The 113052-nt window shown below is 67.6% G+C and carries 104 protein-coding genes, 2 tRNA genes and 1 pseudogene; 67 read left to right on the forward strand and 40 right to left on the reverse strand.

Annotated features, from left to right (window positions below):
* Both AC1DCZ_RS05160 and AC1DCZ_RS05165 read right to left on the reverse strand, forming a co-directional pair.
* Positions 1 to 267 (reverse strand): annotated as a pseudogene (locus AC1DCZ_RS05160) (HNH endonuclease); the annotation flags it as partial.
* Between the two features lie 3 nt (positions 268 to 270).
* Positions 271 to 504: a hypothetical protein gene (locus tag AC1DCZ_RS05165; protein WP_476973640.1), complete on the reverse strand. Its 234-nt coding sequence runs from the start codon at positions 502 to 504 to the stop codon at positions 271 to 273.
* 139 nt (positions 505 to 643) lie between these two features.
* Between AC1DCZ_RS05165 and AC1DCZ_RS05170 the strand changes: the two genes are divergently transcribed.
* Together AC1DCZ_RS05170 and AC1DCZ_RS05175 are read left to right on the forward strand one after the other, a co-directional pair.
* Entirely contained in the window at positions 644 to 1801 is a 1158-nt protein-coding gene (locus AC1DCZ_RS05170) for an NAD(P)-dependent alcohol dehydrogenase (protein ID WP_476973641.1), read from the forward strand.
* Positions 1798 to 2226, forward strand: a complete 429-nt coding sequence (locus AC1DCZ_RS05175; protein WP_476973642.1) for an HIT family protein — start codon at positions 1798 to 1800, stop codon at positions 2224 to 2226. Before AC1DCZ_RS05170 ends, AC1DCZ_RS05175 begins: the two co-directional genes overlap by 4 nt.
* Positions 2227 to 2286: 60 nt before the next feature.
* On the opposite strand, the gene hrpA is transcribed toward AC1DCZ_RS05175, so the two are convergent.
* Together hrpA and AC1DCZ_RS05185 are read right to left on the reverse strand one after the other, a co-directional pair.
* Positions 2287 to 6315 (reverse strand): ATP-dependent RNA helicase HrpA, encoded by a 4029-nt coding sequence (hrpA, locus tag AC1DCZ_RS05180; protein ID WP_476973643.1) that lies wholly within the window; start codon positions 6313 to 6315, stop codon positions 2287 to 2289.
* Positions 6316 to 6414: 99 nt separating this feature from the next.
* On the reverse strand, positions 6415 to 6582 hold the full coding sequence (locus AC1DCZ_RS05185) for a hypothetical protein (RefSeq protein ID WP_476895458.1): 168 nt from the start codon (positions 6580 to 6582) through the stop codon (positions 6415 to 6417).
* An 81-nt stretch (positions 6583 to 6663) separates the two neighbouring features.
* Between AC1DCZ_RS05185 and AC1DCZ_RS05190 the strand changes: the two genes are divergently transcribed.
* On the forward strand, positions 6664 to 7629 hold the full coding sequence (locus AC1DCZ_RS05190) for a GlxA family transcriptional regulator (RefSeq protein ID WP_476973644.1): 966 nt from the start codon (positions 6664 to 6666) through the stop codon (positions 7627 to 7629).
* Here AC1DCZ_RS05190 and AC1DCZ_RS05195 read toward each other — a convergent pair.
* From AC1DCZ_RS05195 to AC1DCZ_RS05205, 3 genes are all read right to left on the reverse strand, one after another.
* Positions 7626 to 7928: a protealysin inhibitor emfourin gene (locus AC1DCZ_RS05195; protein ID WP_476973645.1), complete on the reverse strand. Its 303-nt coding sequence runs from the start codon at positions 7926 to 7928 to the stop codon at positions 7626 to 7628. The genes AC1DCZ_RS05190 and AC1DCZ_RS05195 overlap by 4 nt on opposite strands.
* Positions 7929 to 8027: 99 nt before the next feature.
* Positions 8028 to 9071: a M4 family metallopeptidase gene (locus AC1DCZ_RS05200; RefSeq protein ID WP_476973646.1), complete on the reverse strand. Its 1044-nt coding sequence runs from the start codon at positions 9069 to 9071 to the stop codon at positions 8028 to 8030.
* Positions 9072 to 9283: 212 nt separating this feature from the next.
* Positions 9284 to 9356, reverse strand: a tRNA-Arg gene (locus AC1DCZ_RS05205).
* A gap of 216 nt (positions 9357 to 9572) precedes the next feature.
* On the opposite strand from AC1DCZ_RS05205, the gene argS reads away from it, so the two are divergent.
* From argS to AC1DCZ_RS05255, 10 genes are all read left to right on the forward strand, one after another.
* The gene (argS, locus tag AC1DCZ_RS05210) at positions 9573 to 11237 is read left to right on the forward strand and encodes an arginine--tRNA ligase (RefSeq protein WP_476973647.1); all 1665 of its coding nucleotides are present in this window, start codon (positions 9573 to 9575) and stop codon (positions 11235 to 11237) included.
* A 5-nt stretch (positions 11238 to 11242) separates the two neighbouring features.
* Positions 11243 to 12754, forward strand: coding sequence for a diaminopimelate decarboxylase (lysA, locus tag AC1DCZ_RS05215; protein WP_476973648.1), 1512 nt, complete (start codon positions 11243 to 11245; stop codon positions 12752 to 12754).
* Positions 12755 to 14083 carry a homoserine dehydrogenase gene (locus AC1DCZ_RS05220; protein WP_476973649.1) on the forward strand — a complete coding sequence of 443 codons (1329 nt, stop codon included), beginning with the start codon at positions 12755 to 12757 and terminating at the stop codon, positions 14081 to 14083.
* The gene (gene thrC / locus AC1DCZ_RS05225) at positions 14084 to 15190 is read left to right on the forward strand and encodes a threonine synthase (protein WP_476973650.1); all 1107 of its coding nucleotides are present in this window, start codon (positions 14084 to 14086) and stop codon (positions 15188 to 15190) included. It begins immediately after the preceding gene.
* Positions 15191 to 15255: 65 nt separating this feature from the next.
* Entirely contained in the window at positions 15256 to 16179 is a 924-nt protein-coding gene (gene thrB, locus AC1DCZ_RS05230; protein ID WP_476973781.1) for a homoserine kinase, read from the forward strand.
* 320 nt (positions 16180 to 16499) lie between these two features.
* Entirely contained in the window at positions 16500 to 18638 is a 2139-nt protein-coding gene (gene rho, locus AC1DCZ_RS05235; protein WP_476973651.1) for a transcription termination factor Rho, read from the forward strand.
* A gap of 244 nt (positions 18639 to 18882) precedes the next feature.
* A complete protein-coding gene (prfA, locus tag AC1DCZ_RS05240; protein ID WP_476973652.1) occupies positions 18883 to 19956 on the forward strand; it encodes a peptide chain release factor 1 in 1074 nt (357 codons plus the stop codon).
* 16 nt (positions 19957 to 19972) lie between these two features.
* Complete coding sequence (prmC, locus tag AC1DCZ_RS05245; protein WP_476973653.1) at positions 19973 to 20854, forward strand: peptide chain release factor N(5)-glutamine methyltransferase; 882 nt, start codon at positions 19973 to 19975, stop codon at positions 20852 to 20854.
* 15 nt (positions 20855 to 20869) lie between these two features.
* Entirely contained in the window at positions 20870 to 21580 is a 711-nt protein-coding gene (locus AC1DCZ_RS05250; RefSeq protein ID WP_476973654.1) for an L-threonylcarbamoyladenylate synthase, read from the forward strand.
* Complete coding sequence (locus AC1DCZ_RS05255; RefSeq protein WP_476973655.1) at positions 21577 to 22344, forward strand: WecB/TagA/CpsF family glycosyltransferase; 768 nt, start codon at positions 21577 to 21579, stop codon at positions 22342 to 22344. The genes AC1DCZ_RS05250 and AC1DCZ_RS05255 overlap by 4 nt, the downstream gene beginning before the upstream one ends.
* Before the next feature lie 9 nt (positions 22345 to 22353).
* On the opposite strand, the gene AC1DCZ_RS05260 is transcribed toward AC1DCZ_RS05255, so the two are convergent.
* Positions 22354 to 23250: a glycosyltransferase gene (locus AC1DCZ_RS05260; RefSeq protein WP_476973656.1), complete on the reverse strand. Its 897-nt coding sequence runs from the start codon at positions 23248 to 23250 to the stop codon at positions 22354 to 22356.
* A 242-nt stretch (positions 23251 to 23492) separates the two neighbouring features.
* On the opposite strand from AC1DCZ_RS05260, the gene AC1DCZ_RS05265 reads away from it, so the two are divergent.
* The 14 genes from AC1DCZ_RS05265 (at position 23493) to AC1DCZ_RS05330 (ending at position 37181) form a co-directional block, all read left to right on the forward strand.
* On the forward strand, positions 23493 to 24593 hold the full coding sequence (locus tag AC1DCZ_RS05265) for an MraY family glycosyltransferase (RefSeq protein WP_476973657.1): 1101 nt from the start codon (positions 23493 to 23495) through the stop codon (positions 24591 to 24593).
* A gap of 133 nt (positions 24594 to 24726) precedes the next feature.
* On the forward strand, positions 24727 to 25212 hold the full coding sequence (locus AC1DCZ_RS05270; protein ID WP_476973658.1) for a hypothetical protein: 486 nt from the start codon (positions 24727 to 24729) through the stop codon (positions 25210 to 25212).
* The gene (locus AC1DCZ_RS05275; protein WP_476895442.1) at positions 25205 to 25534 is read left to right on the forward strand and encodes a hypothetical protein; all 330 of its coding nucleotides are present in this window, start codon (positions 25205 to 25207) and stop codon (positions 25532 to 25534) included. The genes AC1DCZ_RS05270 and AC1DCZ_RS05275 overlap by 8 nt, the downstream gene beginning before the upstream one ends.
* A 91-nt stretch (positions 25535 to 25625) precedes the next feature.
* Positions 25626 to 26426 carry a F0F1 ATP synthase subunit A gene (gene atpB / locus AC1DCZ_RS05280; RefSeq protein ID WP_476895441.1) on the forward strand — a complete coding sequence of 267 codons (801 nt, stop codon included), beginning with the start codon at positions 25626 to 25628 and terminating at the stop codon, positions 26424 to 26426.
* Between the two features lie 78 nt (positions 26427 to 26504).
* On the forward strand, positions 26505 to 26723 hold the full coding sequence (atpE, locus tag AC1DCZ_RS05285; RefSeq protein WP_003804776.1) for an ATP synthase F0 subunit C: 219 nt from the start codon (positions 26505 to 26507) through the stop codon (positions 26721 to 26723).
* Positions 26724 to 26776: 53 nt separating this feature from the next.
* Positions 26777 to 27328, forward strand: coding sequence for a F0F1 ATP synthase subunit B (locus AC1DCZ_RS05290; RefSeq protein ID WP_476895440.1), 552 nt, complete (start codon positions 26777 to 26779; stop codon positions 27326 to 27328).
* On the forward strand, positions 27328 to 28152 hold the full coding sequence (locus AC1DCZ_RS05295; RefSeq protein WP_476973659.1) for a F0F1 ATP synthase subunit delta: 825 nt from the start codon (positions 27328 to 27330) through the stop codon (positions 28150 to 28152). Before AC1DCZ_RS05290 ends, AC1DCZ_RS05295 begins: the two co-directional genes overlap by 1 nt.
* Positions 28153 to 28240: 88 nt before the next feature.
* On the forward strand, positions 28241 to 29878 hold the full coding sequence (gene atpA / locus AC1DCZ_RS05300) for a F0F1 ATP synthase subunit alpha (RefSeq protein ID WP_476973782.1): 1638 nt from the start codon (positions 28241 to 28243) through the stop codon (positions 29876 to 29878).
* Between the two features lie 76 nt (positions 29879 to 29954).
* Complete coding sequence (locus tag AC1DCZ_RS05305) at positions 29955 to 30848, forward strand: F0F1 ATP synthase subunit gamma (RefSeq protein ID WP_476973660.1); 894 nt, start codon at positions 29955 to 29957, stop codon at positions 30846 to 30848.
* Positions 30849 to 30929: 81 nt separating this feature from the next.
* Positions 30930 to 32384 (forward strand): F0F1 ATP synthase subunit beta, encoded by a 1455-nt coding sequence (atpD, locus tag AC1DCZ_RS05310; protein WP_476895437.1) that lies wholly within the window; start codon positions 30930 to 30932, stop codon positions 32382 to 32384.
* Position 32385: 1 nt separating this feature from the next.
* A complete protein-coding gene (locus AC1DCZ_RS05315; RefSeq protein WP_476895436.1) occupies positions 32386 to 32670 on the forward strand; it encodes a F0F1 ATP synthase subunit epsilon in 285 nt (94 codons plus the stop codon).
* A 10-nt stretch (positions 32671 to 32680) separates the two neighbouring features.
* A complete protein-coding gene (locus AC1DCZ_RS05320) occupies positions 32681 to 33112 on the forward strand; it encodes a DUF2550 domain-containing protein (RefSeq protein WP_476895435.1) in 432 nt (143 codons plus the stop codon).
* Between the two features lie 5 nt (positions 33113 to 33117).
* Positions 33118 to 34485, forward strand: coding sequence for an alpha/beta hydrolase (locus AC1DCZ_RS05325; protein ID WP_476973661.1), 1368 nt, complete (start codon positions 33118 to 33120; stop codon positions 34483 to 34485).
* Complete coding sequence (locus AC1DCZ_RS05330; RefSeq protein ID WP_476973662.1) at positions 34482 to 37181, forward strand: bifunctional lysylphosphatidylglycerol flippase/synthetase MprF; 2700 nt, start codon at positions 34482 to 34484, stop codon at positions 37179 to 37181. The genes AC1DCZ_RS05325 and AC1DCZ_RS05330 overlap by 4 nt, the downstream gene beginning before the upstream one ends.
* Positions 37182 to 37361: 180 nt before the next feature.
* Here the strand turns inward: AC1DCZ_RS05330 and AC1DCZ_RS05335 are convergent, their stop codons facing one another.
* Together AC1DCZ_RS05335 and nucS are read right to left on the reverse strand one after the other, a co-directional pair.
* On the reverse strand, positions 37362 to 37565 hold the full coding sequence (locus tag AC1DCZ_RS05335; RefSeq protein WP_024365900.1) for a cold-shock protein: 204 nt from the start codon (positions 37563 to 37565) through the stop codon (positions 37362 to 37364).
* Between the two features lie 317 nt (positions 37566 to 37882).
* A complete protein-coding gene (gene nucS, locus AC1DCZ_RS05340; RefSeq protein ID WP_476973663.1) occupies positions 37883 to 38578 on the reverse strand; it encodes an endonuclease NucS in 696 nt (231 codons plus the stop codon).
* A 59-nt stretch (positions 38579 to 38637) separates the two neighbouring features.
* Here nucS and AC1DCZ_RS05345 point away from each other — a divergent pair, with 59 nt between their 5' ends.
* Positions 38638 to 39111, forward strand: coding sequence for an ATP/GTP-binding protein (locus AC1DCZ_RS05345; RefSeq protein ID WP_476973664.1), 474 nt, complete (start codon positions 38638 to 38640; stop codon positions 39109 to 39111).
* A gap of 10 nt (positions 39112 to 39121) precedes the next feature.
* Positions 39122 to 39937 (forward strand): alpha/beta hydrolase, encoded by an 816-nt coding sequence (locus AC1DCZ_RS05350; protein ID WP_476973665.1) that lies wholly within the window; start codon positions 39122 to 39124, stop codon positions 39935 to 39937.
* 111 nt (positions 39938 to 40048) lie between these two features.
* On the opposite strand, the gene AC1DCZ_RS05355 is transcribed toward AC1DCZ_RS05350, so the two are convergent.
* Positions 40049 to 41221, reverse strand: a complete 1173-nt coding sequence (locus AC1DCZ_RS05355) for an AI-2E family transporter (RefSeq protein WP_476973783.1) — start codon at positions 41219 to 41221, stop codon at positions 40049 to 40051.
* A gap of 318 nt (positions 41222 to 41539) precedes the next feature.
* Between AC1DCZ_RS05355 and AC1DCZ_RS05360 the strand changes: the two genes are divergently transcribed.
* From AC1DCZ_RS05360 to AC1DCZ_RS05385, 6 genes are all read left to right on the forward strand, one after another.
* Entirely contained in the window at positions 41540 to 43333 is a 1794-nt protein-coding gene (locus AC1DCZ_RS05360; protein ID WP_476973666.1) for a hypothetical protein, read from the forward strand.
* 184 nt (positions 43334 to 43517) lie between these two features.
* On the forward strand, positions 43518 to 44531 hold the full coding sequence (locus tag AC1DCZ_RS05365) for a co-chaperone YbbN (protein WP_476973667.1): 1014 nt from the start codon (positions 43518 to 43520) through the stop codon (positions 44529 to 44531).
* Positions 44531 to 45631: an NADH:flavin oxidoreductase/NADH oxidase gene (locus AC1DCZ_RS05370; protein WP_476973668.1), complete on the forward strand. Its 1101-nt coding sequence runs from the start codon at positions 44531 to 44533 to the stop codon at positions 45629 to 45631. The genes AC1DCZ_RS05365 and AC1DCZ_RS05370 overlap by 1 nt, the downstream gene beginning before the upstream one ends.
* A 146-nt stretch (positions 45632 to 45777) precedes the next feature.
* Positions 45778 to 46560: a glucosamine-6-phosphate deaminase gene (gene nagB, locus AC1DCZ_RS05375; RefSeq protein WP_476973669.1), complete on the forward strand. Its 783-nt coding sequence runs from the start codon at positions 45778 to 45780 to the stop codon at positions 46558 to 46560.
* A gap of 60 nt (positions 46561 to 46620) precedes the next feature.
* Positions 46621 to 46941 carry a DUF3039 domain-containing protein gene (locus AC1DCZ_RS05380; RefSeq protein WP_476973670.1) on the forward strand — a complete coding sequence of 107 codons (321 nt, stop codon included), beginning with the start codon at positions 46621 to 46623 and terminating at the stop codon, positions 46939 to 46941.
* Between the two features lie 203 nt (positions 46942 to 47144).
* A complete protein-coding gene (locus tag AC1DCZ_RS05385) occupies positions 47145 to 48923 on the forward strand; it encodes a DEAD/DEAH box helicase (RefSeq protein ID WP_476973671.1) in 1779 nt (592 codons plus the stop codon).
* Positions 48924 to 49058: 135 nt separating this feature from the next.
* On the opposite strand, the gene AC1DCZ_RS05390 is transcribed toward AC1DCZ_RS05385, so the two are convergent.
* The 3 genes from AC1DCZ_RS05390 to AC1DCZ_RS05400 form a co-directional block, all read right to left on the reverse strand.
* Positions 49059 to 49397, reverse strand: coding sequence for a hypothetical protein (locus tag AC1DCZ_RS05390; RefSeq protein ID WP_476973672.1), 339 nt, complete (start codon positions 49395 to 49397; stop codon positions 49059 to 49061).
* Positions 49398 to 49514: 117 nt separating this feature from the next.
* Complete coding sequence (locus AC1DCZ_RS05395; protein ID WP_476973673.1) at positions 49515 to 50156, reverse strand: isochorismatase family protein; 642 nt, start codon at positions 50154 to 50156, stop codon at positions 49515 to 49517.
* Entirely contained in the window at positions 50157 to 51485 is a 1329-nt protein-coding gene (locus tag AC1DCZ_RS05400; protein WP_476973674.1) for a nicotinate phosphoribosyltransferase, read from the reverse strand. It abuts the gene before it with no gap.
* 95 nt (positions 51486 to 51580) lie between these two features.
* Between AC1DCZ_RS05400 and clpS the strand changes: the two genes are divergently transcribed.
* The 6 genes from clpS (at position 51581) to rdgB (ending at position 55889) form a co-directional block, all read left to right on the forward strand.
* Positions 51581 to 51961, forward strand: a complete 381-nt coding sequence (gene clpS / locus AC1DCZ_RS05405) for an ATP-dependent Clp protease adapter ClpS (RefSeq protein ID WP_476973675.1) — start codon at positions 51581 to 51583, stop codon at positions 51959 to 51961.
* The gene (locus AC1DCZ_RS05410; protein WP_476895411.1) at positions 51954 to 52520 is read left to right on the forward strand and encodes a DUF2017 domain-containing protein; all 567 of its coding nucleotides are present in this window, start codon (positions 51954 to 51956) and stop codon (positions 52518 to 52520) included. The genes clpS and AC1DCZ_RS05410 overlap by 8 nt, the downstream gene beginning before the upstream one ends.
* 98 nt (positions 52521 to 52618) lie before the next feature.
* On the forward strand, positions 52619 to 53635 hold the full coding sequence (gene murI, locus AC1DCZ_RS05415) for a glutamate racemase (RefSeq protein ID WP_476973676.1): 1017 nt from the start codon (positions 52619 to 52621) through the stop codon (positions 53633 to 53635).
* Complete coding sequence (locus AC1DCZ_RS05420) at positions 53632 to 54429, forward strand: MBL fold metallo-hydrolase (RefSeq protein WP_476895409.1); 798 nt, start codon at positions 53632 to 53634, stop codon at positions 54427 to 54429. Before murI ends, AC1DCZ_RS05420 begins: the two co-directional genes overlap by 4 nt.
* A 54-nt stretch (positions 54430 to 54483) precedes the next feature.
* Positions 54484 to 55242: a ribonuclease PH gene (gene rph, locus AC1DCZ_RS05425; RefSeq protein WP_476895408.1), complete on the forward strand. Its 759-nt coding sequence runs from the start codon at positions 54484 to 54486 to the stop codon at positions 55240 to 55242.
* Positions 55239 to 55889, forward strand: coding sequence for an RdgB/HAM1 family non-canonical purine NTP pyrophosphatase (gene rdgB, locus AC1DCZ_RS05430; protein ID WP_476895407.1), 651 nt, complete (start codon positions 55239 to 55241; stop codon positions 55887 to 55889). The genes rph and rdgB overlap by 4 nt, the downstream gene beginning before the upstream one ends.
* 80 nt (positions 55890 to 55969) lie before the next feature.
* On the opposite strand, the gene AC1DCZ_RS05435 is transcribed toward rdgB, so the two are convergent.
* Complete coding sequence (locus tag AC1DCZ_RS05435; protein ID WP_476973677.1) at positions 55970 to 56737, reverse strand: VTT domain-containing protein; 768 nt, start codon at positions 56735 to 56737, stop codon at positions 55970 to 55972.
* A gap of 114 nt (positions 56738 to 56851) precedes the next feature.
* Here AC1DCZ_RS05435 and AC1DCZ_RS05440 point away from each other — a divergent pair, with 114 nt between their 5' ends.
* Positions 56852 to 57868 (forward strand): 3'-5' exonuclease, encoded by a 1017-nt coding sequence (locus AC1DCZ_RS05440; RefSeq protein ID WP_476973678.1) that lies wholly within the window; start codon positions 56852 to 56854, stop codon positions 57866 to 57868.
* A 133-nt stretch (positions 57869 to 58001) separates the two neighbouring features.
* Entirely contained in the window at positions 58002 to 58535 is a 534-nt protein-coding gene (locus AC1DCZ_RS05445) for a DUF4395 domain-containing protein (RefSeq protein ID WP_476973679.1), read from the forward strand.
* Between the two features lie 58 nt (positions 58536 to 58593).
* On the opposite strand, the gene AC1DCZ_RS05450 is transcribed toward AC1DCZ_RS05445, so the two are convergent.
* A complete protein-coding gene (locus tag AC1DCZ_RS05450; protein WP_476973680.1) occupies positions 58594 to 59799 on the reverse strand; it encodes an ADP-ribosylglycohydrolase family protein in 1206 nt (401 codons plus the stop codon).
* A 162-nt stretch (positions 59800 to 59961) separates the two neighbouring features.
* On the opposite strand from AC1DCZ_RS05450, the gene AC1DCZ_RS05455 reads away from it, so the two are divergent.
* The 6 genes from AC1DCZ_RS05455 to AC1DCZ_RS05480 all read left to right on the forward strand — a co-directional run bounded on the left by AC1DCZ_RS05455 (position 59962) and on the right by AC1DCZ_RS05480 (position 67691).
* A complete protein-coding gene (locus tag AC1DCZ_RS05455) occupies positions 59962 to 60318 on the forward strand; it encodes a YidH family protein (protein WP_476895403.1) in 357 nt (118 codons plus the stop codon).
* Entirely contained in the window at positions 60315 to 60656 is a 342-nt protein-coding gene (locus AC1DCZ_RS05460) for a DUF202 domain-containing protein (RefSeq protein ID WP_476973681.1), read from the forward strand. The genes AC1DCZ_RS05455 and AC1DCZ_RS05460 overlap by 4 nt, the downstream gene beginning before the upstream one ends.
* A gap of 178 nt (positions 60657 to 60834) precedes the next feature.
* Positions 60835 to 61785, forward strand: a complete 951-nt coding sequence (locus tag AC1DCZ_RS05465; protein ID WP_476973682.1) for an MIP/aquaporin family protein — start codon at positions 60835 to 60837, stop codon at positions 61783 to 61785.
* Positions 61786 to 61869: 84 nt separating this feature from the next.
* Entirely contained in the window at positions 61870 to 63051 is a 1182-nt protein-coding gene (locus AC1DCZ_RS05470; RefSeq protein ID WP_476973683.1) for an exonuclease SbcCD subunit D, read from the forward strand.
* Complete coding sequence (locus AC1DCZ_RS05475) at positions 63048 to 66140, forward strand: AAA family ATPase (protein ID WP_476973684.1); 3093 nt, start codon at positions 63048 to 63050, stop codon at positions 66138 to 66140. The genes AC1DCZ_RS05470 and AC1DCZ_RS05475 overlap by 4 nt, the downstream gene beginning before the upstream one ends.
* 189 nt (positions 66141 to 66329) lie before the next feature.
* Positions 66330 to 67691 carry an MFS transporter gene (locus tag AC1DCZ_RS05480; RefSeq protein ID WP_476973685.1) on the forward strand — a complete coding sequence of 454 codons (1362 nt, stop codon included), beginning with the start codon at positions 66330 to 66332 and terminating at the stop codon, positions 67689 to 67691.
* A gap of 22 nt (positions 67692 to 67713) precedes the next feature.
* Here the strand turns inward: AC1DCZ_RS05480 and hpaD are convergent, their stop codons facing one another.
* From hpaD to AC1DCZ_RS05505, 5 genes are all read right to left on the reverse strand, one after another.
* Positions 67714 to 68787 (reverse strand): 3,4-dihydroxyphenylacetate 2,3-dioxygenase, encoded by a 1074-nt coding sequence (gene hpaD / locus AC1DCZ_RS05485; protein WP_476973686.1) that lies wholly within the window; start codon positions 68785 to 68787, stop codon positions 67714 to 67716.
* 106 nt (positions 68788 to 68893) lie between these two features.
* Positions 68894 to 70399, reverse strand: coding sequence for a 5-carboxymethyl-2-hydroxymuconate semialdehyde dehydrogenase (gene hpaE / locus AC1DCZ_RS05490; RefSeq protein WP_476973687.1), 1506 nt, complete (start codon positions 70397 to 70399; stop codon positions 68894 to 68896).
* Between the two features lie 59 nt (positions 70400 to 70458).
* Positions 70459 to 71403 (reverse strand): 4-hydroxy-tetrahydrodipicolinate synthase, encoded by a 945-nt coding sequence (gene dapA / locus AC1DCZ_RS05495; RefSeq protein WP_476973688.1) that lies wholly within the window; start codon positions 71401 to 71403, stop codon positions 70459 to 70461.
* A gap of 10 nt (positions 71404 to 71413) precedes the next feature.
* Positions 71414 to 72145, reverse strand: a complete 732-nt coding sequence (locus AC1DCZ_RS05500; RefSeq protein WP_476973689.1) for a GntR family transcriptional regulator — start codon at positions 72143 to 72145, stop codon at positions 71414 to 71416.
* Positions 72108 to 73589 (reverse strand): fumarylacetoacetate hydrolase family protein, encoded by a 1482-nt coding sequence (locus tag AC1DCZ_RS05505; RefSeq protein ID WP_476973690.1) that lies wholly within the window; start codon positions 73587 to 73589, stop codon positions 72108 to 72110. Before AC1DCZ_RS05505 ends, AC1DCZ_RS05500 begins: the two co-directional genes overlap by 38 nt.
* Before the next feature lie 663 nt (positions 73590 to 74252).
* Here AC1DCZ_RS05505 and AC1DCZ_RS05510 point away from each other — a divergent pair.
* The gene (locus AC1DCZ_RS05510) at positions 74253 to 75014 is read left to right on the forward strand and encodes an integrase catalytic domain-containing protein (RefSeq protein WP_476973691.1); all 762 of its coding nucleotides are present in this window, start codon (positions 74253 to 74255) and stop codon (positions 75012 to 75014) included.
* Between the two features lie 45 nt (positions 75015 to 75059).
* Here the strand turns inward: AC1DCZ_RS05510 and AC1DCZ_RS05515 are convergent, their stop codons facing one another.
* Positions 75060 to 75776 carry an IclR family transcriptional regulator gene (locus tag AC1DCZ_RS05515; protein WP_476973692.1) on the reverse strand — a complete coding sequence of 239 codons (717 nt, stop codon included), beginning with the start codon at positions 75774 to 75776 and terminating at the stop codon, positions 75060 to 75062.
* A gap of 204 nt (positions 75777 to 75980) precedes the next feature.
* On the opposite strand from AC1DCZ_RS05515, the gene AC1DCZ_RS05520 reads away from it, so the two are divergent.
* From AC1DCZ_RS05520 to AC1DCZ_RS05530, 3 genes are all read left to right on the forward strand, one after another.
* Positions 75981 to 76517: a flavin reductase family protein gene (locus AC1DCZ_RS05520; protein ID WP_476973693.1), complete on the forward strand. Its 537-nt coding sequence runs from the start codon at positions 75981 to 75983 to the stop codon at positions 76515 to 76517.
* A gap of 102 nt (positions 76518 to 76619) precedes the next feature.
* Complete coding sequence (hpaB, locus tag AC1DCZ_RS05525; RefSeq protein WP_476973694.1) at positions 76620 to 78074, forward strand: 4-hydroxyphenylacetate 3-monooxygenase, oxygenase component; 1455 nt, start codon at positions 76620 to 76622, stop codon at positions 78072 to 78074.
* Between the two features lie 154 nt (positions 78075 to 78228).
* Positions 78229 to 79560, forward strand: coding sequence for an MFS transporter (locus AC1DCZ_RS05530; RefSeq protein ID WP_476973695.1), 1332 nt, complete (start codon positions 78229 to 78231; stop codon positions 79558 to 79560).
* 88 nt (positions 79561 to 79648) lie between these two features.
* Here AC1DCZ_RS05530 and AC1DCZ_RS05535 read toward each other — a convergent pair whose 3' ends face one another.
* The 6 genes from AC1DCZ_RS05535 to AC1DCZ_RS05560 form a co-directional block, all read right to left on the reverse strand.
* Positions 79649 to 80305 (reverse strand): phosphoribosyltransferase, encoded by a 657-nt coding sequence (locus AC1DCZ_RS05535; RefSeq protein ID WP_476973696.1) that lies wholly within the window; start codon positions 80303 to 80305, stop codon positions 79649 to 79651.
* An 82-nt stretch (positions 80306 to 80387) separates the two neighbouring features.
* Positions 80388 to 81215 carry an alpha/beta fold hydrolase gene (locus AC1DCZ_RS05540; protein ID WP_476973697.1) on the reverse strand — a complete coding sequence of 276 codons (828 nt, stop codon included), beginning with the start codon at positions 81213 to 81215 and terminating at the stop codon, positions 80388 to 80390.
* Between the two features lie 4 nt (positions 81216 to 81219).
* On the reverse strand, positions 81220 to 81549 hold the full coding sequence (locus AC1DCZ_RS05545) for a biotin/lipoyl-containing protein (RefSeq protein ID WP_043482513.1): 330 nt from the start codon (positions 81547 to 81549) through the stop codon (positions 81220 to 81222).
* On the reverse strand, positions 81542 to 82525 hold the full coding sequence (locus tag AC1DCZ_RS05550) for an alpha-ketoacid dehydrogenase subunit beta (protein WP_476973784.1): 984 nt from the start codon (positions 82523 to 82525) through the stop codon (positions 81542 to 81544). The genes AC1DCZ_RS05545 and AC1DCZ_RS05550 overlap by 8 nt, the downstream gene beginning before the upstream one ends.
* A gap of 145 nt (positions 82526 to 82670) precedes the next feature.
* A complete protein-coding gene (locus AC1DCZ_RS05555; RefSeq protein WP_476973698.1) occupies positions 82671 to 83726 on the reverse strand; it encodes a thiamine pyrophosphate-dependent enzyme in 1056 nt (351 codons plus the stop codon).
* Between the two features lie 178 nt (positions 83727 to 83904).
* Positions 83905 to 85287, reverse strand: a complete 1383-nt coding sequence (locus AC1DCZ_RS05560) for an amino acid permease (RefSeq protein ID WP_476973699.1) — start codon at positions 85285 to 85287, stop codon at positions 83905 to 83907.
* 186 nt (positions 85288 to 85473) lie between these two features.
* Here AC1DCZ_RS05560 and AC1DCZ_RS05565 point away from each other — a divergent pair, with 186 nt between their 5' ends.
* The gene (locus AC1DCZ_RS05565; protein ID WP_476973785.1) at positions 85474 to 85947 is read left to right on the forward strand and encodes an Lrp/AsnC family transcriptional regulator; all 474 of its coding nucleotides are present in this window, start codon (positions 85474 to 85476) and stop codon (positions 85945 to 85947) included.
* Positions 85948 to 86006: 59 nt separating this feature from the next.
* Here AC1DCZ_RS05565 and AC1DCZ_RS05570 read toward each other — a convergent pair whose 3' ends face one another.
* Positions 86007 to 86621 carry a maleylpyruvate isomerase N-terminal domain-containing protein gene (locus tag AC1DCZ_RS05570; protein ID WP_476973700.1) on the reverse strand — a complete coding sequence of 205 codons (615 nt, stop codon included), beginning with the start codon at positions 86619 to 86621 and terminating at the stop codon, positions 86007 to 86009.
* Positions 86622 to 86833: 212 nt separating this feature from the next.
* On the opposite strand from AC1DCZ_RS05570, the gene AC1DCZ_RS05575 reads away from it, so the two are divergent.
* The 5 genes from AC1DCZ_RS05575 to AC1DCZ_RS05595 are packed head-to-tail and all read left to right on the forward strand — an operon-like array spanning position 86834 to position 92685.
* Positions 86834 to 87544, forward strand: a complete 711-nt coding sequence (locus tag AC1DCZ_RS05575) for an NUDIX hydrolase (RefSeq protein ID WP_476973786.1) — start codon at positions 86834 to 86836, stop codon at positions 87542 to 87544.
* Positions 87541 to 88848: a quinolinate synthase NadA gene (gene nadA / locus AC1DCZ_RS05580; RefSeq protein WP_476973701.1), complete on the forward strand. Its 1308-nt coding sequence runs from the start codon at positions 87541 to 87543 to the stop codon at positions 88846 to 88848. The genes AC1DCZ_RS05575 and nadA overlap by 4 nt, the downstream gene beginning before the upstream one ends.
* Positions 88845 to 90587, forward strand: a complete 1743-nt coding sequence (nadB, locus tag AC1DCZ_RS05585) for an L-aspartate oxidase (protein ID WP_476973702.1) — start codon at positions 88845 to 88847, stop codon at positions 90585 to 90587. Before nadA ends, nadB begins: the two co-directional genes overlap by 4 nt.
* Positions 90584 to 91513, forward strand: coding sequence for a carboxylating nicotinate-nucleotide diphosphorylase (gene nadC / locus AC1DCZ_RS05590; protein ID WP_476973703.1), 930 nt, complete (start codon positions 90584 to 90586; stop codon positions 91511 to 91513). Before nadB ends, nadC begins: the two co-directional genes overlap by 4 nt.
* 8 nt (positions 91514 to 91521) lie before the next feature.
* Positions 91522 to 92685, forward strand: coding sequence for a cysteine desulfurase family protein (locus tag AC1DCZ_RS05595; protein ID WP_476973704.1), 1164 nt, complete (start codon positions 91522 to 91524; stop codon positions 92683 to 92685).
* An 80-nt stretch (positions 92686 to 92765) separates the two neighbouring features.
* Here the strand turns inward: AC1DCZ_RS05595 and AC1DCZ_RS05600 are convergent, their stop codons facing one another.
* The gene (locus AC1DCZ_RS05600; protein WP_476973705.1) at positions 92766 to 93317 is read right to left on the reverse strand and encodes a GtrA family protein; all 552 of its coding nucleotides are present in this window, start codon (positions 93315 to 93317) and stop codon (positions 92766 to 92768) included.
* An 80-nt stretch (positions 93318 to 93397) separates the two neighbouring features.
* A complete protein-coding gene (locus AC1DCZ_RS05605; protein ID WP_476973706.1) occupies positions 93398 to 94072 on the reverse strand; it encodes a DUF1684 domain-containing protein in 675 nt (224 codons plus the stop codon).
* 86 nt (positions 94073 to 94158) lie between these two features.
* Between AC1DCZ_RS05605 and AC1DCZ_RS05610 the strand changes: the two genes are divergently transcribed.
* From AC1DCZ_RS05610 to AC1DCZ_RS05620, 3 genes are all read left to right on the forward strand, one after another.
* Positions 94159 to 95538 (forward strand): M20/M25/M40 family metallo-hydrolase, encoded by a 1380-nt coding sequence (locus AC1DCZ_RS05610; protein ID WP_476973707.1) that lies wholly within the window; start codon positions 94159 to 94161, stop codon positions 95536 to 95538.
* Between the two features lie 30 nt (positions 95539 to 95568).
* Positions 95569 to 96393, forward strand: a complete 825-nt coding sequence (locus AC1DCZ_RS05615; RefSeq protein WP_476973708.1) for a hypothetical protein — start codon at positions 95569 to 95571, stop codon at positions 96391 to 96393.
* A 73-nt stretch (positions 96394 to 96466) separates the two neighbouring features.
* A complete protein-coding gene (locus AC1DCZ_RS05620; protein WP_476973709.1) occupies positions 96467 to 97273 on the forward strand; it encodes a transglutaminase-like domain-containing protein in 807 nt (268 codons plus the stop codon).
* A 50-nt stretch (positions 97274 to 97323) separates the two neighbouring features.
* Here the strand turns inward: AC1DCZ_RS05620 and AC1DCZ_RS05625 are convergent, their stop codons facing one another.
* Both AC1DCZ_RS05625 and AC1DCZ_RS05630 read right to left on the reverse strand, forming a co-directional pair.
* Entirely contained in the window at positions 97324 to 97797 is a 474-nt protein-coding gene (locus AC1DCZ_RS05625) for a MarR family winged helix-turn-helix transcriptional regulator (RefSeq protein WP_476973710.1), read from the reverse strand.
* Entirely contained in the window at positions 97797 to 98957 is a 1161-nt protein-coding gene (locus AC1DCZ_RS05630) for an LLM class flavin-dependent oxidoreductase (RefSeq protein WP_476973787.1), read from the reverse strand. Before AC1DCZ_RS05630 ends, AC1DCZ_RS05625 begins: the two co-directional genes overlap by 1 nt.
* A gap of 243 nt (positions 98958 to 99200) precedes the next feature.
* Here AC1DCZ_RS05630 and AC1DCZ_RS05635 point away from each other — a divergent pair, with 243 nt between their 5' ends.
* Complete coding sequence (locus AC1DCZ_RS05635; RefSeq protein ID WP_476973711.1) at positions 99201 to 100664, forward strand: MFS transporter; 1464 nt, start codon at positions 99201 to 99203, stop codon at positions 100662 to 100664.
* A gap of 32 nt (positions 100665 to 100696) precedes the next feature.
* Here AC1DCZ_RS05635 and AC1DCZ_RS05640 read toward each other — a convergent pair whose 3' ends face one another.
* The 6 genes from AC1DCZ_RS05640 to bcp form a co-directional block, all read right to left on the reverse strand.
* Positions 100697 to 103969 carry an efflux RND transporter permease subunit gene (locus AC1DCZ_RS05640; RefSeq protein WP_476973712.1) on the reverse strand — a complete coding sequence of 1091 codons (3273 nt, stop codon included), beginning with the start codon at positions 103967 to 103969 and terminating at the stop codon, positions 100697 to 100699.
* Between the two features lie 84 nt (positions 103970 to 104053).
* Positions 104054 to 105559: a malate:quinone oxidoreductase gene (locus tag AC1DCZ_RS05645; RefSeq protein WP_476973713.1), complete on the reverse strand. Its 1506-nt coding sequence runs from the start codon at positions 105557 to 105559 to the stop codon at positions 104054 to 104056.
* Positions 105560 to 105638: 79 nt separating this feature from the next.
* A complete protein-coding gene (locus tag AC1DCZ_RS05650; RefSeq protein WP_476973788.1) occupies positions 105639 to 107258 on the reverse strand; it encodes an ABC transporter substrate-binding protein in 1620 nt (539 codons plus the stop codon).
* Positions 107259 to 107533: 275 nt separating this feature from the next.
* The gene (locus AC1DCZ_RS05655) at positions 107534 to 108211 is read right to left on the reverse strand and encodes a fasciclin domain-containing protein (protein WP_476895355.1); all 678 of its coding nucleotides are present in this window, start codon (positions 108209 to 108211) and stop codon (positions 107534 to 107536) included.
* 233 nt (positions 108212 to 108444) lie between these two features.
* Positions 108445 to 108526, reverse strand: a tRNA-Leu gene (locus AC1DCZ_RS05660).
* Between the two features lie 156 nt (positions 108527 to 108682).
* Positions 108683 to 109156 carry a thioredoxin-dependent thiol peroxidase gene (gene bcp, locus AC1DCZ_RS05665; RefSeq protein WP_476973714.1) on the reverse strand — a complete coding sequence of 158 codons (474 nt, stop codon included), beginning with the start codon at positions 109154 to 109156 and terminating at the stop codon, positions 108683 to 108685.
* Between the two features lie 95 nt (positions 109157 to 109251).
* On the opposite strand from bcp, the gene AC1DCZ_RS05670 reads away from it, so the two are divergent.
* From AC1DCZ_RS05670 to AC1DCZ_RS05685, 4 genes are all read left to right on the forward strand, one after another.
* Positions 109252 to 109734, forward strand: a complete 483-nt coding sequence (locus AC1DCZ_RS05670) for a MarR family winged helix-turn-helix transcriptional regulator (RefSeq protein ID WP_476973789.1) — start codon at positions 109252 to 109254, stop codon at positions 109732 to 109734.
* Between the two features lie 62 nt (positions 109735 to 109796).
* Complete coding sequence (locus AC1DCZ_RS05675; protein WP_476973715.1) at positions 109797 to 110540, forward strand: dienelactone hydrolase family protein; 744 nt, start codon at positions 109797 to 109799, stop codon at positions 110538 to 110540.
* A 98-nt stretch (positions 110541 to 110638) separates the two neighbouring features.
* Positions 110639 to 111076: a universal stress protein gene (locus AC1DCZ_RS05680; protein WP_476973716.1), complete on the forward strand. Its 438-nt coding sequence runs from the start codon at positions 110639 to 110641 to the stop codon at positions 111074 to 111076.
* Positions 111077 to 111199: 123 nt separating this feature from the next.
* Positions 111200 to 111805: a cysteine hydrolase family protein gene (locus AC1DCZ_RS05685; protein WP_476973717.1), complete on the forward strand. Its 606-nt coding sequence runs from the start codon at positions 111200 to 111202 to the stop codon at positions 111803 to 111805.
* A gap of 49 nt (positions 111806 to 111854) precedes the next feature.
* On the opposite strand, the gene AC1DCZ_RS05690 is transcribed toward AC1DCZ_RS05685, so the two are convergent.
* Positions 111855 to 112469: a DUF2510 domain-containing protein gene (locus tag AC1DCZ_RS05690; RefSeq protein WP_476973718.1), complete on the reverse strand. Its 615-nt coding sequence runs from the start codon at positions 112467 to 112469 to the stop codon at positions 111855 to 111857.
* Positions 112470 to 113052: the final 583 nt, after the last annotated feature.

The following is a 113052-nucleotide window of genomic DNA, read 5'->3' on the forward strand; positions in this document are numbered from 1 at the left end:
GCCGGTCCCGGCACCGAGCTGATCGGCGGGCATCCCGGCGGCGGCCTGGTCGCGGCGCCGGCGCGCATCGAAGGCGGCGGCGTCCCGGGCCTGCCGGGCGGCCATGGCGGATTTGAGGTCCTCGAGGTCCCGGATCTCGTCGATCAGGGCGGCGGCGCTGTCCGGGGCCGGAAGGCCGGCCAGGAGCGCGGCCACGTCCGCGACCGTGACAGCAAGTGCTGGTGCCGGGCCTGCCGGAACCACATCGGGCCTCACCTTGGCGTCCATGGATCAAGTCTCCCTGCCGGCTATGACAGTTATGGCCCTCCGCAGCTGCTCCACCGCTTCGGAGACCACCGGGGAGCCGCCGGGTCCGGGTGCAGGCCTCAACCCGTCAAGGCGTTGGTACTGTTTGCTGATCCCGGCAAGGTCCCCGGCCTGGCGCAGGTCCCGGAGCGTGCGGGCGCGAAACGCGGGCAGGTCCTGGAGTTCGAAGTCACCCCGCCCTGCTAGTGATGAAGCCACCTCGGGCCCCTGCCTGCCGTCCATGAATCCAGTCTCCCTCGGGGGTCTGACAGTAAAGGGACAGCCGGAATCGGCGGATGCGCGGGCCGGTCCGGGCCCCAAGTGGCATAGGGGCCCTACCCGGGGGTAGCGTCGAGGCATGACTCCTGGACGCCCCGTACCGCCGCCCCTTGCCAAGCCGCTCCCCACATCCGAGACCACGGACAGCGCAGCCCGGGCTCCCCGCCTGGCCGCAGCCTACGGTGCAACGGCCCCTGACAGCGGGCTGGTTCCGCTGACGATTTCCCGACGCGCTCCGAAGGAAGACGACGTCGAGATCGCCGTCGAGTTCTGCGGACTGTGCCACTCGGACGTCCACGCGACACGCGGGGAATGGGGGACCCAGAACTACCCGCTGGTCCCCGGGCATGAAATCGTGGGCCGCGTCAGCAGCGTCGGCTCCGCCGTCGACGAGTTCAGTGTTGGTGAGCGCGTGGGCGTCGGCTGCATGGTGGATTCCTGCCGCGAGTGCGAGGCCTGCCTCGACGGGCTCGAGCAGTACTGCGAAAACGGCATGACCGGAACCTACGGTGCCAAGGACGCCCGGAACGGCAACTCGATCACCCAGGGAGGCTACGCCACGTCCATCGTGGTGGACCGGAACTACGTGCTGCGGATTCCCGAGAGCCTCGACCCGGCAGCTGCGGCACCCTTGCTGTGCGCGGGCATCACGACGTACTCGCCCCTGAACCACTTCGAGGTTGAAGAAGGCGACGTCGTCGGCGTGGTCGGGCTCGGCGGACTGGGCCACATGGCTGTCAAGATCGCCAGGGCCATGGGTGCCGAGGTCAAGGTCTTCACTACCTCGGAGTCGAAGTTCGCCGCGGCCCGCGAGCTCGGTGCGGACGACGTCGTCCTGTCAACGGACCCGGATGCGATGGCAGCGGCGAACCGCAGCATCGATGTCATCATCGACACCGTCGCCGCACCGCACGACCTTAACCCCTACTTCCATACGCTGCGCCAGGACGGAGCCCTGTTCCAGCTGGGACTTCCCTCCGGGCCGATGCCCCCGGTCAACCCGGGCGCACTGATCCGGCGCCGGATCGCGTATGCAGGATCGCTGATCGGGAGCATCGCCGAGACCCAGGAGATGCTGGACTTCTGTGCCGAGCACGGCGTCGTATCTGACGTCGAGGTGGTCCGCGCGGACCAGCTCAACGAGTCCTATGACCGCATGGTGGCCGGCGACGTGAAGTACCGTTTTGTCCTGGACGCCAGCACCCTGGGGTCCCCTTCGGAAAAGGCGGACGCATGAGCACACTCTTCACCAAGATCATCAACGGCGAGATTCCCGGACGCTTCGTCTGGCGCGAGGACGACGTTGTTGCCTTCCTGACAATGGGCCCGCTTGCAGACGGGCACACGCTCGTCGTGCCCACGCAGGAAGTGGACAAGTGGACGGATGCCGCACCGGAGCTGCTGGGCCGCGTCATGGAGGTAGCCCGCAGGATTGGCGCCGTCCAGGTCGACGTGTTTGACGCCGCCCGGGCAGGCCTGATCGTGGCAGGCTACGAGATCAACCACATGCATGTCCACGTGTGGCCCTCCAATTCCATGGCAGACTTCGACTTCGGCTCCGTGGACCAGCACCCGGATCCGGCCCGGCTCGACGCGAACGCAGAGAAGCTGCGCGCCGGACTCCGGAACGCCGGCCATGCGGAGCACGTGCCGGACGCCTGAGCACACTCGACTGTTCGACTGCACGAAGCGCTGGCGCCTGCCGGTGTCCCCGCAGGGGCGCTACGCGGGCGCCAGCACCTTGTTAAGCGCGGCGCGGATCCGCTTTTCCGAGACCGAATAGGCGGTCCCGAGTTCGACGGCGAACAAGCTCACCCGGAGCTCTTCGATCATCCAGCGGACGTGTGTTAACTCGGCCCCGGCGCGACGGCCGGGCAACAGTGCCGACACGGCGTCATCGTACTCGTCTTCCATCGCCTGGACCGCAGCCATGTGCTGGGCGTCGCGCTGGACGTTGCCGGGCAGCTTTTCGAGGCGCTTCTCGATGGCAGCGAGGTAGCGGGGCAGCTGGCTGAGCTGGGCGTAGCCCGTGCGTGCCACGAACCCCGGATAGACGAGCTGCTCCAGCTGGCTCTTGACGTCGTTGAGCGCACTGATGAGGGCCAGGCTCGTGGTGCCTTTAAGCTGCTTTTCGATCCGGCGCGTACTCGCCAGGATGCGTTCCACGACGGCGGTGACCGTGAAGACGGTGTCGATCAGCTCGGCCCGGACGGTCTCGTAGAGAGCTTTGAACGAGGCCTCATCCCAGGGGAGTGCGGCGGGTGTCAGCTTGTCGATGGCGGCAAGCGCGCAGTCCGCGATCAGGGCAGAGACCGAGCCATGCGGGTTCTGGCTGAACGTCAGCTTCTCGGTGTTGTTCAGGTGCTCCAGGACGTAGCGGTCCGGCGGCGGCACTTTGAGGGCGAGGAGCCGGATGACGCCGCCGCGCATGGCCTGTTCCTGCTCGGACGCGGTCTGGAACAGGCGCAGGGCCACGGAGCCACCTTCGTCGACGAGCGCGGGGTAGCCGGTGACGGTGTGGCCTTTGACGGTTCCCTGGACCTGGCGCTGCACTGTCGCGAAGTTCCACTCGGTGAGTCCGGACTTCTCCGTGAACCCGGTTGAGGCCGCCGCCGGCGAGGCTGCGGCCTGGGGACGCGCCGCACCGCCGGAAAGCCCTGCGGCGGACGTGCCTTTCGCCCTGCCGTTGGCCGTCGCCGCCGTCGTCCCCGGCGTGGCACCGAGGGACTCGGCGATGGCGCGGCGGGTGGCCGGGGCCAGCCGCTCCTGCAGCGCGCCGAGGTCCTTGCCCTCATCCAGGACCTTGCCGCGGGAATCCACCACGCGGAAGCTGACCCGCAAATGCGCAGGCACGGCGTCCCAGTTCCAGGACCCCGGCGGGATGACCTGTCCGCGGATCCGTCGCAACACCAGTTCGAGTGACGGTTCGAGCTCGTCCGTGGCTGGATCGAAGCCGGCCTCCAGGGCCGCGACGGCCTGGCGCGCCACGTCCGGCGCGGGGACGAAGTTCTTGCGGATCTGTTTGGGCAGCGACTTGATCAGGGCGGTGACAAGCTCCACCCGCTGGCCCGGGATCAGCCACCGGAACGCAGCGTCGTCGAGCTGGTTCAGGAACAGCACCGGGACCTCGGCGGTGACGCCGTCGGACGGGTTCGGCGGCGACCCGGGCGCCACCGGATGGAACTCGTAGCTCAGCGGCAGCTCGAACCCCTTGTGCAGCCAGGTCTTGGGGTAGGCGGAATCGTCCAGCGCGTCCGCGTCTTCGCTGATCAGCAGTGACTGGTCGAAGTCCAGGAGCGTGGGATCCTGGTGCCGGGCTTCCTTCCACCACTTGTCGAAGTGCCGTTCGGAGACGACCTCCAGGCCGATCCGCGCGTCGTAGAACTCGAAGAGGGTCTCGTCATCGACCAGGATGTCCCGGCGCCGCATGCGGGCCTCGAGCTCCTCGATTTCCTGGAGCAGGGCACGGTTGCGGTGGAAGAACTTGTGGTGGGTCTGCCAGTCGCCCTCCACCAGGGCGTGCCGGATGAACAGCTCGCGGCACAGCTCCGGATCCACCTTGCCGTAATTGATGCGGCGACTGGGGATGATGGGAACGCCGTAGAGGGTGACCTTCTCATGGGCCATCACCGAGCCCATCTTCTTGGACCAGTGCGGCTCGCTGTAGCTGCGCTTGACCAGGTCCGGGGCCACCTGCTCGGCCCAGAGGGGATCGAACTTCGCGGCCACGCGCGCCCAGAGGCGGCTGGTCTCTACGAGCTCCGCGGCCATCACGAAGGTCGGCGACTTCTTGAACAGGGCAGAGCCGGGGAAGATCGCGAAACGGCTGCCGCGGGCACCGGCGTACTCGCGCTTGCGCTCGTCGAGGATGCCGATGTGGCTCAGCAGGCCCGAGAGCAGACTGATGTGGATGCCGTCATGTTTGCCCACGGGATCGGCGAGCCGGACGTTGTCCAGGCTGATGCCCAGCGGCCGGGCGAGCTGGCGCAGCTGGGCGAAGAGGTCCTGCCACTCCCGGACGCGCAGGTAGTTGATGAACTCGTTGCGGCAGAGCCGGCGGAACGCGGTGGAGGAGAGCTCCTGCTGCTTTTCCTGGAGGTAATTCCACAGGTTCAGGAAGCCCGTGAAGTCCGAGTTCTCGTCCCGGAACCGCGCGTGCTTCTCGGCGGCGAGCTGCTGCTTGCCGGAGCCGTCCCCTTGGGGACGCTCGCGCGGGTCCTGGATGGTCAGCGCGGCGGCAAGGATCATGACTTCGCGGACGCAGCCGCGTTTTCCGGACTCCACGATCATCCTGCCGAGCCTTGGGTCCACCGGCAGCTGGGCAAGCTGCTGCCCGACGGCGGTCAGCCCGCCGCCGTTCCTTCCGCCGGAACCGCCGGTCGGCCGGCGGCCGGGGCGTCCGTCGCCGTCGTCCGTTGGTTCCTGCCGTGCCGGGCTGAGGGCGCCGAGCTCGCGAAGGAGGCTGACGCCGTCGTTGATGGCGCGTGAGTCCGGCGGTTCCACGAACGGGAAGTTTTCCACGTCCTTGGGGCCGCGGGCCACGCCCATGGCGGTCATCTGCAGGATGACGGCGGCAAGGTTGGTGCGCAGGATCTCGGGGTCAGTGAACGGCGGCCGGGACTCGAAATCCTCTTCCGAGTAGAGCCTGATGGCGATGCCGTCGGAGACACGGCCGCAGCGCCCGGAGCGCTGGTTGGCGGAGGCCTGCGAGACCCGTTCGATCGGCAGGCGCTGGACCTTGGTGCGGTGGGAATAGCGCGAGATGCGCGCTGTGCCGGTGTCGACGACGTACTTGATGCCCGGGACCGTGAGGGAGGTTTCGGCGACGTTCGTGGCAAGCACGATCCGCCGCTTGCTGCCCGGGTGGAAGACCTTGTGCTGTTCCTCCAGGCTCAGCCGGGCAAACAGCGGCAGCACCTCGGTGCCGGCAAGCCTGCGGTTGGACTGGATCCTGGCGTTGAGGGCCTCCGCGGCGTCCCGGATCTCGCGCTCGCCGGAGAAGAAGATCAGGATGTCGCCGGGGGCCTCCAGCGCGAGCTCGTCGACGGCGTCGCACACGGCATCGAGCGGATCCCGGTCCTCCTCGAGCTCGTCGTCGGAGGAAGCAACGTCGCCCTCGTCGCCGGCGGCACCGCCGGCCGGCTGGGAAAGCGGCCGGTAGCGGATCTCGACGGGATACGTCCGGCCCGAAACTTCGATGATGGGGGAGGGCTCGTCCTCGCTGCCGAAGTGCTTGGCGAAGCGCTCAGGGTCGATCGTGGCCGAGGTGATGATGATTTTCAGATCCGGGCGCTGCGGCAGGATCCGTTTGAGGTAGCCGAGGATGAAGTCGATGTTCAGGCTGCGCTCGTGGGCCTCATCGATGATGATGGCGTTGTACTTGCGCAGCAGCTTGTCGCGCTGGATTTCCGCCAGCAGGATGCCGTCGGTCATGAGCTTGATCTTGGTGGAGCGGCTGACCTCGCCCGTGAAGCGGACCTGGAACCCCACTTCCTGGCCGATCTCAACCTGGAGTTCCTCCGCGATGCGCTCGGCGACAGTGCGGGCGGCAAGCCGGCGTGGCTGCGTGTGGCCGATCAGGCCGTTCTCGCCCAGGCCGAGCTCGAGGCACATCTTGGGAATCTGGGTGGTCTTTCCCGAGCCGGTCTCACCGGCGATGATGGTCACCTGGTTGGCCGCAATGGCGGCCATCAGGTCTTCGCGGCGCTCGGAGACCGGCAGCTCGGCGGGGTAGGAAATGTGCAGTGTCATGGCTGGACACAGTCTACTGGGCCTGCTGCCGGCGGAGTTCCGGTGGCAGGCCCAGCGGGCGGATGGCGGGAGTGTGCGGGCCGCTTCAGGCTGTGCAGCTTAGAAGATCCGCAGGGTGTAGTTGACGCTGGGGAGATTCTGGGCGGTCCAATACTCGTGGGAGCGGACGGGCGGGTTGTGGCCCAGGCCATCTTTCCGCAGGCCACGCACGGTGGCTGCGATCGCGACGATGATCAGGACAATGAGGGCGATTCCGAGGAGTTCCATAACTCCATGGTTCTCCGGTGCGGGGAACAAAAGAAGTGGCAGAAATGCCCAAAAAGCTATAATTTCTGCCACAATGGATTCATGATCACATCAGTGGCAATGATCGTCGTTCCCAACTTCTCAATCTTCGAGTTCGGGACCGCATTTGAGGTGTTCGGCATCGACCGCTCGGCGCGCGGCGACGGCGTTCCCGCCTTCGATTTCCGCGTGTGCACTCCCGAACCGGGAGACGTGCCGATGAAGTCGGGGTTGTCCATGCATGTCGGCCTGGGCCTGGAAGCGGCCGCGGACGCGGATCTGGTCATCATGGCCCCGTACGGTCGGGATGAGGACGTGTCCGAGGCCGTCCTGGAGGTTCTGCGGGCGGCGCATGCGCGCGGGGCCTGGGTGATGTCGATCTGCTCGGGTGCCTTCGCCCTCGCCCGGGCGGGCCTGCTCGATGGCCGGCGCTGCACGACGCACTGGCACTACTCGCAGGAGCTGGCGGCCAGGTACCCCACGGCGCTCGTGGACGAGAACGTCCTCTACGTGGAGGACAGCCGGATCATCACGAGTGCGGGAACGGCTGCCGGAATCGATGCCTGCCTGCACCTGATCCGGACGGAGTTCGGCGCCAAAGTTGCCGCCGGCATTGCCCGGGACATGGTGGTTCCCCCGCACCGGGACGGCGGCCAGGCCCAGTACATCGACCGGCCGATTCCCCCGTGCGGCTCCGAACCCATGGAGCAGCTGCTGCAATGGATGGTCCGGCACCTGGACGAGGAGCACTCCGTCAACGAGCTTGCGGCCCGGGTCCACATGTCACCGCGGACGTTCGCGCGGCGCTTCCGGTCCGAGACGGGGGCAACCCCGGCGGCGTGGCTGAACTCCCAGCGGGTGCTGCGGGCGCAGGAGCTGCTGGAGACCACGGAACTGAATATTGACGAAGTCGCCCGGGAATCCGGCTTCGGGCACTCGGTGCTGCTGCGGCACCACTTCACGAGGGCCCTGGACACCAGCCCGCAGTCCTACCGGCGCACGTTCCGGGGCCACCTGGCCGCCGTTTAGGGACCTTCCGGGGACCCCATCGACTCGGCAGCGGCTTTGGCGAACTCGACCAGGTCCCGCCACGGCCCGGTCAGCGCGTGCTCGGGCAAGGTCGCATGGCGTTGGCCGGCCCGGATGTCGTAGATGAACCGGTCCGGCTGGCCTTCCGGGATGCGCCGGCCGGTTTCCGGGAGCGTGTCCCACGGGCATGCCTCAACAAGGGGCTGCCAGCGGTCTTGCTCGTCCGGCGACGCCGCCTGGACTGTCCAGGTCCGCTTCATGCCGGTGATGCCGCCACTGCGTTCGATGATGATCTTCATGGCCTGGTTCCTGTATTCGGCCCTGGGTGCTCGGCCTGGGTGCCCGGCCTAGGTGCCCGGCCGGGGCGGCCTGCCGGGGGGCTGGCCGTCCCGGCACGGTTACAGCTTGACCTTCACAGTCTCCCACGCGGTCCGCACGGCGTCATGCTCCGGGGACCCGGCCCCGAAGAGTTCCTTAGCGGACGCCGCGGTCGCCTTGGCAAAGGAACCGAAGGTGGCGCTCGGGGCCAGCGTGCCGCCGGTGAGGGTCTCGTACCAGATCCTCGCCGGGGCGTCCCAGGCGTTGCCGCCCAAGGCTGTGGCAACCAGGCAGAACGCACGGTTGGGGATGCCGGAGTTGATGTGCACGCCACCGTTGTCCGCGCTCGTGTGGACATAGGATTCCATCGAGTCCGGCTGCGGATCCTTGCCGAGGACGTCGTCGTCGTAGGCGGTCCCCGGCGCCTTCATGGACCGCAGGGCAGCGCCCTGGACCTGGTCTGTGAACAGGCCCTCTCCGATCAGCCAACTGGCCTCCGCGGTGGACTGCTGCTTCGCGTACTGCTCGACGAGGGCACCGAAGACATCGGAGAGGGACTCGTTGAGGGCGCCTGCCTGGTTCCGGTAGGCGAGCCCCGCCGAGTACTGGGTGACGCCATGGGTGAGTTCGTGGCCGATCACGCTCAGGGATTTCGTGAACCTGTCGAAAACCTGGCCGTCGCCGTCGCCGAACACCATCTGGCGTCCGTCCCAGAACGCGTTGTCGTAGCGCCGGCCGTAATGGACCGTGGCGTCGAGGGGGAGGCCCTTCCCGTCGATGGAATTCCGGCCGAAGGCGTCCGCATAGAGCCGGTGGGTGTGCCCCAGCCCGTCGTAGGCCTCGTCCGCCGCCGGATCACCGGTGGACGCTGCCCCTTCCTTCCGGACCAGGCTGCCCGGCAGTTTCTCCAACGACTTGGCGTCGTAGATAGTCCGCTCCGGGGGGCCGGGCTTGGCCTCGAGCATTCCCGGGGGAGTCGCCGGGGATGCCAGCGCCCGCGATGCCTGGAAGGTCTTGACGTGCAGCAGCGCTTGCCTGGCAGCCTGGGCCGCCTCGGAAAGCCGCGGTTCCTGCTGTGCTGCCAGGCGGCGGAGCAGGTACGGAGGAACGATGGAACAGAACATATGGGACCCCTTACGCTTCTGCGGGACCGGCCGGCGGCAGCTGACGCGTTTGCCGGCCGGTTGCCGGTACCGGCAACCCCGCTGCCGATGGGAACAGCCTACGAGCGGTCACCGACAATTGGCAGGGCCATGCGCACACTGCAGGAAACCGCGTGGACGTGCCGGTACGCAGAAAACCCCGCCGTTTCGCTGAAACGGCGGGGTTTTGCTTGTGCCCTCGATTGGAATCGAACCAACGACCTTCTGCTCCGGAGGCAGACGCTCTATCCCCTGAGCTACGAGGGCAGTCAGGGTTCCTGCCGTTTCCGGCGGGACGTCCTAGAGCTTAGCAGGAATGAAGCCTCCAACGGAAAATCGGCGCGCCCGCGGGCCGTGTTCGATGGCTGGCCGGGAGCAGCCGGCGGAACCGCCGGCGTCCCCGAAGAGGGCCGCGGGCGCCGCCTCACGTCATGCCGGCCGCCAGATTCCGCCACATTGCAGGCCCACCGGTAGGCTGGAACTGTGACCCCAGAAGAACTCTCCCTTGCCATATCCGCCTGCCTGAAGGACGCCGTCGCGGCCGGTGAAATCGCACTGGCCGCAGCCGACGTCCCGGACCAGGTGCGCGTTGATCGCCCGAAGAACAGGGACCACGGTGACTGGGCCACCAACATCGCCCTCCAGCTGGCCAAGGCGGCGGGCACCAACCCGCGGGAGTTCGCCTCCGTCCTCAGCGCCCGGCTCAAGTCCATCGAGGGTGTGTCCGCCGTCGACATCGCCGGCCCGGGCTTCCTCAACATCACAGTCGACGCCGCGGCTGCGGGCACCCTGGCCAGGGCCATCGTCGAAGCGGGTCCGGACTACGGCACCAACTCAGCGCTCGCCGGACACGTGGTCAACATGGAATTCGTTTCGGCCAACCCCACCGGGCCGCTGCACATCGGCCACACCCGCTGGGCCGCGCTCGGTGACTCGATCGCCCGGGTGCTCCGGGCCTCCGGCGCCGACGTCACGGCCGAGTACTACATCAACGACGCCGGATCCCAGATGAACGTCTTCGCACACTCGGTGCTGTCCCGGCTGCACGGCCGCGGCGTTCCTGAAGGCGGCTACCCGGGCGAATACATTGCCGATCTCGGACACGAGGTGCTGACCCAGCATCCCGGCATCCGCGAACTCACCGACGTGGCAGCCCTGCCGGTCATCCGCGGGGCGGCCTACAAGGCGCAGATGCACGACATCAAGCAGACCCTGGCCGAGTTCGGCGTCGACTTCGACGTCTTCTTCTCCGAACAGGAACTCCACGACGCCGGCGCGATCGAAGACGCTGTCGCACGCCTCCGGGAGCAGGGGCATGTGTACGACGACGGCGGCGCCGTCTGGCTGCGCACGACGGATTTCGGCGACGACAAGGACCGCGTCATGATCCGGGCGAACGGCGAACCGACGTACTTCGCCGCCGACGCCGCGTATTACCTTTCCAAGAAGGACCGCGGCTACACGGAGAAGATCTATCTCCTCGGCGCCGACCACCACGGCTACATCAACCGGCTCAAAGCCATCGCGGCCGCGGCCGGGGACGACCCCGAAGCCAACATCGAGATCCTGATCGGCCAGCTGGTCTCGGTCAACGGCGCCAAGTTGTCCAAGCGCGCCGGCAACATCATCGAGCTCAAGGACCTCATCTCCTGGCTGGGCAAGGACGCCGTCCGCTATTCCCTGGCGCGCTTCCCGGCCGATTCGCCCCTGACCCTGGACCCGGAGCTGCTCAAGAAGCACAGCAACGAAAACCCGGTCTTCTACGTCCAGTACGCCCACGCCCGCTCCCGCGGCACGGCACGGCACGCCGTGGCCGCCGGCGTGGAGCGCCGGGTGGACGGCAAAGACAGCTTCGACGCCTCCCTGCTCGAGCACGCGACGGAGAACGAACTCCTGTCCTACCTGGGCAGCTACCCCTCGATCGTGGCGAAGGCCGCCGAGCTGCGCGAACCGCACCGTGTCGCGCGCCACCTGGAAGTCATCGCCGGCGCGTACCACCGCTGGTACGACGCCTGCCGCGTCGCACCCCTGGGCGAGGAGGCCATTACCGACCTCAACCGCACCCGCCTGTGGCTCAACGATGCCACGAGCCAGGTGCTCGCCAACGGACTGGAACTGCTGGGCGTCTCGGCGCCGGAACGGATGTGACCGCCATGACCGCAACCTCAGGAACGTCAGCAGGTGCGGGGAAGCCCGCCAGCGCCTCCTCCCCGCTCGCCCCGGACTGGCTTGAGCTCCCCGCGGACCTGAACGCCCTCCATGCGCCCCTGTGGGCGGCCGGTGTCGGGCGCAACGCCGCCGGAGAACTCAGCATCGACGGCCTGGCGGTCAGCGAGCTGCAGGCCCGGTACGGTACCCCGCTGTTCGTTCTGAGCGAGACCGATTTCCGCGCCCGGGCGCGGGCGTTCAGCGACGCGTTCAACAACGCCTTCGCTGATATCTGCGGCGGGGTGGACGTCTACTACGCGGGGAAATCCTTCCTGTGCACCTCCGTGGTCCGCTGGGTCGAAGAGGAGGGGCTGCGGCTGGACACTGCCTCCGGCGGGGAACTCGCCGTCGCGGCCCGGGCAGGCATCCCCGGCGCTGACGTCGCGTTGCACGGGAACAACAAGTCCGACGCCGAGATCCACCGCGCCCTGGACATGCAGCTGGGACGGATCGTGGTGGACAGCCTGGCCGAGCTCGACCGGGTCGCCGCCATCGCCGCCAACCGGGGCGAAACCGCAAGGGTCATGCTCCGGCTGACCCCCGGAGTGCACGCCCACACCCACGAATTCATCGCCACCGCGCACGAGGACCAGAAATTCGGCCTCTCCATGGCCGGGGACTCCACCGACCAGGCCGGGCTGTCCGCAGCCGAGGAAGCCGTGGCCGCGGCTTCGGGCTACCCCGGCATTGAACTGCTGGGCCTGCACTGCCACATCGGGTCCCAGATCTTCGAACCGGACGGGTTCGCGCTCGCCGCGGAGAAGCTGCTGGACTTCCTGGCGGCCATGCAGGCCAAGTATTCCATCGTCCTGCCGGAACTCGACCTGGGCGGCGGCTACGGCATCGCCTACACGCCCGTGGACACTCCGCGCCCGGCCGCCGAAATCGCCCAGGCGATGGCCGCCGTCGTCCGGTCCAAATGCGCGGAACTGGGCATTTCCGCTCCCCGGATTTCGATCGAACCGGGCCGGGCGATCGTCGGCAGCTCCACGTTCACGCTGTACGAAGTGGGCACGCTCAAGACCGTCCGGGTCGACGCGCCCGCCGTGGACACACAGGAAACAGCGGAAACGGCCGCGGAAAACGTTACGTACCCGCGCCGGTATGTGTCAGTGGACGGCGGCATGAGCGACAACCCCCGTCCGGTGCTGTACGACGCGGATTATTCGGCCATTCTGGCGTCACGGACCTCGGAGGCCGCTGCGCAGCTGTCCCGAGTGGTGGGCAAACATTGCGAGAGCGGCGACATAGTTGTTAGAGATGTATATCTGCCCGAGGACGTGGCAGCCGGTGATCTGCTCGCTGTACCGGGGACCGGCGCCTACTGCTGGGCCCTGTCAAGCAACTACAACTATCTGGCCCGGCCGGGCGTTGTCGCTGTGCGCGATGGATCTGCCCGGCTCATTGTCCGCGGGGAAACCGAGGAAGATCTGCTGAACCGCGACATGGGAGTCTGAATGACCGAATTGCGAACCCTGAAAGTAGCCCTGCTGGGCTGTGGCAACGTCGGAGCCCAGGTTGCGCGGATTCTCATTGACGACGCCGAGGCGCTCGCCTCCCGGACCGGTGCCCGCCTCGAACTGAGCGGCATCGCCGTGCGCAACATCGACGCTCCCCGGGACGTCGAGCTGCCGCACGGGCTGTTCACCACCGACGCCGAATCCCTGGTCAAGGACGCAGACCTCGTCATCGAACTGATGGGCGGGATCGAACCGGCCCGCACCCTGATCCTGACCGCCATGCGCAACGGGGCCTGCGTGGTCACCGGCAACAAGGCTCTCCTGGCCCAGGACGGCCCGACCCTCTACGAGGAAGCCGACCAGGCCGGCGTCCAGCTGTCCTACGAGGCTGCCGTGGCGGGCGCGATCCCCATCCTGCGTCCCATCCGGGACAGCCTGTCCGGCGACCGGATCACGCGGGTGCTCGGCATCGTCAACGGCACCACCAACTTCATCCTCGACCAGATGGACTCCACCGGCGCGCAGTTCGCCGACGCCCTGGCCGAGGCCCAGCGCCTGGGCTACGCGGAAGCCGATCCCACGGCCGACGTCGAGGGCCATGATGCCGCCGCCAAGGCCGCGATCCTCGCCTCGCTGTCCTTCCACACCAGGTTCGCGCTCGAAGACGTCTACTGCGAGGGCATCAGCTCCGTCAGCGCGGCGGACATCGCGGCCGCGAAGGACGCCGGATTCGTGATCAAACTGCTGGCGATCGCCGAAAAACTCCCCGCAGAAGGCACGGAAACAGACGCGGACACCGGCGTCTCCGTCCGCGTGCATCCCACGCTGCTGCCGCGCGAACACCCCCTCGCCGCCGTCCGCGGCGCGTTCAACGCAGTCTTCATCGAAGCCGAGAACGCCGGCGAACTGATGTTCTACGGCCAGGGCGCCGGGGGGACCCCGACGGCGTCGGCCGTCCTGGGCGACCTCGTGTCCGCCGCCCGCCGGATCGTCCTGGGCGGCCCGGGCCGGACGGAGACCACCACCGGGCGTGTCCGCGCACTGCCCATCGACGCGGTCATGACGAGCTACTACATCGGCCTCGACGTCGCGGACCAGCCCGGTGTCCTGGCCCGGATCGCCCAGCTCTTCGCAGAGCACGGCGTCTCCATCGAAATCATGCGCCAGACCATCCACCGCGACGCCGACTCCAAAGTGGAATCGGCGGAACTGCGGATCGTGACACACCGTGCACGCGAGGCCGCCCTGGCTGCAACCGTCGAGGCCGTCAAGGGCCTGGACGTCATCAATTCCGTCACATCCGTACTTCGGGTAGAAGGGGTCTAAATGGCTCACCAATGGCGCGGGGTCATCCGCGAATACGCTGAACGCCTGCCGGTCACGGAGTCCACGAAGGTCATCACCCTCGGGGAGGGCGGCACCCCGCTCGTGTATGCCCGGCACCTCTCCGAGCTGACGGGCAGCGACGTCTACCTCAAGGTCGAGGGCATGAACCCGACCGGGTCCTTCAAGGACCGCGGCATGACCATGGCAATGACGGCCGCTGTCGCCGCCGGCGCCAAGGCTGTGGTGTGCGCGTCCACCGGAAACACCTCGGCCTCTGCCGCAGCCTACGCGACGGCGGCCGGGCTCCAGTGCGCCGTCCTCGTGCCCGAAGGCAAGATCTCGATGGGCAAGCTGAGCCAGGCGATCGCACACGGCGCCACGCTGCTGCAGGTCGACGGCAACTTCGACGATTGCCTGGACATCGCCCGCAAGCTGGGGGAGTCCTACCCCGTCTTCCTGGTCAACTCGGTCAACCCTGCGCGGATCGAGGGCCAGAAGACCGGCGCTTTCGAAGTGGTCGACTCCCTTGGGGACGCCCCGGACTTCCACGTGCTCCCGGTCGGCAACGCGGGCAACATCAGCGCGTACTGGAAGGGCTATAAGGAGTACTCCGCGCCGTTTGAGTCCACGACGGCCGGAACCTTGGCCGCCGTTGCCACGAAGACGCCGGTGATGTGGGGCTTCCAGGCCGCAGGCGCTGCGCCGTTCGTCGCCGGACATCCCATCACCGAACCGGACACCATCGCGACGGCCATCCGGATCGGCAACCCTGCCTCATGGGACACCGCTGTGGCCGCCCGGGACGAGTCCGGCGGCGTCATCGAAGCAGTGACCGACGAGGAAATCCTGTCCGCGCACCGCTGGCTCTCTGCCCGCGAAGGCGTGTTCGTGGAACCGGGCTCCGCCGCGGGCGTCGCCGGCCTGATCAAGAAGCACGCGGCAGGGGAGGTGCCCGCCGGGAAGACCATTGTCATCACGGTGACGGGCCACGGGCTGAAGGACCCGCAGTGGGCGCTGCGCACCGAGGACGGCAGCGACGTGGAACCCGTCAAGGTCTCCAACGACGTCGTCACTGTCGCTGCAGCACTGGGCCTGGAAGAAGTATAGCCGTGGAAACCACCCTTACCGTCCCGGCCGAGTCCGCTGCGGGTTCGCCGGCTGTCCCGGCCGGGATGCTGGTGACCGTGCGGGTCCCGGCGACCAGCGCCAACCTCGGGCCCGGCTATGACAGCCTGGGGCTGGCCCTCTCGCTCCATGACACGTTGACGGTGGAAACCCTGGCCGGCGGTGGGCTGGAGTTCGAACTCAGCGGCGAGGGTGCCGAATCGCTGCCGCGCGACGCGAGCCACCTGGTGGTCAGGGCCATCACCGAGGCCCTGCACCGCCTCGGCTTCCGGCATGACGGCCTGCGGATCACGGCGGACAACGTCAACCCGCACGGCCGCGGACTCGGGTCCTCCGCCTCCGCCGTGGTCGCGGCCGTCTCAGCCGCGAACGCCCTCGTTCCGGAAGCGGCGCGCCGCGGCAAGGACTGGATCCTGCAGCTCACGAGCGAAATGGAAGGCCACCCGGACAACGTCGCACCCGCGATTTTCGGCGGACTGGCGCTGTCATGGCAGGACAGTGACCGGTACAGCAGCACCTGCGTGACCGTCGCGGAATCGGTCATCCCGGTCGTCGCAGTCCCGGACTTCGAACTGTCCACGGAGGCCGCGCGCGCTCTGCTGCCCGCTTCGGTGGGGCACCATGCCGCGGCGATGAATTCCGGCCGGGCCGCCCTGCTGATCCACGCATTGACGACAAAGCCCGAGTTCCTGCTCCCCGGCACCGAGGACTACCTGCACCAGAGCTACCGGGCCCAGGCCATGCGGCCCAGCGCGGAGCTCATCGCGGCACTGCGCCGCGCGGGCTACGCCGCCGTCGTCTCCGGTGCCGGGCCGACGGTCCTGGTCCTTGCCAACGGCGAAGCGGAAGCCGACGCCGTCGTCAGCTTCATTGGCTCGCACACGGTCCGCAACACGCCGGAAGTGGGCTGGCGTGTGATGAAGCTGGCCGTGGACGTTGAAGGTGCTAAAGTGGAAGTGCACCGGCGGTAATCACGCAGGCGGTAAATCAGTAACCGTTATAAGACCGCGATGTTGGCCACGTAGCCTCTCTCATCTCCCACTGCGCAATATTTTCCGGTGCCACCTGCTTTCGGTCTGACGCAGGAACCCGCAGAGTTGCTCTGCACCCCTGTAGCGTCAGCCCGCCGTTCCTTCTGTTCGGAGCGTGCCAGGTGTAGCTGTATCCGGCCGTGCTGGCCAAAATCCATCCGGCAAGGCCGAAATCCCGGCTGCGGATCTGAACCGCAGCCCAGATCAAATCATCGCGTCCAGCTCCTAGTCTGGACGCCGTCGAGGGGGAAGGATCCTTCGTGACCGAAACCACTGAGCTGTCTCCAGCTGTGGAAACATCTTCTGCTGCCGGATCGTCAACGGCAGCACCCGCCAAGAGCAGCGGCCTTGCAGGCCTCAAGCTCGCCCAGCTGCAGGCTCTCGCCAGCCAGCTCGGCATTTCCGGCGGTTCCCGCATGCGCAAGGGAGATCTGGTCTCGGCCATTTCCGCACATCGTGCAGGCACTCCAGTGAGCAAGGCCCCGGCCCGCGCTGCTGAAAAGGCGACCGACAACGGTACCGTGGCGCACGCCGCGGCTCCGGCAGCAGCCGGCGACGCCGAGGCACCGGCCCAGGAGAACCCGCGGGCCCGTGGCCGTGGCCGCAGCCGCCGCGCAGGCAGCGACGGCATCATCACCGCGCCTGCTGCAGAGGCTCCCGCCGCTGCTCCTGCCGCGGAAACTGCGCCCGCCGCGGAAGCAGCCGCCGAGACCGGTCCGGCCAGTTCCGGCGGCACAGAAGCCGGCGAACGCCGCCAGCCGCGCACCCGCAACCGCCGCCGCGGCGAAGCTGCCGCGCAGGGCGGATCGGCGGAAGCTGCCGAAGCCCCCGCCGAGCAGCGCCAGCCCGAAGAGCGCGCCGCCGAGCAGCGCCAGCCGGAGCAGCGCACGGAACAGCGCCAGACCGACCAGCGCACGGAACAGCGCACAGAACATCGTGCCGAGCAGGGCAGCGAGGACGGCCAGCGCCGTGACCGCACCCGCGGAGGCCGCGACAACGCCGAAACCCGTGAGAACACCCGCGAAACCCGCGACAATGACGACAACGACGGCGGCAGCCGCCGGAACCGCCGCAACCGTCGTGACCGCAACGACCGCGGTGACCGCCAGGGCCAGCAGGAGAGCCGCGACAACACCTCGCGGAACGACCGCTTCCGCGACCGTAACGACCGCCGTCGGGGACGCGTCCAGGGACCGGACGTCGACGACGTCGAGGTCACCGAGGACGATGTCCTGCTGCCCGTCGCCGGTATTCTCGACGTGCTCGAGAACTACGCGTTCATCCGCACCTCCGGCTACCTGCCGGGTCCGAACGACGTGTACGTCTCCCTCGCCCAGGTCAAGAAGTACAACCTGCGCAAGGGCGACGCCGTCGTCGGCGCCATCCGTGCACCGCGTGAAGGCGAAACCCCGCAGGGGGGCCAGCAGCAGTCTGCCCGCCAGAAGTTCAACGCCCTGGTCCGCGTCACGTCCGTCAACGGCAAGACGCCCGAGGAGCTCAAGGACCGCGTCGAGTTCGCGAAGCTCGTCCCGCTGTACCCCTCCGAGCGCCTGCGCCTGGAAACGGATCCCAAGAAGATCGGCCCCCGCGTCATCGACCTGGTGGCGCCGATCGGCAAGGGCCAGCGCGGACTGATCGTTTCGCCCCCGAAGGCCGGCAAGACGCTTATCCTGCAGTCCATCGCCAACGCCATCACCACCAACAATCCTGAGGTCCACCTCATGATGGTGCTCGTTGACGAACGTCCCGAAGAAGTCACGGACATGCAGCGCACCGTCAAGGGCGAGGTCATTGCCTCCACCTTCGACCGTCCCGCCGACGACCACACCACCGTGGCCGAACTTTCCATCGAGCGCGCCAAGCGCCTCGTGGAAATGGGCATGGACGTCGTGGTCCTCCTGGACTCCATGACCCGCCTGGGCCGTGCCTACAACCTGGCAGCACCGGCCTCCGGCCGTATCCTGTCCGGTGGTGTGGATTCCGCAGCGCTGTACCCGCCGAAGCGTTTCTTCGGTGCCGCCCGCAACATCGAAAACGGCGGCTCGCTGACCATCCTGGCGACCGCGCTTGTCGAGACCGGTTCCAAGATGGACGAGGTCATCTTCGAAGAGTTCAAGGGCACCGGCAACATGGAACTGCGCCTGTCCCGCCAGCTTGCGGACAAGCGCATCTTCCCGGCCGTGGATGTCAACGCGTCCGGTACGCGCCGTGAGGAAAACCTGCTTTCCCCCGAGGAAGTCAAGATCATGTGGAAGCTGCGCCGCGTCCTTTCCGGGCTCGAGACGCAGCAGAGCCTTGAGCTGCTGACCAACAAGATCCGGGAGACCCAGAGCAACGTCGAGTTCCTCATGCAGGTGCAGAAGACGACGCTTGGTGCGAAGTCCGATAACGACAAGTAGCTGAGTTCAAGGCGGGGTGCCGGAATCTCGCGCGGTTAGCCGTGCGGGTTTCCGCCCCCGCCTTCGCCGTTCGGTTTTGCCGCCCCCGCCCCTACGCTGGGAGGCCCGCGATCTTCGATCGCAGGCCTCCCAGCTCCGGCAGGCCCGATGCCACTCCCGGGGCGGCAAAACCGAACGGCTTCGCTGTTTGCCCACCTATGCTTTCGCGTCACTAGACTTGTAAGAGTCGAAAGAGGTTTTGAAAATGTTTGAGTCCGTACAGGGGCTGCTGGATGAGCATGATGCCATCCAGGCGCAGCTTGGGGATCCTGCTGTTTATGCTGACCAGCGGCTGGCCCGGAAATTGGGGCGGCGTTCGGCTCAGCTCAACGGCATCGTAGAGGCCTACCACGCGTGGCACGGGATCCAGGACGACCTGGCCGCTGCCAGGGAGATGGCCGGCGAGGACCCCGAGTTTGCTGCCGAGGTTCCTGAGCTGGAGGCGGCGCTGGAGACCGCGGCCGCGAAGCTGCGCCGGCTGCTGATCCCGCGCGATCCGGACGACGCCCGCAACGTCATCCTCGAAGTCAAGGGCGGCGAAGGCGGGGACGAAGCGGCCCTGTTCGCCGCCGACCTGCTGCGCATGTACTCCCGGTACGCGGAATCCCGCGGCTGGAAGACCGAAATCATCTCGGCCAATGAGTCCGACCTTGGCGGTTACAAGGACGTCCAGATGGCCATCAAGGGCAGCTCCAACGACCCCGCCGAGGGCGTCTTTGCCCGTCTCAAGTTCGAAGGCGGCGTGCACCGCGTCCAGCGCGTTCCAGTGACGGAATCCCAGGGCCGCATCCACACCTCGGCCGCCGGCGTGCTGGTGCTCCCCGAAGTCGATGAGCCCGAAGAGCTCGAGATCAACCAGAACGATCTCAAGATCGACGTCTACCGCTCCTCCGGGCCGGGCGGACAGTCCGTGAACACCACCGACTCGGCCGTCCGCATCACCCACCTTCCCACCGGCATCGTGGTGGCCATGCAGAACGAGAAGTCGCAGCTGCAGAACCGCGAAGCCGGCATGCGCGTGCTGCGGGCCCGCATCCTGGCCCACCAGCAGGAGCAGATCGACGCCGAGAACTCGGCCCAGCGTAAGTCGCAGATCCGCACCATGGACCGCTCCGAGCGCATCCGCACCTACAACTATCCGGAAAACCGCATCGCGGACCACCGCACTGGCTACAAGGCCTACAACCTGGACCAGGTCATGAACGGGGACCTGGAGCCGGTGATCCAGTCAGCCATCGAGTTGGACGAACAGGCCCGCCTCGACGCCATCGGCGACTAGGCGCGGGTCACCGGTGATGACAGCACGCAATGGATTGAGCCTCGCGGCAGCCGTCCGCGAGGCCGCCACCGTCCTGGCCGCCGCCGGCGTGCCGAGCCCGAGGGTCGACGCCGAACTCCTGGCCGAGCACCTGCTCGGCGTGGGCCTCGGCCGGCTCCGGGCGATGATGCTGGGTGATTCGACGGCACCGGAGGGCTACGCGGAACTCGTCGCCGAACGGGCGCAACGGATCCCGCTGCAGCACATCACCGGCGTCGCGCATTTCCGGCAGCTGGAATTGGCGGTCGGTCCCGGCGTGTTCATTCCCCGGCCGGAAACCGAGTCCGTGGTCCAGCTCGTGGTCGACCGCATTCAGGGCATGGCGCACCCCAAAGTGGTGGACCTGGGCACGGGATCCGGCGCGATCGCCGGTTCGATCGCGCACGAGGTCCCCGGTGCAGAGGTCCACGCCGTCGAGTTCAGCGAGTTTGCGCACGCCTGGGCGGCGAAAAACCTCCTTCCCCTCGGCGTCCTCCTGATCCGGGGCGACCTCCGCGACGCCTTGCCGGAGCACAACGGAACGTTCGACGTCGTCGTGTCCAACCCGCCCTACATCCCTGCCGAGGCCATCCCGAACGAACCCGAAGTGGCACTCCACGATCCGCCGGAGGCGCTGTACGGCGGGGGAGCGGACGGCATGGAACTTCCGACGGCGGCTGCCTCCTCCGCGGCCCGGCTGCTGGTTCCCGGCGGCTACTTCGTGATGGAACACGCCGAGGTCCAGTCGGGCTGGATCGCGGCCATGCTGAACCGCAGCGGGGTGTGGACCGAGGTGGCCACACACCGGGACCTCAACGGGAGGGACAGGGCCACCAGTGCCGTCCTGGCCGGCCCCGGCATAAAGTCAAGCGACAAGTGATGAAAGAATGGGCCAGTGACGACTAGCTACGATTGCACGGCAGCTGACCAGCGCGCCGCAGGACTTGAACACGCCCAGCGGGCCATCCGCGAGAACAAGTGCGTGGTTTTCCCCACGGATACCGTGTACGGGATCGCCGCGGACGCCTTTTCGCCCCTGGCAGTGACCCTGCTGCTCGCGTCCAAGGGCCGCAGCCGGAAGATGCCGCCGCCCGTCCTCATTCCGCGGCTGAACGCCCTCGACGGCCTCGCCACCGACGTTCCGGCGGAGGCGCGGCGGCTCGCCGAGGCCTTCTGGCCCGGCGGACTGACGCTCATCCTGCACGCCCAGCCCTCCCTGGACTGGGATCTCGGCGAGACGAAGGGCACCGTGGCCCTGCGGATCCCGGCCGACGACGTCGCCCAGGACCTGCTGACCCTCACCGGCCCGCTGGCCGTTTCCTCCGCGAACCGCACGGGCCAAGCCGCGGCCCAGACCGCCGCCGACGCCGAGGCGCAGCTGGCCGAATCGGTGGAGGTGTACCTCGAAGGCGGACACCGGCCCGTCGAAGGAGCCGATGCCCTGCCGTCCACGATCGTCGACGCCACCGCCCTGCCGCTGCGGGTGGTCCGCCAGGGCGCCATCAGCCTTGGGCGGCTGCGCGGGGTGGTCCCCGACCTGGTGGACGTGGATGGCAACGCACCCGCCACGAGTGATCCCAGCCCCGCCGACTCGGGCGTGGAATGACCCTGGACCGGCAGCGCGTCCCCGTCCTTGACGTGGAAGCGACACCCCTGACTGTCTCCGAGCTGACGGAGGTCCTCAACCGGTACATTGCCGAAGGCGGGACCCGGACCGTTCTGGGCCACAACCTGCACAGTGTCACGCTCCTGCATTCCGATCCCGGATTCCGGAACTTCTACGAGCGAAGCGACGTGGTCCTGATCGACGGCGCGCCGGTGCTGTGGCTATGGGCCAAGGCAGCGGAGAGCGAAGGGCGCAACGGCCCCGTCATGGACTACCGGCTCGGATCAACCGACTGGATCCCGGCCCTGGCCGGTGTTGCGGGGCTCAAGAGGATCGCGGTGATCGGGGCCGGCCCCGTGGCCAACGCCGGCGCGGTCGCGCGGCTCAAGGACATCGTCCCGGGTTCACAGGTTGACGGAATGCCCGGCGAAGGCTGGAATGAGCAAGTCGAGGAATCCGCTGTCGCGTGGCTCGGGGAACTGCGCCCGCAGCTGGTGCTGATCGGACTCGGCATGCCCCTTCAGGAAGAGGTCCTGCAGCGCAGGCTGGCGGCGTTGCCACCTGCTGTCTACTGTGCCGTCGGCGGGGCGATCGAACAGATTGCGGGCGTCCAGAAACTGGCACCCCGATGGATCGGCCGCCTCGGTCTGGAATGGGCATGGCGGCTCATGCTCCACCCGAAACGGGTGGCTTACCGGGTATTCGGGGAACCGTGGGTGCTGCTGGGACTGCTGGCGCGGCGGCGGCTTCGCCGGACGCGCTAGGGAGAGCGCCTAAAACTTCTGGTCCTTCAGCGGACCGAAACCTTTGCCGCGCAGCCCGGTGGAAAACGCCCGGAACCAGTCCGCCAGGCCCCGGACATCGCCACGGCGCAGGAAGTAGCCGAGGTAGCCGCCCACGTCCGCGACCAACGACTTCACCCGGAAGTGGCGGCGGATCATGTACCCGCGGTTCCGGTAGTAGAAATGGCGCTTGAATGCCGAGTCCGGCACGATCACGTGCCATCTGGCGCCATAAACGTGCTTTGTCTCGGCAAAGGCATGCGGGTGGGTGATGGCGGCCGTAGTCACTGTGCCAAAGCGGATGCCGGCCTTCCGGAGCCGGAGCGTGAAGTCGACCTCGTCGCCGCGGATGAACATCCGCATGTCCGGCAGCCCGACCTTGAAGAAGACATCGGACCGGATGAGGGCGCCGTTGAAGAAGTGTCCGTCGTCCGGCAGGAACCCGACCTTCTCCACTGCGGCGCGATCGTGGGTGACCTTTCCGTCCAGGCGGAAGAAGAACGACAGCTGGTCAGGATGGCCCGGGGCCACCACCAGCGGAACGACGGCGTCGAGGCCGCGCGCCTCGGCCTCACGGAGCAATGTGGCCAGACAGTCCGGTTCGGCGGGCTCGGCGTCGTCGTCCATCATCCAGACCCAGTCCGCGCCGCTGGCCACCGCCTTGAGGATTGCCAGCGAAAAGCCGCCGGCACCGCCCAGGTTCGCCTCGGACCGGATGTAATCCACGTTGGAGTGCCGGCCGGCGACGTCCTTTGAGGCGACGGTGCCGCTGTCGACGAGGCAGATGGAGCGGACCGGCGCGGTCTGGTTGTTGATGGCGTCCAGCAGAACGGCCAGCTCCCGGGGACGGTCAAACGTCACGGCAGCAACTGCAACCGACAGGGTCATCGCGGGGTCCTTTCAGCACGGCCGTCAGCGGTTTTCCCGGCTGCAATGGGCCGTGTGACGCGAAGACAGGTGGCCGTTGGCATTAGTATCTTGACTAGAGTCCACTGTAATACAGCCCTGTCAGGCACTACGCACTGCCTGCCCTGAGCACGGCGACGGAGAAGTTTCATTTATCGAAAGACAGTTCCACGGCCATTGAATCCTGCCTGCTCTGAGGCCTCCGCCGGGCAGGTGGCCTTCCCATGATCATGTACCTGCTCATGATGCTGACCGCGGCGGTCGTGAGCTACGGGGCCACCTGGGGTGCCAGGCTCGTGGGCAACAAGCTGGAGCTCTTTTCCCCGATCCGCAGCCGCGACATGCACTCCACCCCGGTCTCCAGGCTTGGCGGCCTTGGCATCTTTGCCGGCGTCCTCGTGGCGCTGGTGGTGGCGAGTGAGTCGTTCTTCGTCAAGGACATCTTCCGGAACAACGCCGCGCCGTGGGGAATCCTGGCAGGTGCCGGCGTGATCGTGCTGGTGGGTGTGGCCGATGACCTGCTCGATCTGCGGTGGTGGGTCAAACTGATCGGCCAGAGCGCCGCTGCCCTCGTGGTCGCCCTCTGGGGAGTGCGGATAGCGGTCATTCCCTTCATACCGGAACCGATAGTCGTCCAGTCCCCGACGCTGAACATCATTCTGACCGCCGGACTGATTGTGACCACGATGAATGCGTTCAATTTCATTGACGGGCTGGACGGCCTCGCCGCGGGAGTGGCGATCATCGGGGGAGTGGCATTCTTCCTCACGGCATACTGGGTCCACCGGAACGCGCCGTTGACCGATTTCTCGGACCTCGCCACGCTGCTGACTGCCGTTCTCGTGGGCAGCTGCGTCGGGTTCCTGCCGCATAACTGGTTTCCGTCCAAGATCTTCATGGGCGATTCCGGCGCCATGCTCATCGGGCTCCTGATGGCATCGGCCGGCGTCGTGTCCACCGGGCAGATCACGTCCGGACTGTATGACAGGGCCAACGGTATTCCGACGATCATCCCGATCCTGTTGCCGTTCGCCGTATTGTTCCTGCCCCTGCTCGACCTGTGCCTGGCCGTGGTGCGGCGGACCGCACTCGGCCGGTCGCCCTGGTCGGCAGACCGCGGGCACCTCCACCACAAACTCCTGGACATCGGCTACTCGCACCGCGGAGCGGTGGTGCTGATGTACCTGTGGACGTGCATTCTTGCGTTCGGCGGACTGGCCTTCGCCATCTTCCCGTGGCAGATTGTCCTTGCCGTCGATGTCGCCGCCACAGCCGTGATGACCGTCGTGACGGCGTGGCCGTACCTCCGCCAGCGCACTCCGTGACCGATGTCCGGAACGCGCGCGTGAACCGCATGTTTATCCACTTTTCCGAATAATTTCTATCTACTGTAGAATTCAGGTGCGGCCATCCGCCGCGCCTGTTGACCAGCACCCACCCCACGACGATTGGGATCTCATGACCTCCAACGCCGATCCCGGACCCGCGTCCGGCACCGGGCCCGTTGGTGTCTCGGGTCCCACGACATCGCTCTGGCTGCGTCTGCTGGCCATCAGTTCGGCGGCTGCCGCAACCGCCCTGGCGCTGACGGGAATTGCCGCGTACGCCTTCAACGGCGCAACGGGGCTATGGTCCTGCCTCTTCGGGGGAGTCCTGGTCATGGCGTTCTTCGCCATCAGCCTGGCTGTCGGCCACTTCGTCGGCCGGAACAACCCGTCCGGAGCCATTGGCCTCTTTGTCGCCACGTATTTCGTCAAGGTCGTGGGTTTCGCTGTCGTGCTGTTCGCCATCGGTGCGCCCGGCTGGCTGCATGGCCGCTGGTTCCTGATCGGAGCCGTCGTGGCAGTCGTGTTCTGGCAGGCGGCCGAGATCTATGGCTTCAGCAAGGCGCGGCTCCAGATTTACGACGACCCCAAACCCCGCGAAGGCGGCACCGATGTTTAGCCGCAAAGCCGGACGCAAAACGGCACCTGAAACCCCCAAAAGCACGGCCGGCGCCCCCGGTGTCTCCGAGGATGGCGGGGACGGCGGATACAACGCCGGAATCGCCGTATTCAGCTACATTGTTGGCGGAATCATCGTCTGGAGTTTGATAGGGTGGGGTCTGGATAATCTGTGGGGAACCCGCTGGATTGTGCTCGCAGGCGCCCTGCTTGGAGCTGCGGGAGGGTTCTATCTTTCTCATATGCACGGCCTCACCAGCTCCAGAACACCAGCTGGCGGGGATACTACTGCACGTGGCCCGTCCAAGGACGAGGAACAGTAATGCCAAATAATTTCACAGGGGGAGAAGCTGACAGGAATGTCGCCAATCCCCGACCAACGCCCAATGATGGACACTGCAGAGAGGAAACGCGTTGATCGCGCTTGCGCTCCCGGCCCAAGATTCAGGACAGTTCACCCCGCCTGGAATTGAAGAATTGCACCTGCCGGCAATCCTGCCCTGGGGTGCGGCAGAAGGATTCTCCAAGCAGATGCTGCTGGTAATCCTGTCGGTCGTTATTATCGCTACATTCTTTCTGCTAGCTGCGCGGAAGCAGCAGCTTGTTCCCGGCAAACTGCAGTTCGCAGGCGAGATGGCCTATGGCTTCGTCCGCAACGGCATCGCCAAGGACATCATCGGCGGCAAAGACTTCATGAAGTATGTCCCGCTGTTGTTCAGCCTGTTCTTCTTCATTCTCGTGAACAACATCTACGGCGCAATCCCCGTGATCCAGCTCCCGAGCTTCTCGCACGTCGGCGGGGCCTATGTGCTCGCCGCGATCGTGTACATCACCTGGATCGCCATCGGCGTCAAGAAGAACGGCCTGAAGTACTTCAAGCTGGCCACTGTTCCTTCCGGTGTCCCGTTCTACATCCTGCCGATCGTGATCCCGATCGAGATCATCTCCAACTTCCTGGTCCGTCCTGTCACGCACAGCCTCCGTCTGTTCGCCACCATGCTGGCCGGCCACCTCATCGTCATGATCGCGGGATCCGGAATCGAATTCCTCGTCATGCAGGAGAACGTCCTCCTGAAGGGCGCTTCGGTCCTCGTCCTGGCCGGCTCCGTGGCCATGTACATGCTGGAAGCGCTGATCATGGCCCTGCAGGCCTACGTCTTCACGCTGCTGACCGCCATCTACATCGAAGGCGCCCTGCACGCGGACAGCCACTAGGCACCCACAGTCTTCCCCTCGCGGGGATGAAGTACACCAAACAACCTGCCACATAGATGGCATCTTGAAAGGAAAAAAATGGAAGGCTCCATCAACGGCTCCCTCAACCTCATCGGCTACGGCCTCTCCGCCATCGGCGGTGGTATCGGTGTTGGTCTCGTGTTCGCTGCCTACATCAACGGTGTGGCACGCCAGCCGGAAGCGCAGCGCGTCCTGCAGCCGATCGCATTCCTCGGCCTTGCGCTGACTGAAGCCCTCGCCATCCTTGGCCTGGTCTTCGCATTCGTTCTCAAGTAAACCTTCAGAACTAAGCGAACATCCAGAACCGAGTAGATAAGGACGGGTGAATTATGCATCAGATGATCATCTCAGCCGCCACTGAACCGGCGGCTAACCCGCTCGTTCCCAACCCTTGGGAAATGGGCGTAGTCCTCGTCGGCTTTGCTGTCCTCTTTTACATCGTGGTCAAGTTTGTTGTCCCGATGTTCGAGAAGACCTTTGCGGAGCGCGCCGAGGCCATCGAGGGCGGCATTGCCAAGGCCGAAAAGGCCCAGGCAGAGGCTTCCGCCGCACTCGAAGAATACAAGCAGCAGCTCACTGATGCCCGTGCCGAAGCCAATCGCATCCGCGAGGAAGCCCGGGCCGAAGGCGCTCAGATCCTCGCGGATCTGAAGGAGAAGGCAGCTGCAGAGTCTGCCCGCATCACGGCCCAGGCCCACGCGGCGATCGAATCCGAGCGTCAGGCGGCCGTTGTGTCGCTCCGCTCGGAGGTCGGCACGCTGGCCACGACGCTGGCGAGCCGCATCGTTGGCGAGTCGCTGAGCGATGATGCACGGTCGGCCCGCGTGGTGGACCGCTTCCTGGCAGATCTGGAGAACCAGAACGCAGGTGTAGCTAAGTAATGGCAGGTGTATCGAGCGAATCGCTGGCCGCGGCGTTGATGGCGCTGGAAGCCAAGCTTCCGAACGCCTCGCTGCAGTTGGCTAAGGAACTCTTCGGGATCCTGGGAACGGTGGACAGCTCGGCTGGCTTGCGCCGCGCCTTGACTGACCCGTCCCGCAGCGGTGACGAAAAGTCGGCGCTGGTCAAGCAGCTCTTCGGCGGAAAGGTCTCCGCTGATGCTGTGGAGATCGCGGGCGGACTGGCCAGCTCACGCTGGGCATCGGCCCGGGATATCGGCGATGCACTCGAGACTCTTGCCGCTTCGGTGGTAATTGCCGTTGCCGAGAACAAGTCGGCCGTCTCTGCCTCCGGACTCAGCGGACTGGAACTGCTGGAGAACGATTTGTTCTCCTTCAACCACGCCGTGGAGTCCAGCCATGAGGTCCAGCGTGCTTTGTCCGAGCCGCAGGCGAGCTCCGCGGCTAAGACTGCACTGGCCGAAAAGCTCGTACCCAGTGCCAGCGAGGAAGCGAAAGTCCTCGTCGGACAGGCTGTTACCGCTCCCCGCGGGCTCAAGGCAACCAAGCTCGTCGGCCGTTTCGCCGAGCTTGCAGCCAAGCGCCAGCAGCGCTGGATTGCGACGGTCAGCGTCACCCGTCCGCTGACGGAGACACAGACCAGCCGCCTGCAGGCAGGGCTGAACGCCCTGTACGGGCGCGAGCTCAAGATCAACATGAACGTTGACCCGGCACTGATCGGTGGCATCCGGATCCAGGTTGGCGACGAAGTGGTTGACGCTTCCGTCCTGGCCCGCCTGGGCCAGCTTCACCGCCAGCTTGCTTAGCCAAGCCGGACAAGCACAACTTAACTGATAGCAACCCCGGTCATCGTGAGCAACGATGATCACGAAAACAGGAGAGCAGGGACTGCAGATGGCCGAATTGACCATCAACGCCGACGACGTCCGTAATGCGTTGAACGAGTTCGCGGCGTCCTACGAACCCGGAAACGCAGAGCGCGTAGAGGTCGGCCGTGTAACAACCGCAGGTGACGGCATCGCCCGTGTTGAGGGCCTTCCCTCGGTCATGGCGAACGAGCTGCTTCGCTTCGAAGACGGCACGCTGGGCCTGGCCCAGAACCTCGACGTCCGCGAGATCGGCGTCATCATCCTCGGTGACTTCACCGGAATCGAAGAGGGCCAGGAAGTCCACCGCACCGGACAGGTTCTGTCCGTCCCGGTCGGCGACGCCTTCCTGGGCCGCGTGGTTGACCCGCTGGGCATGCCCATCGATGACCTCGGCGAGATCAAGGCCGAGACCACCCGTGCACTGGAACTCCAGGCGCCCGGCGTGACCCAGCGCAAATCGGTCCACGAACCGATGCAGACCGGGCTCAAGGCTATCGACGCCATGATCCCGATCGGCCGCGGCCAGCGTCAGCTGATCATCGGTGACCGCCAGACCGGCAAGTCGGCTATCGCGATCGACACGATCATCAACCAGAAGGCCAACTGGGCTTCCGGCGATGTCAAGAAGCAGGTGCGCTGCATCTATGTAGCCATCGGCCAGAAGGCCTCCACGATCGCGGCTGTCCGTCAGACCCTCGAGGACAACGGCGCACTCGAGTACACGACCATCGTGGCTTCCCCCGCGTCCGACCCCGCGGGCTTCAAGTACCTGGCACCGTACGCCGGTTCGGCTATCGGGCAGCACTGGATGTATGGCGGCAAGCACGTCCTCATCGTGTTCGATGACCTCTCCAAGCAGGCTGAGGCTTACCGTGCAGTGTCGCTGCTGCTCCGCCGTCCGCCGGGACGCGAAGCCTACCCGGGCGACGTCTTCTACTTGCACTCCCGTCTGCTTGAGCGTTGTGCCAAGCTCTCCGACGAGCTCGGTGCAGGTTCGATGACCGGCCTGCCGCTCATCGAGACCAAGGCGAACGATGTTTCCGCCTACATCCCGACCAACGTGATCTCCATTACCGATGGCCAGATCTTCCTGCAGTCGGATCTCTTCAACGCCAACCAGCGTCCCGCCGTTGACGTGGGTGTGTCTGTCTCCCGCGTTGGTGGCGCCGCCCAGGTCAAGTCCATGAAGAAGGTCTCCGGTACCTTGAAGCTGGAACTGGCCCAGTACCGCGACATGCAGGCTTTCGCAATGTTCGCGTCGGACCTCGACGCCGCATCGCGCCAGCAGCTGACCCGCGGCGCACGCCTGATGGAACTGCTGAAGCAGGGCCAGTACTCGCCGTTCCCGATCGAGAACCAGGTTGTCTCCATCTGGGCCGGCACCAACGGCTACCTCGACGACGTTCCGGTTGAGGACATCAACCGCTTCGAGACCGAGTTCCTGGAGCACCTCAAGCACAAGTCCTCCATCCTGACGACGCTGGCGCAGACCAACGTCATGGACGATGACACCGCAGAAGCACTGAAGACCGCGATCGTGGACTTCAAGAAGGGCTTCTTCGGCGAGGGCGACAGCTACCTGGTTGGTGCCGGGCATGAGGAATACGCCGCCATCGACGAGGACAAAGTCGACCAGGAAAAAATCGTCAAGCAGAAGCGCTAGTTTCGCTGGCAGGCACTGCCGGGACCCGCACAGGTTCCGGCAGTCCCTGCCATCGGGATCTTAGGAAAGGATAAGTATGGGAGCCCAGATTCGGGTCTACCGCCAGAAGATCAGCTCGACGACGTCGATGCGCAAGATCTTCAAGGCGATGGAACTGATCGCTACCTCGCGCATCGGCAAGGCCCGAGCACGCGTAGCAGCTTCACTGCCTTACGCAAACGCCATCACGCGCGCCGTTTCTGCTGTCGCAAGCCAGAGCGAAATCGACCACCCGCTGGTCACCGAGCCGGCTCAGATCCGCCGTGCCGCCGTCCTGGTCATCACTTCGGACCGTGGCCTGGCAGGCTCGTACTCGGCAAGCGTGCTCAAGCAGGCTGAAGGTCTCATGGAGCTGCTCCATGAGGAAGGCAAGGAAGTCAAGACGTTCCTGGTTGGCCGCAAGGCACAGGCGTACTTCGATTTCCGGAACCGTCCTTATGGGCGCGTCTGGACCGGCAACACGGACGCACCGGTTTTTGCGACTGCGCAGGAGGTCAGCGAGGCATTGCTGGCTGACTTCGCAACGGCCTATGAAGAGGGCGGTGTCGACGAGATCCATGTCGTCTACACCCGATTCAAGTCCATGGTGACCCAGGAGCCGACGGTTGTCCGCCTGCTCCCGCTTGAGGTTGTTGAAGAGCAGGCCGCGTCCGAATCGGACCTCCTGCCGCTCTACGAATTCGAGCCGGAAGCGGAGCAGGTTCTCGATGCCCTGCTGCCGCGATACATCGAATCCCGCATTTTCGCAGCCATGTTGCAGGCGGCAGCTTCCGAGCTCGCAGCCCGTCAGCGGGCAATGAAGTCCGCCGGCGACAACGCCACGGAACTCATCAAGAAGTTCACGCGTCTGCGCAACACTGCCCGCCAGGCTGAAATTACGCAGGAGCTTTCCGAAATCGTGGCCGGTGCCGACGCGTTGAACGCGTCCTAGCCATCCCCGGGCCTGGATCCTGCTGTACCTGCACCAAAGTAAACTTACCCCCAACGCCATCTACTGAGTGAAGTGAGAGAGATGACTGCCACTGCTACCGAACACGTAGCCGCGACGACCGGTGCTACCGGCCGTATTGCACGTGTTATTGGCCCGGTTGTCGACGTCGAATTCCCGGCTGACGCAATCCCCTCGATTTACAACGCACTCACCACCGAGATTACTCTCAACGGTGAGACCAAGACCATCACGTTCGAGGTTGCCCTGCACCTCGGCGATAACGTCATTCGCGCCATCTCCCTGCAGGCCACCGACGGACTCGTCCGCGGTACCGCTGTGGTGGACACCGGCGCCCCCATCTCCGTGCCCGTCGGCGACGTCGTCAAGGGACACATCTTCAACGTCCTGGGACAGCCGCTTGACGTGACTGAGGCCGAACTCGAAATCACCGAGCGCTGGCCCATCCACCGCAAGGCCCCGGCCTTCGCGACGCTTGAGGGTTCCACCGAGATGATGGAAACCGGCATCAAGGTCATCGACCTTCTCACCCCGTACATCAAGGGCGGCAAGATCGGCCTGTTCGGTGGTGCCGGCGTCGGCAAGACCGTGCTGATCCAGGAAATGATCACCCGTGTTGCCCGCAACTTCGGCGGCACCTCGGTGTTCGCCGGTGTCGGCGAGCGTACCCGTGAAGGTAACGACCTCTGGGTCGAAATGGAAGAGGCCGGCGTCCTCAAGGACACCGCCCTTGTCTTCGGCCAGATGGATGAACCGCCGGGAACGCGTTTGCGCGTGGCCCTGTCGGCACTGACCATGGCGGAGTACTTCCGCGATGTGCAGAACCAGGACGTGCTGCTCTTTATCGACAACATCTTCCGCTTCACCCAGGCAGGTTCCGAGGTCTCCACCCTCCTCGGCCGCATGCCGTCGGCCGTGGGTTACCAGCCCAACCTGGCAGACGAGATGGGTCTCCTCCAGGAGCGCATCACGTCCACCAAGGGCCACTCCATCACCTCGATGCAGGCCATCTACGTTCCCGCAGATGACTACACCGACCCGGCTCCGGCCACGACCTTTGCACACCTGGACGCGACCACGGAACTTTCCCGTGAAATCGCTTCCCGTGGTCTGTACCCGGCCGTTGACCCGCTGACGTCGACCTCGCGCATCCTGGATCCGCAGTACATCGGCCATGACCACTACAGCACGGCCGTCCGCGTCAAGCAGATCCTGCAGAAGAACAAGGAACTTCAGGACATCATCGCCATCCTCGGCGTTGACGAGCTCTCTGAGGAAGACAAGATCGTTGTCTCGCGGGCACGCCGCATCCAGCAGTTCCTCTCGCAGAACACCTACACTGCCAAGCAGTTCACCGGCGTCGAAGGCTCCACCGTGACCATCAAGGACACGGTTGAAGGCTTCACCGCCATCTGCGACGGCGATCTCGACCACATTGCTGAGCAGGCGTTCTTCAACGTCGGCGGCCTGGATGACGTCGAGCGGCAGTGGGCCAAGATCCAGGAACAGACCAAGTAATATGGCTGAGCTTGAGGTTGAGATTGTCGCAGCGGATCACTTCGTGTGGTCCGGAGCGGCCAAGATGGTCAAGGCCCGCACCAGCGATGGTGAAATCGGAATCCTGCCCGGCCACTCGCCCCTGCTGGCGATTCTGGCCGAAGGCGAACTGGCGATTGAGCCGGTGTCCGGTGACCGCATTGCTGTAACCGTTGACGGCGGATTCTTCTCCGTCGACAACAACAGGGTGGTCATTGTTGCCGACAACGCCCAAATGGGCGATGCGGCTGTCGCGGGGATCCGCTAGCCCGACCTTGATGAACGATATTGGTTCGCCGTTCATCGTCCTGGCAACGCTCTTTGCGCTGCTGGTTTTTGCACTGTGCCTCTCGGGGGTGCGCCGCGTCAATCTGCGGCGCGCCCTCGGCACGGTGGACGCCTCCATTTGCATGGCTGGAAACAGCTGGCAGATGGGGGTTTGCCGTTATCAGGACAACGACCTCGAGTGGTTCCGCCTCGTTTCGCTCAGCATGCGCCCCAAGCACACCTTCCGGCGCAGTTCACTGGAGCTGACCGGGCGGCGCAAGCCCACCGAGTCCGAACTCGTCAAAGTCCAGCCTGACGCCGTGATCGTGGAGCTCCGCTACGAAGGCCAGGACGTCCTTCTGGCGATGAGGTTCGACGCCTACACGGGCCTGTCCTCCTGGCTTGAGGCCGGGCCGGTCGTCGGCGTCGGCACCTGGCGCTAGTGCCGGTGGACTTCATTGAAGACATCCGCTTGGTGGACGGCCCGGTGGTCTGGATTGCCTGGGCGGCCGGCGCGGCGGGACTCGGCTACCTCCTGTGGCGCAGCAGCCGGAAGCATGCGGTCGGGACGACCACCGTGGTGCTCTCTTGCGTGAGCCTGCTCGCCGCGGCCGTGGTCGCGGGTGTGCACCTGCTGCTGATCTACGTCCTCTCGGTCTTCCCCGAGGAGCTCCCGTGGGAGACCCTGCTCTGGTCAGTCCCCGGCGTCGCGGCCATGCTGCTGTGGCTGCTGCGCCTGCACAGCATCTGGGGGCGGAAGCCCTTTCTCTCACGCATACCGGAGGCAAGCCAGCGGGTCCTGCACCGTTGGCGCGACACCGCAATCGGCACCGGTGCGCTGCTGGGCGTCCTCGTGCTCTCCGCGGCCCAGATCAACGTCTACTTCGGCCTGAACCATACCGTCAGTGACCTGACGGGAACCGCCGTGGCGCGGATCCAGCCGCTCGGCCGGGGGCTGCAGCGCCAGGCAGGGGATTCGCCCGCCACAAGCCTCACCGGATGGACCCAGTCTGGAGATCTTCCCGACGGCGTCATCCGCAAGGCCGCGATCCCCGGCACCCGCTCCGGCTTCCACGGCCGCGACGCGTACATCTATCTTCCGCCGGCCTACCAGTCCGTCCGGAGACCCGCGCTGCCGGTGCTGGTGCTCTTCTCCGGCCAGCCGGGCAGCCCGGCCGACTGGCTGGTCGGCGGCGCCCTCCGGAGCCATCTTGACCGGTTCGCCTCGCAGCATGCCGGTGTGGCACCGGTAGTGGTGGTGGTTGACCCGAACGGCTCGGCCGGCGGCAACACCCTGTGCATGGACAGCCGCATTGCGCAGGCGGACACCTTTCTCTCCAGGGACGTGCCGGACTGGATCAAACGAACGCTTGACGTCGACCCGGATCCGCGGCAATGGGCCGCGGGCGGCTTCTCCTTCGGAGCCACCTGTGCCATGCAGATGGTGACGCGGCACCCGGACGTCTACAGCGCCGCGCTGGCGTTCTCGAGCGAGAAGGAACCGGCCCTTGCCAAGGAGCGGGACAAGACCATCCAGGCCTCGTTCGGCGGTGACACGGCCGCGTTCGAGCGGCTGACACCGCTGCAGCTCCTGAAAGAGCATCGTTTCGACGGGCACGGGATCTACTTCGGCGCCGGTGAGCGCGACCCCGAGTTCATCGGGTACATGGACCTGCTGTCGGACGCGGCTCGGAAGTCCGGATTCACCGTCGAAGCCCGCCGGATCGCCAATGCCGGCCATTCCTGGGAGACCGCGTCCAATGGATTGCCCGGGGGCCTGGACTTCCTTGCCAAACGTTGGGGCATCAGGCCATGAGGGCTGCCATGGCGTCCCGGCGCCGGCCCGCTATCCAGGGCGCCTCCCTCCTGGGCGTCTGGCGGCAGGCCGTGCGCCGGGCCCTGCGCCACTTCCGCGCCGTGCCCTTCACGCTGGCGGTCCTTGGCGTCTTCCTCGCCACCGGCGCGGCCACGGGCAGTTTCCTCTCCGGGCCGCCGGACTCCCTGCTGGACGTCGTCTCCGTCAGTGCCCCCGGCCTGAAGGCAGGCCACTGGTGGTCCCTGTTCACCTCGATGTTCTTCGCGACCAACCCGTTCGCCTACCTGGCGGCCGCGCTCATGATCCTGCTGCTGCTCGGCCTCGCCGAGCGGCACCTGGGCACGCTGCGCACTGCCGTGTTCTACTTCGCTGGACAGTTCGCCGCCGTGACGGTGTTCCTGTTGCTGACCCAGGTGGCCCGCTACGCGGGCGACGGCTGGCTTGGCCTGATGGTGGACGCCAGGCTGATCGGTCCCTATGCAGCCGTCGTCGCCGTGACCCTGGCCGCCAGCGGACTCCTGCCCACCCTGTGGCAGCGACGGCTCCGCACCGCCGGAGTCTCCGTGACCCTGCTGCTGGTGCTGTACGTCGGCCACCCGGAGACCGTCGTCGGGCTGACCGGGGCCCTGGCCGGACTGGCGGCGGGCTGGTGGATCCAGGGGGACCGGGGGACGCTTCACCGTCACCGCTCGACAGGGCGCGAAACCCGCAACCTGCTGGCCCTGACGGTGGCGATCTTCGCCGTCGGGCCTATCCTCACCGCCGCGGTCAGGAGCCCCACGGGACCGCTTGCCCTGCTGCGGGACGTCGTGCTGAATCCGCTGCCGACCCTGAGCCAGCTGGAGCAGAACTGCGGCGGCACCGTGGATGTCAGCTGCCTGGAAGCGGGCAGGGCGGGTTTCGCCGGGCCGCTGGGACTCGCGCTCGCGATCGTCCCCGTGGTGCTCCTGCTGATTTGCGCAGACGGCATGCGCCATGGCCGGCGCCTGGCACTGCGGATCGCCATCATCGTCCAGCTGGCCGTGACGGCCTTGGCGGCCGTCTACCTGGCCCTGTTCGCCCGGATTCCGCATTACCCCACCAGGCCCCAGACCGCCGTGATGGGGTCCGGCTTTGTCCATATCCTCCCGCTCGTGGCGGTGCCGCTGCTGCTCGTGGTGCTGCTCTGGGCAAACCGGCGGCAGTTCCGGGTGGAAACGGCCCCGCGGTCCCGGCGGAACCTGGGGCTCGTCGTCGGCGGGACCTGGCTGGTGCTGGCCGGCAGCTACGCCGCGGTCTGGCTTGCTGACGGCGGGATGGACCGCGACGGCGGCCCGCTCGGACTCGTCGCGGAACTGGCAAGGCAGTACCTGCCGTTGCCGATTCCCGGCGTCTACAGCCGTATTTTCCAGTACCGCGACGCCGTCGAAGCGTTCTTGTTCGCCTACGCGGGGATCATCTTCTGGGTTATTGCCCTCGCCGCCGTGTGGCTGGTGCTGCTGCGCCGGCTGCACCGCACGGAGGTCGGCTCGGGGGACCGGGAGGTGGCGCGCGCGCTGATCCGTCAAGGCGGCGACTCGCTGTCCTGGATGGCACTGTGGGAGCCGAACAAGTTCTGGTTCACGGCCGACCGTCGGGGCGGGGTGGCCTACCAGCAGCACGGAAATGTGGCGCTGACCCTGGCCGGCCCGTTCGGTTCCGCCGCATTCCATGAGGACACTGCGGAAGGGTTCATGCGGTACTGCGCCGAGCACGCCCTCATCCCGTGCTTCTACTCCTGCACCGACGAGCTGTGGCCGATGCTCCAGGCCCGAGGCTTCCGGCGGGTTGCGGTGGCCCAGGAGACCAGGCTCGCCGTCCGGGAACTCGAATTCAAGGGCAAGGAGTGGCAGAACGTCCGCACCGCCCTGAACCGTGCGGCGAAGACCGGTGTGCGGGCCGTGTGGGGACGCTACAGCGGGCTTCCCGCGCCGTTGCGGGCCCAGCTAAGTGAGGTCTCCGAGGAATGGGCGGCCCGGAAACCCGTGCCGGAAATGGGGTTCACGCTGGGGAGTATTGACGAGCTCGACGACGACGAAGTGCTCTGCTGCCTGGCGGTGGACGCCGAGGGGCGCGTGCAGGGCGTCACGAGCTGGCTCCCGGTCTTCGACGGCGGCCGGCTGGTGAGCTGGACGCTGGACTTCATGCGCAGGCGCGCGGACGCCTTCCCGGGCGTCATGGAATTCCTGATTGCGTCCGCGGTGCGGGAACTCAAGCAGACAGTGGAGGTCATCTCCCTGTCCGGCTCGCCGCTCGCCAAGGGCCGGGCCGAGGACTCCGCCGGCGAAGCGGGCGGATCGGCCTCCGGTGCTGACGACGCAGGGGACCTGGCCGGGGACAACCCGCGGGCCACCGCCGGAGACAACGCGGACACCGCGGGGGGCGGCCGTGCCGCCGGCAACGGCGATGCCGACGATGATCACGACGGGCCGCCCGACGCCGGGCCGGAGGGGCTGGCGGGAATCCTGGACGTGGTGGGCAGGGCGCTGGAACCCGTCTACGGGTTCCAGTCACTGGCCACCTTCAAGTCCCGTTTCAAGCCCGACTACCGGACGCTCTACCTGTACTACCAGGACCCGTTGCAACTGCCCGCCATGGGACGGGCCCTGAGCAGGGCGTACCTTCCCGGACTGTCGGTGCGGCAGAGTGCGCGGCTCCTGCGGACCCTCGTGGGCTGACGCGCTGTCCGGTTCTTCCCGTCAGGTTCCTTCCATAAGGCACGTGTCGGCCGTGGCGGGACGGCGGCCGAACCGGCGGCGCGAACACAAAAAAATGATCCCCGGCATTAGTGCCGGGGATCATTTCCGTGCTCGTACTCATTGTGCCGGAACTGCCTCAGGCAGTTCCCACGCGGGAGACTAGACCAGCGTCACGCCGGTGGCCTGGGGGCCCTTGGCGCCCTGGCCGATCTCGAACTGAACGCGGGCGTTCTCGTCGAGGGTCTTGAAGCCACCGGTCTGGATCTCGGAGTAGTGAACGAAGACATCGCCATCGGAGTCATCCGGGGTGATGAAGCCGAAGCCCTTTTCTGCGTTGAACCACTTGACGGTTCCCTGAGCCATTTGTTTCTCCTCATTGTGGATCTTGATAAAGCTCGGCACACTGCGTGCCGGGCTTGGTCACTCTGCGAGAAGAACCTTGGCTGTGGGCCCGGATTGACGGGCTTGGGCGGCAGGAGCTTCACGCTCGCAACATGTCTTGCGAGCATGAAAAAACACCTACACAAAGACTCGTATAAGAATTTCATGACACTTGCGTCAGGTCAACGGCCGCACGGCAGAATTACATAAATTTTGTGCAAAGAACTCGAAAGCGTCCGCGGCCGCGCATTGTGGTGAAAAGCGGAGCCCGCGTTTGCAGAACCCGGAATGCCAAATTGTCAGAAGAGCCGGGATTCGCTGTCATCCACGCCACGCATGGCATCGTAATCGAGGGTGACGCAGGCGATCCCGCGGTCGTTGGCAAGGACCTTGGCCTGCGGCTTGATCTGCTGTGCTGCGAAGATTCCGCGTACCGGCGCCAGCAGCGGGTCACGGTTGAGCAGTTCAAGGTACCGTGTGAGCTGCTCGACGCCGTCGATGTCGCCCCGGCGTTTGAGCTCGATGGCCACGGTGGCGCCGTTGGCGTCCCGGGCAAGGATGTCGACTGGGCCGATCGCCGTGAAGTATTCGCGGCGGATCAACGAAAAGCCGCTGCCCAGGAGCTCGATCTGTTCGGCGAGGAGGCGCTGCAAATCCGCTTCCACCCCGTCCTTGATGAGGCCGGGATCCTGGCCCAGCTCATGGGAGGTGTCGTGCAGCTGCTCATGGATGTTGATGATGAGCCGGTCATCGGTCTTTGCGGACTGGACTGTCCACTGTTCGATCACGCCGACTTCGACCTCGATCTCATCCGGGGTCGAGACGCGCAGGGAGGCCGGCGGGCTCATCCAGTTCAACGGCTTGTAGGAACCGCCGTCCGAATGGACCAGCACGGAGCCGTCGGCTTTCACGAGCAGGAGCCGGGTGGCCAGCGGGAGATGGGCTTTGAGCCGGCCGACATAATCAACGGAGCAACGGGCTATGACTAAACGCACCCGGTCAACTGTACCGTCTGGGGGAGCGGGCGGCAGCCGGACTGGGGCAGAATGGAGGCATGCCCCGCTCCAACCGACCCCGCCGCCCCGTGTCCGGAAAAGCAGGGTCCGGAAAAGCAGGGTCCGGAAAAGCCGGGGCCGGAAAAGCCGGGGCCGGAAAAGCCGGGGCCGGAAAAGCCGGGGCCGGAAAAGCCGGGGCCGGAAAAGCCGGGGCCGGAAAAGCCGGGGCCGGAAAGGCAGCAAAGCCCGGAGCCAGGCGCGGCCCGGTGCCGGAGCCGGACCTCGAGCGGGCCCGCACCGGCATTGCGCGCAGGGAAAGCGCCCCGGACGGCAACTGGATTGTCCGCTCCATCACGGCCAGCAGGGCGGAGAAGACCTACATCTGCCCCGGGTGCTCGACGGCGGTGATGCCCGGGGTGGCCCACCTGGTGGTGTGGTCCGAAGACCATCTCTTCGGCGCCGCCGCCGGCTTGGCGGAGCGCCGGCACTGGCATTCCAACTGCTGGACCTCGCGCAGGTACCGGTATCGCTAAGCTTGAGGGCATGACTTCTGACCGCAGGACTTTCGACCCGGCGTCGTACGTTTTTACCCAGCCCGGCGTGCCCTCCGCGATCCGCGCATCCACTGTGCTTCCCGCCCACCGCGAGAACGTGGAACTTCGCACGAGTGACGGGCACCGGCTCGTCGGCGAACTCGCACTTCCGGAGTCCGGCGAGATCACGGCGACCCTCATCACCTTGCATCCGCTGCCCACGCACGGCGGCTTCATGGACTCGCACGTCTACCGCAAGGCGTCATACCGTCTGCCGGCCCTCGCCGGAATCGCCGTCCTCCGCTTCAACACCCGGGGCACGTCCTCCCCGCGCGGAACCAGCAGCGGCGAGTTCGAGGAGGGCGTCGGCGAACGGCTCGACGTGGAGGCGGCCGTGCAGTTCGCCGTGGACCGCGGCCTGCCGAACCGCTGGCTCGTCGGCTGGTCCTTCGGCACCGAGCTTGCGCTGATGTACGGCGCATCCGAGCCTGTGGCGTCCGAGGTTGAAGGGGCCATCCTGCTTTCGCCGCCGCTGCACCGCGCCACGGACGTGCACCTCAAAGAGTGGGCCGCGGCCGGCAAACCGCTGAAGGTGCTCGTCCCCGAGCACGACGACTACCTGCAGCCGGCCGCCGCCGCGGAGAGGTTCAGCCTCGTGCCGCAAGCGGTCGTGGTGGGGGTCGACGGCGCCAAGCACCTCTGGGTGGGGGAGAAGTACGCTGCCCGGGTGCTCAACGAGATCGTGGACGAGGTCATCCCCGGCCGGACCGAAGGTTCGGCGCTTGCCCAGGAGTGGGACGGGCCTGTCGCCACGGCGCACGCCTAACCGGAACGGCCGCGGCGGATCCGGAAATCCGCTACGAAAAAAGACAGCCGCTGCGGGGATCCACGCAGCGGCTGTCCGAAAACGGGGCGTTAACCCTCACGGGGGACCGGGTCAGTGGTTGTCCTGGCGCACGATGAAGATTTCCTTGATGAGCAGCAGGATCGCCGCGGCGGTGGGGATGGCGATCAGCGCGCCAAGCACCCCGAGCAGGCTGCCGCCGGCGATGACCGAGATGACAGCGACGGCGCCCGGCACCGCGACGGCTTTCTGCATGATGCGCGGCGAGATGAAGTAGGCCTCGAACTGGAGGTAGGCGAAATAGCAGATGGCGTAGACGACGGCCGTCTGCCAGCCGGCCGTCAGTGCAATGAGCGTCACGACGACGCCGGCAATCATGCCGCCGACGAGCGGGATGAACGCGAGTAGGGCCACCACGAAGGCGAGCAGCACGGCAAAGGGAACGCCGACAATGGACATCACGATGAAGGCGAACGTCGCGTTCAGCAGGGCCACGACGGCCTGGCCGATGACGTAGTTGCCGACCGAGCCGGTGATTTCCTCGGCCAGGGCCTCGACCCGGGCACGGCGGGACCGGGGGGCGAGCCTGTAGCCCCATTTCTTCATGGCGGGCAGGGCGGCCAGGAAGTACAGGCTCAGTACGAGCACGATCAGTGCGCCGAAGAGCCCGTTCGCCACCGTCGAGCCGAAGCCGACGACGCCGCCGAAGATGCCGCCCATGGCCTCCGGGTTGTTAACGAACTTCCCGAGCTCCTGGGTGATGCGGTCCCGCACGCCGAACTGGCTGTCAACGGTGCGGAAGAAGTCCGAGTCAATGAAGTCCTGGATCCAGCGGGGCGCCTGCTGGACGATCTGGGTCACCTGCTGCACGATCGTCGGGATGAGCGTGGCGAAGAACCCGGCCACGGCGAGCGTCAGGGTGGCGACGGCGAGGACGATCCCGGCCGCGCGGGGGACATTCTTGCCTTCCAGCCACCGCACCACCGGATCCAGCCCCAGGGCGATGAAGAGGGCTGCCACGATCCACAGGAGCAACTGGGTCGTGTTCGAGCCGATCCAGTAGACGAGCAGGGCCACCCCTACGCCAACGGTCCCCATGAAGCCGACGTAGAGCGGGTGCTGGGCCGACATCCGGGGTCCGGGGTCTCCAAAGCGTGCGGAGGTTCCGTCCTCTTCGGTGGCAGCGGCTGCCTCGTGCTCGGGTGGCATCTCGAAGCGGAGCCGCGGCTGGGCGCCGGGAATGGGCTGCCGCAGGCGGCGGGCCATGGCGATCAGGACCCCCGCGGCGGCTGCCCGGCGGTTCGAGATTCCTGCCGGGGCACCGCGTTCCTGGCTGGCGGATTCCTGGGCTTCTTCCCGTCCTGAGGGGGACGAATCCGTTCGTTCAGTCACTGCGTTGAAAGCCCTTTATTCTGTGCGGCGCCACACGGGCGGCCCGGGTGTGATGATCACCGCAAACACTATCAGCAGGCTTGCCAGCTGGGGCTTTGGCCGCCCGCGGGGTTCCCGGCCGGGGGGTTGACAAAGCGCCCGATCTGACTCGCGGGTAACAAAATGGTTACTATTGAAGCTAAGTGTCCGCTGATGATAGGTAATATTTTGCGTTTCAAGACTGCAGTTGCATTAGTGCTGCTCGGCCTCCTGACACTGCTGGCCGGAATCGGCCAGAAGACATTCTGGGCTCCGCCGGAAAGCGTCACGGCAACGGCCCCCGCTGGCACCACGGCCGCCCCGCTGACAGTTTTCGACGAGAAGCTGCGCACGATGCACAGCGGCACCGTCAAGATCAATGTCAAGGGAGACGGCGCTTTCATGCTGGCCGCCGGACGTCCGGACGACGTCGACGCGTGGGTCGGCAAGACCGCCCACAACACCGTTGCCGGCGTGTCCGAGGACCACAAGGCGCTGCAGTTGACGCATACCGACGGCGAGGCCACTGCGCCCTCGCCCGCCGGTTCCGACCTTTGGGTCACCACCGAGAACGCCAGCGGCGAAATGAACTACACCTGGAACCCGCCCGCCGACGGCGACTGGTCCCTCCTGCTCGCGGCGGACGGCACCAAGCCCGCCCCGGCGTCAATTACGATGACGTTCCCGAACGACACGTCCACGCCGTGGGCGATACCGTTCATGGTTGTGGGCGCGCTCCTGATCCTGGCCGGCGGCGCGCTGCTGGTCCTCAACCGGCGGTCCGGCGGCAAAGGCGGAGCCGGCGGCACGGGCCGCCCGCTCGGCAGCATGTTTGCCCGCCGTGCGCAGGCCAAGGCGGCAGCACGCACCCAGGCCAAGGAATCCGGTGGCACGACGCCCCAGCCGAACACCGTGTCCCGGCAGGTCCGGCGGACAAGCGCCCTGGTTGCGGCGTTGACGGCTACCGCCGTCGCCGGCACCGGGGTCGCCGCGCAGGCCAGCCAGACTCCGGCCCCCTCACCAAGCGCCTCGTCGTCGGCCTCGCCGTCGGCCTCCGCGGCGCCCGCCTCAGACAAAGCGCCCGACGCCCCCGTCCTGATCGACGCCCAGTTCCGCCGCATCCTGGAACAGGTTGCCGGCGCGGTTGACGCCGGGGACGCCGCCAAGGATGCCGGCAAGCTCCAGCCCCGGGTGGCGCAGTCCGAGCTCGACGTGCGCACGCAAAACTACAAGATCCGCTCGCAGGTCGGCTCCTACGAGGCCCGGATGCCTGTCCGTGCCACGAAGCTCCTGACCACTGTGGTCACCAACAAGCGCAGCTGGCCGCGGTCGGTCATGGCCGTGACCCAGGGCGAGGGTAACGTCGTCCCGCAGCTGCTCACCCTGAGGCAGGACTCCCCGCGGGAGAACTACAAGCTCGTGGGCAGCACGCCCCTGCAGCCGGGGGCGACGTTCCCGGGCATCGGCCGGGGCGGCACGGAGACCCTTGCGCCCTCGGACAAATCCGGCCTGCTCTACAGCGGCGAGGAAGCACTGGCCGGACTGGCCGACCGCCTGACCACGGCTGACTCCGCGTTCAAGGACAAGCTTGTGGAGGGTCAGTCCTCCCCTTACATTGCGGACACCTTGGCGTACCAGGCTGATGCCGTCAGCTCCGGCGTGAACGGCACGTTCGCCTTCACCCACAAAGTGGCGCCCGAGAACACCGTCGTCTTCCGGACGGCCGACGGAGGGGCCCTGGTCCTGGGCCGCCTGAACTTCGCCTTTGACGGCACGCCCAAGGCCGCCGGCGACAAGCTGACGATCGGCGACGACGCTGCTGCCCTGGCGGGCGGCAAGGAGACCAGCACCGGCATGGTGCTGACCTTCGCCGAGTCGATGGCCGTGTACGTCCCACCGGCGGGGTCCAAGGACCCGATGAAGTTGGTGGCCGCCACCCGCGGCCTGGTAGGGGCCAGTTTCAAGTAGCACACGCGCCACAGCAGGACACATCGAAGGAAGACCGGGCCGAATCGGCCCGGTCTTTCTTTCGTCCGGGGGAGCGGGGCCAGCACCGGGGCAACGCCCGGGCCCCGCACCGGGGCCCCACCCCGGCCCCAGCCCGGCGGACCGGGGTAGCACCGGCCGGGGCAGGAGTGGCTAGAGTGGAGCTATGACTTCGCCAGCTTCCCGCCCGGTCCCGCCAGCTGCCGCCAACCCGCTTAACCTGCGGGGCGCCGTCGACCTCTCCTCCCTCAAGCAGCGCCCCGCGCCGCCGTCGGCACCGCAGGCGTCGCCGCCCGCGGGGGACCCGGCTTTCCCCGCGCCGGACGCCGCTCCCGGAGCTGCCGAACACCCCGGCCGTCCCCTGCGCGTGGAGGTGACCGAGGCGAACTTCCAGGAGCTCGTGGAACTCTCCGCCCAGGTGCCGGTGGTGATTGGACTCTGGGCCGCCTATTCGCCGGGCTCGAGCCAGCTGATGGACGTCCTCGAGCGGATCGTGGAAAGCTACGATGGCCAGCTGGTCCTCGGCGCAGCCGATATTGAAGCCTTCCCGCAGCTCGCGCAGGCCTTCCAGGTGCAGGCCGTGCCGACAGCCGTCGCCGTCGTGAAGGGCCAGCCCGTTCCGCTTTTCCAGGGCGGCGCCGAGGAACCGCAAGTACGGAGCCTGTTCGATGAACTACTGAAGGTGGCAGCCGCCAACGGCGTCACCGGGCGGATCGGCGCAGGCGGCCCCGGCAGCGCCGAGTCAGAGCCCCCGCCGCTGCCGCCCCTGCACCAGAAGGCCTATGAGGCCATCGAAGCGGGGGACTACGCCGCGGCCGCCGCCGCATACCGGCAGGCCCTGCTGGAGATGCCGGCAGACGCCGAAGCCAAGGCCGGACTCGCCCAGGTGGAGCTGATGGACCGGCTCCAGTCGGTCTCCGGCCCCGAAGGCGACGCCTTGCGCCGCCTCGCAGCCGACGAGCCGGACAACCTGGACGCCCAGCTCGGTGTCGCAGACCTCGACATCGCCGGCGGCCACATCGAGGATGCCCTGGGCAGGGTCGTCACGTTCATCGGCCGGAACTTCGGCCCGGAACGGGAGACGGCCCGCGTCCGGCTGCTGGAACTGTTCGACGTCGTGGGCACCGGCGACGAGCGCGTCGCCAAAGCCCGCCAGGGACTCGCCCGGGTGCTCTTCTAATGGGGTCCGCTCTTTTCGCGCCGCTGGAGCTGCGGTCGCTGCGGCTGCAGCACCGCGGCTGGGTCTCGCCGATGTGCCAGTACAGCTGCGAGCCGGAGACCGCGGAGGGCGTCCCCAACGACTGGCACCTCATGCACCTGGGTTCCTTCGCGACCGGGGGAGCGGCGCTTATCCTCACCGAGGCCGCCGCAGTGAACGCCGCCGGCCGGATCAGCCCCAGGGACGCCGGCCTCTACAATGACGACCAGGCCGCCGCCTGGGAACGCATCACCTCGTTCGTGCACCGCCACGGCACCGCCGAGACCAAGATCGGTACCCAGTTGGCGCACGCGGGCCGCAAGTCGTCCTCGTACTGGCCGTTCTCCGGCAAGCAGGGCTCCGTCCCGGAGTCCGACGGCGGATGGGCCACTGTGGGTCCCGGCACGGGCGCCTTCGACGGCTACGCCCCGCCGGCGGCCATGACGGAAGCCCAGATCGACGGCGTGATCGCCGACTTTGCCGCCGCCGCGGTCCGCGCCGTCGACGCCGGATTCGACACCATTGAGATCCACGGCGCCCACGGCTACCTGCTGCACCAGTTCCAGAGCCCCCTCGTCAACGACCGCACCGACGCCTGGGGCGGGGACGAAACCGGCCGGAACCGGCTGACCCTCGCCGTCGTGGACGCCGTCCGGAATGTCATCCCCGATTCCATGCCGCTGCTGCTGCGGATCTCCGCGTCGGACTGGGCCGAGGGCGGCATCGACGCCGAGGCTTCCGTCCGGATGGCGCGGGCCGCCGCGGAACACGGGGTGGATCTTGTGGACGTCTCCAGCGGCGGTGCCGTGGCCCATCAGCAGATTCCCGTGGGGCCCGGGTACCAGACCGGCTTCGCCGCCCGGATCCGGCGCGAAACCGGGATCCGGACCGGCACCGTGGGCCTCCTGACATCGGCCGGCCAGGCCGAGCACGCAGTGGCCACGGGCCAGGCCGACGGCGTGTTCATCGCCCGCGCGGCGCTGCGGGACCCGCACTGGTGGCTAAGGGCCGCCTTTGAACTGGGCCACGACCTCGCCTGGCCGCCGCAGTACGAACGGGCGATGCCGCGCCATTCGTTCTAGGCCCGGTACACTCCTGAGGCGCGCCAGGCCGTCAACAGCTGGCCGGGTCCGACGGCACGGTCCGCAACGGCGCCGGCTGGGATACCCTGCCAGTAGCGCACAGCACGAACCGCCCACGTCACGGCAGATCAGCAGAGGCAGGGACCATGGAAGTCGTCATCCTTCCGGGCAGCAGGCCGATCGCCGGCCTGGCCTCGGACGCGGTCGAGGCCCTGCTCCGGCGCAAGCCCGACGCCGTCCTGGGGCTGGCGACAGGTTCGTCGCCGTTGCCCATCTACAGCGAGCTGGCGTTGCGGCACGAGCGCGACGGCCTGGACTTCAGCCTGACGAGAGCCTTCGCCGTGGACGAGTACGTCGGGCTTCCGGCCGGGCATCCGCAGTCCTACCGCGAGGTTATCGCCCGGGAATTCACGGAGAGGGTGAACATCGAACCGGCCAATGTCCACGTGCCCGACGGCACCGCCGGGGACATTCCCGCAGTCTGCCGGGCCTATGAAGAAGCCATCCGCGACGCCGGAGGTGTGGACCTGCAGATCCTCGGCGTCGGCACGGACGGCCACATCGGCTTCAACGAGCCGGGATCCTCCCTCGCTTCCCGGACGAGGATCAAGACGCTGGTAGAGCAGACCCGCCGGGAGAATGCGCGGTTCTTTGGAAGCCTGGCCGAGGTGCCCCACCACGTCCTTACCCAGGGCCTGGGCACCATCCTGGACGCCCGCCATGTGATCCTTGTTGCCACCGGTGCGCAGAAGGCGCAGGCGGTACGGGACCTGGTCGAGGGGCCCGTCGCCGCGATCTGCCCGGCGTCCGTGCTCCAGCTGCATCCGCATGCCACGGTCCTGCTGGACGAGGCCGCGGCGTCGTCGCTGCGGCTGGCCGACTACTACCGCCACAGCTACGACAACAAACCCACCTGGCAGGGCCTCTAGCGCGCCCGGCCGGTAGCCGCCGTCGCTATTGGGTCTGCTCGAACGGCTAAGATAGGTCTCATGACTAGCATGACCGATCCCCTCGAAAACGTCCCGATGCGTGAGCTCTCCGGAGCCGGGACGTCAACGGCCACGATCGAGCGCGAGGAACTGCGGCAGGAAGTGGAGCCCGGTGACCGGGAGCGCTTCTCGCACTACGTGCGCAAGGAAAAGATCATGGAATCCGCGCTGACCGGCGAGCCCGTCATTGCGCTGTGCGGCAAAGTGTGGACCCCCGGCCGCGATCCCCAGAAGTTCCCGGTCTGTCCCGAATGCAAGGAAGTCTACGAAGGCCTCCGCCCCGGCGGCGACGGCGGCGGCAAGGGTTCCGGCGACAAATAGCAGCCCGGGCGGCGGGTCACGCCATTCGCCCGCCGCGCTTGCCCCCGCCGCGCTGTCGCGTGCGCACCCCAAGGGGTGCGCTGCCGTTCCTGGCCCGGCGGCCCGGCTCATGCTCTCCGGTTCATCCGAAAAAGATTGGTGTTTTTGTGCTTATTAGGGTTTCTCCTTCAGCCGCAGCCGTGTGCGGAATGGAAGGTACCTAAATGACAGAGACACTCTTCGGCGGCCCCACGCTGCCTCCCGCCTATCCCGAACGTGCCGCCTGGGGTACCGCGCCCAAGCTCCGCGCCTGGCAGCAGGAAGCGCTGGACAGCTACTTCAGTGTCCATCCCAAGGATTTCCTGGCCGTTGCTACCCCCGGCGCCGGGAAGACCACCTTCGCACTGCGGGTGGCCTCCATGCTCATTGATTCCGGAGTGGTCAACCGCGTCACCATCGTGGCTCCGACGGACCACTTGAAGCGCCAATGGGCCGACGCCGCCGCCAAGGTCGGCATCGCCATCGACCCGAACTTCAAGAACGCCGACGGACAGCACGGCCGCGGCTTCATCGGCGTCGCGGTCACCTACGCGCAGGTGGCCAGCAAGCCCATGCTGCACCGGGCCAAGACTGAAGCGGCCCGCACGCTCGTGATCCTGGATGAAATCCACCACGGCGGCGAGGCCCTCTCCTGGGGCGACGGGCTCCGCGAGGCCTTTGAGCCCGCTGCCCGCCGGCTCTCGCTGACCGGTACGCCGTTCCGCTCCGATACTTCCCCCATCCCGTTCGTGGAGTACGCCGAGGACCGTGACGGCATCCGGCGCTCCAAGGCCGACTACACCTACGGCTACGGCAAGGCGCTGCGTGACCACGTGGTCCGCCCGGTCATGTTCATGGCCTACTCCGGGCAGATGCGCTGGCGCACGAGCGCCGGGGACGAGATGGCCGCGTCGCTGGGTGAATCGGCGGTCACGAAAGACATCACCTCCCAGGCCTGGCGCACCGCGCTGAACCCGGCCGGGGAGTGGATCCCGGCCGTGCTGGCTGGGGCGGACAAGAGGCTCAGCGAGGTCCGGCGCAGCGTCCCCGACGCCGGCGGCCTGGTGATCGCCACAGACCACGAGGACGCACGGGCCTACGCGGGCCAGCTGAAGCGCATCACGGGGGAGTCGCCCACCGTTATCCTCTCCGACGATGCCAAGGCCTCCAGCAAGATCGAGGAATTCACCGCCAGCGAGAAGCGCTGGATGGTGGCCGTCCGCATGGTCTCCGAAGGCGTGGACGTCCCGCGGCTCTCCGTCGGCGTGTATGCCACGTCCACCTCCACGCCGCTGTTCTTCGCCCAGGCGGTGGGCCGCTTCGTCCGTGCACGGAAAAGGGGCGAGACGGCGTCCGTGTTCCTGCCCTCCGTACCGCAGCTGATGGCCCTGGCCAACTCCATGGAGGCCGAACGGGACCACGCCCTCGACCGCCCGGAGAAGGAGGACGGCGACGGACTCTTCAACCCCGAAGACTCGCTCATGGACGAGGCGAACCGTGAGGAGAAGGCCTCCGACAGCCTTACCAAGGGCAAGTTCGAGGCCCTCGATTCGCAGGCGTCCTTTGACCGTGTACTGTTCGACGGCGGCGAGTTCGGCACCGGCGGCGAAGTCGGGTCCGAGGACGAGCTCGATTTCCTCGGGATCCCCGGCCTGCTCGACGCCGAACAGGTCGGCACCCTCCTGCGCCAGCGCCAGCACGAGCAGCTGAACCGCAAGAACAAGCGGGCGCCCCAGGCCGCCGCGCCTGTGCCGGCCGTCCCCGACCACCGGATGCTCATGGACCTGCGCACCGAACTGGCCAAAAACGTGGCCGCCTGGTCCGCGCGCACCGGCACCCCGCACGGGGTCATCCACACCAAGCTCAGGACGGTCTGCGGCGGCCCCGCCGTGGCGCAGGCCAACGAGGAGCAGCTGCAGACCCGCCTGCGGAAACTCCAGGACTGGTTCATCGGCCGGAAATAACAGTCACGGGCACAAGCGCCGCACAACAGGCGCACGAGCGGCGAAAAGCCCACGCAAGGGCACAAAAAAAGGAACCGGACGGCCCGGTTCCTTTTTTGCGCGGCGCTATGCGGCGTTCCGCAGCGGCGCGGGGCCTTACTGGCCGCAGACCTGGCTGAAGGTCTGTCCGGCCGAGGTGTAGTTGGCCTTCAGGTCCTGGAGCTTGCCGGCGTCGGGGTTTTCCTTCGTGGATTCGTCCAGGAAGTCGACGACGGCCTTCAGCGACGGCTTCAGGTCGTCCGAGGACGACGCCGCGATAGGCCTGATCTGGTTGGCGAGCCTAATCATGCCGGGCTTGTCCGAGCCGGACGACGGGGCGGCGACGACGGTCTTGATGCGGGCGCAGGTTTCCTCGTTGGTCATCTTCGGGGCAGAGCAGCCGGCGGCGCCGAGCAGGGCCCCGGCAGCGATCAGGACAGTGAGGGTCTTCTTCATGGTGTACTCCGGGGTTCTACGGGTCTGACGATAATGGCAGTCATTTCGAGTCTACTGTGAGGACAGGGTCTTCCAGGCAGGCTTCGCGACGCCCCGCTCCACACGGGAGGAGCCGGCTCAGGCGACGTCAACGCCGCCGAGCTCCATCTCCGCGACGGCGTCGTCGAGATCCTCGGCGATCCCCACCGTCAGGCCGCGTAGGACGGTAACGGAATAACCGGCCTGCACAGCGTCCAGCGCCGTCGCCTTCACACAGTAATCGGTGGCGATCCCCACCACCACCACATCCTCGACTTCGTGGCTTTGCAGCCAGTCGTCAAGCCCGATCGCGTCCTCGTCCGCGGCGGAGGCCTCGGCGGCAGGCGAGCCAAGCGGCATCGAGCCGGGTGTCCGGTCCCCGGTGGGGACGGCGTCGTCCGGAGCCAGGACACCTTCGAAGCCCGAGTAGGCCGCGGTGAACTGTCCTTTGCGGAAGTAGGCCTGGATGTACTCCGGGTCGAGGTCCGGATGCAGCTCGGCGCCGCGCGTGCCGGCCACGCAGTGCGGCGGCCAGCTGTCCACAAAATCCGGGTCCTCGGAGAAGTGCCCGCCCGGGTCGACATGCCAGTCCTGCGTGGCCACGATGTGGTCGAACTGGCTGTGGTGGGCGTCGACGTACTCGCTGATCTCGCCGGCCAGCCCGGCCCCTCCGTCCACGGGCAGCGTGCCTCCCTCGCAGAAGTCGTTCTGGACGTCAACGATGATCAGGGCGCGGGACATTTAGTCCTCCTCATAGGCGGTGGGGACGGCGGGTTCGCCGCGCTGGAGGCGGTTGACGACGGCGGGGAGTTCCTTCATGGTCTCCGCGTGGCGCCGGCGGGCGCGCTGGACACCTTCAGCGCCGGTCCAGCCCGGCAGGAGCTCGCCGTTCTTGATGAATTGCTGCAGCAGCTGGCGGTCGTTGCCGTCGTCCTCCGGGCGGTGGCCGATGCCCACGATCTCTTCGGTGGCGGTGCCGTGCGCGTTGAGTTTGCGCAGGGCGTACTTGCGGCCGCCCTTGCTGGTCTTGTTTTTGGCCGCCTTGGCCACCGGAACGAACTCTCCGGCGTCATCGGTGCGGCTGACCAGTTTGTAGACCATGCTGGCCGTCGGGGCTCCGGAGCCGGTGACGAGGGAGGTGCCGACGCCGTAGGAATCCACCGGCGCGGACTGCAGCGCGGCGATGGCGAATTCGTCGAGGTCCGACGTCACCACGATCTTGGTGTGGTCGTTCCCGAGCTCGTCGAGCAGCTGGCGGACCCACTGCGCCTGCGCCACGAGGTCCCCGGAGTCCAACCGGACGGCGCCGAGCCTGTTCCCGGCGAGCCCGACGGCGGTCCGGACGGCCGCTTCGACGTCGTAGGTGTCCACGAGGAGGGTGGTTCCCGGGCCGAAGGCGGCGATCTGGGCCTCGAACGCCTCGCGTTCGGTGTCGTGGAGCAGGGTGAAGGAGTGCGCGGCCGTGCCCACCGTCTTGAGCCCGTACCGCCGCCCGGCCTCAAGGTTGGAGGTGCTGTCGAATCCGGCAATGACCGCGGCGCGGGCCGCCGCGGACGCGGATTCCTCGTGGGTCCGGCGTGATCCCATCTCGATGCAGGGGCGGTTGCCGGCGGCCGTAATCATCCGCGAGGCGGCTGAGGCGATCGCGCTGTCGTGGTTGAGGACGGAGAGGAGGTAGGTCTCCAGGATGCAGGCCTCGGCGAACGTGGACTCCACGATCAGGACGGGGGAGTTGGGGAAGTAGGCCTCGCCCTCCGGGTAGCCCCAGACGTCGCCGGAGAAGCTGTAGCCGGCCAAATAGTCCAGCGTTTCCTCGTTGACCACGCCGGTGCGGCGCAGGAAGTCGAGCTCGGCCCCGCCGAAGCGGAAGTTCACGATCCCCTCCAGCAGGCGGCCGGTCCCGGCCACGATCCCGTAGCGGCGGCCGTCCGGCAGGCGCCGGGCGAAGGCCTCGAACACCGACTTGCGGTGGGCGGCGCCGGACTGCAGCGCGCCTTGCAGCATGGTCAACTCGTAGTGGTCGGTGTACAGGGACGTGCGGGGATGGTCCCAGCCGGCAGAGGTGCTCACAAATTCACTCTAGTCCCCACCGGCTCCCTCGTCTCGCTTCGCTTCGCCGCGGGGCCCTCGCCGGCGTGGGCCCAGCCTCCCCATAGAATGGACAGATGACCCTCAGCGTTGCGCTCGGCCCCGACACGCGGGAGAGCACCCAGACCGGAACAGCGACGTCCACCGACGTTTTGACCGCCCCGGACATCCCTTGGAACCTCGTCATCTGGAACGATCCGGTGAACCTGATGAGCTACGTGAGCTACGTGTTCCGCAGCTATTTCGGCTATTCGGAGGCCAAAGCCAACAAGCTCATGATGGAGGTCCACAAGAAGGGCCGGTCCATCGTGGCGCACGGCAGCAAGGAACAGGTGGAGCAGCACGCGGTCGCCATGCACGGCTACGGCCTCTGGGCCACCGTGGAAAAGGCCACCGGCGGCTCCGGCGGAGCCGGATCAGATGGGGGATCAGGCAAGGGCAAGGGGAAACGTGGCTAAGGCATTCAAGAACGGGCTCAAAGGCATCACCGGATATCTGGAGCCGGCCGAGCGGGAGCTGCTGCGCAGCCTCTTCGATGACGTCATTTCGATGCTTGAGCCGGAGGAACGCGCCAACCAGGATCCGCTGGCCGCGCTGGTCGGGCTCGACACCGAAGCCCGGGAGCCCTCTGACCGTGCCCTGCGGCGGCTGCTGCCCAACGTCATGAAGAACGACGACGACGCTTCCCTCGAGTTCCGCCGCTACACCGAACGCTCACTGCGCGAGGGCAAGATCGGGGCCCTGAAGGCGGCCTCGCTGGGGCTGGACAGGAACGAGCTCGTGCTCACCGCGGCGGAGGCCCGGCACTGGGCCACCGCGCTCAACGATGTCCGGCTGGTGCTCGCCGAACGCCTCGACATCCGCGACGACGCCGATGCCGACAACGTCCACCTCATGCAGGACTGGTCCCAGGCCGAGGACGTGGAAAGCTACCTGGCACTCGTCTACAACTTCACCACCTGGCTGCAGGAGTCCCTCGTCCAGGCCATGGCGCAGTCGCTCGAAACGCGCCGCTGAGCCGGGACCCCGGCGCGGCGCATGTGACTGACCAGACACGAGTCGCACGACACAATGTCATGGCCGCACCGGAGGCTAAGCCCTATCCTCGAATAATCATGACTTCAGCATCGAGCATGGATCCGGCAGCGGGAGCTGCAGCGGAGTCCCCAGCGAGCAGCACCGCCCCCAGCCGGATGGGATCGCGGCCCATCGGTGTCTTCGACTCAGGCGTCGGCGGACTCACCGTGGCACGGTCCATCATCGACCAGTTGCCCAACGAATCCATCCTGTATGTCGGGGACACCGCGCACGGCCCCTACGGCCCGCTGCCCATCGCCGAGGTCCGCGCCAACGCGCTCGGCGTCATGGACGAGCTGGTGGACTCCGGCGTCAAGCTTCTGACCATCGCCTGCAACTCCGCCTCCGCTGCCGTGCTGCGCGACGCCCGGGAACGCTACACGGCCCGCTACGGCATCCCCGTGATCGAAGTCATCCAGCCGGCCGTCCGCCGCGCCGTTGCAGCGACACGCAGCGGCCGTGTCGGCGTCATCGGCACCTCCGCGACGGTCGGGTCCCGCGCCTACGAGGACACCTTCGCGGCGGCCCCGGACCTGGAAATCACCTCCGTGGCGTGCCCGGCGTTCGTGCCCTACGTGGAGGCCGGCATCACCACCGGTCCTGAACTCCTCGCAGTCGCCCGCGAGTACCTCGCGCCGCTCAAGGCCGCGGGGGTCGACACGGTGGTGTTGGGCTGCACCCACTACCCGCTGCTGACCGGCGTGATCTCCTTTGTCCTCGGCGAGGACGTCACCCTGGTTTCGAGCGCCGAGGAAACGGCCAAGGACGTCTACCGCGCACTAGCCTCCCGCGGCCTGGAACGGATGGACGCCGCGGCCCCCGAGCACCACTTCATCGCGACCGGGGATGCCGCCCAGTTCGAACACCTCGCCCGGCGCTTCCTCGGCCCCGAGGTCCTCAGCGTCCGCCACGTGGACCACGTCGCCGCGCAGTACCCCACGGGCAGCCTCGCACGGATCACCCCGGAGATGATCGCCGCAGCCCAGGCCGGGGCGGGCCGTCCCCGGATCTCCAACTTCGTGGCGCTGTCCTCTCAGCGGGGGCGTGGCCTGTGAAGCTGACCATTGTGGGCTGCACCGGATCCTTTCCGGGACCGGGCTCGCCGGCGTCGTGCTATCTGCTGACCGCCAACGACGGCGAGCGGAACTGGAAGATCGTGCTGGACATCGGCAGCGGGGCCCTGGGCGCCATCCAGCGGTACACGGACCTCGAAGACATCGACGCCATCTTCCTCACCCACCTCCACCCGGACCACTGCATGGACCTGTGCGGACTGCACGTCGCGGTGCGCTGGAAGCCGGGCGGCTGGGGCCGGGGCCGGATCCCCGTCTGGGGACCCGCCGCCACGGCTGACCGGATGGCCACAGCCTACGGGCTGGATCTTGACCCGGGCATGCACGAGGAATTCGACTTCAGCAACTGGGCCGAACGCACGCCCGTGACCCTGGGCCCGTTCACGGTGACGCCCTACGCCGTCAACCATCCCGTGGAGGAGTGCTACGCGCTGCGCGTCGAGGTCACCGAGCCCGCAAAGGACGGTACGCCCGTCACCCGGGTCCTGAGCTACTCGGGCGACACGGATTCCTGCAGCGGCCTGGAGGACGCCGCCCGCGACGCCGACCTCTTCCTCTGCGAGGCCGCCTTCGAGGAAGGACGCGACGACGGGATCAAGGACGTGCACCTGACCGGCAAACGGGCAGGCGAGGCCGCCGTCGCTGCCGGTGCGCGGCGCCTGCTGCTGACCCACATTCCGGTCTGGACGTCGCCGACGACCGTCATGGCCGAGGCCAAGGACATCTTTGGCAAGGACGTGGCCGTCGCCGTCGCCGGGGTGCACTACACGGTCTGACTGCGTTCGGCAGCCCGGCGCGGGCGGCGCCGCGTGAGTCGATAAGCTAAAGGCATGACTTCCGAAGCCCTTACTGTCCCCGTCATCCGCGCCGATGGCCGCACTCCCGACCAGCTGCGGCCGATCAGCATCACCCGAGGCTGGTCCAAGCAAGCCGAAGGTTCGGCCCTGATCGAATTCGGCAACACCCGGGTCCTGTGTACGGCTTCCCTGACAGAAGGCGTTCCGCGCTGGCTCAAGGGCGAAGGCCGCGGCTGGGTGACCGCCGAATACGCCATGCTGCCCCGGGCGACCAACACCCGCTCCGACCGCGAGTCAGTCAAGGGCAAGATCGGCGGCCGCACCCACGAGATCTCCCGGCTGATCGGACGCTCCCTGCGTTCCATCATCGACACCAAGGCCCTGGGCGAGATCACGATCGTACTGGACTGCGATGTCCTGCAGGCCGACGGCGGCACCCGCACCGCCGCCATCACCGGCGCCTACGTGGCGCTTGCCGACGCCATCCGCTTCGCCCGGGAGAAGAAGATGATCCCGCGCAACGCCGAGCCCCTGATCGATACCATCGCGGCCGTGTCCGTCGGCATCATCGACGGCGTCCCGATGCTGGACCTGCCCTACGTCGAGGACGTCCGGGCCGAGACCGACATGAACGTCGTGGTGACAGGATCCGGCAAATTCGTCGAGGTCCAGGGCACCGCCGAGGGCGCGCCTTTCGACCGTGATGAGCTGAACAAGCTGCTGGACCTGGCTTTGCTGGGCACGGAGCAGCTCGCCGCCATCCAGCGCGAGACCCTGGCCGAAGCGCCGTGACCCAGGCCCCCGCCGAACCGGTGCTCGTCCTTGCCACGCACAACAAAGGCAAACTCCGGGAGCTCCGGGAGCTTCTCCGGGACCAGGTGCCCGGGCTCGACGTCGACACGCAGGTTGTGGACGCGGGAGCTGTCGGAGCGCCGGACGTGGCCGAGACCGGCGTGACATTCGCCGAGAACTCGCTGCTGAAGGCGCGGGCGGTCGCCGAGGCGACAGGGCTGGTGGCGATCGCCGATGACTCCGGATTGTCCGTGGATGTTCTGGGCGGCGCGCCCGGGATCTTCTCGGCGCGCTGGGCCGGCCGGCATGGGGACGATGCCGCGAACCTGCGGCTGCTGCTGGCGCAGCTGGCCGACGTGCCGGATGAATACCGTGGCGCAGCGTTTGTTTGCGCGGCAGCCCTGGCGGTGCCGGGCACGCCCCCGGACGGCGGCCGGGAAGTCGTGGAGTACGGGCAGCTGGAAGGCACGCTCCTGCGCGAACCCCGCGGCGAAGGCGGATTCGGCTACGATCCGGTGCTCCAGCCGAGCGGGCTGGACCGGAGCTGCGCCGAGTTGAGCTCTGAGGAGAAGAACGCCATCAGCCACCGCGGCCATGCCTTCCGGGCGCTGCTGCCGGCGATCGTCGAGGCGTTGGCCGGGAAGTAGCGGCCGGTCTTCCCCGTTTTAACCAAATGAAGGCGCCCCACCGTGCGGGGCGCCTTCAAGTGGTTTAGAATTCCTGCGTCCTAGGGGGTCTTGCGCTCGTCCTCGGGCTCGTGTTCTTCGATGAACTCGTCCACCGCATCCGTGCCGAACTGTGCGGACTGGCGCCGGGCGATGAAACCGCGAATGACCTCAATGGCGATCGGGATGACGGAGACCAGCACGATGGCGATGAAGATGATGTCGAGGTTGTCCCGCACCCATGGCACGGTGTCGCCCAGGAGGTAACCGAGCAGCGTCACGCCCCCGCCCCACAGGACAGCGCCGACGACGTTGTAGAGGAAGAACTTGCGCTTGCTCATCTGGGCCACGCCGACGATCACGGGAACGAAGGTGCGGATGATCGGGACGAAGCGGGCCAGGATCAGCGCCTTGCCGCCATGCTTTTCAAAGAAGGCGTGGGCGTTTTCCACGTGTTCCCGCTTGAACAGCTTGGAGTTGGGTTTGTTGAACAGGGCATGGCCGGCTTTGGACCCGATCAGGTAGCCTGCCTGGTTCCCGAGGATCGCGGAGACGATGATCAGCGCCGCCAACGCCCAGATGTTGAACTTGATGGTGCCCGTGGCGACGAGCAGGCCGGCGGTGAACAGCATGGAGTCACCGGGCAGGAAGAAACCGATCAGCAGCCCGGTTTCGGCGAAGATGATGCCGCAGACCAGGAGCACAACCCACGGGGCCAGCGACGGGTTGGCCAGGAAGACCTGCGGGTTGATCCAGTCCGGCAGGAGGGAGGACAGGTGCGGCTGCACCGGCCCGGCGCCTCCGAGTGCGGACACGGCATAGTCGGTCATTGCTATAGGGTTCACCGGTTAAGCGTACTTGACGGCCGTCGTCGGGCATCGCCGCCGCGGCGACAGGCGGCGGCGGTTGCGCGTCGGGCCGGTCGCCGGCGGTAAAGTTGAGGCGTGGGTTTGGACTTTACGGCGATCGATTTTGAGACCGCGAACGGCTTCCGCGGTTCACCGTGCGCCGTTGGCCTGAGCAAGGTCCGCGGCGGCGTCGTGGTCGAGGAGGCGTCCTGGCTCATGCGGCCGCCGGAGAACCACGACGCCTTCGACCACCACAACGTCCGGATCCACGGCATCCGGCCCGAGCAGGTGGCGGGCCTGCCCCGCTTCGGTGAACTCTTCCCGGAGATCGGGGCCTTCATCGGCGGGGACGTGCTGGCCGCCCACAATGCCGCCTTCGACCTCGGCGTGATCCGTTCCGGCCTGGAGGTCTCCGGCCTGCCCGGGCCGGCCTACGATTACGTCTGCACCGTGATGCTCGCGCGCCGCTGCTACTCCCTGGTCTCCAACTCGCTGCCCTACGCGGCCGAGGAAGCCGGGGTGCCGCTGGTCAACCACCACGACGCGGCCGAAGACGCCCGGGCGTGCGCCGGTATCCTGATTGACATTGCCGCCCGCAACGGCGCCGGCAGCATCGCGGAGCTGTACCTGTCCCTGGGCCTCGCGGTGTCCCACCAGCCGGCGTTCGACCCCCGGCGCGATGCCCTGTCCAAGGCGACCGTGTCTGCCCTCGCCGGGGGACCGGGCAGCGCAGGCGCACGCGAAGCCCGACCGTTCCAGCCCGGCTGGCCGGAGGAGGGCGCCAACCCGGCGCCTAACAACGCCGCCGCACCGGACCACCCGCTGTTTGGCCAGACAGTCGTGTTCACCGGCGAGCTGGCGATGCCCCGGCCCGAAGCGAAAATCCGTTCCGCGGAACTCGGGGCGAGGCCGGAAAGCCGCGTCACCGCCCGCACCACGGTCCTGGTGGTGGGGGACGGCTTTGTGGCCGCGGACCTGCGCTCCGGCCGGCTGACCGGAAAAGCCCGGCGCGTCCTGGAGCTGCACGGGCGCGGTCAACGGATCGAAGTCCTGTCCGAAGGTGAATTCCTGCAGATGGTCGGAAGCCACCTGGCCGCGGCCGCCCCTGCCTAATGCGGGGCGCGTCGGGTTTCTCCGGCTGTCGCCGGCCTATGCCGGGCTCGCAGGCTACGCCGGTCCGGGGTTCGCCGGTCACACGGCGCAACATTCATTTCCGCGGTGGTGCGAGGGCTCCTAGCCTTGACGGATGAGCAAACTGATCGATGCACAGACCCCGGCGCTGGCTTCGCAGGGAACCGACTGGCGCAAGCTCTTCGCGTTCCCGAACCCGGTGAACGAGTACTCCGCCCGCCTTACGGCCGCACTCGTGGTGGTGCTCTCCGGCGTGACCCTGCTGACCGGCTTCGGCTGGGGACTCGCTGTCATCGCGGCAGGATTCTGGCTGCGCGTGCTCTTCGGCCCGCGGATCTCGCCCCTCGCGCTGCTCTCCGTCAAGGTACTGACGCCCTGGCTGGGCCGTACCCGGCTTGTGCCGGGGCCGCCCAAGCGCTTTGCGCAGGGCATCGGCGCCGCCATGTCCACGGCAGCCGCGATCCTGTTCGCCGTCGGCGCCGCACCCGCCGCGTGGATCCTGCTGGCGGTCCTGATCGCCGCCGCCTCGCTCGAGGCGTTTGCCGGCTTCTGCCTCGGCTGCACCATCTTCGGGTTCCTGCAGCGCCGCGGGATCATCCCCGACGAAATCTGCGAGGCGTGCAACAACATCTCACTCCGGCGCGCATAGGCAGGCGCCCGCATGCGGACCCGCGGCGGCGCCAAACCAGGCGCCGCACGGCCGCTGTTCAGGCTCCGGTGACGGCCGCCAGCTGTGAGGCCATGCCCCGGATGACCTCCGGGGCTTCCAGCGCCGCGAGCCACGCCGCCGGAAGGCAGTCCTCGCCGTAGAAGGCGCCCAGGATGTTTCCGGCAATCGACGCGGTGGAATCGCTGTCCCCGCTGTGATTCACGGCAACGGCGATCGCCGCCCGGAAGTGGGCCTCCGGACCGGAGCCGGCTGCCGCCGTCGTCGTACCTGTGGTTGCCGTTCCCGCGGTGGTGACCGTACGGGCTTCCGTCCCAGGGGCCGGCCTGCCGGGGGCGGGCATCCCGGGGGCGGTGGCCAGCACCGCATAGAGCCCGACGGCGAGTGCCTCCTCGGCGACCCACCCCTCGCCGAGTTCGCGGACGAGTTCCTCGGGGCTGAGCCGCGGCGTGCCGCCCGTGTGGGCGGTGAGGCGCAGCGCCGCCTGCAGGCGCCCGCTGAGCGCGGGATCGGGTTCCTCGCCGCTGCCCAGCTTCTCTTCCTGCAGGTGCCCCAGCGCGAATTCCGCTGCTTCGCGCAGGCCGTGGCCGGTGGTCAGTGCATGGATGACCAGGCTGAACGCCCCGGCACTCTGCCGCGCCGAGGGGTGCCCGTGCGTCAAGGACGCGGCATCGGCGCTGAGCTTGTAGACCGACCCGGGCGGGATGTGCGGGATCAGGCCGAACGGCGCCGACCGCATTACCGTGCCGCAGCCTTTGGAGTCCGGGTTGACCGGCCGGTACACCGTGCCCATCTCGCCGGTGGCGAGTCCGCTGAGGCAGGCATTGCCCGGTGCGCGCCGGTTCTTGAGGACGTCCTGGGTGTCGATCCAGCGGGGAGGCTGCACCGGGGCCGAGGGCGGGACAGCGACTCCCTGGGTGCCCAGCCAGCGCAGGTAGGCCAGCCAGAGGCAGGCGTTGGTGTCAGCGCCCACGCCCGAGTTTGCCCATTCCAGGGCTTCCAGGAGGCCGTCCACCGTGTAGAGGGTCATCTGGGTGTCGTCAGAGAAGTGGCTGCCGGCGTCGAGCGCGGAAAAGTCCTGCAGCCCCGCGGGACCGAACCGGGCGCGGATAGCGTGGATGTCGTCGAACTCGACGGCGTAGCCCAGCGAATCACCCAGCGCCCCGCCCAGCAGGCAGCCGTGGATGCGTGACGCGTGGGAAGGCGCGGTGGTGGGCGTAGGGGTGGTGCCGGGCTCGGTGCTCATAGCCTCAAATTTACCCCGATGGTGTGACGCCTGCGGCATGGGCCGCCCGCCGGTGGGCCGGCGCGCGCTGGCGGGGCGTGGCGCCGGGTAGGGTGCTGTTGGGGGCACAGGCACCCGGACCGGGCCGCCCGTGGCAGCACAGGAGCCGAGCAGAGGAAGCTAATGCGCGAGCCAGCGTGGCGCAAGACCGGCAGCACGCCCGACTACAGGTTTTCCCTGGCCAACGAACGGACCTTCCTGGCCTGGCTCCGGACATCCCTCGCGTTGATCGCCGGTGCCCTGGCGATCGACCAGCTGGCCCCGGAGATCGCCCCGGCGCCGGTCAGGATCACGTTGTGCGTCATCCTGGCGGTCCTCGGCGCAAGCCTGGCCACGCTGTCCTACCGGCGGTGGGGACAGATGGAAGCCGCCATGCGTAACAACAGGGAGCTGCCGTTTTCCGGATTGATGCTCGTGATGACCGTCGGCGTCGCCGCTGCCGCCTTCACCTTTGCCGTCCTGATGCTGGTGGCGCATTGAGCGCGCCGCCAGCGCGGGACCGCGGCCTCCAGCCCGAGCGGACGTCGCTGGCCTGGCGCCGGACGCTGCTGGCCCTCGTCGTCGTGGACCTGCTGATCTGGCGCGTCTGGGCGCACGCGGGAACGCAATCGCCCACGCCCGGCGCCGTCGATTACCTGGGCGTCTGCGCCCTGACCGCGATGGCGGCCACCGTGGTGCTGTGTTTGTGTGTGCTGGAACGGGGCAGGGAACTGCGGCATTCCTCGGCCGCGCCGGCGGCGGGGATCGTGCGCTGGGCTTCCGGCGCCGTCGTCGCCCTGGCGGGAAGCGCCGTTGCAGCAGTGGCGCTGGGCCGTTAGGTCCGGACCCAGGCGCAGCCTCGGACACAGGCAAGCCCCAGCCAACGTCCAGACTCCGCTGGCAGACTGCTCGCGGACCGTATTTCCGGGCGGCGGCACGCCGCGGGCCCGGACCATCAGGCGGCTGCCCGCCCAGGCGCACGCAGCCGCAGACCTCCAAGCAAAGGAATTGCCGACCATGAGCACGCCTGTGTCAACCCCCGAGGCAGGCGGCGTCCTGCCGCAGGCCACCCGCGACGATTCGCTCCGGCCCGGACTCGTGGCCCGGCTGTCCGCCGAGGCCCTCGGGACACTCTTTGTGGTGGTTGCGGGCCTGGGAGTGCCGCTGTTCACCATTCCGCAGTCGAACCCGCTGCCCGCGTCCCTGGCCGCGGGCCTGGCACTGACGGCGGCGATGCTTGCTTTCGGCTACGTCTCCGGCGGGCACTTCAACCCGGCGGTCACGGTGGGCAACGCAATTGCCGGGCGCATCAAGCTGGTCCCTGCCGCGGCCTACCTCGGCGCCCAGCTGGTGGGCGCACTGCTCGGTGCCGTCACGCTCTTCGGTGTGCTGCGCACCGTCCCCAAGATCAACGACACCCGGGCCGCCTTCGACACCGTCACCGCAGGATTCGATGAGCATTCCATCATCCAGGTCCCCATGGCCGGAGTGCTGCTCGTGGAGGTCCTCGGAGCCGCCCTGCTCGTTGCGGTCTACCTGGGCACGACGGCGGGCCGCAACCCCGCCAAAGCGGCGGCGCCCTTCGCCGTTGGCCTGACCATGGCCGTGCTGCTGCAGCTCGGCCAGGCGGTCGGCAACCTGCCGTTCAACCCGGCCCGTGCCACGGCATCGGCGATCTTCAGCGGCACCGACTCGCTCGGGCAGCTGTGGCTCTTCTGGGTGGCACCCCTCGTGGGCGCGGCGGTCGCAGGACTGGTCTTCCGTGGATTCGCCCAGACCACGGCGACGGCGGCCGTCAAGGCCGTGCCGGCAACGGAGCAAGAAGACCAGGACGACGACGGAATGGCCGCAGTCGAGGCCGATGACTCCCTCGTTCCGGACAAGGCCGCGGCGGGCGGCGCAGGCGGCACCCGAAGTGCCGGCCGCGACGAAGCCCGCGACTTCTTCGACGGCAAGCCCGGAGACTAATCCCGAGGCGGCGGCAGCTCCGGCGTCGTTGCTGCACCGGGGCGGCGGCGCATTAGTGTCGGTGGCAGCCGATACCGTAGGAGCATGCGGTTACTGCACACATCGGACTGGCATTTGGGCCGGTCGTTCCACGGCGTCGGGATGCTCGACGCCCAGCGCGCCTTCGTCGACCAGCTCGTGGCCTTCGTCCGGGACGAGTCGGTGGACGTCGTCCTCATCGCCGGGGACGTCTATGACCGCGCCCTGCCCGGCGTCGACGTCGTCGGCCTCCTCGATGACGCCCTGGTGCGTATCACCGGCGCCGGTGCCCAGGTGGTGCTGACCAGCGGCAACCACGATTCCGCCATCAGGCTTGGTTTTGCCTCACGCCTGCTCGAACGCGGGGGAGTGCACCTGCGGACACGGCTCACCGAACTGGACCAGCCGGTGCTGTTCCCGCTCCGTGGCGAGGCTCCCGGCGACGACGCCCCAGTGCTCGCCATTTACGGCATCCCCTGGCTGGAGCCGAGGCTCGTCGCGGAACAACTCGGCGTCGAGACCGCCAGCCATTTCGAGGTCACGCGCGCCGCCACGGAACGGATCCGGGCGGACCTGGACGCCCGGGCCGCGACCCGGACGGTCCATTCCGTGGTCCTGGCACACACCTTCGCCAGCGGCGGGATCAGTTCGGACAGCGAGCGGGACCTGAGTATCGGCGGTGTCGGTGCCGTGCCCCTGGATCTCTTTGACGGCTTCAGCTACACGGCGCTGGGCCACCTGCACGGCCGCCAGGAGCTGTCGCCTACGGTGCGCTACTCCGGTTCGCCTCTCGCGTACTCGTTTTCCGAGGCGAAGCATACGAAAGGCAGTTGGCTCGTGGACGTCGACCGCACAGGAGTCACGGGCGTCAGTGAGGTGATGTGGGACGCGCCGCGGACCCTCGCCGTGCTGCGCGGAAGGCTGGAGGACCTGCTCTCGGCGGAGGACTTCGCGTGGGCCGAGCCTGCCTACTGCCAGATCACCCTGACGGACGCCCAGCGTCCCGCACAGGCCATGGAGCGGCTGCGCGCCCGCTTCCCCGACACCCTCGTGCTGGGATTCGACCCCGAAGGCGGCGCCGCTGCCGCCAGGACCAGCTACAGCAGCCGGCTCGCCGAGGCCGGGGACGACCTCACAATCTGCTGCGGCTTCCTCGAGCACGTCCGCGGCCGGGGGACCGACGACGCCGAATCCGCGGTCTTCGCTGAAGCCCTCGAGGCCGTGCGCCTGGCAGGGGTTTCCCTGTGAGGATCCATCGTCTCGAGATTTCCGCCTTCGGTCCGTTCGCCGCCACGGAGCAGATCGACTTTGACCGGCTCAGTGCGCATGGCCTGTTCCTTCTCAACGGGCCCACCGGTGCGGGAAAGACCAGTGTCCTGGACGCTATCTGTTTCGCCTTGTACGGTTCCGTGCCCGGAGCCAGGCAGGATGGCAAAAGGCTGCGCAGCGATCACGCCGGGGTCGCGACCGAACCGCGGGTCACCTGTGAGTTCTCGGCCCGTGGCCGGCATTTTGAAGTCTCCCGTGCTCCCGCCTGGGACAAGCCCAGCGCCCGGGGCAAGAACGGCTTCACCGTCCAGCAGGCCAACACGGTGCTGCGTGAACGGGTTGACGGTGAATGGATCGAAAAATCCGGCCGCAACGACGAAGCAGGCGCGGAAATCGCTGACGTTCTCGGCATGAACCGGGACCAGTTCACCCGCGTTGTCATGCTGCCGCAGGGTGATTTCGCGGCATTCCTCCGGTCCAAGGCCTCGGACCGTCTCGACCTCCTGCAAAGCCTCTTTGGCACCCAGCGCTTCGAAGCCGTAGAACAGGAGCTCACTCGCAACGCACAGTTGGCCCGGGCCGAGGTCGCAAACCTCAACACCCGGCTGGAACTGCTGCTGGCCCAGGCCGTGGCCGAAACCGAAGGGCTCGGACTCGAAATGGCCGGGGCCCCGGACCGGGAAGCCGCCGATGCCCTGCTGGACTGGCTGGCGGCCGCCTCGGCCTCCGCAGCGGACGGGCGCCGTGACGCCGCGGCCAAAGCCGAACTGTTGAAGGCAGAACACGCGGCAAGGCTGGACGCCGCCGCCGCGCGGGCCGCCCGCCAGGCCAAGCTCGCCGTCGCGGTCCGGCGCCGGGCCGACGCCGAAGCCGCCGCACCCGCCCTTGGCGCAAAGAGGGACCAGCTGGCCGCGCACCGCAAAGCCGAAGTGCTCAGCGGCCACCTGCAGGCCGTGGAAAGCGCCGAAGCGGCAGAAGAACTGGCGGCGTCAGCGATGGAAGCCGCCAGCGTTGAATTGCACGCGGCGGTCCTTGCCGACCCCGAACTCGCGTCGCTGCGGAGCACCGGGTCACCACTGGGCGCCGGTGCGGACATTGCGGCCCGCACGTTGCCGGTGGCGCCTCGGTTCGACAGTGAAGCCGTCCGGGCCGCGCTGGGGGGACTGCGGTCCGTCCATGCGGTTCTTGAGGAACGGCTGCCGGATGAGTCGAGGCTTGCCGGGCTGCGGACCCGCACCGCCGGCCTGCGGACCTCGCTGGAACAGTTACAGGGCACGCGCCGCTCCGGCGCCGCGGCTCTGGACAGCCTTCGTGCCGAATCGGATGCACTGGTGGCTGGCCTGCGCCCGCTCGAAGAACTCGCCGCGGAGATCCAGCTGCGCACCAAAGAGGCCGGCGCCGCCGAGGAACTCGTGGTCATGGTGGGGCGCTATGCCGCAGCCGAGGCGGCCTGCCGCGCCGTCATGGAACGCCACAGCCGTGCACGGGACGAGCACCAGGACCGCCGCCAGCAATGGCTTGACCTCCGCGAGCAACGGCTGGCCAACGCCGCAGCAGAGCTGGCGGCCCAGCTCCAGCCCGGTGTCCCGTGTGCCGTATGCGGAAGCCCGGACCATCCGCTACCCGCCCCTGCCGCGGCCTCCGCGCTCGCCGTCGCCGAGGCGGAGCAGGCCGCGCAGGACGCGTGCGAGGCCGCGGAGACCGCTTTGGACGCCGTCGAACGCGAAGTGGCCGAGGCCCAGCAGGAGCTCGCCGTGCTGGCCGCCCAGGGCGGCACTACGGACCCTGAACAGGCCCGGCTGGATGCAGCACTGGCGCAGGACAAGGCAGCTGAAGCTGCCAAGGCCGCCCGGGAACTTGATGCGAGCCGGGTCCGGCTGAACGGGCTGGAGGTGGAGATCTCCGCGGCCGAAGTCGCCGTCGCTGCAGCTGCGTCCGGCATCACCCAGACGGAATCCACGATCGCGGAAGTCCACGAACAGGCCGACGCCCTCGAACTCGCATTGGAAAAACTGCGCGCCGGACACCCGACGCTGGCAAAACGCAGCGTCGCCCTCAAGGCGGCCACCGCCGTCCTGGAACGGGCAGATGCAGCGCAGACCGGGCTGGAACAGGCCGCAATGCGCACCGCCGGGGCCCGGACGCAACTGGAGCAGGCTCTTCCAGACTCCGGATTCGACACTGCCGGTGCTGCGCGTGCCGTCCTGCTGCCGGCAGCCGAGGCAGCCGGGCTGGAGGCCGCGATCCGGGCAGGGCAGGACGAAGCAGCCCGTATCGGCGAGCTGTTCGCCGGCGAGGAACTGGCCCTCGCCGCCCGTGAACGGGAGTCCGGGAGTCCTGTCGGGGACGGCATCCTGGAACAGCTCCGGCTGGAGTCCGCAGCATCAGAACGTGCTGCAAAGGACGCGGTCCTCGCCTCCGGCATTGCCGAGAAGACGGTGCAAAACCTGGCCCGGATCGCGGGCGACTACACAGCGGCCGCCGCAGCGGGTAAAGAACCGCGCGACCGCGCCGCGCTGCTGAACGCCGTGGCCGACGCCGCCAGGGGCGCGGGGGACAACACGTACCGCATGAGCTTGAACACGTACGTGCTCGCGGCGCGGCTTGAGCAGGTGGCACTCGCGGCTACGGAGCGGCTGATCGGCATGAGCGACGGCCGGTACACCCTCCAGCACACGGATGCCAAGGCCGCACGCGGGGCCAAGTCCGGGCTGGGCCTGGAAGTGGTGGACCAGTGGACCGGCCAGCGCCGCGACACCGCCACCCTGTCCGGCGGCGAGTCCTTCATGGCCTCGCTCGCCCTGGCCCTCGGGCTGGCGGACGTGGTGCAGCAGGAGTCCGGCGGGGTGGACATCGAGACGCTCTTTGTCGACGAGGGCTTCGGAAGCCTCGATGAACAGGCGCTGGAACAGGTCATGGACGCACTGGAAGGACTGCGTGACGGCGGACGGGTCGTGGGGCTTGTGAGCCATGTCGGTGAAATGAAGCAGCGCATCACCACCCAGCTCCAAGTCGTCAAGGGCCGTAACGGTTCCACGCTGCGCATATCCGACGAGGTCCAGGTCTAGCCCGGCTCACCGACTCGCCGGGCACGCCGGGGCCGCCCGGCTCGCGGGACGGAATTTGCGGCGGCCCCCGCGCCCACAGCGGTAACGAACCCGTTGCCGCCGAAGCGCCGTCGGTTATCATTGGACTTGTTACCGGGTCGCGCGCATCGGGAGGAGGGACGATGCGCACTATCGAACGAACCCGGAATCATGAACCCTTCACCGTCTTTCCAGGCGCCCGCTTCCTCTGAGGCACCCGCTTTCCTCACGCCCGCCCCAGCGCCCGAACAGCATGCTGGCGGCCGCTTTGCCCGCCTCCCGCAGCTTGCGGGCCGAAGTTTCATCCCGCTGGGGCTCTTCGCCCGCCTCCCGCTGGCCATGCTCACCGTCGGCGCCCTCACCCTGGTCACCGCTGTCACCGGTTCCTACGCCGTCGGCGGGGCAGCAGCCGGCGCTGTGGGCATCGGCTCAGCCCTGGGAGCTCCCGTCCTGGGCATCCTGGCGGACAGGCTGGGCCAGCGCGGTGTCTTGCTTTTCGCAGCAGCCTTCAACACGGTCGCAGTCGTGGCACTGATCCTCGCGGCCTACCTCATCCCCGGCGGGCAGGACATGGCCACGGCGGTCCCGGTCCTCGGGGCGGCGTTCATCGCCGGCGCCAGCTGTCCGCAGGTCGGCCCGCTGGCCCGGGTCCGCTGGATGGCACTGACCTCGCGGGGCAGCCGCGGCGCCAACACCGCGGACCTGGACGCGGCCTTGTCGTACGAAAGCACCGCGGACGAGCTCACCTTCGTTATGGGACCTGCCCTGGTGGGCATCCTCGCCAGCCTGGTCGCTCCCTGGCTGCCCTTGGCCCTCGCCGCAGTGCTGACGATCACGCTGGTGCCCGCCTTCGCCGTCCACCCAACGCACCGCGCCCTCGTGCGGACCCAGGGCCAGGGTGCCGGCTCCGGCCCAGGCCAGGAACGGGATGCCGCGGCTGGCGGGACCCGTATCAGGACCCTGGCCGCGGTGGCGCTCCCGGTACTGGCCATGGTGTTTATGGGCACCTTCTTCGGCTCCACCCAGACGTCCCTGAGCTCATTCTCCGCAAGCTTTGCCACGTCTGAGCTGGCGGGCCTGCTCTACGCCGTCATGGGACTCAGCTCGGCCGCGGCCGCGCTCTCGGTCGCTTACTGGCCCCGCAGGTTCTCCGTGAATGCCCGCTGGCTGGCGTGCGCGGCGCTCATGACCGGTCTTGCTGCCCTCCTGCTGCTGCCCTCGACGGCGCTGCCCATGATCATGGTGCTCCTGGTCCTCGGCCTGCCGGTGGGACCGCTCATGGTCACGGTGTTCGCGATCGGCGGGCTCGTCGCCCCCGCCGGCAGGCTCGGCACGGTCATGACGGCGCTGGCCAGCGGCATTGTCGCCGGCACCGCGCTCGGCTCCTCCGTCGCGGGGCGGCTGGCGCAGGACCGCGGGTACTCCGCCGCCTTCCTCGTTCCCGTCTGCGCCGCGGCGGCACTGCTCGTCCTGGGTGCGGCTGCCGCCGTCGTGCTCCTGCGCAGGAAATCGACGACGGCGGCGCCCGCTTGACCTTCCCCGTCCGGCGATTGCGCTACAGCTGGGCGCCGAGCTTGAATCCGCGTTCCTCGCCCGGCTCGCGGGTGTAGGCGAAGCCGTCGGCGCCGACGGTCACGGCCATTTCGCTGCTCTCGGTCCGGGTCACGAGCGGCTGGGGGTTTCCGTCGAGGTCCAAGACCAGCGAGGCCTCGGTGTACCAGCTGGGAACCACGGGGTTGCCCCACCAGTCGCGGCGCTGGTTATCGTGCACGTTCCACGTGATGGTGGGGTTGTCCGGGTCTCCGGTGTAGTAGTCCTGCGTGTAGATCTCGATCCGGTGGCCGTCGGGATCCAGGATATACAGGTAGAAGGCGTTGGACACGCCGTGCCGGCCGGGGCCGCGTTCGATCCGGTCCGAGATGCGCAGGGCGCCCATCTTGTCGCAGATCTGGATAATGTTGTGTTTCTCATGGGTGGAGAAGGCGATGTGGTGCAGGCGCGGACCGTCGCCGCCGGTGAGGGCGGTGTCGTGCACGGTCTGCTTCCGGTGCATCCAGGCCGCATAGGTGACGCCGGCGGAGTCCTTGATGTCCTCGGAGACCCGGAAGCCCAGGTCCTCGAGGTACTTCCGCCCGCGCGGCACATCGGGCGTGACCTGGTTGAAGTGGTCCAGCCGGACGAGCTCGCCGGCGGAGTAGATGTCATAGCGCTGGGTGAGGCGCTCGACATGCTCCACGTCGTAGAAGAACTCGTACGGGAAGCCCAGCGGGTCTTCCACCCGGACGGCGTCGCCGATGCCGCGGGCGAACCCGTCCTTGCGGCGCTCGGTGCGGCAGCCCATTTCGGCGTAATAGGCCTCGGCCTTGTCCACGTCCTCCGGGGTGCGCACCCGGTAGGCGAAGGCGGCCGCAGCAGCCACCGGGCCCCTGCGCAGGACCAGGTTGTGGTGGATGAACTCCTCGAAGGAACGCAGGTAGATGGCGTCCTCGTCCTCGTACGTCACGTGCAGGCCCAGCAGGTCCACGTAGAACTCGCGGGACTTCGCGAGGTCGGTGACCACCAGGTCCATGTAGGCGCAGCGGACGATGTCCGGGGCAGGAACGGTGGGCGTGATGATGTCGTCAGCCATGGTCAGAACTCCTCATTGAGCGGTGTGCGGCGGCGGTACGGGGGTGGCGGTGCTGTGGCGGTGCAGAGTGCGGTGGCAACAGGTGGGGGTCCGGTCGGGTCGGCCGCTAGTGCGGTGCCGACGCGCCGAACCTGGGCGTGTGGACGCTGCCCAGGGTGATGTGGACCGCCTGCTGGTCGGTGTAGAAATCGATCGATCGGTAGCCCCCCTCGTGGCCCAGTCCTGAGGCCTTGACCCCGCCGAACGGCGTGCGGAGATCGCGGACATTGTGGCTGTTCAGCCAGACCATGCCGGCTTCGAGGTTCTGGGAGAGGGTGTGCGCCCGGGTCAGGTCGTTGGTCCACACATAGGCGGCCAGCCCGTAACGGGTGTTGTTTGCCAGCGCCAGGGCCTCGGCGTCGTCCTCGAACGGCGTGATCGCGACGACCGGGCCGAAGATCTCCTCCTGGAAGATCCGCGCGTCCGGCGCGACGTCGGCAAACACCGTCGGCGCGATGTAGTTGCCGTCGGGCAGGTGTGCCGGGCGGCCGCCGCCGGCGAGGAGCCTGCCTTCGGACTTGCCGATCTCGACATACTTAGCGACCTTGGCGTAGTGCTCGGGGTGGACCAGCGCGCCGACCTCCGTGGCGGGATCGTGCGGGTCACCGACGACGATGTTCTTCGCGCGCGCGGCGTATCTCTCGCAGAACTCCTCGTAGATGCCGCGCTGGACCAGGATCCGGGAGCCGGCCGTGCAGCGCTCGCCGTTGAGGGAGAAGACACCGAACAGGGTCGAGTCGATTGCGGCGTCGAGGTCGGCGTCGTCGAAGATCACCGCGGGGCTCTTGCCGCCCAGTTCCATGGAGAGACCCTTGAGGTTCTCCGCGGCGTTGCGGAAAATCGTCTTTCCTGTGGTGGTTTCGCCGGTGAAGGAGATCAGCGGGACGTCAGGGTGCTTGACGAGGGCGTCGCCGGCTTCCTCGCCAAGACCGTTGACGAGGTTGAAGACGCCGTCGGGCAGCCCGGCATCCTTGAAGATCTTGGCCCACAGCGAAGCCGAGAGCGGAGTGAATTCGGCCGGCTTGAGCACCACGCAGTTGCCTGTGGCGAGAGCCGGGGCAAGCTTCCATGACTCCAGCATGAAGGGGGTGTTCCACGGCGTGATGAGGCCTGCGACGCCGATCGGCTTGCGGTTGACGTAGTTGATCTGTGCGCCCGGGACCTTCATGGCGTCATCGAACTGGGCGACGATGAGGTCGGCGAAGAAGCGGAAGTTTTCCGCCGCACGCAGCGCCTGGCCCTTGGCCTGGGTGATCGGCAGGCCCGTGTCAAAGGTTTCCAGCTGTGCCAGCCGGGTCTCCTGGGCCTCGACGGCATCGGCGATCCGGTTCAGGACGCGGGCGCGTTCGCGCGGCTTCATGGTGGGCCACGGCCCCGTAGTGAAGGCCTTGCGCGCGGCGGCGACGGCGAGGTCGATGTCCTCTTTCTGCCCGGCCGCGGCCGTGGCGTAGGTTTCGTTGGACACCGGGTCCAGAACATCGAACGTCTTGCCGCTGATGGAATCGACGAACTCGCCGTCGATGTAGTGGCGGATCCGGGTAGGCAGATCGTCCGGAATGTAGTGCTCAGCCATGGAAATCATCCTTTGCTTCTGCGGGAAAGTGCGGCGAAAAAGTGCTGAAAGAACAAGAACTAGCGGGAGATCCGGAAGCCGTCCACCGGCGTGAGGTAGTCCCGGCCGGCTTCCATGAGCTCGCTGATCTTCTTCAACCCGGCCTCGGTGGGCGTGATGAGCGGCGGCCGGACGTAGCCGGAGGCGATCAGCCCGGCCTCGGCCATGAGCCACTTGCCGGGCGCCGGGTTGGTCTCGACGAAGAGCAGGTCCACCAGCGGGTGCACGCCGTAGTGGATTTCGCGGGCGGTCTCGAAGTCGCCCCCGACCCACGCTTTGTACATATCGGCGGAGGCCTTGGGCGCGATGTTCGCCAGGGCCGAGATGAAGCCCACGCCGCCGATTGCCATCAACGGCAGGCACAGCAGCTCGATCCCGGACCAGACCAGCAGGTCCTTGCCGGACAGGTGCATCACGCGGGAGAAATGTTCGAAGTCCTTGGTGGTCTCCTTGATTCCCACGATGTTCTCGAAGTCGCGGAAGAGCCGCGCCACCGTCTCGGGGGCCATGTCGACGGCGGTGCGCGAGGGCACGTTGTAGATCACGAACGGCATCTGGGGGAACTCCGTGGCGATCGTGGCGTACCAGCGGTACAGCGCCTCCTGCGTGGGGCGGGAGTAGTACGGTGTGATGATCATCGACGCATCAGCGCCGGCGTCGACGGCGGCCTGCGTGAGTTCGAGCGTCTCGGCCAGTTTTGCCGTCCCGGTGCCGGCCATGAAAGGGACCCGGTCGCCGATGGCGGCGGCGGTGGCGCGGATGGCGTCGGCGCGCTCCTCGACGGACTGGGCACTCGGTTCGCCTGTGGAGCCGCCGATCGTGATGCCCGACGAGCCGCTGGCAATCTGCCACTCGACCATGTTGCGCAGGCTTGCGTGGTCGACGTCGCCGGCGTCGGTGAACGGGGTGAACATGGCGGCGAGGGAGCCCTTGAGGTGCTGTTGGGGGTCGGAACGGAACTTCATCGTTATGTCCTTATCGCTCGGGGGAAAGGGCGGGCGCCGCGTCGGCGCGGCTGTGGGCAAGGTAGGCATCCAGGGTGGCGGCGCGGTGCGCGCGGGCGGCGCGTTCGACGTCGTCCGCGCCGGCCCCCGTCTCGATCAGCGCCAGCAGCGCCTCGTGTTCGGCCACGGATTCCCGGGCGCGGCCCGGGACGTAGCTGAAGGTGGAGGACCGCAGGGCCTGCAGCCGGTTCCAGCCGCGGTGCACGAGGTCCAGGATGTGGGGGTTGGGGCAGTGCTCGAACAGGACGGCGTGGAACTCCAGGTTCAGGCTTGTGAAGCGGACGGGATCGAAGTCCTCGAGGCAGTCGCGCATGAGGGCATTGACGCGGCGGGCACGGGCGATATCCGCAGCGGAGATCAGCGGTGCCGACAGCGCGGTGGCGGCGCCTTCGACGATGCTCAGCGTCTGCATCGTGTACAGGTATTCGGTGGGTTCGATCCCGGCCACAGTGGCGCCCACGTTGCGCTCGAACACCACGAAGCGCTCCGCTTCAAGCCTGCGGATCGCTTCCCGGACCGGGACGACGCTTACACCGAGGTCATCGGCGATCTTGGCCAGCACGATTCGGTAGCCGGGGGAGTACTCGCCGCTGAGGATGCTGGCCTTGATCGCGGCGTAGGCCTGCTCCGACTTGCTCGACGTTGCGGGCGTGCTCACCGTCCGGTCACCGTCCGTGCTGTTCACGGTTGCTGGCCCAGGCACGGTACTTTTCCTGCCACAGCGCATTCATGGGGTAGAGGCCGTCCACGCTGTGCCCGGCAGCCACCATCTCGGCGATGTAGGTCTCCTCGGCCTCCTGGACGATTGCGTCGTCGGCGACTTCTTCGGCGAGGGCCGGCGGGATCACGAGGACGCCGTCGGCGTCGCCCACGATGATGTCACCGGGCTGGACCGTGGCGCCGCCGCAGGAAATGGTCAGGTCCACGTCCCAGGGAATGTGGCGGCGGCCCAGGACGGCAGGGTGGGCATTGGCGAAGTAGGTGGGGATCTCCAGGGCGCCGACGGCGGTGACGTCGCGGACGCCGCCGTCGGTGATGATGGCCACTGCGCCGTTGATTTCCGCGCGGAGGGCGAGGATGTCCCCGACCGTGCCGGTGCCCTTCTCGCCGCGGGCCTCCATCACCAGGATCTCGCCCTCCCGCAGGGAGTCGATGGCGCGCTTCTGGGCGTTGAAGCCGCCGCCGTGGGTCTTGAACAGGTCCTCACGGTTCGGCACGTAGCGCAGGGTCCGGGCGACGCCGACCACCTTCCGGTCCGGCCGGGTGGAGTGCAGGCCGTCGATGCTGACGTTGTTGAGTCCGCGTTTGCGCAGCTGGGAGCTCAGGGTTGCTGTGCCGACCGACTCCAGTTTGGCTTTCAGCCCAGGGGCCAGGACAGCCGTCGGCAACGTGTCCGCGGCGGGCTGTTCCGGGGACGGCGTGCCGTAGGCTTCGGCTCGCTGGGCATCGTCGGTGCGCGGCCGGGCGCCGTAGTCGGCGAGCGGCACGGTGCCCTGGACCACCGTCGTGGTCAGGCGGCCGGTGCTCAGGCCCGACCCCGGTGCGTCGACTTCGATGTCCATCACGTCGCCTGGCTGGGCGACGGAGGCCCCTGCCGGCGTTCCCGTCAGGATGATGTCGCCGGGTTCAAGCGTGAGCAGCTGGGACAAGTCCGCCACGAGCCGCGCGAACGGGAAAAGCAGCGTGCCGGTGGTGTCTTCCTGCACCAGTTCGCCATTGAGCCAGGTGCGGACGCGGAGGCCGGCAGGATCGACGTCGCTGGCGGGAATCAGTCCCGGGCCGACCGGGGTGAAGCCGTCCCCGCCCTTGGAGCGCAGGTTGGAGCCCTTGTCCGCGTAGCGCAAGTCGTAGACGCCGAGGTCATTGGACGCGGTGACGAAGCCGACGTGCTCCCATGCGTCCGCCGGGGATACCCGGCGCGCCCGGGTGCCGATCACAAGCGCCACTTCGCCCTCGAAGCCCAGGAGCTCGCAGCCGTCCGGGCGTTCCACGGCACCCCCGCCAAGGCTCAGCGAGGACGATGGCTTCAGGAAGTAGGACGGCTGTTCGGGGGTGCGGCCGCGCTGGGCGGCCCGGCTGGGGTAGTTAATGTGTACCGCGATGACCTTGCCCGCGGCGGCCAGCATGTCCTGCGAAAGCCCGTCCATCGCAACTCCTCATTGAGTATGAAATCGTATACGATACAAAATGCCCGAGTGGGGGTGGATTGTCAAGCAGGCGACGAGACTCATGAATGGTGCTCGCTAAGTGGGGTGCGTGCCTCATTTGGGAAATGCTCGCGAAACGTGTCCGGCTGCGGGTGCTGCTGGGACCATGATGGATGGGTCAGGGGTTGTCGTTGTCAGCGCGCAGGGAGATCACCAAGCAATCCGCGGCGGAGTACGCGCGGGCGGCCAAGAAGGACAAGGGAAGGATCCTGGACGATCTGGTCGCTGTCACCGGCTGGTCCCGGGCCAACGCCCGCCGCGCGTTATCCACGGCGCTGAAACGCAGGACTCCGGTGCGGAAAGCGAAGCGGAAGCCCCGTCCGCGGACTTATGGATACGACACGCTGACGGCCTTGATCAGGGTCTGGCGGCTGGCCGGCATGCCCTCGGGCAAGTATCTCGCGGCGACCATGGACCTGTGGCTACCGAAACTGGAAGCCTATGGTGAGCTGAAAAGTGTGCGGTTCAGCCCGGAAATCCGGAACCAGCTCATGGCCGTCTCCGGGGCCACGATCGACCGGCTCCTGAAGCCCACCCGCGAGGATAGCGCCCAAGGGCCTGTCCGCCACGAAGGCCGGCAGCGAGCTCCGCTCGGCCATTGCGGTGCGCCGGGCCGGACAGGAACACGAGCAGGTTCCCGGGTTCATCGAGGCGGATCTGGTCTCACACTGCGGCCCTGCACTGGTGGGGGAATTCGCCCGCACCCTGACCGCCACCGACGTGTTCACCGGCTGGACGGAGAACGTCGCAATCCGCAACAGCGCCTACAAATGGATCCTCGCAGCGATGGAAACCGTCGCGGAACGCCTGCCGTTCCCGCTCACGGGTCTGGACACCGACAACGGCGGGGAGTTCATCAACCACGCCCTCGTCGGCTGGGCAACAGCCCGGGACATCTACTTCACGCGCGCCAGGCCCTACAAGTCCAACGACAACGCCCATGTGGAGCAGAAAAACGGTGACATCGTGCGCCGCCACGCCTTCCACTACCGGTACGACACCGCACTGGAACTGCAGCTGCTCAACGAGCTCTACGCCCTGGTGCGGATCCGGTTCAACATGTTTACCGCGACGAAGAAGGCCATCGGGTGGCGGGAGAACCGGAACGGCCACAAAACCCGCATCTACGACAAACCCCGAACCCCCTACCGGCGGGTCACCGACGCGGGTGTGCTCACACCCGCGAAAGCCGTTGAACTCGAGGCCCTGTTCAGCTCCACGAACCCCGCCGATCTCACCCGCGGAATCACAGACATCCAGCTCCAGCTCATCAGCCTCGCCGCCGACAAGACCCAGGCAATGCGCCAGCCACCAACGCGAGCAAAAATACGTGAGGCTCGCACAGCCGTTTCGCGAGCATCTTGACATGAGGCACCACGGCAGGCGGGCGGTGTCGGGCAGCGCCGGGCGTCAACCCAGCTGGGCTTCGATGCGGGCGGCGCCCGCCGCCAGTGCGGCTGCCACTTCGTTCGGGTCCTGGGCCGCCCGGATGTAGACGACGGCGAGGGCCGCCGGCCGGCCTCCCGGCACCCGGATCGGCACCGCGAGCGAGGAGACGCCGGCGATCACCTCGTCGTGGCTGGCAGCGAAGCCGCGGCTTCGCGCTTCGGCCGCCTCCGTGCGGTAGGCGATCCCGGGTGCCAGGGCGTTCCATTCCTGTTCCGACAGGGCCGACTGGATGGCAATGCCGGGCGCGCCGGTGTTGATCGGATGCCGTGAGCCCGGGTGCTGGACGACGGCGGCCCCCGTGCGCCGCGGATCCACGGTGACCAGGGTGACACAGTCCTCGTGGTCCCACACCGCGACGAAGGCGCTCATCGCCAGGGTGTTGGCCAGCTGGGTGAGCTCCGGCAGTGCCGCCGTCTGCAGGCTGCGCGATACGCCCCGGGCAAGAACGGCGAGGCCCGGGCCGGGCTGGACCCGGCCGGCGTCGTCGCGCACCAGCAGGGAGTGGTCCTCCAGGGTGCGCAGGATGCGGTACGCCACGGAGCGGTGGACGCCCAAGGCGTCGGCGAGCTCGGCGATGGTCAGCGGCTGCTGGGCTTCGGCGAGGATCTCCAGTGCCCTGATCCCGCGGGACAGCGTCTGCGACGGGGATGCCTGGGTGCTGCCGGCGGTCGGGGTCATGGTGTCCATCCTAGGGGCGGGCGTTTGCGGGGCCGGGAACGCCGTCGCCCGGCCCTTGTGCCGGGGCTTACAGTGCGCTAGCGTTCTATATGAGAACTACGTGTTCGATTATAGAACACATAACTTGTAGATCACAGAATCAATGGAACACGGCGGTTGCTCACAGCGGCCCTCAACCACACCATCAGATGCAGGGGATCAACGATGATTGCCAAGCCACCGGCCCACCCCGCGGCGGGCGTCCCGGGCCGCACCTCCGCACCGCGTGCCAACCATTTCCGCGGCAGCCTGGGCAGGTTTGCCACCGGCGTCGCGATCGTCACGTTTGACGGCGTCACCAAGCGCCACGGCATCACGGTCAACTCCTTCACCTCGGTGTCGATGGATCCGCCGCTCGTGCTGGTGAGCATCGCGCGCACCACCAGGGCGCACGACGAACTCGCCGGCCGGCCTTTCACCGTGAACATCCTCGGCGCCGAACAGCGGCAGCTGGCGATGCACTTCGCCGGGCGGCCCGGGCCGGAGCCGCTCTGGGTGGAGGGCGGGACGGCACCGCGGCTCTCGAAGGTGCTCGCGTATTTCGAATGCAAGCCCTGGGCCGCGTACGACGGCGGCGACCACACGCTCTACATCGGCGAGGTGGTGGACTTCAACTACCGCAACGGCGACGCCCTGGCCTTCGCCAACAGCACGTTCACCACCCTTCCGGAAAGCCAGCTGGGCATGGAAGACCTGCTCTGACGCGCAACGTCACGCCAGGCCTTTTCCACGACGGCCCCTGGAACGCGGCCGTAGAAGACGGCACTTGCAACACACAGCTCAACGACGACTGGAGAAACGACCATGGGTATCCGTACCGGACAGCAGTACCTGGACAAGCTCAACTCAATGACCCCGCACGTGGTGATCGACGGCGAGGTGGTCAGCGAGAAGATCGCCGAACATCCGGCCTTCCGCAACGTGGCCCGCTCCTACGCGAAGCTCTTCGACATGCAGCACGATCCCAAGTACCAGGAGGCGCTCACCTACACCTCACCGAGCACCGGTGAGCTCGTCAACGCCTCCTTCCTGGTCCCGAAGACCATCGAGGACCTCCAGCGCCGCCGGCGCGCCATCTCCACCTGGGCCGAGTCTTCCAACGGCTTCCTGGGCCGTTCCGGCGACTACATGAACTCCTCGCTCACCGCGCTCAGCACAGCCGAGAAGTGGTTCTCGCAGGCTGACCCGAAGTTCGGCGAAAACATCCGAAACTACTACGAGTGGGCCCGGGAGAACGACGTCCTGGCCACGCACACCCTCATCCCGCCGCAGGTGAACCGCTCCGTCTCCGGCTCGGAGCAGCTCGGCGGCCAGCTCTCGGCCCGGATTGTCGAGGAGCGCGAGGACGGGATCGTCATCCATGGCGCCCGCATGCTCGCCACCATCGCCCCGATCGCCGACGAGCTCCTCGTCTTCCCGTCCACGGTGCTGCGCGGCACTCCGGAGGACGCGCCCTACTCCTACGCCTTCGCCATCCCCAACGATGCCCCGGGCCTGCGCTACCTCTGCCGCACCTCGCTGTACAACGGCGGAAGCACCCACGACGAGCCGCTGGCTTCCCGCTATGAGGAAATGGACGCCGTCGCGGTCTTTGACCACGTCTTCGTGCCCAACGAGCGCATCTTCATGCTCGGCAACCCGCAGCTGTGCAATGGCTTCTACTCTGAAACCGGTGCCGGCGCGCTCATGACGCACCAGGTGGTCACCCGCACCATCGCCAAGAGCGAGTTCTTCCTGGGACTGGCGTCCGAACTGGCCGAATCGATCGGCATTGACGGCTTCCAGCACATCCAGGAGGACATCGCCGAGCTGATTGTCGACGTCGAAATCGGCCGGGCGCTGGTCCGCGCCTCCGAGGCCGACGCCGAACTCAACGACGCCGGTGTCATGCTGCCGAAGTGGTCCACCCTGAACGCGGCCCGGAACTGGTACCCCAAGATTGCCCAGCGCTTCCCGCAGATCATCCGAAAGTTCTCGGCGTCGGGCCTCATGGCGCTGCCGGGCGAGGCGGACGTCAACAGCGAGGCGCGGGCGGACATCGAGCTGTACCTGCAGGGCAAGACCCTGACCGGCCCCGAGCGGGTCCGGCTGTTCAAGCTGGCCTTCGACGCCTCCATTTCGGGGTTCTCCGGGCGCCAGTCGCTCTACGAATACTTCTTCTTCGGGGATCCGGTCCGGATGGCCGGCGCTCTGGTGAACAGCTATGACCGCGAGCCGGTCCGTGCCCGGGTCCGGGAGCTGCTCAATCGCGCGGACTGACGCGCGGAAAACATTTCCGAGTTGTGTGCGCCCTGTCACATTTCCGTAGTAGTCTTCTTCTACTGACTGACCGTTCGATCAGTATTTGAACGATGTCAGGCATTTTCCTCGCATCCACCCGGGCATGACCTCTGCCCAGAGCAATGGAGTTTCAATGACCGCAACTTCAACCGTCGATTCCGAGGCGGGCCCCAGCAGCAAACACGAGGAGCGCAAGGTCCTCGCCGGCACGCTGGTCGGGACCACGATCGAGTGGTACGACTTCTTCATCTTCGCCCAGCTGACGGCTACGCTTCTGTCGCCGCTGTTCCTCGCCCCGCTGAACGATTCCAACCCGGGCCTGGCGCAGATCCTGTCATTCGCCCTCATCGGCATCAGCTTCCTCTTCCGCCCGCTCGGTGCGATCATTGCCGGCCACCTCGGCGACCGCCTCGGCCGCAAGGCCATGCTGGTCTTCACACTGGTCATGATGGGTGCTGCAACGGCCCTCATCGGAGTGCTGCCGACCTACAAGGAGATCGGCGTCTGGGCGCCGATCCTGCTGATCACCCTCCGCGTGATCCAGGGCTTCTCCGCCGGCGGCGAATGGGGCGGCGCTGCCCTTATGGCGGTGGAGCACGCTCCCATGAGCAAGCGCGGCCTGTTCGGCGCGTACCCGCAGATCGGTGTCCCGGTGGGCATGATCCTCGCGACCGGGCTGCTGTTCTTCCTCAACACCGGCATGTCCAAGGAAGCCTTCGGCGCCTGGGGCTGGCGCGTGCCGTTCCTGCTCTCCATTGTGCTGATCGTGGTCGGCTACCTGATCCGCAGGGCCGTCGCCGAAAGCCCGGTCTTCAAGGAAATGACGGCCCGCAAGGAAGAAAGCAAGGCGCCCCTCGGTGAGCTCATCCGGAAGCACAAGAAGGCCGTCCTGTATTCGACGATGATCTTCATTGGCAACAACGCCGCCGGTTACCTGCTGATCGCGTTCTTCATCTCCTACGCCACGAAGTCACTGAAGATGCAGACCCCGCAGATCCTGCTGGCCACCACCCTGGCGTCCTTCGGCTGGCTGATCTTCACGCTGGTGGGCGGCTGGCTTTCGGACAAGATCGGCCGCGTCAAGACGTTTCTGATCGGCTATGCGATCGTCTTCGCCTGGATGATCCCGATGTTCGCCCTCATCGACACCAAGGACATCGTGCTGTACGGCGTCGCGCTGTTCGTCCTCACCATCGGCCTGGGCCTGTCCTACGGTCCGATGTCCGCCATGTACGCGGAAATGTTCCCCGCAAACGTCCGCTACTCCGGCATCTCGATCGGCTACGCGTTCGGGGCCATCCTGGGCGGCGCTTTCGCCGCAACGATTGCCGAAGCGCTTCTGCAGGGCACCCACTGGACCGGTTCCATCGGGATCTACATCATGATCCTGTGCGTCATTTCCGCCGTCGGCGTCGTGCTGGCCAAGGAGACAAAGGGCCGCCTGCTCGGCGTCAGCAACCACTGACCACTTCGACTAACGGCGCGGGGTCACTTCGCGCCCATCTGCCACCGGTTGATGGGCCCGGGTGACCCCGCGTTGTTGTGTGTGCGGATCACCCGGGCCGGGCACCGAGGATCCGGACGACGTCGTCATCCCGCACTTGCGTGAAAGTCCTGTAATAGCTGCCGACGGCGCGGAACTGGCCGGGCGTATGCAGGCAGAAGACCGTGTCGGCGAGCTGCTCCAGGGAGATCTGGGCGTCCAGTGAGGCGACGGGGACCGCGACGACGACGGATGCGGCGCCCGCCGCCCGCACAGCCTCGACGGCGGCCCGCATGCTCGCTCCGGTGGCCAGGCCGTCATCGACCAGGATCACGGTATTGCCGTCGACGTCCGTCCGGGATCCCGGATACGCCGCGGCTCGCCGTTCCAGTTCCGCCCGGGCCGTTGCCTCCACCTGGTCCAGCGCGGACTGCCGGACCCCGACTTCGAGGAGCCGGTCCATGAGCGACCGGTTCAGTACACGCACCACCCGGCCGTTTGACCATGCCAGCGCCCCGAAGGCCGTCTCCTCATGGCCGGGGACCCCCAGCTTCCGGACAGGAAGCGCAGCGAAGGGAAGCCGGAGCGCGCCGGCCGCCGCTGCCGCAACCGGCACGCCGCCGCTGGCCAGGCCCAGCACCATGGTCATCGGGCGTCCGCGGAACTGGGGGAGCACACCGGCCAGGCGTCGTCCGGCCTCTTCGCGGTCTGTGAAGCGCGTGCCCATGGCATCCCTCTCCCGGTTCCTGCCGCTTCACGTCGTCCCGATATGCGCCGGGTGACCCCGCGTTGGAAATAGCGCGTTGGAACTAGACGCCCAGGAAGCTGATGGCTCCCTGCTTGAAGGCGCGGCTCGTGATGGCGTTGGTGTGGTTCCGGCCGGGCAGGAGGAGCTGCTCGACCATGGTGCCGGCATTGGCGCCCAGGGCGGCAAGCTCCGGCATGGTCGCGGCGCGGTCATCGTTCTCGCCGGCCACGAGCAGCATCGGCATGTGCGGCACGGCCTCGGCGGGATCGAACGGCTCGCCCTTGACGGCCTCCACGAGCGACAGCAGCGAGAAAATGTTGTTGCTCGGCAGCATCTGCGCCATCTTCAGCAGCCCCGCGGTGGATGAGTCAGCGATCGGGCTGCCGTCGGCGAGGTACCGCTGCGCGGCGACGAGGTCAAAGTCGGCCAGCGGATCGGCGACGTTCGGACCGCCCAGGACCAGCCGGTGCACCAGTTCGTGCTGGGTGGCGCCGAACTCCCAGGCCAGCCGGGACCCGAGGGAGTATCCGATCAGGTCGAGCCCGCTGGACGGGTCGCCGTCGCGCAGGGGGCGCGCGCCGGCGTCGAACGCTATCTGGAGCAGGTCCGCGCGGATCCTGCTGGGCGCGTAGGAGTCCATGTCCTCGGGGGCGCCGCTGCGGCCGTGGCCGGGCAGGTCCACCGTAATGACGCGGCGGCCGGCGTCCACGAGCGCGCTGACCCAGCCGGTGTCCTCCCAGTTCAGCTTGGAGGAGGAGGAAAAGCCGTGCAGCAGCAGGACCGGGCGGAGTCCGGCGTCGTTCCGGGGTTCGTGCACCCCGACGTACAGCTGGGGGTCGGTGCCCTCGACGGTGTGGGAATGCTGTTCGCCGGTGTGTCTGCCGCTCATGGTGTCAATCCTCATCAAGTACGGCGCTCAGGCGGACCCGGCGCTTCGGTGCCTCTTCCTTCGGGACCGTGCCCACGATGCCGGCGGTGTTGTCCGGCACCTCAAACACAATCAGGGGCTCGCCGACGTTGATCTTGTCCCCGGGCCCGCCGTGGATACGCACTACCTTACCTGCCTGGGGGCTGGGTAATTCGACGGCCGACTTGGTGGTTTCGACCTCCACGAGGGGCTGATTGCGCTCCACCTGGTCGCCGGGGGAAACGAGCCATTCCAGCACGGTGGCCTCGATCAGGCCCTCGCCGAGATCGGGCAGGGGGAACGATATTTCAGCCACGGCGGTACTCCAATACTCGCTGGATCCCGAAGAGGATCCGGTCAATGTTCGGGATGTATTCGTCTTCCAGATCGCCCGAGGGGTACGGGACGTCGAAGCCGGTGACGCGCTCCACCGGCGCCCTGAGGGTATCGAAGCAGCTGTGCGTGATCAGCTGCGCCACCTCGGCGCCGAGGCCTGAGGTCAGGGGCGCTTCGTGGACGACGACGGCGCGGCGGGTCTTGCGCACGGAGGCGGCCAGGGCTTCGGCGTCGATCGGCTTGAGCCAGCGCAGGTCCAGGACCTCGACGTCGATGCCGTCCTCGGCGGCGAGTTCGGCCACCTGCAGGCAGCGGGCCACCATGGCGCCCCACGCGACCAGCGTGATGTGGCGGCCCTCGCGCATGACCTTGGCGCCCGTGGGGGAACCGCCGGCCGCGTCGTGCCTGGCGACGTCCACTCCGCCCTTTTGCCAGTACCGCGACTTCGGTTCCATGAAGATCACCGGATCCGGCCGTGTCGCGGCGTACTTGAGCAGGTGGTAGGCCTCGTGCGGGTTCGACGGCGAGACCACCTTCAGTCCGGGGACGTGGGCGAACAGCGCCTCGAGGCTTTCGCCGTGGTGTTCGGGGGCGCGGATGCCGCCGAAGCTGGGGACGCGCAAAGTGATGGGCATCGGCAGGGTGCCCCGGCTGCGGTAGTTCATGCGTGCGATCTGGCAGACGATCTGGTTGATGGCCGGGTAGGCGAAGCCGTCGAACTGGACCTCGGGGATGGGGTGGAAGCCGGCCATCGCCAGGCCCACCGACATGCCGAGGATGCCGGATTCCGCCAGCGGGGTGTCAAAGACGCGCTGCTCGCCGTGTTTGGCCTGCAGTCCGTCGGTGATCCGGAAGACGCCGCCGAGCCGGCCGCAGTCCTCACCGAAGATCAGGGTTTTGGAATTTTCCGCCAGCACCTCGTCGAGGGCGCGGTTCAGTGCCTGCTGCATGGACATCAGGGTGGTGGGGTGCTGGGCGGCTGCTTCGGCAGTGTTGGTGACAGTGCCGCCGGCAGTGCTCCCGCCTGTGTTGTCGGCAGTGCTCTTGCCTGTGTTGTCGGCAGTGCTCTTGCCTGTGGCACTTTCGCTTTCGAGAATCGAGTTAGACATGTTCGGACTCCTCGCGCCAGTTGGCGGACTGGGCCTGCAGGGCCGGGGTGGTTTCCTGGAAGACCAGGTCAAACATTTCGGTGCCGGGGCGGGAGCCGAGGGCCTGGATGCCGGTGCGGATCTGCTCCTCTTCGGCCTTGGCAGCGGCCAAGGCCCCGGCGAAGAAGGCCTCGTCCGCGATGTCGTCGGCGAGCAGCCGCTGCCGGAGACGTTCGAGCGGATCCACGCCCGCGCCGTCGCGCTCTTCGTCCAGGGAGCGGTAGCGTCCGGGGTCATCGGAAGTCGAGTGCGGGCCGCGGCGGTAGGTCATGGCTTCGATAACGACGGGCCCGTTGCCGGCGCGGGCGTGCGCGAAGGCCCGGCGGGTGGCCTCGACGACGGCGGTGACGTCGTCGCCGTCGATCTTCAGCGCCGGGATGCCGTACCCGGCGGCTCGGGCTGCGACGGAACCGCCGGCCACCTGACGTTCGGTGGGGACCGAGATGGCCCAGCCGTTGTTCTGGATGAAGAACACCACGGGTGCCTTCATCACCGCGGCGAAGTTCATGGCCTCGTGGACATCGCCCTGCGAGGAGGCGCCGTCGCCGAAGTAGCTGAGGGCAACGCCGAGCTCTCCGCCGGCGTCCGCGCTGCCGGCGAGCGTCTGGCCGTGGGCCCAGCCGACGGCGTGCAGCACCGAACCGGCGACGACGGCCTGGATCGGGGCGAGGCGGGATTCCATCGGATTGTAGAGCCCGCCGTGCCACGTGGCTTTGTGCGTGGACATGTAGGCGACCATGTCCACCCCCATGGTGCGGGCGACGCCCATTTCGCGGTAGGTCGGGAAGACGAAGTCACGGGTGGTGTCCACGGCGTAGCCGCTGCCGACCTGAGCCGCTTCCTGCCCGAGCTCGGGCGCATAGCCGGGGATGATGCCCTGCCGCTGCCACGCGATGGCGGAGGTATCGAGGTGGCGCACGGCCACCATCAGCGAGTAGAGCTCGCGGAGTTCCGCGGGAGTCAGCGGCGCGGCAGCGTCGCCGGAAACCGCCAGGGGAAGTGTGTCCATGCCTGTGACCCTAGTCACCCGGACGGCGCCGGGCAATCAGCTCAGAAAATGCCGTCCAGACTGCACAATGCGGCCAGCCGAATCGCCGTCCAGCGTTACAAGTTGTGCAGTTGCAGTGCTACCCAACTGACTGGCAGCAGGGGCCGTTTTGAGGGCGCAAAACGGCCCCTGCTGCTAGCTAGTTGGGCTGGTGCGCCCTGCTGCGGGTGAGCCGGGCACCGATCCAGCACGCCGCGGCGATCCCGGCGACCAGGGCCAGGGTGCTGAACAGCTGACGGCTGCTGTCGGGGCTGCTGAAGCCGACCGCAAAAATCAGGGCGAGGAGGACGAGCCCGAAGACCGTGAGGCCGGGGAAGCCCTTCATTCGCAGCGGCAGGACAGTGCCGTCGCGGTCGGCGCGGCGGCGCAGGATCAGCTGGGAGACCAGGGCGGTGCCCCACACGACGAGGCAGGTCGAGCCGACGAGCTGGAACAGTGCCGGCAGGATCTGCCCCGGGAAGAGGAGTTCCAGCACTGCGGCCAGGAAGCCGAAGGCCACGGAGATGCTGACGGCCACCACCGGGACGCGGGCCTTGTTGAGCCGGGACAGGATCCGCGGCGCCTCGCCGCGGGTGGACAGGGAGTAGACCATGCGCGAGGCTCCGTAGAGGTTGGCGTTGAGCGCCGAGAGGAGCGCGATGACGGCCACGAGGGTGATGGCGGTGCCGGCCCCCGGGATCCGCGCGACGTCCAGGACGCCGGCGAACGGGGACTTCAGGGCCTTCGACGTCGAGGGCAGCACGGCGGCGATCACGAAGACGGAGCCGATGTAGAACACCAGGATCCGCCAGACCACGGTGCGGATGGCCACTCCCACGCTGTGCGCGGGGTTCTCCGTCTCGGCTGCGGCCACGCTGACGATCTCGGTGCCGCCGAAGGCGAAGATCACCACGAAGAGGGCGGTGGCAATACCGCCCAGACCCGCCGGGGCGAAGTTGGTCGTGAAGTTGTGCAGTCCCGGGGAGGGGACGGCCGGGAGCCAACCCAGCAGCAGTGCGGCGCCCACGCCAAGGAACAGCAAGATGGCGGCAACCTTGAGGATGGCGAACCAGAACTCGAATTCGCCGAAGTTCTTCACCCCGGCCAGGTTGATGGCCGTGAAGAGAGCCATGAAGATCAGCGACAGCGCCCAGACGGGAACCACGGGCCAGACCGTGAAGAGGAGGCCTGCGGCCCCGAGGGCTTCGGCGGCAATGACGACAACAAGCTGCAGCCACCAGAGCCAGCCGACCGTGGCGCCCGCTGTCTTGCCCATGGCCTTTTGTGCGTAGACGGAGAACGCGCCGCTGTTGGGGTTGGCAGCGGCCATCTCGCCCAGGGCCCACATGACCAGGATGATCAGGGTTCCCGCGACGAGGTAGGAGATGAGGACGGCCGGGCCGGCTGCCTGGATGCCGGCCCCGGATCCCAGGAACAGGCCGGCGCCGATCGCGCTGCCGAGCCCCATCATGGTGAGTTGGCGTGGCTTCATGCTGTGGCCGAGTTTCAGGGCCGGGCGCTCCGCGGTGGACTTCATTGTCATGCTTGCGAACCTTCTTGTGGTTTTTGATCCTTGCGTCCTTATGGGACCTCTTGAATTTACCGTCTTTGCAGCGACCCGGCAGGCGGACGGCAGCTGCTGCCGTGAGACCATGGTTGCAGTTTGCTAGCTGGAATCCAGTAACGATGGCGGTTTGCCAAGGCGGGATCCCGCGGGAAGGAAAATTCCATCGACGTTGACATCCTGGACGCCAAAATTGTCCGATTCTTCACGGACTCGCCGCGGGCGTCCGTCCTGGAAGCCTCACGCGTCCTGAAAGTTGCCCGCGCCACGGTGCAGTCCCGGCTGGACCGGATGCAGGACAGCGGCGTCATCGGCTCCTGGGTACCGCAGCCTGATCCGGCGCACTTCGGCTTTCCGGTAGTGGCGTTTTGTTCCCTGACGATCAACCAGGACCTCGGGCACGACGCCGTCGTGGAGGCCCTCGCCCAGATCCCCGAACTGATCGAGATCCACACCGTGTCGGGCAGTTCGGATCTCATGGCGCGCATCGCGGCCCGCTCCAATCCGGACCTCCAGCGGGTGATCGACGCCATGATCGCCACCAGGACCGTGCTGCGGTCCTCGTCGGTCATCGTGCTCAACACCCACTTCCAGGGCCGCACCCTGCCGCTGCTGGAAGCCGCCGCCCAGCGCCGGTAAGCGCCGGGCGCCGCCGGCGGGGCCGCCCGGCCGGCGAGCCGCGGTAAGCCGCCGAGGACCTACAGGACGCTGAGGTTCCCGGGCAGGCCGGAGCGCCCGGTGAGCAGGAGCAGCAGGTCCGGCGCCGAGGTCAGCCGCGCGCCGATGGCCCCGGCAAGTTCCAGGGACGCCGCGACCGCGGGGGAGAGCGCGGCGGGCGGCGCGATGCCGAGGGCGCGCGCCAGGTCCAGGCCGTGCACGGCCAGTTCAAAACTGCGGGTCGGCAGGTAGTCGATGAGCGTCATGGCCCCGGCGGCGGTGGCGACGGGCGCGTCGTCGGGGGTCTTCCCGACGAGTTCCGTGACCCGGCCCACGAGCGCCCTGACTGCGGCGGCCGGATCCGGGCCAAGGGCGTCGCCGGTCTCCCGGCCGCGCGCGGCGATGGCCTCGGCCGCCACGCCGCCGCGAACCGCCAGGAAATAGGCCACCGGGCCCTCCACCCGGTCTCCCGTGGCGGGCGCGGAGAGGTACGCCTCGACCGTGCTCAGCGCCCGGCTCGTGTGGCCCGTCAGCCCGCGGACGTCCCATTCGCCCAGTGCGGGCCGGCTCCAGGCGGCTTCCGGAACTTGTTCCACCAACTCCAGGAACGCACCTGCCGCTCCGAGGTAGCACGATCTAATCGCTGCACTGTCCATGGCGCCGATTATTGCCGCCTCCGGCGCGGGCTTCAACCACTCAGCGCGGGACCGCAGCGGCAGGCAGGGTCCGACACATTTCTTTTCGGGAGCGCGGGGTCGTAGAATTAGTTCTAGTCACTTTGACTATAACTAATCCGGCGGTCGGGCCGGAATCCTCGTGCCGGCCCGTATGGGATCGGTCAGGAGCCAGGAATGCGGGGTGGATCGCCATTTACACGACAGCTGCCAACGTCTCGGAGCGTCAGCTCGCTCCGCCGTCTCTGGCCATCTCCACCGTGATCTTCGCTCTCCGGCCCAGCGAGCGCTCCGGGCGCCCCACCCTCTGGATCCCGTTGGTGCGCCGGATCAGGGAGCCGTTCCTGGGCCTCTGGGCCCTCCCCGGCGGACCGCTGACCCACTCCGAATCACTGCAGGACGCCGCCTCCCGGAACCTGCGGGAAACGACCGGTCTGGCACCCAGCTACCTGGAACAGCTCTACGCCTTCGGGGGCCTGCACCGCTCGCCGTCCCAGCGCGTCGTCTCGATCGTGTACTGGGCGCTCGTCCAGCCCACCGAGGCCGCGCTCGCCGACGAATCCGAGAACGTCCGGTGGTTCCGGGCCGACCGGCTTGGAGAGCTGGCCTTCGACCACAACGCGATCATCGAGTACGCCCTGTGGCGGCTGCGGAACAAGATGGCCTACGGATCCATCGCGTACCACCTGCTCGGCGAGTACTTCACTCTGGCCCAGGTCCGTGAGGTCTACGAGGCCGTCCTGGACCGCGAACTGGACCCGGCCAACTTCCGCCGCCAGGTCAAAGCCACGCCGGAGATTGAAGACACCGGCGAATACCTGCAGGGCGGCAAACACCGCCCGCCCCGCCTCTACCGCTTTACCGGCCGCCCCGGCCTTGACCCAGACAACAGGAGCACACCATGAGCAGCGTCAACACGGCAATCCGGCTGATCACGCGCGAGCAGGCCGTCACGTCCGCCGCCGGGGCGGCGGCCGCCACCTGCAGCCCGGCGCTCGTCCGCGGCCCGTGGGACTTCGACGCCGCCGAGGCTGCCGCCGGTGTGCCCGCCTACGGACCCGGGGCCTCCTCCGCCGACGTCGCCCCGGCGTCGACCCCCCGCCAGGGCCAGCTCCCGGAGGAATACAAGCTGGCGAGCGACGCCGAGCTCGACGCCCGGATCCGGGCCGCCAAGGCTGCGCTCGGTGACCGTGCCGTGGTCCTGGGCCACTTCTACCAGCGCGACGAGGTGGTCGAGCACGCGGACTTCGTGGGCGACTCCTTCCAGCTCGCCAACGCGGCACTGACCCGGCCGGACGCCGAGGCCATCATCTTCTGCGGCGTCCACTTCATGGCCGAGACCGCAGACATCCTGTCCCGGCCGGACCAGGCTGTCATCCTGCCGAACCTGGCGGCCGGCTGCTCCATGGCGGACATGGCGGACATTGATTCGGTGACCGAATGCTGGGAACAGCTGGAGGAACTGTTCGGCACGGAGCCCGACGCCGACGGCCGGGTTCCGGTCATCCCCGTCACCTACATGAACTCCTCGGCTGCGCTCAAAGGATTTTGCGGCGAGCACGGCGGCATCGTGTGCACGTCCTCCAACGCCGCGACCGTCCTTGAATGGGCGTTCGAGCGCGGCCAGCGGGTGCTGTTCTTCCCGGACCAGCACCTGGGCCGCAACACCGCCAAGGCCATGGGCGTGCCGCTGGAGCAGATGCCAATGTGGAACCCGCGCAAGGACCTCGGCGGCAACGACCAGCAGGCCCTTGAAGATTCCCGCGTGATCCTGTGGCATGGCTTCTGCTCGGTGCACAAGCGCTTCAACGTCGGCCAGATCGCGAAAGCCCGCGCCGAATTCCCGGACGTCCAGGTCATTGTGCACCCCGAATGCCCCATGGAAGTGGTGGACGCCGCCGATTCCGCCGGATCCACCGACTTCATCCGCAAGGCCATCGCCGCCGCGACCGAGCCGACCACCTTCGCCGTCGGAACCGAGATCAACCTGGTCAACCGGCTGGCCGCCGAATACCCGCAGCACACCATCTTCTGCCTGGATCCGGTGATCTGCCCCTGCTCCACGATGTACCGCATCCACCCCGGCTACCTCGCCTGGGTCCTGGAAGCGTTCGTCCGCGGCGAGGTGGTCAACCGCATCACGGTGGAAAACGAAGTCGCCGCCCCCGCGAAGGTTGCGCTCGAGCGGATGCTGGCGGCCCGGCCGTGACCAGGCCCGCACGCCTGGTCATTGTGGGCAGCGGGATTGCGGGGCTCTACGCCGCGCTCCTGGCCTCCGACGCCGTCGCGGACGACCGGACCGGCGCCCCCGCCGCCGAGGTCGTGCTTCTGACCAAGGGAAAGCTTGAGCAGAGCAACACTTTTTACGCCCAGGGCGGGGTCTCGGCCGTGCTGTCCCCGGACGAGGCCGCCCCGGGAGACTCCGTGGCCGCCCACATCGCCGACACCCTCGCCGCCGGAGCCGGGCTCAACGAGCCGGAGGCCGTTCGCGTCCTGTGCACCGAAGCAGCCCGGGACATCGAGGAGCTCCGCCGCTTCGGCATACTCTTCGACGCCGGGCCAGGCGGCGGCCCGGCCCTGGGCCTTGAGGCAGCCCATTCCGCGGCCCGGATCCTGCATGCCGGCGGCGACGCGACCGGTGCCTGCATCGCCCGCGGGCTTGTCGCTGCCGTCCTGGACCGCGCGGTCCAGGGCCGGCTCCGGGTTGAAACCAGCGCCTTCGTCACGAAGCTCCTGACCGGGCACACACCGGCGGAAGCCCCGACGGCGGCGGCCCGGGTCACCGGCGTCGGGTACCTCTCCAACGGAGCGCCGAAGCGGCTGGCCGCGGACGCGGTGCTGCTGGCCACCGGCGGCGCCGGACGGCTGTTTGCCCGCACCAGCAACCCCGCTGTGGCCACCGCTGACGGGCTGGCCCTGGCCTGGCGGGCCGGGGCTGCCGTGCGAGACCTCGAGTTCTTCCAGTTCCACCCGACGACCCTCGCCGCCGGGGAGATCCCCGGCGGGCCGCCGGCGCTGCTGATCTCCGAAGCCGTGCGGGGCGAGGGAGCGATCCTGCGCGATGCCGCCGGCCACCGGTTCATGCCCGACTATCATCCGGACGCGGAGCTGGCCCCGCGCGACGTCGTCTCCCGCAGCATCGCCCTGCACCTGGCGGCTTCGGGGGCGCCGGCGGACAGCCCGGTGTATCTGGATGCCCGAGGCATCGACGCCGCCCGGGGTGCAGGGTTCCTGGCCCGGCGGTTCCCCACGATCACGGCCGCCACCCGGGCCGCCGGCTACGACTGGACCACGGAAGCGATTCCCGTGTCGCCAGCAGCCCACTACTGGATGGGCGGGGTAGCCACCGATCTGTGGGGCCGTACCTCCGTTCCAGGCCTGTATGCCGCTGGGGAGGTCGCCCGCACGGGGGCCCAGGGCGCCAACCGGCTGGCGAGCAACTCGCTCCTGGAGGGCCTGGTCTTCGGCCGCCGCGCGGTGGAGGACCTCCTGGGTGACGAACCGTCGCACGACACCGCTGCTCCGCATGCTCCCCACGATCGCCCCAACCTCGCCAGCGCGGCCAGGGAACCCGGAGTGAGTTTCTCGCGGGAGGCTCTCGGGCGGTTGATGACCGCCCACGCCGGCGTGTTGCGCAGCGGCGAGCAACTGCGGGAGGCGGAGGCCACCCTTGCTGCCTGGGCCGCCGTCGTCCGTCCCGGGATCGTGACGAACGCGGCGGACCCGCGGGAGCACGAGGACCGAAACCTGCTGCTGGCCGCGCAACTGCTCGTCGCAGCGGCGCGGACGCGGACCGGATCGGTGGGCGCCCACTACCGTGCGGATGCGGACACCGCAGCCGCCCTCCCGGCGGTGCTCGCAGCCCCCGTCCGCGCCGCCCCTGAGGCCGGCACGCACAGCCATCGGCATGCCGCCGCTTCCCGTCCGAAACAAAGGATCACCTCATGAGCGCACCCGCCTCAGCCCGCCCCTCCGTCTCCCCGGTCACGGCGCTTGCCGGGACCCTGCCCGCCTCCGCCGTCGACGCGGTGCTGCGGGCCGCCCTGCAAGAGGACGCGCCGTACGGCGACATCACCTCGCAGACGCTGATCCCCGCCGACGCGCAGGCAACGGCGGTCCTCGCCGCCCGTGTTCCGGGTGTTCTCAGCGGCGGTGAGGTGTTTGCGGCCGCGATGACCCTGACGGATCCGGACGCCGTCGTCGAACTGCTCGTCAACGACGGCGAGTCCTTCCCTGCAGGGACTGCCCTGGCCCGCGTCACCGGGAATGCCCGTGCCGTGCTGCTCGCCGAGCGCGTCGCCCTGAACCTGGTCCAGCGGATGAGCGCCATCGCCACCCGTACGGCGGAGTTCGTCGAGCTCGTGGCGGGAACCCGGGCGCGGATCACCGACACCCGCAAGACGACGCCGGGACTGCGCGTGCTGGAACGCTACGCAGTGCGTTGCGGCGGCGGCGCCAACCACCGGTTCAGCCTCTCCGACGCCGTCCTGGCCAAGGACAACCACCTGGCGGTCCTGACCGGGGGCGACCCGGCGAAGCTTACTGCGGTGCTGCGGAACGCCAAGGCGCAACTGGGCCACACCATGCACTTCGAGGTGGAGGTGGACCGCATGGAGCAGATTGAACCCGTCCTGGCAGGCGGGGTGGACACCATCATGCTGGACAACTTTTCGCTGACCGAGCTCGCCGCCGGCGTGACGCTGATCGGCGGACGGGCCCGGGTCGAGGCCAGCGGCAACGTCAACCTGTCCACGGTCGCGGACATCGCCGCCACCGGCGTGGACGTCATCTCGATCGGCGCCCTCACCCACAGCGTCACCGCCCTCGACCTCGGGCTCGACATAGAGCTCGACGTTGACCCGGTAGCCGGCTGAGGGATGCCATGATCTTCCTCGACGCAGCGGCCACCACGCCGGTCCGCCGCGAAGTGCTGGAGGCCATGTGGCCCTACCTCAGCGGCGAATTCGGCAACCCCTCAAGCCATCATTCCCTCGGCGACGCGGCGGCCGCCGCACTCGCCGGGGCCCGGACGGCAACGGCCAAGGCGCTCGGCTGCCGTCCCGGGGAAATCATCTTCACCTCCGGCGGCACGGAAGCGGACAACCTGGCCGTCAAGGGCATCGCCCTGGCGCGGCGCTCGGCAGACCCCCGGCTGGACCGCGTGGCGATCAGCGCCGTCGAGCATCCCGCCGTGGAGGAATCCGCCCGCTACCTTGAACGGGTCCATGGCTTTGCCGTGGACGTGATTCCGGCGGACGCTTACGGGCAGGTCACGGTGGAGGCCCTCGCTGCGGCGCTGCGCCCCGGGACGGCCCTGGTCAGCGTGATGTACGCCAACAACGAAGTCGGCACGGTCCAGCCCGTCGCGCGGCTCGCCGCACTGGCCCGCGCCCATGGTGTCCCGTTCCACACCGATGCGGTCCAGGCCGCGGGCTGGCTGCCGCTCGGCACCGCGGCGTTGGGCGCGGACGCGCTGAGCATTTCCGGCCATAAACTGGGCGCCCCCAAAGGCAACGGCGCACTGTTCGTGCGCGGCCGGACGCGGCTTGAACCCCTCGTGCACGGTGGCGGGCAGGAACGCGGGCGCCGCTCAGGCACCGAAAACGTGGCCGGTGCCGTGGCGCTGGCGACGGCACTGACCTTGGGGATGGCGTCACGGGATGAGCTCGCGGCCCGGGTCTCGGCCCTGCGCGATGACTTCATAGGATCCGTGCTGGCCGGTGTCCCCGGGGCGATCCTGACCGGCCACCCCACCGACCGGCTTCCCTCCGTGGCATCGTTCTGTTTCCCGGGGACGAGTGGCGAGTCCGTGCTGCTCGAGCTCGAACGCCAGGGCGTGATCTGCTCGAGCGGTTCGGCCTGCGCAGCGGGCTCGGATGCGCCGTCGCCGGTGCTGCTGGCCATGGGCATCGGCGCCGGGGTGGCGCAGACCGCAGTGCGGTTCAGCTTCGACTCGACCATCACGGAAGCGGAACTGCAGGAGGCGGCGCGGGCCGTACGCACCGCCGTCGGCAGCGTCCAGGCGCTCGGCCCGACCCGCCGTTGAGCCATCAGCAGATGCCGTTCCGGAACGCCGAAAGCAACGTCGACTGAATTTTCAACGGCGGTCGTGCGGGAGGGTGGGGCTCAGCGGTGCCGGGCGCGGCGGAAGATCCAGTGCCGCAGCAGCGTGAACCGCACGGCGGTTGCCGCGAAGCCGGAGAGCGTGGTCGTCCAGAGTTCATCGGCGACGGTGGCGTTGGGCCGGACCCAGTTCAGCACGGCCAGGCTGCCGCCGGTGATCAGCAGGGCCACCAGGATCACGATCAGCCCGTTGAGGTGGTCGCGCTTCATCCGGTGGCGCTCGGTGATCTTGAAAGTCAGGCGCCGGTTGAGGGCCGTGTTCATCAGCGAGGTGATGACGAGGGCGCCCGCGTTGGCCGGCTGCGACCCGATCCAGTGCCGGGACAGGGCATACAGGGTCAGGGATGTCACCGTGCAGATGATGCCGACGCCGGTGAACCGGATCAGTTGGCGGATCACCGGATAGCGGAGGATTCCGGGGCGACGCTTAGGTCCCGGACTGCGGACGACGCCGGATGTGCCGGCCCGGGACTCCGCCCCGGTCCCTGCGGCTACTTTTGCCCCCGAAAGAGGCTGCTGCCCGAGCTCGGTGGCCGGGGCAGCGGAGGGATCCATAGTCCAACACTGTCATACGGGGCTGGGAATTCCCGAAAAGGGCCCTGTGCGGACGCTGCTGGTCGGGCCCCGGGGCAGCCTCAGTACAGCTCGCCCACCGGGATTTCCACGGCCAGCCGGTTGGACGGGCCGGCGAGGGGACATGCCCAGGCCTCGTTGTAGGCGCAGGAGGGGTTGTAGGCAAAATTGAAGTCCAGGACGACCTCGGCACCCGGCCCGGAACCACTTACCCCGTGGAAGGCGCCCTTGATGGTGTCCAGGAGGTAGCGCCCGGCACCGTAGCTGCCGCCCGGCTGTCCGGCCGTGGCGTCGCGGAACGGAACAAAGATGCCGCCGCCGTAGCCGTTCAGCTTCCAGACGGCCAGCTGGCCCATCTCGGGAAGGTCGAACGTGCCCAGCCGGACGAACCGGACCACGCCGTCGGTCCCGGTCTCGACGTTCATTTCCCGGCCCGCGCCCTCCTTGGTCAGGGGGACGTGGAAGCGGTAGATCGGATCGTAGTCCGCCGTCTTCAGGCCGCCGAAGCTGGACTTGGCCTCGGCCGTCAGCGCCGAGGCGGGATGGGTGCCGAACATGCGGTCCCGCTCGTGGCGCCAGTAGGAGTGGGCCTCTGCGGGGCTGTCTTCGGCGATCTTCCGCACTGTGGCGTAGAGAGCGAAGGTCCGGAGCCGCCAGTCTGCGATGTCAAGGGCGGACATCTCCGCCACGCCGTCCTGGTCCCCAAAGCGCGTTCCGTCAAAGTGCTGTTCCGCCATGTCCCCAGAGTAGCCCGCTTTCGCCACGGTGAATCACGCCGGAAATCATGCCGGCACGGGCGTGTCCGGCACATAGACTTTCGCGCATGCAAAACACTGCGGCCGCCGCCGGAACCGTCACCCGCGCCGCGGGATCACTTGCCGAACTCGTCCGGTTCCGCACCGTCTCCATCCGCCCGGACGCCAGCCAGCAGGCGCCGCCAGCAGGGGGTGACGACGCCGCGGAGTTCGATGGGTTCATCGAAGCCCTGCCGCGGCTGTATCCCGCGGTCCACGCCGCCCTGGAGCTGGAGCGCATCAACGGGCATGCCCTGCTGTACTGCTGGCCCGGCACCCGTCCGGACGCCGAATCCCGTCCGTCGGTGCTGATGGCACATTACGACGTCGTCCCGGCGGGCGATCCGGGCCAGTGGACGTGGCCGCCATTTTCCGGCCACAACGACGGCACCTTCCTTTGGGGCCGCGGGACCCTCGACGACAAGGGCCAGCTGGTGGCCATCCTTGAAGCGGCGGAGACCCTGCTCGGCGCGGGCTTCGCCCCTGGCTATGACCTCTATTTCTCCTTCGGCAACAACGAGGAGACCGCCGGGACCAGCGCGGCCGCCGCGGCTGCAGTCCTGGCCAGCCGGGGAGTCCGGCCGTGGCTGGTGCTGGACGAGGGCGGCGCCGTCGCCGGCGGTGCCTTCCCCGGCGTGACCCGTCCGGCCGCCGTCGTGGGCGTGGCCGAGAAGGGGATCCTCGACGTCGAGCTGCTGACCCGCGACCCCGGCGGCCACGCCTCCACGCCTCCACGGATGGGGGCCACCGCCCGGCTCGCCCGCGCCATCACCCGGATTGAGCGCCATCCCTTCCCGCAGTCCCTGCCGGACGTGACCGCGGAGATGCTGCGGCGCTTCGGCCCGCACACCCCGCCGCCGATGCGTGCAGTGTTCGCCAACCTGTCCCTGCTGCGGGCCCCCATGACCTGGCTCTTCGGCCGGCTTGGGAACGAGACGAACGCGATGACCCGCACCACGGTTGCCATCACCACGCTGGAAGGCAGCGCGGGCGCCAATGTCCTCGCCGCCACCGCCAAGGCGAACGCCAATATCCGGGTGGCGGTCGGGGAGTCCGTCCAGGGGACCGTGGACCGGCTGCGGAAAATCATCCGGGATCCCAAGGTGGAACTTCGCGTCGTGGAAGGCAACGAACCCTCCCCGGTGTCCGCTTCCTCCGGCGCCCAGTGGCAGCTGCTCGAACGCTGCATCGCCGGGACGTTCCCGGAGGCCATCATCACGCCGTACATCATGATGGGCGGCACCGACTCGCGCCGCTTCACGGGAATCTGCGAGGCCGTCTACCGCTTCGCCCCGTTCTTCATGGACGTGCAGGCGCGCGCGTCCATCCACGCCGTCGACGAGAAGATCCCGCTGGAGACCCTGGGACGTGGCGTCAGCTTCTACGAAACACTGATCCGGGAACTCTGAGCCGCGCGGCCACCCGGCTATTCTGGCAGCATGACTGGCACGGCAATCTCCCGCAGGATCCGGATCGCCGCCGCGCTCGCGGTGGCCGCGGCGTCGCTCGCCGGCTGCAGCACCGACGGCAAGGGCACGCCCGCCTGGACGGCCGGCAGCAGCACCGCGGGAACCACGACGCCGGACGGGGCGTCCGCGGGTGCCCCGCCGGCGTCGGGCCCGAGCTCAGGCCCGACGCCGGACGCCACGGCCTCCGGCAATGGGTCCGCCGCTCCCGGCTCGACGGCGGCGGCCTGGAAGGTCTTCACCGATCCCGGCAAGACCGTGAGTTTCGAGCTGCCGCAGGACTGGATTGCCCAGTCCGTCGCGCCTGATGCGGGAACGATGCCCGGAGCGCTCAAAATCGAAGTCAAGGACGCCAAGGGCGGCTATCTGGCCACCCTGCAGACCGGGCTCCCGCCACAGCCGGTCCCGCCGTGCACGGACGACGCGGCCAAGAACTATGTGGTGGTCAGCAGCGTCCCGGTGGAACTCCCGCACCGGGGCGGCGACGGCACGATTGACCCGCATGCCGTGTTCCGGGTCATCCAGGGCTACAAGTACTTCGGCTCCTTTGGCATCACCAACATTGTGGGCGGGGCCGGCGGCAAGAGCTGCGGGCTGCAGAACGTGGTCCGCGGCCCGGAGGGGAAGGGCGACTACTCTTTCGGGGACCTGACCATGCTTAAGACGCTCGCCCCGGACCAGAAAGTCGCCCCGGCGAAGTCGTTCGACACCCTCGACCAGGCGGCCAAGTACGTCAATGAGGGATCCGAATTCGCCAATGTCCAGCGGATGCTAATGTCTCTGAAGATCAAAAACTAGTCCCGCTCCGCCCGCACACCCCATGGGCCGACGACGGCGACTTCCCTTGCCGTCCCTTCACACCCGGAGATACATGGAACGCACCGTAGCCGCACGCCTGGCCTTCAAGACCGTCGCCGATACCAGGGTCGCCATGGCGGTGGCCGTGGCCCGCAACGCCGGCTACGACTCGCTTGTGGAGACGCTCTCGGTCACCGCCGGCGGCGCGGACGTGCCGCTCACGGAGCTCTCGGACCATCACGGAGGCCGCTTCCACTACATGGAATTCGCGGACCCCACGGAGGTCCTGGTGGAATACACGGCCACCGTCACAGGCTTCGCCCAGCCCGAAGAGCCGGGGCTGATGGAACTCATCCGCTACGTCCGGCCCAGCCGCTACGCCGAATCGGACCGGCTGCTGCCGACCGCGTACGCCGAATTCGGCGGCTTCCAGGGTGAGGAGCTGCTGAACGGCGTGCGCAATTGGGTGTTCAGCGAGCTGCGCTACGTCAGCGGCTCCTCACGGGGCACGGACGGCGCCGTCGAGACACTGCTGCACCGCCGCGGGGTCTGCCGGGACTTCGCCCACCTGGCCATTGCGCTGCTGCGGTCCAAGAACGTCCCGGCCCGGCTGGCCGCCGTGTACGCGCCCGGGCTGACCCCGATGGACTTCCACGCCGTGGCAGAAGCCCACATCAACGGCGCGTGGCACGTCATCGACCCCACCGGCCTGGCGCCGCGCGAAAGCATGCTGCGCATCACGGCCGGGCGCGATTCCTCGGATACCGCGTTCCTTTCCACGGTGGGCGGCAGCCTGTCCCTCCAGGAGCTCAAAGTCGTGGCCGTCGTTGACGGTGATCTGCCGGAAGAAGACCCGGCGAAGCTCGTCGCCATCCACTAGCTGCGGCCAGCGGCTGCCCGGCCGCCGCCTGCCCGGCTGCCGCCATCTCGTCAGCGCGAGGCCACCGAGGCCCGCAGCTTCTCCGTGAGCCGCAGCAGCTCGCGCTGTTCCATGGCCGTGAGGGCCGGGGCCACGAGGGTGGCGATGTCCCGGACGTGCTCCCGGCCGATCTGCTTCTGCAGCTCCCGGCCGGCCTCGGTGAGCTTGATCAGGATCCCGCGGCCGTCTTTGGGGGCCGGCGAGCGCTCCACGAGCCCCCGCTTTTCCAGCCGTTCCACGAGTCGGCTGAGACTCGACTGGCTCAACAGCACGTTGTCGTTAAGCTCGTTCAGCCGCAGCCACCCGGACGGGCAGCGGGAGAGGGTGAAGAGCACGTCATACTCATTGAGCGCGAGGGCCTTGAAGGCGGGGGCCGCCTGAAGCCTGCGCATCACCGCCACCTGGGCGCGGAACAAGGACTCCCAGGTCTCCGCGGCCAGGCGGACCGGTGACTCCGCTGCCGTTGCCGGCACGTTCCCGGTCATCAGGCGTCCTGACTGCTTGCTGTGCTGAGTTCCGCGGAACCGTTGGCCGTGCCCGCGGTCCCGGTGCCCGCGGTCCCGGTGCCAGCGGCGAGCGAGGCCGCCACGCGTCCGGCGTGCGTCGGCGGTTCGGGGACATGGGCCGGGGTGAGGGCGGCGTATTCCTTGCGCAGGACCGGAAGCACTTCCTCGCCGAACAGGTCCAGCTGCTCCAGGACGGTCTTCAGCGGCAGGCCCGCGTGGTCGATCAGGAACAGCTGGCGCTGGTAGTCGCCGAAGTACTCACGGAAGGTGAGGGTCTTTTCGATGACTTCCTGCGGGCTGCCGACCGTCAGCGGGGTCTGCGATGTGAAGTCCTCCAGCGACGGGCCGTGGCCGTAGACGGGTGCGTTGTCGAAGTAGGGGCGGAACTCCTTGACGGCGTCCTGGGAGTTCTTCCGCATGAAGAACTGCCCGCCTAGGCCCACGATCGCCTGGTCCGCTGTGCCGTGGCCGTAGTGCTCGTAGCGCTCACGGTAGAGGCCGATCAGCTGCTGGTAGTGCTCCTTGGGCCAGAAGATGTTGTTCGCGAAGAAGCCGTCGCCGTAGTACGCGGCCACTTCGGCGATCTGTGGCGTTCGGATGGAGCCGTGCCACACGAAGGGGGCGACGCCGTCGAGCGGGCGGGGCGTGGAGGTGAAGTTCTGCAGCGGCGTGCGGTGCTTGCCGGACCAGTTGACGGTGTCCTCGTCCCAGAGGCGGCGCAGCAGGGAGTAGTTCTCGATGGCGAGTTCGATCCCGTCCTGGATGTTCTTGCCGAACCAGGGGTAGACCGGGGCGGTGTTGCCGCGTCCGAGGACCAGGTCGACGCGGCCATCTGCGAGGTGCTGGAGCATGGCGAAATCTTCCGCGATCTTCACCGGGTCATTGGTGGTGATCAGCGTCGTGGCCGTGGACAGGATGATGCGCTCCGTCTGGGCGGCGATGTAGGCCAGTGTGGTGGTGGGGGAGGAGGAGAAGAACGGCCGGTTGTGGTGCTCGCCGATGGCGTAGACATCCATGCCGATTTCTTCGACCTTCTTGGCGATGGCCACGGAGGCCTTGATGCGTTCGTGCTCCGTGGGGGTGTGGCCCGTGGTGGGGTCGGTGGTGATGTCGCTGACGCTGAAGACGCCGATTTGCATGATGTGCCTTTCCATGGCCGGTCTGATCCGGGAACTGCTTCCACTGTAACCGATTTACATGCATTTGCATGTATCGACGTGTACAACGCGCGCCCGGGCCGAATATTCCCGGGCCTTCCTCCGGGCTTACCACCGACTTCCCCGGCGAGTCCCCGGCCTGGTCTGCCGCCCGTGGCGGGAGCGCGGGCCTAGGATGCAATCAATCGGCTGGCCAACAGTGTCCGGCCCGCCCGGAAGGTCTCCATGCGCCGCGTCATCGCTTTCCTGTGCCTGGTGGAGCTCACCAGTGGAATCCTGCAGGGCTACTACACGCCCATCCTCACCGACATCGCCCGGCACCTGGGCATCCACGACGCCGACGTCAACTGGTTCGAGGCCGCACAGCTCATGGTGAGCGCCCTGGCCGTGCCGGTGCTGGCCAAGCTGGGTGACATGTACGGCCACCGCAGGATCCTCCTGGCCTCCACCCTCGTGGCCGCCGTGGCCTCATGGGGTGTCGCGCTGGCACCCGACTTCTGGACCTTCCTCGCGGCCTGGTCCTTCCAGGGCTTCTACGTCGTCTGGCTTCCCCTGGAAATCGCGCTGATCTTCAGCCGCGTCCATCAGCTGCCCGACGGCGCCGCCCGCACGCGCCGCGCCGCCGGTATCCTCGTCGGCGCGCTTGAGTTCGGGGTCATCGCCGGAGCCCTCGCGGCCGGTGCGCTCGTGGAGGCGTTCGCCGGGCAGCTGCAACTGGTGCTGCTGGTCCCGGCTGTTGCCGTCACCGCCTGCGGTGTCGTGATCCGGTACGGGGTGCCGGAGTCCCTGGAACGCAGCGGCGGGCGTGTGGACACGCGCGGCTTCGCCCTGCTCGCCGTCGGGCTCCTGCTGGTCACCTCGGGGCTGACGTTCATGCGTCTCAACGGTGCGGGGGCGTGGTGGCCCTGGGCACTCGTTGCGGCCGGACTCGTGGCCTTCATTCCATTCACCCGTTTCGAGCTGGGCCAGGAGGATCCGTTGGTGGATATCCGGATGCTCCGGGGAAAGTCCATGTGGCCGGTCCAGCTGACCGCCGGCCTGTTCGGAGTATCGGTCCTGGGTGCGCAGGCGCCGCTGTCCACCTTCGCGCGGACGGATCCGGCGCTGCACGGCTACGGACTGGGGCTGCGCGCCGGGCAGGTCTCCATCATCATCGGCGTCTATGTTCTTGCGCTGCTGGTGGGCGCCTTGCTGTACCCGCTCGTGACCCGCCGGCTCACGCCGCGCTGGACGCTGGTGTGCGCGGCCGTCCTCGTGGGCGTGGGTTATCTGCTGTTCCTGCCCTTCCACGGCAGCCTGGCCGAGGCGCTCGTGAACATGGCCGTGGCCGGCGTCGGCTCCGGAGCGCTCGTGGCGGCCCTGCCCTCCGCGGCTGCTGCGGCGGCGCCCCTGAACCGGACCGCGATGGCCACGGGCCTGACCAACACCACCAAGACCATCGGCGGCGCGTTCGCCTCGGCGGTCTTCGGCATCGCCTTGCTGAGCCATGTCCTCGCTGAGGCAGGGACGGCGGCTACGACGGCGGGCCAGACGGCGGCGCCCCTGGCCGGTTACCTGACAGTCTGGACCATTTGCGGGCTGACCGGACTGGCGGCCGCGGCCGCGCTCGTGCTCGTTCCACGTCTGGCGTTCTCCGACCCGGCCCGCGCCGTCGCCGAGGCAGTTCCGGCCCCAACCGGCCCGCAGTAGCCGGCGGCGTGCTCAACCGGGGTATGCGGGCGTTAGTTCTGCAGGGCCGGGGCTTCGTCCGCTTCGGGGAGCTCGTCCTGGAAGTCGATGTCCCGGGGGGCCGGCGTCCTGGCAGGGCCCGCCGGTGCGGCGGCAGGGGCGGCCGCCGGGCGCCCCGCCGGCGCGGCGGGCGCGGAGGATGCCGGGGCAGCGGCATGGCGGCCGGAGCGGGGGAGTGTCTTTTGCAGGGCCTTGCGCTCCCGGCGCCCCTCCACGAGCCGGTACAGCACGGGAACCAGGATCAGCGTCAGGGCCGTGGAGGAGATCAGGCCGCCGATCACAACGATGGCCAGCGGCTGCGAGATGAACCCTCCGCCGCCGGTCAGGCCAAGCGCCATCGGCGTCAGCGCGAACACCGTGGCCAGGGCCGTCATCAGGATCGGACGCAGACGCTGCCGGGCGCCGTGCGTGATCGCATCCGCCACGCTCATCCCGGGCTCGCCGTTGCGCGGCTGCCGGTACTGGTTGATGAGGTCGATCAGCACAATAGCGTTAGTCACCACGATACCCACGAGCATCAGCATGCCGATCAGCGAGGGGAGCCCCAGCGGCACGCCCGTCACGAGCAGCAGGGCGATGGCGCCGGTCGCGGCGAACGGGACTGACACGAGCAGGATCAGCGGCTGGATGAGGGACTTGAACGCGGCCACCATGATCACGTAGACAATCGCGATGGCCGCCAGCAGGGCCAGTCCCAGCTGGGCGAAGGACTCGGCCTGCTGCGTGGTGGCGCCGCCGATGGTCGCGGCGACCCCGGGCGGAAGCTGGACGGATTTGAGCCGGTTCTGCACCTCGGTGCTGACGGCGCCGAGGTTGGCGCCCGACGGTGTGACGGACACCCGTGCGGTGCGCTGGCCGTTACTGGCGGTGATCGAGACCGGGACGTCCACCGGCTCCACGGAAGCGATGCTGCCCAGCGGAACGGGACCGGCCGCCGTCGGCAGCGCGATGTTCCGGACCGCACCGATGCTGGTGAAGTGGGTTCCTTCGCCGATCCGGACCGGGAAGTCGTTGGTGTCGATGCGCACGGTGCCGGCCTGGACCGGGCTGATGGTGGTGGCCAGGACCCCGGCCACCTGCTCCTCGTTCAGTCCGGCCGCGACAGCCTTGGCGCGGTCCACCTTGACCTGGACGACGGACTGGTTCGCGGCCAGGTTGGTGGCGACCTCGCTGCTGCCGGGGACGCCGTCCATTGCCTTGATTATGGCGTCGCTGGCGGCCTTAAGGCCGGCGGAGTTGGCGGCCTTGAGCGTGATGTCGACGGTTGAGGACGTGCCGAAGCCGCCCTGCTGGGAGCCGACGGTGATCTTGCCGGCGTCGCTGAGCCGGGCCAGGGTGTCGCGGACCGTGTCCTGGAGCTTGGTCTGCTTGGCTTTGTCATCGGTGACGACGGTGAAACTGGAGTTCGAGGCGCCGGTGGAAAGCAGCGCGGCGAAGCCCGTCTGGGCGTTGCCGGTGGTCACCTGGACGTCCTTGACGCCGTCGATGGTCCGCAGCACGTCTTCGACCTTGATGGCCGCGGCATTGGCGTCGCTGAGGCTGGTGCCCGCGGGCAGTACCTGCTTGACGGTCATGCTGTTCTCGCCCGAGCTGCCGAGCAGATCGGTGGCGAGCAGCGGCGACATGGCGGCCGTGCCGCCGAGCACCAGGACGGCGGCGACCAGGGTGATGACCGGATGCCGCTGGGTCTTGGTCAGGACGGGCAGGTAGCCGCGCTGCAGGAGGCTGCGCTGCTCGGCCTCGTGGGCCTTCGCCGCGATGTCCCGGGCGGCGGCCTCCGAGACACCGGTCTCCGCGGGCGTGCGCAGGAACCAGTAAGCGAGCACCGGCACGATGGTGAGGGAGACGAGCAGCGAGGAGACCAGGGCGATGGTGACCGTCAGCGCGAACGGCCGGAACAGTTCACCCGCGAGGCCGCCCACGAAAGCGATGGGCAGGAAAACGGCAACCGTGGTCAGGGTGGAGGCGGTGATGGCGCCGGCCACTTCCCGGATGGAGGTCAGGATCGCGGTGATCTTGGCTTCGCCGTAACTGAGGTGGCGCTTGATGTTCTCGATGACCACAATCGAATCGTCCACGACCCGGCCGATCGCGATGGTGAGCGCGCCGAGGGTCAGGATGTTCAGGGAGTAGCCGGTGCCGGAAAGGCCGATGAAGGTGATCAGGAGCGACAACGGGATGGACACGGCAGTGACCAGCGTGGAGCGTACCGACATCAGGAACACCAGGATCACGGCGACGGCGAAGCCCAGGCCCAGGAGGCCCTCGGTGGTGAGGTCCTTGATGGACTTCTCGATGAACGGCGCCTGGTCGAACACCGGGGTGAACCTGGCGTTGGAGCCGAGCTCAGCCTCGAGTTGGGGGATCGCGTCCTTCACTGCGTGGGAGATCGCCACCGTGTCGCCCTCGGGCTTCTTGGTGACGGAGAGGGCCAGGGTTTCCTTGCCGTTCGTGCGGGTGATCGAGGTGCGGGTGTCCTCGGCGAGGCTGACGTCGGCCACACTGCCGATGGTGGCGGCATCCTTGGCCCCGGCCAGCGGGAGGGCCTTGATGGCGTCGAGGGAATCCACCGGGCTGCCGATCTGCAGCGAGAGGGACTTGCCCTGGTCCTCGATGGTGCCGGCCGGGATGAGTGCCCCGTTGTTCTTCAGCGCGTTGCTGATCGATTGGATGCTCGCGCCCGCCGCGGCCATGGCGGCCGGCCTGGGCAGGATCTGGATGTGTTCGGTGGCGCCGCCGGTGACATCGGCACCCCTTACGCCGTCGAGCTTCTGCAGCCGGGGGACGCTGAGGCGGGCGAGATCGGCGTTCAGCTCACTCAGCGGCTTGTCCGAGGATACCGCAAGGTAGACGATCGGGAAGTCGCTGATGCTGCCGGCGATCGCCTGCGGCTGCACGTCCTTGGGCAGGGCCTGCTTGGCGTTGGAGATCGCGCGGTCGATCTGGTTCCGGGCCCGGTCCAGGTTGGAGCCGTAGGTGAACGCCATGGTGATCTGCGAGACGCCGTTGCGCGAGGTTGACGACGTCGACTCCAGCCCCTCGACGCCGTTCAGCGCAGTCTCCAGCGGGGCGCTGACCTGCTTGTCCACGACTTCCGGGGAGGCCCCGGGCATCGAGGTGACGACCGTGATTTGCGGGAACTCGATGGACGGGATGAGCTCCTGCTTCAGCGAGGACATCGTGATCACGCCGAACACCGACGCGAAAACGGTGATCAGCGCGATTAGAGCCCGGTTTGCCAGCGACAGCTTTGCGAGCCGGAACATCTCATGGTCTCCTGGTGGGTCGACGGACGTACTTCAAAGGGGCACTTCAAAGGGGTGAAGCCTGCCGCAAACCCGCGCAGGGGGTCAGCTGCGGGCGGCGTCGACCTGTTCGAGCTGCAGCGTCTTGGCCGTGCTGGCCTCCAGCTGCGCGGCGAGCTCAGGGTTCTCATTGAGCTTGACGCCGTAGCCGGGCATCATGTCCTTGAGCTTGGACTGCCAGCCCTTGAAGTTCTTCGGGAAGGATTTCTGGAGCAGTTCGATCATGATCGGCACGGCAGTGGACGCGCCCGGCGAAGCGCCGAGCAGGGCGCCGATAGTGCCGTCCCGTCCCGCGATAACCTCGGTGCCGAACTGCAGCACGCCGCCCTTCTTCGGGTCCTTCTTGATGATCTGGACACGCTGCCCGGCGGTGATGAGTTCCCAGTCGCCGTCCTTGGCCTCGGGGTAGTACTCGCGCAGGGCTTCGACCTTGTCGCCGTGGCGCTTGGCGACTTCCCTGATCAGGTAGGCGGTGAGGTCCATGTTGTCCTTGGCCACGGCCAGCATCGGGATGATGTTGGAGGGCCGGATGGACAGCGGCAGGTCCAGGTAGGAGCCGTTCTTGAGGAAGTTGGTGGAGAAACCGGCGTACGGGCCGAACAGCAGGGAGCGCTTGCCGTTGACGTAGCGGGTGTCCAGGTGGGGCACCGACATGGGCGGGGCGCCGACGGACGCCTGGCCGTAGACCTTGGCGCTGTGCTGGGCTGCCAGGGTTTCGTCGGTGCAGCGGAAGAACTGGCCGGAGACGGGGAAGCCGCCGAAGCCCTTGCTTTCCGGGATGCCGGAGGCCTGCAGCAGGTGCAGGGCGCCGCCGCCGGCGCCCACGAAGACGAACTTGGCGTGGATCGAGCCGTGCTCGCCCGACCGCGGGTGCTTGAGGGACAGGTCCCAGCCGCCGTCGGACGCGCGCTTGATGCCGTTGACGTCGTGGCCGTAGTTAATTTCCACGCCGTTGTTGCCAAGGTAGGTGGTCAGCTCGCGGGTCAGGGCGCCGAAGTCGACGTCGGTGCCTTCCGCCGCGCGGGTAGCCGCGATGCGCTGCTTCGGGTCGCGGCCCTTGACGATCAGCGGAGCCCACTTTGCGATCTGGGCGTGGTCTTCGGAGAACTCCATCGACCGGAACAGCGGGTTCGGCTTGAGCGCCTCAAAGCGGGTGCGGAGGAACGTGGAGTTGGCCTCGCCGATCACGAAGCTCATATGCGGCACGGTGTTGATGAAGCCCTTGGGGGAGCCGATCAGGGAGTTCGTCACCAGGTGGGACCAGAACTGGCGCGAGAGCTGGAACTGCTCGTTGATGTGAAGCGCCTTGGCGGGGTCCACCGAGCCGTCTTTGGCTGCGGGGGAGTAATTAAGCTCACACAGGGCGGCGTGTCCGGTGCCGGCGTTATTCCACGGGCCGGAGCTTTCCAGCCCGGGCTGATCCAGGCGTTCGAACAAGGAGATCGTCCAGTTCGGTTCGAGCTGCTTCAGGAAGGCGCCCAGCGTGGCGCTCATGATGCCGCCGCCAATCAGGACGACGTCGGCATGTTGGGTCTTGGAAATGAAAGTCACAATCAGTCTCCGATAGCAGCGGCTCTGGCTGTCACAGAATATCCCCGCACCCTCCACTAACTGAAATTGGGTCCGCCCGTCAAGGCTTGAGCTCGACCTTTGTGAAAACTTCGTTCAGGACCGGGGAGGCCGGGTATTTAAGCACCCGGTCGGACAGGGCCAGGGCCGAGATCGGGAAGGCGATCGGGACGGCCGGGACCGTGGCCGCGATCTGGGCATTGATGGTCTGGTACTGCTCGGTGCGGTCCTTGCCGTCCGGCAGTCCGCGGGCCCGGGCGATCTTGGAGAAGACCTGCGGGTCCTGGTAGCCGAATTCACCGGTGTTCTCGCCGAACAGCGGTCCCACGAAGTTGTCCGGATCCGCGTACGAGCCGTTCCAGCCGAGCAGGTGGAGGGCGTGGTCCCCGGGGGAGGTGACCTTCTGCAGGTAACCGTCGGACCAGTCAACGGGCACCGGTTTGATGTTGAGTCCGACGGCGGTCAGCTGCCGGCTGATCTCCGCGTACACCTTTTCCGGCGTCGGAAGGTAGGGCCGCGTGACGTTGAGCGGGTAGTAGAACTTCAGCTCCTCGCCCTTGTAGCCGGCCGCGGCGAGGAGTTCCTTGGCCTTGTCCGGGTTGTACCCGAGGGAAGCCGCGTTGTTGTTGAAGCCGCTGAGTTTGGGCGGGACGAACTGGGTCGCCTGGGCCGTGTTGTCGATGAAGAACCGGCGGATCAGCGTGTCTTTGTCGAGTGCCATTTCGATGGCCTGGCGCACCTTGAGGTTCTGCAGGATGGGGATGTCCTGGTTCATGCCCAGGTACATGACGGAGAAGGGATCCCGCTGGATGATCTGCTTGCCACGCTTGACGAGTTGGTCGAAGTTGCCCACCGTGACGGCGTCATAGGCGTCGATCTTGCCGTCGAGCAGGGCCTGCATCCGGGTCTGCGGGTTGTCGTAGGCCACAAAGTGGATGGTTCCGATCTGCCCCTTGTCGCCCCAGTAGTCCTTGTTGCTGGCGAGCGTGACGGTGCCTTGGTCCCAGGAGCTGAAAGTGTATGGCCCGGTACCGACGGGATGCAGGGCGTAGGCGGACACGGGCTGGCCGGCGGGACTCTGGTTCAGGACGTCCGCGTTTTGCGCGGCCAGGGCCTGGGGGGAAGACATGGCGAAGGCCGGAAGTGTCAGCGCCTGGAGGAATCCGGTGAAGGGCTGGGTCAGGTCGATCCGCACGTTGTCCGGGGCCAGGGCGGTGCAGCCCTTGTAGATCGAGAGCGATGCCTGGTCTGCGTAGGCTTTGAAGACGCCCTTGAATGTGGCGCCGGTGGCCTGCTTCCGGAGGGCTTCCGGGAAGTTGAACCAGCGGTTGAAGTTGCTGCACACGGCTGCTGCGTCGAAGGGCGTCCCGTCCTGGAACGTGACTTTCCCGCGGAGCTTGAAGGTGTAGGCCCTGCCTTCGTCGCTCTGGGTCCATTCCGTGGCCAGCAGCGGCGTGGGCTGCCCGGTCGTCTGGTCGACGCCGACCAGACCTTCCAGGATCTGCCGGGTGACGCGGTAGGAATCAGTGTCCGAGACGAGGGCCGGATCCAGGCCCAGGGGCTGTGCGGCAGTGCCGAAGGTGAAGACGGCGCTGGGCGCTGCGTCGGGGGAGGAAGCTGATGCGGTTCCGGAGCTGGGCCCGGGCCCGGGCGCTCCCGTGCAGGAGGCCAGTGGCAGCATGAGGATTGCGGCACCAAGGCTTGCCGCAATGCGGCGCAACGTCCTGCTGGGCACTGTACTGCTGGGCACTGAAAGGATCTCCTCTGGGGAACTGGACTGCCGCCGGCAGCGGAACAGCCCCAGTCTAGTTGACCCAGGAACCGGTTCTCCGTTGTGGTTCTCCGTTGTGACGGTCCGGCACAAACGAAGGCCCGCACCGGACGGTGCGGGCCTTCGTTTCTCCTAGGAGGTCCAGGGAGTCAGGCTGGAGCCGGGGCAGGAGTGCTTAGTGCTGCTTACTTGGGCATCAGGACGGAGTCGACCATGTAAACAGTGGCGTTTGCGGTCTTCACACCGCCGCAGATGACGTTGGCGCCGTCAACCTTGAGGGCGTCCTTGCTGCCGGTGACCGTCACGGAACCGCCCTCGACCGTCTTGTGGGTGCCGACGATCTTGTCCGGGCTGATCTTGCCGGGCACTACGTGGTAGGTCAGGATCTTGCTGAGCAGGGCATCGTCCGTCTTCAGCGTCTCGATCGTGGCCGGGTCGATCTTCTTGAAGGCGTCATCGACCGGGGCGAAGACTGTGAATTCGCTGCCGTTCAGCGTGTCCACGAGGTTGACCTTGGGGTTGAGCTTCCCGGACACGGCAGCCGTGAGGGTCGTCAGGATCGGGTTGTTGGACGCGGCCTTGGCAACCGGGTCAAGGGCCATGCCGGACACCGAGCCGGCGCCACTGGGGACCTGTGCGGCGTAGGCCGCACAACCGGAACCGACGAGGTCAGCTGCCGGATCCATGGCTGCCGCGGAGGAGCTCATGGACGGCGACGGCGCCATGCTCGAGGCGGAGGGCGTGGAAGCCGGTGCCGAGGAGCCGGAGGCCGTGGTGCTGGATCCGCCACAGGCAGTGAGGCTAAGCATGGCAGCGGCTGCGATTCCTGCAACGGCGAACGTGGTGCGCTTGATGGTCTGCATTTCGGTTTCTCCTTCGTTATGTCGATCATTGGCTGCGGCGAACTTTGCCGCTCTGGCCCTTTTCCGACTGTCGGGCACCGACCCTTGGTTGGTGTCTCAATGGGTATTCGCCGGTTCGAAGGAAACGGATGGGTGAAGGATTGAAATTCTTTTTGAACCTTTGAGAATCCCCAAGTTCTCGCCGAAAAAGCGGAAACCCCGGTCCGAAGACCGGGGTTCCCTTTCCCGTTATGTGCGCAAGGGGGGACTTGAACCCCCACGCCCGAAGGCACAGGAACCTAAATCCTGCGTGTCTGCCAATTCCACCACTCGCGCGCGGCGCCGTGGCCCGTTCATCCTCACACTGCGTGTCTGAAGATGCCCGACGGCGGACGCCAGGCTCCATTGTACCTACTACCAGTGTTCCTGCGTCTGTACGCCGCGACGCGGTCCGGGCCCCCGGCGTCGGCCCGCCGTCAGGTCCCGGCGGGACTAGCCATCAAGCTTGAGGTCCCGGCGGAGTTTGGCGACATGGCCGGTGGCCCGCACGTTGTACTGCGCCACCGCGACGGTTCCCTGGGGATCGATCACCACCGTGGAACGGATGAGCCCGTCATAGGTGCGGCCATAGTTCTTCTTCTCCCCCCAGGCGCCGTAGGCCTCGGCCACGGCGTGGTTCTCGTCGGAGAGCAGCGGGAAGTTCAGTCCTTCAGCGGACGCAAAGCTGGCGAGCTTATCGACCGGATCCGGGGAGATTCCCAGTACGTCATAGCCCGCCAGCTGCAGCGACTGAAGTGAGTCCCGGAAGTCGCACGCCTCTTTCGTGCATCCGGGCGTGGAGGCCGCCGGATAGAAGTAGACCACGGTGTTGCGTCCGCGGAAGTCCTTCAGGCTGACGTCGTGTCCCTCGGAATTCTTGAGGGTGAAGTCCGGTGCCACGGCACCGGAAATGAGTCGTTCAGACACGGGTTTCTCCTTGAAAGGTGGGGTTTAACCCAGCCTAGTGAGCCGTGCGGCGCCCGACGAATCCAGCGCTCGCTATACTCGGTGGTATGCCTGATATGGATCGCTGGCCCACGGGCCGCCTATTGTCCACGGCAGCACGCCTTGTAGAGCACTCCTGGAACGAAAAATTGGGGGCCATTGGCCTGACCCACGCAGGGGTGATCGCCATGGAAGTGCTTTCAGCCAATGGGCCGATGACGCAGGCCCAACTGGCGCAGCTGGTTCGGGTCCAAGCGCAAACCATGGGGAAGACGCTAAGCCGCCTCGAGGCGCACGGCCACATCTCCCGGCAGCGCAGCGCCTCGGACCGCCGCAGCCATGTCGTGTCCCTGACTGAACGTGGCCGTGAGGCCGTGGCGCAAGCCGCGGACATGGAACGCTCCGTGCTTGCGGCCACCTCGATTGACCCGGACCTGCTCCGCCAGGAGCTTCAGTCCGTGGTGAAGGTGCTGGCCACCAAAACATCTGCGCATGAGGTCAAGTCCATTGTCAGTGCCGTTGAACCCGGGCTGGCCGTCGAGACGACACACCTGAACTGAGCTTCACGCGGCCGCGCGCCGTCCGGTCCGCTCCGTCCAGCACTCTGTGCAAAGCTGTGGGCATGGGACACATGCTGACTATTTCACATAACGGGACCACCCTGGACGCTTACGTGAGCGAGCCTGCGGGCCAGCCGAAGGGCGGCCTGATAGTCATTCACGAAGTGTGGGGTCTCGTGGAGCACACCAAGGACGTCGCCGACCGTTTCGCCGCCGAGGGCTATCTCGTCCTCGCCCCGGACCTGCTTGCCGGGACCGGGATGACGCCGGAGCTGGCGGCCGAGCTGCAGGTGAAACTGTTCGATCCCGAGCAGCGGAGCATAGCGCAGCCGAAGCTGCGCGAAGCGATGGCCCCGCTGCACGCGCCCGGATTCGCCGACCGCACACTGGCATCGCTGCAGGCCTGCTTTGAGCACCTCTACGCCATTCCGGCGCTCGCAGGCCGGGTCGCGGTGACTGGCTTCTGCTTCGGCGGCACCTACAGCTTCTCGCTGGCAGCGCGCGAACCGCGGCTGCGGGCGGCGGTGCCGTACTACGGCCACGCGGACTTCCCGGTTGAGCAACTCGGGAGCATCACCTGCCCGGTCCTGGCCTTCTACGGCGAAAAGGACGCGGCACTGGTGGACAAGCTGCCGGAACTGACCGAAATGATGGACCGGGCCGGCGTCGATTTCACGCCGGTCGTGTACCCCGGAACGGGCCATGCGTTCTTCAACGACACCAACACGTGGACCTACGACGCCGATTCCGCCGGGGATGCGTGGACGCGGACTCTTTCATTCCTGGCGACGAACCTCGCAGCGTAGGGCCTTCCTTTGGCCCCGCGGAGGCTCCCATGATTCGGCAAGTGCGAGGATGATGAAGCCATGCGTGGGCAGGATCGATCCCGTCGGAAGGCAAGGGCATGAGCAGCAGCAGCGCGTTCAGGATTGTTGTGGGAGTGGACGGCTCGGTGCAATCCCAGGCAGCCCTCGACTGGGGCGTGCAGGAAGCCCGGCTCAGGGGCGGGGAGGTCCTTGCGCTGGCTTCGTGGCACTATCCCTACGTCACGGACGCTGCCGGCCAGGCCTGGGACTACGGGGCTTTTGAGCGGGATGTGCAAGCGATCCTGGACGAAGAGTTGGCGCGCGCGGCCCAGCCTGGGGTACCGGTCAGCGGGCAGCTTGTGCGGGGAAGTGCGGCCTCCGCACTGGTGGCGGCGTCCCGGGACGCCGACCTAGTGATCGTCGGCTCGCGCGGACATGGCGGCTTCGCCGGGCTCCTGCTGGGCTCGGTGTCTTCCCAGCTGGCGCACCATGCCCATTGTCCGGTGCTGATCATCCGGACCGCGCCCGAAACCTAGGCCCCGGGCCGCCGGGAAGACCCCTTTGGCCGGAGCCTTGCGGGTGCGCCAACACCCGGGCTGGTCTTGCCGCGGCTGCCGCGCACCGTTGCGCCGCCGTCTGCTACCGACCAGGAGGCCTTCGTGCAGATTGACCCGAGCACCCCCGCTGTCGTACTCATCGAATACCAGAACGATTTCGCAACCGTGGGCGGTGGCCTGCACGACGCTGTGAGGCCCGTGTTGGAGAAGACCGACATGCTCGCCAACACGTCCCGGGTGGTTGAGGCCGCACGGGCCGCCGGCGCCACGATCATGCACGCGCCCATAACTTTCGCGGAAGGCTACAACGAGCTCGGCGCGCACCCCCATGGGATCCTCAAGGGCGTCGTGGACGGGAAGGTGTTTGTCAAAGGATCCTGGGGCGCCCAGATCATTGACGGGCTGACGCCGGCCGACGGCGACATCCTCATTGAGGGCAAGCGCGGCCTGGACACGTTTGCGAGCACAAACCTGGATTTCATCCTGCGCAGCAAAGGCATCACGACCATCGCGCTCGGCGGCTTCCTGACCAACTGCTGCGTCGAATCCACCATGCGCAGCGGGTACGAAAACGGCTACAAGGTCATCACGCTGAGTGACTGCGTCGCGGCGACGTCAGCGGAGGAGCACGAGAACGCCATCACCTACGACTACCCGATGTTCTCCACGCCAATGACAGGCGGGGAATTCGTCGGTTACCTGTCCTAGCTGCCGCGGCTGAGTCCGCCCGGCGGCACGAGCCAGGCGCCGGGCGGACTCAGATGGTGGCGACGTGGTTCGCCAGCGTGGCCACCATCGCGGACATCTTGAGTCCCACCAGGACAATGGCCACCGCGGTCACGGCTATGGTGGCCCATATTGGCGCGAGCCCGCGCCGCGGCGCCGCTTCGTGCACTATGACGGAGCGGCCGATCACGTAGAGTTCGCGGCTCAGGAAAACCCACGCCCAGTGGAAGGGCCGCACAACACCGTCGCGGCGAAGTTTCGCCCAGTCCAGATACGCCAGGACGGCGGACACACCGTACACGAGGATGCCGCTGGCGAGCAGAAGGAAGTAGGGGACGGTAAGGATCGACGCCGGGTCGAGCGTCTGGACTTGCCGCGCACCGACGCTGCGCACCCGCAGGACCGGATTCCAGATCATCAGGAAGATGAGCGGGATGACCGGCAGCGCCACAATCAGCCAGATGAAGGGGTTATAGACCGGGGTCTTGGCACTGATGTGCGGACGTTGAAGCGGCGGGCCTGGGCGGACCGGCCCGCTGAACTGGCCGGTCCACGCCGCACCGTTCCACCATTGAAGCCGGCCTGAGCCGGCCGGATCCGGATACCAGCCTGGACCAGGCGTGGATGCATTCTGTGGGACAGTCATGGATGGTCTTCCTTTAGCTCGTTCTGACACCGAGAGTACATCCGCGTGGCGCCGCCCGCGAGGGGTTTAGCCCCGTCCGGACCGTTTGAGGCCGAACGCTGCCGACACCGTCATCAACAGCCCTCCCAAAGTCAGCAGGTACGCGCCGGCGCGGCTGCCATATCCCCTCTCCGCAGGTGCTTGGGAGACAACTGCGTCCTCATAGTCGGCAGCAGCAGCAGCCGGCGTCGTCGGGGCGGCGGCCGTGCCCGACGCGGCGGGTACCGCTGCCGGCGGCATGGCGGTGCCGCCGCCGTTGTCCGGCGATCCGCGGCCGGGCGCGGGCGCCGCAGCGGTTTGCGTTGTCCGAGGAGGGAGCGGTGCACGGGTGCCGGCGGGAATGGGGTGCACCACAACGCCGGGCGCGGTCGAGGGGCCGGGCGGCGATGCCGGGGCTGTAGGGGACGGTGATGCTGAATGGGCGGGCTGCGGCGGAACTGCCGGGCATAAGTTCACGGGGCTGATGCCCACGAGCCCGGGCCCGCACGTATCCGCTAATGCAGGTAACGCCAGGGCAATGGGCGCGACTAAGAATGCCAGGGAT

This window comes from Arthrobacter sp. 10N418, from assembly GCF_056394725.1.

Excerpts from the sequence above, each read along its gene's own strand:
- nadA (WP_476973701.1), top strand. The coding sequence starts at position 87,541 with ATGAGCAGCGTCAACACGGCAATCCGGCTGATCACGCGCGAGCAGGCC.
- AC1DCZ_RS05605 (WP_476973706.1), bottom strand. The coding sequence starts at position 94,072 with ATGGCGGAACAGCACTTTGACGGAACGCGCTTTGGGGACCAGGACGGC.
- AC1DCZ_RS05675 (WP_476973715.1), top strand. The coding sequence starts at position 109,797 with ATGGGACACATGCTGACTATTTCACATAACGGGACCACCCTGGACGCT.
- dapA (WP_476973688.1), bottom strand. The coding sequence starts at position 71,403 with ATGAAGTTCCGTTCCGACCCCCAACAGCACCTCAAGGGCTCCCTCGCC.
- AC1DCZ_RS05470 (WP_476973683.1), top strand. The coding sequence starts at position 61,870 with ATGCGGTTACTGCACACATCGGACTGGCATTTGGGCCGGTCGTTCCAC.
- AC1DCZ_RS05455 (WP_476895403.1), top strand. The coding sequence starts at position 59,962 with ATGCGCGAGCCAGCGTGGCGCAAGACCGGCAGCACGCCCGACTACAGG.
- AC1DCZ_RS05635 (WP_476973711.1), top strand. The coding sequence starts at position 99,201 with ATGCGCCGCGTCATCGCTTTCCTGTGCCTGGTGGAGCTCACCAGTGGA.
- thrC (WP_476973650.1), top strand. The coding sequence starts at position 14,084 with ATGGCTCACCAATGGCGCGGGGTCATCCGCGAATACGCTGAACGCCTG.
- murI (WP_476973676.1), top strand. The coding sequence starts at position 52,619 with ATGACTTCAGCATCGAGCATGGATCCGGCAGCGGGAGCTGCAGCGGAG.
- AC1DCZ_RS05265 (WP_476973657.1), top strand. The coding sequence starts at position 23,493 with ATGATCATGTACCTGCTCATGATGCTGACCGCGGCGGTCGTGAGCTAC.
- atpD (WP_476895437.1), top strand. The coding sequence starts at position 30,930 with ATGACTGCCACTGCTACCGAACACGTAGCCGCGACGACCGGTGCTACC.
- AC1DCZ_RS05520 (WP_476973693.1), top strand. The coding sequence starts at position 75,981 with ATGATTGCCAAGCCACCGGCCCACCCCGCGGCGGGCGTCCCGGGCCGC.
- AC1DCZ_RS05255 (WP_476973655.1), top strand. The coding sequence starts at position 21,577 with ATGACCCTGGACCGGCAGCGCGTCCCCGTCCTTGACGTGGAAGCGACA.
- AC1DCZ_RS05650 (WP_476973788.1), bottom strand. The coding sequence starts at position 107,258 with ATGCTGCCACTGGCCTCCTGCACGGGAGCGCCCGGGCCCGGGCCCAGC.
- AC1DCZ_RS05620 (WP_476973709.1), top strand. The coding sequence starts at position 96,467 with ATGGAACGCACCGTAGCCGCACGCCTGGCCTTCAAGACCGTCGCCGAT.
- atpA (WP_476973782.1), top strand. The coding sequence starts at position 28,241 with ATGGCCGAATTGACCATCAACGCCGACGACGTCCGTAATGCGTTGAAC.
- AC1DCZ_RS05390 (WP_476973672.1), bottom strand. The coding sequence starts at position 49,397 with ATGAAGAAGACCCTCACTGTCCTGATCGCTGCCGGGGCCCTGCTCGGC.
- AC1DCZ_RS05350 (WP_476973665.1), top strand. The coding sequence starts at position 39,122 with ATGACTTCTGACCGCAGGACTTTCGACCCGGCGTCGTACGTTTTTACC.
- hrpA (WP_476973643.1), bottom strand. The coding sequence starts at position 6,315 with ATGACACTGCACATTTCCTACCCCGCCGAGCTGCCGGTCTCCGAGCGC.
- AC1DCZ_RS05625 (WP_476973710.1), bottom strand. The coding sequence starts at position 97,797 with ATGACCGGGAACGTGCCGGCAACGGCAGCGGAGTCACCGGTCCGCCTG.
- AC1DCZ_RS05555 (WP_476973698.1), bottom strand. The coding sequence starts at position 83,726 with ATGGACACACTTCCCCTGGCGGTTTCCGGCGACGCTGCCGCGCCGCTG.
- AC1DCZ_RS05320 (WP_476895435.1), top strand. The coding sequence starts at position 32,681 with ATGAACGATATTGGTTCGCCGTTCATCGTCCTGGCAACGCTCTTTGCG.
- AC1DCZ_RS05370 (WP_476973668.1), top strand. The coding sequence starts at position 44,531 with ATGGGGTCCGCTCTTTTCGCGCCGCTGGAGCTGCGGTCGCTGCGGCTG.
- hpaD (WP_476973686.1), bottom strand. The coding sequence starts at position 68,787 with ATGGCTGACGACATCATCACGCCCACCGTTCCTGCCCCGGACATCGTC.
- prfA (WP_476973652.1), top strand. The coding sequence starts at position 18,883 with ATGTTTGAGTCCGTACAGGGGCTGCTGGATGAGCATGATGCCATCCAG.
- AC1DCZ_RS05175 (WP_476973642.1), top strand. The coding sequence starts at position 1,798 with ATGAGCACACTCTTCACCAAGATCATCAACGGCGAGATTCCCGGACGC.
- clpS (WP_476973675.1), top strand. The coding sequence starts at position 51,581 with ATGACCCTCAGCGTTGCGCTCGGCCCCGACACGCGGGAGAGCACCCAG.
- AC1DCZ_RS05275 (WP_476895442.1), top strand. The coding sequence starts at position 25,205 with ATGTTTAGCCGCAAAGCCGGACGCAAAACGGCACCTGAAACCCCCAAA.
- AC1DCZ_RS05290 (WP_476895440.1), top strand. The coding sequence starts at position 26,777 with ATGCATCAGATGATCATCTCAGCCGCCACTGAACCGGCGGCTAACCCG.
- AC1DCZ_RS05595 (WP_476973704.1), top strand. The coding sequence starts at position 91,522 with ATGATCTTCCTCGACGCAGCGGCCACCACGCCGGTCCGCCGCGAAGTG.
- AC1DCZ_RS05200 (WP_476973646.1), bottom strand. The coding sequence starts at position 9,071 with ATGTTCTGTTCCATCGTTCCTCCGTACCTGCTCCGCCGCCTGGCAGCA.
- AC1DCZ_RS05680 (WP_476973716.1), top strand. The coding sequence starts at position 110,639 with ATGAGCAGCAGCAGCGCGTTCAGGATTGTTGTGGGAGTGGACGGCTCG.
- thrB (WP_476973781.1), top strand. The coding sequence starts at position 15,256 with ATGCTGGTGACCGTGCGGGTCCCGGCGACCAGCGCCAACCTCGGGCCC.
- AC1DCZ_RS05465 (WP_476973682.1), top strand. The coding sequence starts at position 60,835 with ATGAGCACGCCTGTGTCAACCCCCGAGGCAGGCGGCGTCCTGCCGCAG.
- AC1DCZ_RS05270 (WP_476973658.1), top strand. The coding sequence starts at position 24,727 with ATGACCTCCAACGCCGATCCCGGACCCGCGTCCGGCACCGGGCCCGTT.
- AC1DCZ_RS05315 (WP_476895436.1), top strand. The coding sequence starts at position 32,386 with ATGGCTGAGCTTGAGGTTGAGATTGTCGCAGCGGATCACTTCGTGTGG.
- AC1DCZ_RS05295 (WP_476973659.1), top strand. The coding sequence starts at position 27,328 with ATGGCAGGTGTATCGAGCGAATCGCTGGCCGCGGCGTTGATGGCGCTG.
- AC1DCZ_RS05395 (WP_476973673.1), bottom strand. The coding sequence starts at position 50,156 with ATGTCCCGCGCCCTGATCATCGTTGACGTCCAGAACGACTTCTGCGAG.
- AC1DCZ_RS05195 (WP_476973645.1), bottom strand. The coding sequence starts at position 7,928 with ATGAAGATCATCATCGAACGCAGTGGCGGCATCACCGGCATGAAGCGG.
- rph (WP_476895408.1), top strand. The coding sequence starts at position 54,484 with ATGACTTCCGAAGCCCTTACTGTCCCCGTCATCCGCGCCGATGGCCGC.
- nadC (WP_476973703.1), top strand. The coding sequence starts at position 90,584 with ATGAGCGCACCCGCCTCAGCCCGCCCCTCCGTCTCCCCGGTCACGGCG.
- AC1DCZ_RS05335 (WP_024365900.1), bottom strand. The coding sequence starts at position 37,565 with ATGGCTCAGGGAACCGTCAAGTGGTTCAACGCAGAAAAGGGCTTCGGC.
- AC1DCZ_RS05600 (WP_476973705.1), bottom strand. The coding sequence starts at position 93,317 with ATGGATCCCTCCGCTGCCCCGGCCACCGAGCTCGGGCAGCAGCCTCTT.
- AC1DCZ_RS05630 (WP_476973787.1), bottom strand. The coding sequence starts at position 98,957 with ATGCAAATCGGCGTCTTCAGCGTCAGCGACATCACCACCGACCCCACC.
- AC1DCZ_RS05640 (WP_476973712.1), bottom strand. The coding sequence starts at position 103,969 with ATGTTCCGGCTCGCAAAGCTGTCGCTGGCAAACCGGGCTCTAATCGCG.
- AC1DCZ_RS05615 (WP_476973708.1), top strand. The coding sequence starts at position 95,569 with ATGACTGGCACGGCAATCTCCCGCAGGATCCGGATCGCCGCCGCGCTC.
- AC1DCZ_RS05355 (WP_476973783.1), bottom strand. The coding sequence starts at position 41,221 with ATGGCCCGCCGCCTGCGGCAGCCCATTCCCGGCGCCCAGCCGCGGCTC.
- AC1DCZ_RS05535 (WP_476973696.1), bottom strand. The coding sequence starts at position 80,305 with ATGGGCACGCGCTTCACAGACCGCGAAGAGGCCGGACGACGCCTGGCC.
- AC1DCZ_RS05330 (WP_476973662.1), top strand. The coding sequence starts at position 34,482 with ATGAGGGCTGCCATGGCGTCCCGGCGCCGGCCCGCTATCCAGGGCGCC.
- AC1DCZ_RS05190 (WP_476973644.1), top strand. The coding sequence starts at position 6,664 with ATGATCACATCAGTGGCAATGATCGTCGTTCCCAACTTCTCAATCTTC.
- AC1DCZ_RS05610 (WP_476973707.1), top strand. The coding sequence starts at position 94,159 with ATGCAAAACACTGCGGCCGCCGCCGGAACCGTCACCCGCGCCGCGGGA.
- hpaE (WP_476973687.1), bottom strand. The coding sequence starts at position 70,399 with ATGGCTGAGCACTACATTCCGGACGATCTGCCTACCCGGATCCGCCAC.
- AC1DCZ_RS05530 (WP_476973695.1), top strand. The coding sequence starts at position 78,229 with ATGACCGCAACTTCAACCGTCGATTCCGAGGCGGGCCCCAGCAGCAAA.
- AC1DCZ_RS05220 (WP_476973649.1), top strand. The coding sequence starts at position 12,755 with ATGACCGAATTGCGAACCCTGAAAGTAGCCCTGCTGGGCTGTGGCAAC.
- AC1DCZ_RS05445 (WP_476973679.1), top strand. The coding sequence starts at position 58,002 with ATGAGCAAACTGATCGATGCACAGACCCCGGCGCTGGCTTCGCAGGGA.
- AC1DCZ_RS05690 (WP_476973718.1), bottom strand. The coding sequence starts at position 112,469 with ATGACTGTCCCACAGAATGCATCCACGCCTGGTCCAGGCTGGTATCCG.
- AC1DCZ_RS05670 (WP_476973789.1), top strand. The coding sequence starts at position 109,252 with ATGGATCGCTGGCCCACGGGCCGCCTATTGTCCACGGCAGCACGCCTT.
- AC1DCZ_RS05480 (WP_476973685.1), top strand. The coding sequence starts at position 66,330 with ATGAACCCTTCACCGTCTTTCCAGGCGCCCGCTTCCTCTGAGGCACCC.
- AC1DCZ_RS05450 (WP_476973680.1), bottom strand. The coding sequence starts at position 59,799 with ATGAGCACCGAGCCCGGCACCACCCCTACGCCCACCACCGCGCCTTCC.
- AC1DCZ_RS05170 (WP_476973641.1), top strand. The coding sequence starts at position 644 with ATGACTCCTGGACGCCCCGTACCGCCGCCCCTTGCCAAGCCGCTCCCC.
- AC1DCZ_RS05260 (WP_476973656.1), bottom strand. The coding sequence starts at position 23,250 with ATGACCCTGTCGGTTGCAGTTGCTGCCGTGACGTTTGACCGTCCCCGG.
- hpaB (WP_476973694.1), top strand. The coding sequence starts at position 76,620 with ATGGGTATCCGTACCGGACAGCAGTACCTGGACAAGCTCAACTCAATG.
- AC1DCZ_RS05185 (WP_476895458.1), bottom strand. The coding sequence starts at position 6,582 with ATGGAACTCCTCGGAATCGCCCTCATTGTCCTGATCATCGTCGCGATC.
- AC1DCZ_RS05385 (WP_476973671.1), top strand. The coding sequence starts at position 47,145 with ATGACAGAGACACTCTTCGGCGGCCCCACGCTGCCTCCCGCCTATCCC.
- AC1DCZ_RS05365 (WP_476973667.1), top strand. The coding sequence starts at position 43,518 with ATGACTTCGCCAGCTTCCCGCCCGGTCCCGCCAGCTGCCGCCAACCCG.
- prmC (WP_476973653.1), top strand. The coding sequence starts at position 19,973 with ATGACAGCACGCAATGGATTGAGCCTCGCGGCAGCCGTCCGCGAGGCC.
- AC1DCZ_RS05560 (WP_476973699.1), bottom strand. The coding sequence starts at position 85,287 with ATGACAATGAAGTCCACCGCGGAGCGCCCGGCCCTGAAACTCGGCCAC.
- nagB (WP_476973669.1), top strand. The coding sequence starts at position 45,778 with ATGGAAGTCGTCATCCTTCCGGGCAGCAGGCCGATCGCCGGCCTGGCC.
- atpE (WP_003804776.1), top strand. The coding sequence starts at position 26,505 with ATGGAAGGCTCCATCAACGGCTCCCTCAACCTCATCGGCTACGGCCTC.
- AC1DCZ_RS05435 (WP_476973677.1), bottom strand. The coding sequence starts at position 56,737 with ATGACCGACTATGCCGTGTCCGCACTCGGAGGCGCCGGGCCGGTGCAG.
- AC1DCZ_RS05360 (WP_476973666.1), top strand. The coding sequence starts at position 41,540 with ATGATAGGTAATATTTTGCGTTTCAAGACTGCAGTTGCATTAGTGCTG.
- AC1DCZ_RS05305 (WP_476973660.1), top strand. The coding sequence starts at position 29,955 with ATGGGAGCCCAGATTCGGGTCTACCGCCAGAAGATCAGCTCGACGACG.
- AC1DCZ_RS05345 (WP_476973664.1), top strand. The coding sequence starts at position 38,638 with ATGCCCCGCTCCAACCGACCCCGCCGCCCCGTGTCCGGAAAAGCAGGG.
- AC1DCZ_RS05655 (WP_476895355.1), bottom strand. The coding sequence starts at position 108,211 with ATGCAGACCATCAAGCGCACCACGTTCGCCGTTGCAGGAATCGCAGCC.
- AC1DCZ_RS05540 (WP_476973697.1), bottom strand. The coding sequence starts at position 81,215 with ATGAGCGGCAGACACACCGGCGAACAGCATTCCCACACCGTCGAGGGC.
- AC1DCZ_RS05570 (WP_476973700.1), bottom strand. The coding sequence starts at position 86,621 with ATGGACAGTGCAGCGATTAGATCGTGCTACCTCGGAGCGGCAGGTGCG.
- AC1DCZ_RS05380 (WP_476973670.1), top strand. The coding sequence starts at position 46,621 with ATGACTAGCATGACCGATCCCCTCGAAAACGTCCCGATGCGTGAGCTC.
- AC1DCZ_RS05550 (WP_476973784.1), bottom strand. The coding sequence starts at position 82,525 with ATGTCCATGCAGCAGGCACTGAACCGCGCCCTCGACGAGGTGCTGGCG.
- AC1DCZ_RS05515 (WP_476973692.1), bottom strand. The coding sequence starts at position 75,776 with ATGACCCCGACCGCCGGCAGCACCCAGGCATCCCCGTCGCAGACGCTG.
- AC1DCZ_RS05505 (WP_476973690.1), bottom strand. The coding sequence starts at position 73,589 with ATGGACGGGCTTTCGCAGGACATGCTGGCCGCCGCGGGCAAGGTCATC.
- lysA (WP_476973648.1), top strand. The coding sequence starts at position 11,243 with ATGACCGCAACCTCAGGAACGTCAGCAGGTGCGGGGAAGCCCGCCAGC.